The sequence below is a fragment of the Pseudomonas sp. VEM90 genome (genome assembly GCF_054611535.1).
Genome location: NZ_JBTRAR010000006.1, coordinates 55,148 through 168,004, shown reverse-complemented (window position 1 = coordinate 168,004; position 112,857 = coordinate 55,148). Strand labels below are relative to the sequence as shown.

The 112,857-nt window shown below is 61.0% G+C and carries 100 protein-coding genes, 2 tRNA genes and 4 pseudogenes (2 of these 106 only partly in view); 56 read left to right on the top strand and 50 right to left on the bottom strand.

Features of this window, described 5'->3' with window-relative positions:
• Together ACYCCG_RS08620 and ACYCCG_RS08615 are read left to right on the top strand one after the other, a co-directional pair.
• Positions 1-427, top strand: partial view of a hypothetical protein gene (locus ACYCCG_RS08620; protein ID WP_209968109.1) — the end only. 551 nt of this gene lie to the left of the window's left edge; only the last 427 of its 978 coding nucleotides appear in the window; its start codon lies beyond the left edge, outside the window; the stop codon is at positions 425-427.
• Complete coding sequence (locus ACYCCG_RS08615) at positions 424-783, top strand: hypothetical protein (RefSeq protein WP_020191670.1); 360 nt, start codon at positions 424-426, stop codon at positions 781-783. The genes ACYCCG_RS08620 and ACYCCG_RS08615 overlap by 4 nt, the downstream gene beginning before the upstream one ends.
• Before the next feature lie 61 nt (positions 784-844).
• On the opposite strand, the gene ACYCCG_RS08610 is transcribed toward ACYCCG_RS08615, so the two are convergent.
• Positions 845-1,666: an amino acid ABC transporter permease gene (locus ACYCCG_RS08610; RefSeq protein WP_003247513.1), complete on the bottom strand. Its 822-nt coding sequence runs from the start codon at positions 1,664-1,666 to the stop codon at positions 845-847.
• Entirely contained in the window at positions 1,663-2,484 is an 822-nt protein-coding gene (locus ACYCCG_RS08605; protein ID WP_003247511.1) for an ABC transporter substrate-binding protein, read from the bottom strand. The genes ACYCCG_RS08610 and ACYCCG_RS08605 overlap by 4 nt, the downstream gene beginning before the upstream one ends.
• A 118-nt stretch (positions 2,485-2,602) precedes the next feature.
• Between ACYCCG_RS08605 and ACYCCG_RS08600 the strand changes: the two genes are divergently transcribed.
• The 12 genes from ACYCCG_RS08600 (at position 2,603) to ACYCCG_RS08545 (ending at position 16,529) form a co-directional block, all read left to right on the top strand.
• The gene (locus tag ACYCCG_RS08600) at positions 2,603-3,487 is read left to right on the top strand and encodes a homocysteine S-methyltransferase family protein (protein WP_459670048.1); all 885 of its coding nucleotides are present in this window, start codon (positions 2,603-2,605) and stop codon (positions 3,485-3,487) included.
• Positions 3,488-3,654: 167 nt separating this feature from the next.
• The gene (locus ACYCCG_RS08595) at positions 3,655-4,926 is read left to right on the top strand and encodes a cystathionine gamma-synthase family protein (protein WP_176685609.1); all 1,272 of its coding nucleotides are present in this window, start codon (positions 3,655-3,657) and stop codon (positions 4,924-4,926) included.
• Between the two features lie 142 nt (positions 4,927-5,068).
• Entirely contained in the window at positions 5,069-6,508 is a 1,440-nt protein-coding gene (locus ACYCCG_RS08590) for an amino acid permease (RefSeq protein ID WP_014589617.1), read from the top strand.
• Positions 6,509-6,553: 45 nt separating this feature from the next.
• Positions 6,554-7,438, top strand: a complete 885-nt coding sequence (locus ACYCCG_RS08585) for a LysR substrate-binding domain-containing protein (RefSeq protein WP_233692798.1) — start codon at positions 6,554-6,556, stop codon at positions 7,436-7,438.
• A 24-nt stretch (positions 7,439-7,462) separates the two neighbouring features.
• Entirely contained in the window at positions 7,463-8,851 is a 1,389-nt protein-coding gene (locus ACYCCG_RS08580; RefSeq protein WP_176685611.1) for a threonine synthase, read from the top strand.
• Positions 8,848-9,285, top strand: a complete 438-nt coding sequence (locus tag ACYCCG_RS08575; RefSeq protein WP_010951921.1) for an Lrp/AsnC family transcriptional regulator — start codon at positions 8,848-8,850, stop codon at positions 9,283-9,285. Before ACYCCG_RS08580 ends, ACYCCG_RS08575 begins: the two co-directional genes overlap by 4 nt.
• Positions 9,286-9,483: 198 nt before the next feature.
• A complete protein-coding gene (locus ACYCCG_RS08570; protein WP_209968095.1) occupies positions 9,484-10,527 on the top strand; it encodes a homoserine dehydrogenase in 1,044 nt (347 codons plus the stop codon).
• A gap of 12 nt (positions 10,528-10,539) precedes the next feature.
• Complete coding sequence (locus ACYCCG_RS08565; protein WP_176685613.1) at positions 10,540-11,958, top strand: aldehyde dehydrogenase family protein; 1,419 nt, start codon at positions 10,540-10,542, stop codon at positions 11,956-11,958.
• Positions 11,959-11,974: 16 nt separating this feature from the next.
• Positions 11,975-12,337 (top strand): RidA family protein, encoded by a 363-nt coding sequence (locus tag ACYCCG_RS08560; protein ID WP_401102027.1) that lies wholly within the window; start codon positions 11,975-11,977, stop codon positions 12,335-12,337.
• 170 nt (positions 12,338-12,507) lie between these two features.
• Positions 12,508-13,044, top strand: coding sequence for a sigma-70 family RNA polymerase sigma factor (locus tag ACYCCG_RS08555; protein WP_401102030.1), 537 nt, complete (start codon positions 12,508-12,510; stop codon positions 13,042-13,044).
• Positions 13,041-14,006, top strand: a complete 966-nt coding sequence (locus ACYCCG_RS08550; protein WP_459670042.1) for a FecR domain-containing protein — start codon at positions 13,041-13,043, stop codon at positions 14,004-14,006. Before ACYCCG_RS08555 ends, ACYCCG_RS08550 begins: the two co-directional genes overlap by 4 nt.
• 90 nt (positions 14,007-14,096) lie before the next feature.
• Positions 14,097-16,529, top strand: coding sequence for a TonB-dependent siderophore receptor (locus ACYCCG_RS08545; RefSeq protein ID WP_459670040.1), 2,433 nt, complete (start codon positions 14,097-14,099; stop codon positions 16,527-16,529).
• A 133-nt stretch (positions 16,530-16,662) separates the two neighbouring features.
• Here ACYCCG_RS08545 and ACYCCG_RS08540 read toward each other — a convergent pair whose 3' ends face one another.
• The 3 genes and pseudogenes from ACYCCG_RS08540 to ACYCCG_RS08530 all read right to left on the bottom strand — a co-directional run.
• A complete protein-coding gene (locus ACYCCG_RS08540) occupies positions 16,663-17,616 on the bottom strand; it encodes an arsenic resistance protein (RefSeq protein WP_401102038.1) in 954 nt (317 codons plus the stop codon).
• Positions 17,617-17,864: 248 nt separating this feature from the next.
• Positions 17,865-19,118, bottom strand: a complete 1,254-nt coding sequence (gene glyA, locus ACYCCG_RS08535; RefSeq protein ID WP_014589625.1) for a serine hydroxymethyltransferase — start codon at positions 19,116-19,118, stop codon at positions 17,865-17,867.
• Between the two features lie 307 nt (positions 19,119-19,425).
• Positions 19,426-22,410: pseudogene (locus tag ACYCCG_RS08530) on the bottom strand (bifunctional diguanylate cyclase/phosphodiesterase); the annotation flags it as partial.
• 1,094 nt (positions 22,411-23,504) lie between these two features.
• On the opposite strand from ACYCCG_RS08530, the gene ACYCCG_RS08525 reads away from it, so the two are divergent.
• The 3 genes from ACYCCG_RS08525 to gdhA all read left to right on the top strand — a co-directional run bounded on the left by ACYCCG_RS08525 (position 23,505) and on the right by gdhA (position 27,439).
• Positions 23,505-23,909, top strand: a complete 405-nt coding sequence (locus ACYCCG_RS08525) for a hypothetical protein (RefSeq protein ID WP_209968087.1) — start codon at positions 23,505-23,507, stop codon at positions 23,907-23,909.
• A gap of 300 nt (positions 23,910-24,209) precedes the next feature.
• Positions 24,210-25,877 (top strand): energy-dependent translational throttle protein EttA, encoded by a 1,668-nt coding sequence (ettA, locus tag ACYCCG_RS08520; RefSeq protein ID WP_003247499.1) that lies wholly within the window; start codon positions 24,210-24,212, stop codon positions 25,875-25,877.
• A 221-nt stretch (positions 25,878-26,098) separates the two neighbouring features.
• The gene (gdhA, locus tag ACYCCG_RS08515; RefSeq protein ID WP_176685617.1) at positions 26,099-27,439 is read left to right on the top strand and encodes an NADP-specific glutamate dehydrogenase; all 1,341 of its coding nucleotides are present in this window, start codon (positions 26,099-26,101) and stop codon (positions 27,437-27,439) included.
• A gap of 164 nt (positions 27,440-27,603) precedes the next feature.
• Here gdhA and ACYCCG_RS08510 read toward each other — a convergent pair whose 3' ends face one another.
• The 4 genes from ACYCCG_RS08510 to ACYCCG_RS08495 all read right to left on the bottom strand — a co-directional run bounded on the left by ACYCCG_RS08510 (position 27,604) and on the right by ACYCCG_RS08495 (position 31,154).
• Positions 27,604-28,101, bottom strand: a complete 498-nt coding sequence (locus ACYCCG_RS08510; RefSeq protein ID WP_176685618.1) for a GreA/GreB family elongation factor — start codon at positions 28,099-28,101, stop codon at positions 27,604-27,606.
• 67 nt (positions 28,102-28,168) lie between these two features.
• Complete coding sequence (locus ACYCCG_RS08505; RefSeq protein ID WP_176685629.1) at positions 28,169-28,525, bottom strand: hypothetical protein; 357 nt, start codon at positions 28,523-28,525, stop codon at positions 28,169-28,171.
• 215 nt (positions 28,526-28,740) lie between these two features.
• Complete coding sequence (locus tag ACYCCG_RS08500; protein ID WP_459670037.1) at positions 28,741-30,594, bottom strand: Lnb N-terminal periplasmic domain-containing protein; 1,854 nt, start codon at positions 30,592-30,594, stop codon at positions 28,741-28,743.
• Between the two features lie 71 nt (positions 30,595-30,665).
• Positions 30,666-31,154, bottom strand: coding sequence for a DUF3015 domain-containing protein (locus ACYCCG_RS08495; RefSeq protein ID WP_021784170.1), 489 nt, complete (start codon positions 31,152-31,154; stop codon positions 30,666-30,668).
• A gap of 250 nt (positions 31,155-31,404) precedes the next feature.
• On the opposite strand from ACYCCG_RS08495, the gene ACYCCG_RS08490 reads away from it, so the two are divergent.
• From ACYCCG_RS08490 to ACYCCG_RS08470, 5 genes are all read left to right on the top strand, one after another.
• Positions 31,405-33,843: a Lon protease family protein gene (locus ACYCCG_RS08490; RefSeq protein WP_252460622.1), complete on the top strand. Its 2,439-nt coding sequence runs from the start codon at positions 31,405-31,407 to the stop codon at positions 33,841-33,843.
• A gap of 160 nt (positions 33,844-34,003) precedes the next feature.
• On the top strand, positions 34,004-34,342 hold the full coding sequence (locus ACYCCG_RS08485) for a PA4575 family protein (RefSeq protein ID WP_176685621.1): 339 nt from the start codon (positions 34,004-34,006) through the stop codon (positions 34,340-34,342).
• A 101-nt stretch (positions 34,343-34,443) separates the two neighbouring features.
• On the top strand, positions 34,444-34,932 hold the full coding sequence (locus tag ACYCCG_RS08480) for a TIGR00645 family protein (protein ID WP_003247486.1): 489 nt from the start codon (positions 34,444-34,446) through the stop codon (positions 34,930-34,932).
• Between the two features lie 217 nt (positions 34,933-35,149).
• On the top strand, positions 35,150-35,455 hold the full coding sequence (locus ACYCCG_RS08475) for a DUF6482 family protein (RefSeq protein WP_459670035.1): 306 nt from the start codon (positions 35,150-35,152) through the stop codon (positions 35,453-35,455).
• An 85-nt stretch (positions 35,456-35,540) separates the two neighbouring features.
• Entirely contained in the window at positions 35,541-36,158 is a 618-nt protein-coding gene (locus tag ACYCCG_RS08470; RefSeq protein WP_176685622.1) for an FKBP-type peptidyl-prolyl cis-trans isomerase, read from the top strand.
• Positions 36,159-36,252: 94 nt separating this feature from the next.
• On the opposite strand, the gene ACYCCG_RS08465 is transcribed toward ACYCCG_RS08470, so the two are convergent.
• The 3 genes from ACYCCG_RS08465 to ACYCCG_RS08455 all read right to left on the bottom strand — a co-directional run bounded on the left by ACYCCG_RS08465 (position 36,253) and on the right by ACYCCG_RS08455 (position 38,051).
• Positions 36,253-36,498, bottom strand: a complete 246-nt coding sequence (locus ACYCCG_RS08465) for a PA4570 family protein (protein WP_209968083.1) — start codon at positions 36,496-36,498, stop codon at positions 36,253-36,255.
• An 84-nt stretch (positions 36,499-36,582) separates the two neighbouring features.
• A complete protein-coding gene (locus tag ACYCCG_RS08460; RefSeq protein ID WP_009686103.1) occupies positions 36,583-36,924 on the bottom strand; it encodes a zinc ribbon domain-containing protein YjdM in 342 nt (113 codons plus the stop codon).
• A 158-nt stretch (positions 36,925-37,082) separates the two neighbouring features.
• Complete coding sequence (locus tag ACYCCG_RS08455; protein ID WP_209968080.1) at positions 37,083-38,051, bottom strand: polyprenyl synthetase family protein; 969 nt, start codon at positions 38,049-38,051, stop codon at positions 37,083-37,085.
• Positions 38,052-38,295: 244 nt separating this feature from the next.
• Here ACYCCG_RS08455 and rplU point away from each other — a divergent pair, with 244 nt between their 5' ends.
• The 5 genes from rplU to ACYCCG_RS08430 all read left to right on the top strand — a co-directional run bounded on the left by rplU (position 38,296) and on the right by ACYCCG_RS08430 (position 41,983).
• A complete protein-coding gene (gene rplU / locus ACYCCG_RS08450; protein WP_003247466.1) occupies positions 38,296-38,610 on the top strand; it encodes a 50S ribosomal protein L21 in 315 nt (104 codons plus the stop codon).
• A gap of 38 nt (positions 38,611-38,648) precedes the next feature.
• The gene (rpmA, locus tag ACYCCG_RS08445) at positions 38,649-38,906 is read left to right on the top strand and encodes a 50S ribosomal protein L27 (protein WP_003247464.1); all 258 of its coding nucleotides are present in this window, start codon (positions 38,649-38,651) and stop codon (positions 38,904-38,906) included.
• 188 nt (positions 38,907-39,094) lie between these two features.
• Positions 39,095-40,321: an Obg family GTPase CgtA gene (gene cgtA / locus ACYCCG_RS08440; RefSeq protein ID WP_176685625.1), complete on the top strand. Its 1,227-nt coding sequence runs from the start codon at positions 39,095-39,097 to the stop codon at positions 40,319-40,321.
• Between the two features lie 85 nt (positions 40,322-40,406).
• Positions 40,407-41,525 carry a glutamate 5-kinase gene (proB, locus tag ACYCCG_RS08435; RefSeq protein WP_339443635.1) on the top strand — a complete coding sequence of 373 codons (1,119 nt, stop codon included), beginning with the start codon at positions 40,407-40,409 and terminating at the stop codon, positions 41,523-41,525.
• Positions 41,522-41,983 (top strand): CreA family protein, encoded by a 462-nt coding sequence (locus ACYCCG_RS08430; protein WP_176685627.1) that lies wholly within the window; start codon positions 41,522-41,524, stop codon positions 41,981-41,983. Before proB ends, ACYCCG_RS08430 begins: the two co-directional genes overlap by 4 nt.
• A 218-nt stretch (positions 41,984-42,201) precedes the next feature.
• Here the strand turns inward: ACYCCG_RS08430 and mksF are convergent, their stop codons facing one another.
• The 3 genes from mksF to mksB are packed head-to-tail and all read right to left on the bottom strand — an operon-like array spanning position 42,202 to position 47,016.
• Positions 42,202-45,033: an Mks condensin complex protein MksF gene (gene mksF / locus ACYCCG_RS08425; protein WP_176684935.1), complete on the bottom strand. Its 2,832-nt coding sequence runs from the start codon at positions 45,031-45,033 to the stop codon at positions 42,202-42,204.
• On the bottom strand, positions 45,030-45,737 hold the full coding sequence (mksE, locus tag ACYCCG_RS08420; protein ID WP_003247452.1) for an Mks condensin complex protein MksE: 708 nt from the start codon (positions 45,735-45,737) through the stop codon (positions 45,030-45,032). Before mksE ends, mksF begins: the two co-directional genes overlap by 4 nt.
• On the bottom strand, positions 45,727-47,016 hold the full coding sequence (gene mksB / locus ACYCCG_RS08415) for an Mks condensin complex protein MksB (RefSeq protein ID WP_003247449.1): 1,290 nt from the start codon (positions 47,014-47,016) through the stop codon (positions 45,727-45,729). The genes mksE and mksB overlap by 11 nt, the downstream gene beginning before the upstream one ends.
• 211 nt (positions 47,017-47,227) lie before the next feature.
• Between mksB and ACYCCG_RS08410 the strand changes: the two genes are divergently transcribed.
• The 3 genes from ACYCCG_RS08410 to ACYCCG_RS08400 are packed head-to-tail and all read left to right on the top strand — an operon-like array spanning position 47,228 to position 49,098.
• Positions 47,228-48,013, top strand: a complete 786-nt coding sequence (locus tag ACYCCG_RS08410; RefSeq protein WP_339443639.1) for an energy transducer TonB — start codon at positions 47,228-47,230, stop codon at positions 48,011-48,013.
• A complete protein-coding gene (gene rimI / locus ACYCCG_RS08405) occupies positions 48,010-48,465 on the top strand; it encodes a ribosomal protein S18-alanine N-acetyltransferase (protein WP_004575708.1) in 456 nt (151 codons plus the stop codon). Before ACYCCG_RS08410 ends, rimI begins: the two co-directional genes overlap by 4 nt.
• A 57-nt stretch (positions 48,466-48,522) precedes the next feature.
• Positions 48,523-49,098, top strand: a complete 576-nt coding sequence (locus ACYCCG_RS08400) for a D-Ala-D-Ala carboxypeptidase family metallohydrolase (protein ID WP_459670027.1) — start codon at positions 48,523-48,525, stop codon at positions 49,096-49,098.
• On the opposite strand, the gene ACYCCG_RS08395 is transcribed toward ACYCCG_RS08400, so the two are convergent.
• Positions 49,038-49,955 (bottom strand): LysR substrate-binding domain-containing protein, encoded by a 918-nt coding sequence (locus ACYCCG_RS08395; protein ID WP_459670026.1) that lies wholly within the window; start codon positions 49,953-49,955, stop codon positions 49,038-49,040. The genes ACYCCG_RS08400 and ACYCCG_RS08395 overlap by 61 nt on opposite strands.
• A 225-nt stretch (positions 49,956-50,180) precedes the next feature.
• Here ACYCCG_RS08395 and ACYCCG_RS08390 point away from each other — a divergent pair, with 225 nt between their 5' ends.
• Positions 50,181-50,795 carry a LysE family translocator gene (locus tag ACYCCG_RS08390; RefSeq protein WP_459670024.1) on the top strand — a complete coding sequence of 205 codons (615 nt, stop codon included), beginning with the start codon at positions 50,181-50,183 and terminating at the stop codon, positions 50,793-50,795.
• A gap of 130 nt (positions 50,796-50,925) precedes the next feature.
• On the opposite strand, the gene ACYCCG_RS08385 is transcribed toward ACYCCG_RS08390, so the two are convergent.
• Together ACYCCG_RS08385 and ACYCCG_RS08380 are read right to left on the bottom strand one after the other, a co-directional pair.
• Positions 50,926-51,002 (bottom strand) — tRNA-Met (locus ACYCCG_RS08385).
• A gap of 95 nt (positions 51,003-51,097) precedes the next feature.
• Positions 51,098-52,021, bottom strand: a complete 924-nt coding sequence (locus tag ACYCCG_RS08380; RefSeq protein ID WP_176685008.1) for a FecR family protein — start codon at positions 52,019-52,021, stop codon at positions 51,098-51,100.
• A 193-nt stretch (positions 52,022-52,214) separates the two neighbouring features.
• Between ACYCCG_RS08380 and ACYCCG_RS08375 the strand changes: the two genes are divergently transcribed.
• The 3 genes from ACYCCG_RS08375 to ACYCCG_RS08365 all read left to right on the top strand — a co-directional run bounded on the left by ACYCCG_RS08375 (position 52,215) and on the right by ACYCCG_RS08365 (position 54,910).
• On the top strand, positions 52,215-53,429 hold the full coding sequence (locus tag ACYCCG_RS08375) for an MFS transporter (RefSeq protein WP_459670021.1): 1,215 nt from the start codon (positions 52,215-52,217) through the stop codon (positions 53,427-53,429).
• A 102-nt stretch (positions 53,430-53,531) separates the two neighbouring features.
• Positions 53,532-53,669, top strand: coding sequence for a hypothetical protein (locus ACYCCG_RS08370; RefSeq protein ID WP_209968068.1), 138 nt, complete (start codon positions 53,532-53,534; stop codon positions 53,667-53,669).
• Positions 53,670-53,752: 83 nt separating this feature from the next.
• Positions 53,753-54,910, top strand: a complete 1,158-nt coding sequence (locus ACYCCG_RS08365) for an MFS transporter (RefSeq protein WP_176684942.1) — start codon at positions 53,753-53,755, stop codon at positions 54,908-54,910.
• 7 nt (positions 54,911-54,917) lie between these two features.
• Here the strand turns inward: ACYCCG_RS08365 and ACYCCG_RS08360 are convergent, their stop codons facing one another.
• Both ACYCCG_RS08360 and ACYCCG_RS08355 read right to left on the bottom strand, forming a co-directional pair.
• Complete coding sequence (locus tag ACYCCG_RS08360) at positions 54,918-55,874, bottom strand: FecR domain-containing protein (RefSeq protein WP_459670019.1); 957 nt, start codon at positions 55,872-55,874, stop codon at positions 54,918-54,920.
• Entirely contained in the window at positions 55,861-56,376 is a 516-nt protein-coding gene (locus ACYCCG_RS08355; RefSeq protein WP_176684944.1) for a sigma-70 family RNA polymerase sigma factor, read from the bottom strand. The genes ACYCCG_RS08360 and ACYCCG_RS08355 overlap by 14 nt, the downstream gene beginning before the upstream one ends.
• A 171-nt stretch (positions 56,377-56,547) precedes the next feature.
• Here ACYCCG_RS08355 and ACYCCG_RS08350 point away from each other — a divergent pair, with 171 nt between their 5' ends.
• From ACYCCG_RS08350 to ACYCCG_RS08340, 3 genes are read left to right on the top strand one after another with little or no spacing between them, the layout of a single operon-like run.
• Positions 56,548-57,174 (top strand): DNA-3-methyladenine glycosylase family protein, encoded by a 627-nt coding sequence (locus ACYCCG_RS08350; protein WP_176684945.1) that lies wholly within the window; start codon positions 56,548-56,550, stop codon positions 57,172-57,174.
• A 47-nt stretch (positions 57,175-57,221) separates the two neighbouring features.
• On the top strand, positions 57,222-58,274 hold the full coding sequence (gene ada / locus ACYCCG_RS08345) for a bifunctional DNA-binding transcriptional regulator/O6-methylguanine-DNA methyltransferase Ada (protein WP_176684946.1): 1,053 nt from the start codon (positions 57,222-57,224) through the stop codon (positions 58,272-58,274).
• A 56-nt stretch (positions 58,275-58,330) separates the two neighbouring features.
• Entirely contained in the window at positions 58,331-60,742 is a 2,412-nt protein-coding gene (locus ACYCCG_RS08340; protein ID WP_459670018.1) for a DUF3772 domain-containing protein, read from the top strand.
• A 530-nt stretch (positions 60,743-61,272) separates the two neighbouring features.
• On the opposite strand, the gene ACYCCG_RS08335 is transcribed toward ACYCCG_RS08340, so the two are convergent.
• The 3 genes from ACYCCG_RS08335 to ACYCCG_RS08325 all read right to left on the bottom strand — a co-directional run bounded on the left by ACYCCG_RS08335 (position 61,273) and on the right by ACYCCG_RS08325 (position 64,698).
• On the bottom strand, positions 61,273-62,703 hold the full coding sequence (locus tag ACYCCG_RS08335; RefSeq protein WP_209968061.1) for an aldehyde dehydrogenase family protein: 1,431 nt from the start codon (positions 62,701-62,703) through the stop codon (positions 61,273-61,275).
• Positions 62,704-62,716: 13 nt separating this feature from the next.
• Positions 62,717-64,216 (bottom strand): purine-cytosine permease family protein, encoded by a 1,500-nt coding sequence (locus ACYCCG_RS08330; protein WP_459670017.1) that lies wholly within the window; start codon positions 64,214-64,216, stop codon positions 62,717-62,719.
• Positions 64,217-64,308: 92 nt separating this feature from the next.
• Entirely contained in the window at positions 64,309-64,698 is a 390-nt protein-coding gene (locus tag ACYCCG_RS08325) for a YybH family protein (RefSeq protein ID WP_176684949.1), read from the bottom strand.
• A gap of 210 nt (positions 64,699-64,908) precedes the next feature.
• Here ACYCCG_RS08325 and ycaC point away from each other — a divergent pair, with 210 nt between their 5' ends.
• From ycaC to ACYCCG_RS08290, 7 genes are all read left to right on the top strand, one after another.
• Positions 64,909-65,529, top strand: coding sequence for an isochorismate family cysteine hydrolase YcaC (ycaC, locus tag ACYCCG_RS08320; RefSeq protein WP_209968059.1), 621 nt, complete (start codon positions 64,909-64,911; stop codon positions 65,527-65,529).
• A gap of 106 nt (positions 65,530-65,635) precedes the next feature.
• The gene (gene ppk2 / locus ACYCCG_RS08315) at positions 65,636-66,451 is read left to right on the top strand and encodes a polyphosphate kinase 2 (protein WP_339443644.1); all 816 of its coding nucleotides are present in this window, start codon (positions 65,636-65,638) and stop codon (positions 66,449-66,451) included.
• Positions 66,452-66,487: 36 nt separating this feature from the next.
• A complete protein-coding gene (locus ACYCCG_RS08310; protein ID WP_209968054.1) occupies positions 66,488-67,684 on the top strand; it encodes a monovalent cation:proton antiporter-2 (CPA2) family protein in 1,197 nt (398 codons plus the stop codon).
• 40 nt (positions 67,685-67,724) lie between these two features.
• The gene (locus ACYCCG_RS08305) at positions 67,725-68,822 is read left to right on the top strand and encodes an AI-2E family transporter (protein WP_176684952.1); all 1,098 of its coding nucleotides are present in this window, start codon (positions 67,725-67,727) and stop codon (positions 68,820-68,822) included.
• A gap of 3 nt (positions 68,823-68,825) precedes the next feature.
• Positions 68,826-70,340 carry an efflux transporter outer membrane subunit gene (locus ACYCCG_RS08300; RefSeq protein ID WP_209968052.1) on the top strand — a complete coding sequence of 505 codons (1,515 nt, stop codon included), beginning with the start codon at positions 68,826-68,828 and terminating at the stop codon, positions 70,338-70,340.
• Entirely contained in the window at positions 70,337-71,434 is a 1,098-nt protein-coding gene (locus ACYCCG_RS08295) for an HlyD family secretion protein (protein ID WP_209968050.1), read from the top strand. Before ACYCCG_RS08300 ends, ACYCCG_RS08295 begins: the two co-directional genes overlap by 4 nt.
• Entirely contained in the window at positions 71,424-72,446 is a 1,023-nt protein-coding gene (locus tag ACYCCG_RS08290; protein WP_459670016.1) for a DUF2955 domain-containing protein, read from the top strand. Before ACYCCG_RS08295 ends, ACYCCG_RS08290 begins: the two co-directional genes overlap by 11 nt.
• 18 nt (positions 72,447-72,464) lie before the next feature.
• Here the strand turns inward: ACYCCG_RS08290 and ACYCCG_RS08285 are convergent, their stop codons facing one another.
• A complete protein-coding gene (locus ACYCCG_RS08285; protein ID WP_339443647.1) occupies positions 72,465-74,177 on the bottom strand; it encodes a SulP family inorganic anion transporter in 1,713 nt (570 codons plus the stop codon).
• Positions 74,178-74,215: 38 nt separating this feature from the next.
• Positions 74,216-75,139 (bottom strand): LysR family transcriptional regulator, encoded by a 924-nt coding sequence (locus tag ACYCCG_RS08280; protein WP_339443648.1) that lies wholly within the window; start codon positions 75,137-75,139, stop codon positions 74,216-74,218.
• A 116-nt stretch (positions 75,140-75,255) separates the two neighbouring features.
• Here ACYCCG_RS08280 and ACYCCG_RS08275 point away from each other — a divergent pair, with 116 nt between their 5' ends.
• The 5 genes from ACYCCG_RS08275 to ACYCCG_RS08255 all read left to right on the top strand — a co-directional run bounded on the left by ACYCCG_RS08275 (position 75,256) and on the right by ACYCCG_RS08255 (position 80,012).
• On the top strand, positions 75,256-76,104 hold the full coding sequence (locus ACYCCG_RS08275) for a type 1 glutamine amidotransferase domain-containing protein (RefSeq protein WP_054888548.1): 849 nt from the start codon (positions 75,256-75,258) through the stop codon (positions 76,102-76,104).
• A 15-nt stretch (positions 76,105-76,119) separates the two neighbouring features.
• Positions 76,120-76,842: an SDR family oxidoreductase gene (locus ACYCCG_RS08270; protein ID WP_014589659.1), complete on the top strand. Its 723-nt coding sequence runs from the start codon at positions 76,120-76,122 to the stop codon at positions 76,840-76,842.
• Positions 76,843-77,359: 517 nt separating this feature from the next.
• Positions 77,360-77,734: a hypothetical protein gene (locus ACYCCG_RS08265; RefSeq protein ID WP_339443651.1), complete on the top strand. Its 375-nt coding sequence runs from the start codon at positions 77,360-77,362 to the stop codon at positions 77,732-77,734.
• A 119-nt stretch (positions 77,735-77,853) separates the two neighbouring features.
• Positions 77,854-79,236 carry an AAA family ATPase gene (locus ACYCCG_RS08260; protein WP_339443652.1) on the top strand — a complete coding sequence of 461 codons (1,383 nt, stop codon included), beginning with the start codon at positions 77,854-77,856 and terminating at the stop codon, positions 79,234-79,236.
• Positions 79,233-80,012 carry a retron system putative HNH endonuclease gene (locus ACYCCG_RS08255; protein WP_459670015.1) on the top strand — a complete coding sequence of 260 codons (780 nt, stop codon included), beginning with the start codon at positions 79,233-79,235 and terminating at the stop codon, positions 80,010-80,012. The genes ACYCCG_RS08260 and ACYCCG_RS08255 overlap by 4 nt, the downstream gene beginning before the upstream one ends.
• 105 nt (positions 80,013-80,117) lie before the next feature.
• Here ACYCCG_RS08255 and ACYCCG_RS08250 read toward each other — a convergent pair whose 3' ends face one another.
• The 18 genes and pseudogenes from ACYCCG_RS08250 to ACYCCG_RS08165 form a co-directional block, all read right to left on the bottom strand.
• A complete protein-coding gene (locus ACYCCG_RS08250; protein ID WP_459670013.1) occupies positions 80,118-82,490 on the bottom strand; it encodes a TOTE conflict system archaeo-eukaryotic primase domain-containing protein in 2,373 nt (790 codons plus the stop codon).
• Positions 82,491-83,665: 1,175 nt separating this feature from the next.
• Entirely contained in the window at positions 83,666-84,940 is a 1,275-nt protein-coding gene (locus ACYCCG_RS08245; protein WP_339443655.1) for a tyrosine-type recombinase/integrase, read from the bottom strand.
• 193 nt (positions 84,941-85,133) lie between these two features.
• Complete coding sequence (ychF, locus tag ACYCCG_RS08240; protein ID WP_021784760.1) at positions 85,134-86,234, bottom strand: redox-regulated ATPase YchF; 1,101 nt, start codon at positions 86,232-86,234, stop codon at positions 85,134-85,136.
• A 24-nt stretch (positions 86,235-86,258) separates the two neighbouring features.
• Positions 86,259-86,843: an aminoacyl-tRNA hydrolase gene (gene pth / locus ACYCCG_RS08235; RefSeq protein WP_012270476.1), complete on the bottom strand. Its 585-nt coding sequence runs from the start codon at positions 86,841-86,843 to the stop codon at positions 86,259-86,261.
• A 79-nt stretch (positions 86,844-86,922) separates the two neighbouring features.
• Positions 86,923-87,516 carry a 50S ribosomal protein L25/general stress protein Ctc gene (locus ACYCCG_RS08230; RefSeq protein WP_209968047.1) on the bottom strand — a complete coding sequence of 198 codons (594 nt, stop codon included), beginning with the start codon at positions 87,514-87,516 and terminating at the stop codon, positions 86,923-86,925.
• Positions 87,517-87,634: 118 nt separating this feature from the next.
• Positions 87,635-88,576 (bottom strand): ribose-phosphate pyrophosphokinase, encoded by a 942-nt coding sequence (locus ACYCCG_RS08225; protein ID WP_003247410.1) that lies wholly within the window; start codon positions 88,574-88,576, stop codon positions 87,635-87,637.
• 48 nt (positions 88,577-88,624) lie between these two features.
• Positions 88,625-88,699: transfer RNA gene (locus ACYCCG_RS08220), tRNA-Gln, on the bottom strand.
• Between the two features lie 20 nt (positions 88,700-88,719).
• Positions 88,720-89,580, bottom strand: coding sequence for a 4-(cytidine 5'-diphospho)-2-C-methyl-D-erythritol kinase (gene ispE / locus ACYCCG_RS08215; protein WP_176684958.1), 861 nt, complete (start codon positions 89,578-89,580; stop codon positions 88,720-88,722).
• Positions 89,581-89,584: 4 nt separating this feature from the next.
• Positions 89,585-90,202, bottom strand: coding sequence for a lipoprotein insertase outer membrane protein LolB (lolB, locus tag ACYCCG_RS08210; protein WP_339443658.1), 618 nt, complete (start codon positions 90,200-90,202; stop codon positions 89,585-89,587).
• 4 nt (positions 90,203-90,206) lie between these two features.
• The gene (locus tag ACYCCG_RS08205) at positions 90,207-91,928 is read right to left on the bottom strand and encodes a tetratricopeptide repeat protein (protein WP_176684960.1); all 1,722 of its coding nucleotides are present in this window, start codon (positions 91,926-91,928) and stop codon (positions 90,207-90,209) included.
• A gap of 256 nt (positions 91,929-92,184) precedes the next feature.
• Positions 92,185-92,316 (bottom strand): annotated as a pseudogene (locus ACYCCG_RS08200) (IS5/IS1182 family transposase); the annotation flags it as partial.
• An 81-nt stretch (positions 92,317-92,397) separates the two neighbouring features.
• Positions 92,398-92,859, bottom strand: coding sequence for a glycosyltransferase family protein (locus ACYCCG_RS08195; protein WP_339536132.1), 462 nt, complete (start codon positions 92,857-92,859; stop codon positions 92,398-92,400).
• Entirely contained in the window at positions 92,860-93,123 is a 264-nt protein-coding gene (locus tag ACYCCG_RS08190) for an NTP transferase domain-containing protein (RefSeq protein ID WP_339536130.1), read from the bottom strand.
• Positions 93,120-93,722, bottom strand: coding sequence for a type 1 glutamine amidotransferase (locus ACYCCG_RS08185; RefSeq protein ID WP_339536128.1), 603 nt, complete (start codon positions 93,720-93,722; stop codon positions 93,120-93,122). The genes ACYCCG_RS08190 and ACYCCG_RS08185 overlap by 4 nt, the downstream gene beginning before the upstream one ends.
• Positions 93,719-96,079, bottom strand: a complete 2,361-nt coding sequence (locus ACYCCG_RS08180; protein WP_339443664.1) for a PEP/pyruvate-binding domain-containing protein — start codon at positions 96,077-96,079, stop codon at positions 93,719-93,721. Before ACYCCG_RS08180 ends, ACYCCG_RS08185 begins: the two co-directional genes overlap by 4 nt.
• A gap of 59 nt (positions 96,080-96,138) precedes the next feature.
• Positions 96,139-97,449 carry an ATP-grasp domain-containing protein gene (locus ACYCCG_RS08175; protein WP_209968035.1) on the bottom strand — a complete coding sequence of 437 codons (1,311 nt, stop codon included), beginning with the start codon at positions 97,447-97,449 and terminating at the stop codon, positions 96,139-96,141.
• A 12-nt stretch (positions 97,450-97,461) separates the two neighbouring features.
• A complete protein-coding gene (locus ACYCCG_RS08170) occupies positions 97,462-98,079 on the bottom strand; it encodes a CDP-alcohol phosphatidyltransferase family protein (RefSeq protein WP_339443666.1) in 618 nt (205 codons plus the stop codon).
• Between the two features lie 23 nt (positions 98,080-98,102).
• Positions 98,103-99,296 (bottom strand): MFS transporter, encoded by a 1,194-nt coding sequence (locus tag ACYCCG_RS08165; protein WP_459670003.1) that lies wholly within the window; start codon positions 99,294-99,296, stop codon positions 98,103-98,105.
• A 523-nt stretch (positions 99,297-99,819) separates the two neighbouring features.
• Here ACYCCG_RS08165 and ACYCCG_RS08160 point away from each other — a divergent pair.
• Positions 99,820-100,545, top strand: a pseudogene (locus ACYCCG_RS08160) (IS5 family transposase); the annotation flags it as partial.
• Between the two features lie 881 nt (positions 100,546-101,426).
• Here ACYCCG_RS08160 and ACYCCG_RS08155 read toward each other — a convergent pair.
• The 3 genes and pseudogenes from ACYCCG_RS08155 to ACYCCG_RS08145 form a co-directional block, all read right to left on the bottom strand.
• The gene (locus tag ACYCCG_RS08155) at positions 101,427-101,786 is read right to left on the bottom strand and encodes a hypothetical protein (RefSeq protein ID WP_103463252.1); all 360 of its coding nucleotides are present in this window, start codon (positions 101,784-101,786) and stop codon (positions 101,427-101,429) included.
• A pseudogene (locus tag ACYCCG_RS08150) lies at positions 101,783-102,761 on the bottom strand (hypothetical protein). The gene ACYCCG_RS08155 and the pseudogene ACYCCG_RS08150 overlap by 4 nt, the downstream one beginning before the upstream one ends.
• A gap of 9 nt (positions 102,762-102,770) precedes the next feature.
• A complete protein-coding gene (locus ACYCCG_RS08145) occupies positions 102,771-103,259 on the bottom strand; it encodes an Hcp family type VI secretion system effector (protein WP_339443668.1) in 489 nt (162 codons plus the stop codon).
• 1,055 nt (positions 103,260-104,314) lie between these two features.
• Here ACYCCG_RS08145 and hemA point away from each other — a divergent pair.
• From hemA to ACYCCG_RS08115, 6 genes are all read left to right on the top strand, one after another.
• Positions 104,315-105,592, top strand: a complete 1,278-nt coding sequence (gene hemA, locus ACYCCG_RS08140) for a glutamyl-tRNA reductase (RefSeq protein ID WP_176684964.1) — start codon at positions 104,315-104,317, stop codon at positions 105,590-105,592.
• Positions 105,589-106,671: a peptide chain release factor 1 gene (gene prfA, locus ACYCCG_RS08135; protein WP_003247392.1), complete on the top strand. Its 1,083-nt coding sequence runs from the start codon at positions 105,589-105,591 to the stop codon at positions 106,669-106,671. The genes hemA and prfA overlap by 4 nt, the downstream gene beginning before the upstream one ends.
• A complete protein-coding gene (prmC, locus tag ACYCCG_RS08130) occupies positions 106,671-107,501 on the top strand; it encodes a peptide chain release factor N(5)-glutamine methyltransferase (RefSeq protein ID WP_459669999.1) in 831 nt (276 codons plus the stop codon). The genes prfA and prmC overlap by 1 nt, the downstream gene beginning before the upstream one ends.
• Complete coding sequence (locus ACYCCG_RS08125; RefSeq protein ID WP_176684966.1) at positions 107,495-108,250, top strand: molybdopterin-synthase adenylyltransferase MoeB; 756 nt, start codon at positions 107,495-107,497, stop codon at positions 108,248-108,250. The genes prmC and ACYCCG_RS08125 overlap by 7 nt, the downstream gene beginning before the upstream one ends.
• On the top strand, positions 108,243-109,040 hold the full coding sequence (gene murI, locus ACYCCG_RS08120) for a glutamate racemase (RefSeq protein ID WP_176684967.1): 798 nt from the start codon (positions 108,243-108,245) through the stop codon (positions 109,038-109,040). Before ACYCCG_RS08125 ends, murI begins: the two co-directional genes overlap by 8 nt.
• Before the next feature lie 103 nt (positions 109,041-109,143).
• Entirely contained in the window at positions 109,144-109,662 is a 519-nt protein-coding gene (locus tag ACYCCG_RS08115; protein ID WP_339535426.1) for an acyloxyacyl hydrolase, read from the top strand.
• 63 nt (positions 109,663-109,725) lie between these two features.
• Here the strand turns inward: ACYCCG_RS08115 and ACYCCG_RS08110 are convergent, their stop codons facing one another.
• The 4 genes in view from ACYCCG_RS08110 to ACYCCG_RS08095 are tightly spaced (each overlapping or abutting the next) and all read right to left on the bottom strand, a layout consistent with a single transcriptional unit that may run on beyond the window.
• A complete protein-coding gene (locus ACYCCG_RS08110) occupies positions 109,726-110,424 on the bottom strand; it encodes an SDR family oxidoreductase (protein WP_176684969.1) in 699 nt (232 codons plus the stop codon).
• Entirely contained in the window at positions 110,421-111,863 is a 1,443-nt protein-coding gene (phrB, locus tag ACYCCG_RS08105) for a deoxyribodipyrimidine photo-lyase (RefSeq protein ID WP_209968019.1), read from the bottom strand. Before phrB ends, ACYCCG_RS08110 begins: the two co-directional genes overlap by 4 nt.
• Positions 111,854-112,753 (bottom strand): MerR family transcriptional regulator, encoded by a 900-nt coding sequence (locus ACYCCG_RS08100; protein WP_339444539.1) that lies wholly within the window; start codon positions 112,751-112,753, stop codon positions 111,854-111,856. The genes phrB and ACYCCG_RS08100 overlap by 10 nt, the downstream gene beginning before the upstream one ends.
• Positions 112,743-112,857, bottom strand: the 3' end of a protein-coding gene (locus tag ACYCCG_RS08095; RefSeq protein WP_209968015.1) for a YbgA family protein. It continues 854 nt past the right edge of the window; only the last 115 of its 969 coding nucleotides appear in the window; the start codon falls outside the window, past its right edge — the gene reads right to left on this strand; the stop codon is at positions 112,743-112,745. Before ACYCCG_RS08095 ends, ACYCCG_RS08100 begins: the two co-directional genes overlap by 11 nt.

The following is a 112,857-nucleotide window of genomic DNA, read 5'->3' as shown; positions in this document are numbered from 1 at the left end:
CTCGACCCGCAGTTATCTGCATACCGGCGAGATTTCCGGTTATGCCGAAAAGGTATCTGGCGTTGCCAGGGCGTCGAACTTGGTGAAAAGGGGCACTTATATCGGTACTGCGCTGGATGTGGCGTCCACCGGCCTCTCAATTCATAAGGCCTGCACCACGGGCCGGGAGGATCAGTGTCGGCGCGCCAAGTATGTCGAAACCTCGACGTTGATGGGTAGCCTGGCGGGCGGCAGCGCCGGGGGCTATTTGGGGGGTATGGCAGGCACCGGTATTTGTGCCGTCGTTCTGGGGGTCACTACAGGCGGCCCCGGTGCACTTGCTTGTGCTGTCGTCGGAGGAGCAGTGGGCGGTAAAGTCCTCGGAGATGCCGGGGGCAAGGGGGGCGAGATATTTGGTGACTTTTTGTATGGCGAGGTATCGGAGTGAATGAAGTTGAGCCTGGGCTAATTGCGATTCTGATTCTTGCACCCATGATGCTGGCGATGGTCGTACAGTGTTTCATCGCACATAAATACACTGAGTACTACGAGTCGTTGCTAACGCGCTGTAGCTTCGTGACCGGCAATAAAATCACGTTTCAACATGCAGGCCTTCTGGGCAAGGTTATGCGTACGGGTTTGATCTCCATGGTGCTGGCTATACCGAGCCTCTTCGTGCGCAGGGGGTTGATTGACTTCGATGAAGTCAAACGTTTCCCCTCAAGCATGAGACGACTGCTGGTGAGTCTGTTGGTCATTCACATCCTGCTGGCAACCGCGCTGATTATTTTCACTTACGCGTAGCCTGGCCGCTCCTGCATGGGGCGCGGTCAGGCCTGTCGGTTTTGCACGAGCCGTGCAGCCCTCAGCGCTGATAAGCCTTGCCAAAATGCCGTTCCAGGCGCGCCTGCAGCAGTTCCAGCAGTATCGACAGCACCCAGTAGATCACGGCGGCGGTGGTCAGCATTTCCAGGTAGCGATAGCTCGAACGCCCATACGACTGCGCCAGAAACATCACCTCCCAAACCCCCATCACGGAAATCAGCGACGAGTCCTTGAGCATCGAAATGAACTGGTTGGCGGTGGGCGGAATGATCACCCGCATGGCCTGGGGCAGGATGATGTGGCAGAAGATCTGCGGCGTGCGCATGCCCAGCGCCAATGCTGCTTCACGTTGCCCGCGGGCCACGCCGAGGATGCCGGCGCGGAAGATCTCGCTCAGGTAGGCGCCGTAGTTCAGCGACAAGGCAATGATGCCGGCGCTGATGGCGCCGGGTACCAGGCCCACCTGCGGCAGCCCCAGGTAGATCAGCAGAATCTGGATCAGCAGCGGTGTGCCACGGAAGAACGAGGTGTAGAAGCTGGCCACACCCACCAGCACCGCGCTGTTGGATAACCGTGCCAGCGCGGCGGCAAAGCCGAGCAGCACGGATACCACCATCGAGCACAGGCACAGGAACAGGGTCAGTGCGGCGCCTTGCAGAAAACCATTGGGCCCCAGCTTGAAACCGGCCAGGTTGGGAAACTTCTCCAGAATGATGGCGAACTTCAGGTCAAAGCTGAGGAAGAAGGCGACAAACAGCCCGAACAGCGCCAGCCAGGTCAGCAGTAACCGGGTGCGAAATCCGAACAGGCCGGCGCCCGCAGGCTTTGCCACGGGCTTGGGGGAGGGAGGGAAGGTGCTCATTTGCTGATGTCGGCGCCAATCCATTTCTGCGACAGCTTGGCCAGGGTGCCATCAGCCTTCAGCTCGGCGAACACCTGGCGTACCTTGGCATCCCACTCGGGGTCGCCTTTTTCGATGGCCACTGCGTTGGGCTCTTCATACAGCGGCGCGCCGGCCAGCTTGAAGCGCTTGTCCTGCTGCAGGCGCGGCTGCGCGGTCACCAGGTTGGTAATGATGGCGTCCAGGCGCACGCCAGTGCCCAGGCCCAAGTCCTGGAAGGCGACGTTTTCAGTGTCGTAGGGCGCAGCCTGCACGAAGTCGAACGGGTAATCGATCTTCTGGTCTTCCTTGCCTTCAATGACCAGGTTCTTGTTCAGGTAGCTTTCGTAGCTCGATGCACTGATCGAACCCACCTTACGGCCTTCCAGGTCTTTGGCACCATGGATGCGCTCATCCGAGGCATTGACCACGATCACGGCGGGCGATGCGTAATACTCCACGGGGAAGTCGAACACCTCGGCGCGCGCCTTGCTCGGGGTCATCGAGCAAATGCAGATGTCGTAGCGCCCGCTCCAGCGGCCAGCGGCAATCACGTCCCAGGACGGTGTTTCCAGGCGCAGTTTGACGCCGAGCTTGTCGGCCACTGCCTTGGCCACGTCCACGTCGTAACCGTCGAGCTGGTTATGGTCATTGAGGAAGGAAAACGGCGGGTAGCTTTCCATCAGCACATTGACCATTTCCTTGCGCGATTCAACCCGCTCCAATGTGGCGCCAGCAAAGGCTTGGGTGGCAGTTGCGAGCAGTACAAGGCCCGCACCCAGCAGAGAAGAAAATCGCATGTACATACCTGATATGTTGGGCAAATGGGTGATAGGGTATTTAATAGTTATAACCCTAATCCCCATAATGAATTTTATTCATAAGAACCTTCAGAGAAGTTATATGGCAGAGCGAACGATGGTAATTCTGGACGGTGGCATGGGCCGAGAGCTGCAGCGCAGCGGTGCACCGTTTCGCCAGCCCGAGTGGTCGGCGCTGGCGCTGAGCGAGGCGCCCGAGGCGGTCGTGGGCGTGCATGCAGCCTTCATCGATGCGGGTGCGCAGGTCATCACCAGCAACAGCTATGCAGTAGTGCCGTTCCACATCGGTGAAGAACGCTTTGCCGCCGAAGGGCGACAACTGGCCCATATCGCAGGCCAGCTTGCGCGGCACGCGGCAGATAGCGGCGTGCACCCGGTCAGGGTGGCAGGCTCGCTGCCGCCTCTGTTCGGGTCCTACCGCCCCGACCTGTTCCAGCCCGAGCGTGTGGCAGAGGTGCTGACCCCACTGCTCCAGGGCTTGGCCCCGCATGTCGACCTGTGGCTGGCCGAAACCCAGAGTTCCGTGGCCGAAGTGCGGGCCATTCATAGCCATTTGCCGGCAGACGGCAGGCCGTTCTGGGTGTCATTCACCCTGCAGGACGAGGACGTCGACGATGTTCCGCGCCTGCGCTCCGGTGAACCGGTGGCCGACGCCATCGAAGCCGCAGTCAGCCTGGGTGTGGCTGCGGTGTTGTTCAACTGCAGCCAGCCGGAGGTGATCGGCGCCGCCATTGATGTCGCGCGCTCGGTCATCGAGCGGCACAACGCCGAGATTGCCATCGGTGCCTATGCCAACGCCTTCCCGCCGCAGCCCAAAGAAGCCACTGCCAACGATGGCCTGGACGAACTGCGCGAAGACCTCGATCCGCCGGGTTACCTGGCATGGGCCAAGGACTGGCGTGCGCGGGGTGCCAGCATGGTCGGCGGTTGCTGTGGCATCGGCCCGGAGCACATCGCCGAGCTGAAGCGTAACCTGGCCTAAGCGCCCACGTGGCCGGGCGGCTTTTTCAGCGCCCGGCCCGCAGCCATTAAAAAAAACGCCACTCAGACCCGGATTCCATCGTTTTTCAGGCCCCCGCCATCTCCCTATAGTCCGCTGAAGGCCGATGCTGCATCGGTGTACACAACTCAGCTGGGCGGGAACCGGATATGAACAACAACGAAAAATTCGAGGGCAATGCTGCGGCCGGTGTGGGGACGCGGGTCGTGTGGAGCGGGGAGCAGGTGCAGCACCCGTACAACGCCACGCAGACCCCGATCGTGGTCAGCGCCGCTTATGGCTACAACGATATCGATGCCTGGTACGACGTGGCGCAGGGCAAGCAGCCTGGCTTCATCTACAGCCGCATGAGCAACCCCACGGTCGCCACGCTGGAAGCAAAACTGGCCGAACTGGAGCAAGCCGAGTCGGCAGTCGCGTTCAGCAGCGGCATGGCGGCCATCAGTGCCGTGCTGCACACCTTCCTGTCCAACGGCAAACGCGTGGTGTCGACCCGCGACAGCTATGGCGGCACCAACAAGATCTTCGAAGAGTTCCTGCCGCGCATGGGCGTGCAAGTGTGCCTGTGCGATACCTTGGACACTGAAGCGCTGGAGCGCGAGATTGCCGCCGGTTGCGACCTGCTGTACCTGGAAACGCCCACCAACCCGACGCTGAAGGTGCTGGACATTCGTCGGCTGAGCGCCGCTGCGCACAAGGTGGGGGCGCTGGTGGTGGCCGACAACACCTTTGCCACGCCACTGAACCAGAACCCGCTGGCGCTGGGCGTGGATGTGGTGGTGCACAGCGCGACCAAGTTTCTGTCCGGGCATGGTGACGTGTTGGGTGGTGTCGTCTGCGGCGCGGAGTCGTTGATGGCCCAAGTGCGTCACTACCGGGAAATCAACGGTGCGGCGCTGGACCCGTTCTCAGCCTACCTGATCATCCGCGGTATCAAGACCCTGGCAGTGCGCCTGCGCCAGCAGCAAGCCAGTGCCATGGCGCTGGCCCTTTACCTGAGCACCGAGCCGCTGGTCGAGGCGGTGAACTACCCAGGTTTGCCGGCGCATGCCGGGCATGCCATTGCCAAGGCGCAAATGCGCGGTTTTGGCGCCATTGTCAGCTTTGTGCTGAAGGGCGGCATGCCAACCGTGGCTCGTTTGCTACCGCAACTGAAGTATGCCCATCGGGCCGGCAACCTCGGCGCGGTAGAAACCATCTATGGCCCGGCGCGCACGACCAGCCATGTCGAGAACACGTTGGAAGAGCGTCTGGCGCTGGGCATTTCCGAAGGGCTGGTGCGCATTTCAGTGGGTATCGAGGAAACCGATGACCTGCTGGCGGACCTGGCACAGGCCTGTGCATCGGTGCGTCAGGAACTGGCCGCAGCAAAGGAATTGCACACTGACGCGTATGCCTGCCAGAGCCAAGTGCAGGCCTGAGGCTGGCGCGTAGCACTCACCCATGCGGTGGGTGCCACTTCATGAAGTCGAACAAAAACAATATGCAAGGCAACTCGATTCGCTCTGCCAAGACGAGGTCGTTGCTACGTCCTTGCCCGCCAACTTTCATGAGTAACCCACAATGTCCGTGCAAACAACCACAACTAGAAATGCCTCGGCGCATACCTTCAAGCAGGATATGCAAACCCGCCACATCGTCATGCTGGCACTGGGCGGTGTGATAGGGACCGGCCTGTTTCTCACCTCGGGCTACACCGTTAACCAGGCCGGCCCATTGGGCGCGGTCATCGCCTACATACTCGGCGCAATCATGGTGTACCTGGTCATGATGTGCCTGGGCGAACTGGCGGTACACATGCCGGAAGTCGGCTCGTTCAGCAGCTATGCCACGCGTTACCTCGGCCCGGGCACCGGTTACATGGTGGCCTGGATGTACTGGCTGACCTGGACGGTGGCCATCGGCTCCGAATTCACCGCCGCTGGCATCCTGATGGTGCGCTGGTTCCCCGACACGCCGGTATGGATGTGGAGTGCGCTGTTCGGTGCCGCGGTGTTCATCAGCAATATCATTTCGGTGCGATCGTTCGCCGAAACCGAATTCTGGTTGTCGCTGGTCAAGGTGTTGGCCGTCATTGCCTTTTTGGTGGTGGGCGGCGGGGCCATTCTGGGTGGCTTCGAGATCCAGCAGGCGCACAGTGCAGGGCTGGGCAATTTCACCCGTGAAGGGTTGTTCCCCACCGGTTTCTGGTCAATTGCCATGACCCTGCTGGCAGTGGCCTTCGCGTTCTCGGGTACCGAGCTGATCGGCATCGCTGCCGGTGAAACCAAAGACCCGGAAAAAAACGTGCCCAAGGCCATTCGCACCACGGTCCTGCGCCTGGCGCTGTTCTTCATCGGCACCATCTTTGTACTGGCCACCTTGCTGCCGCGTGAACAGGCCGGGGTTATTGAAAGCCCGTTCGTGATGGTCTTTGCGATGATTGGTATCCCGTATGCGGCTGATATCATGAACTTCGTCATCATCACCGCGCTGCTGTCTGCCGCCAACTCGGGCCTCTACGCCGCTTCGCGCATGCTCTGGACCCTTAGCGACCAAGGCAACATGCCCCGCCGTTACGCCACGCTGTCGCGCCGCGGCACCCCCTTCAATGCGATCGTGCTGAGCATGGCTGGCGGCATGGCTTCGCTGTTGAGCAGTGTGTTCGCCCCCGACACTATCTACCTGGCGCTGGTGTCGATTTCAGGGTTGGCCGTGGTGGTGGTGTGGATCAGCATCGCGGCCAGCCAGATCGCATTCCGCCGTCATTACATCGCCAGCGGCGGCAAGCTCGAGGACCTCAAGTTCCGGGTGCGTGGCTACCCGTTCGTACCACTGGGGGCCATTTTCTGCTGCGTACTGGCCTGCGTCGGCATTGCCTTCGACCCTGCTCAGCGTGTTGCCTTGTACTTCGGCTTGCCCTTCATTGCCTGGTGCTACCTGGCCTATTGGCTGACGTGCAAGTATCGCAGCCGCCGTACGGGCCCGGTGGAAATTGTCGCCCCAGGTTCCGAGGCCGCCTGAGCAGGTGATACTAGGCCACCGGAACCTAGCCACGAGAAGCCGCCGATGACTCAGAAAACCCTGCCCCCCCTGAACTGGCTGAGAGCCTTCGAAGTGTCGGCGCGTTACTTGAACTTCACCCATGCGGCAGAAGAGCTGCACCTTACCCAAGGGGCCGTGAGCCAGCAGATTCGCCACCTGGAAAGCCAATTGGGTGTGGCGCTGTTCAAGCGCCTGCCGCGCGGGTTGGGGCTGACCGAAGAAGGGCAGTCCTACCTGCCGGTGGTGCAGGACGCCATCAGCCGCCTTGCCGTCGGCACCAATGAAATCTTCGGGCAACGCCAGCGTCGGCCCCTGAAGGTGCGGGGCAGCCTGTCGTTCCTGCACTTCTGGCTGGCCCCGCGGCTGGCCGACTTTCGGCGTTCGCACCCGCAGGTGGACATCCGCTACATCAGCAACCTGTGGGTCAAGGAGCTGGATGCCGAAGATGATCTGGAAATCCGCTGGGGCAGCGGGCAGTGGGCCGGGGTGGAGGCGCAGCGCCTGACCCGCGACGTGCTGGTGCCGGTGTGCGCACCCGCGCTGCTGGCCGGTTGCCCGCTGCGCGATCCGCGCGACCTGGCGCGTGTGCCGTTGCTGCATGTGCTGGGTTACGAGGAGGGGTGGGGCTACTGGCTGGAGCGGGTCGGTGCCGATCAGGTCGATTCTTCCAGCGGCCTGCAGTTCGACACGCTGGTGTCGACCCTGCGCATGGCTGAGCTGGGGCTGGGGGTGGCGCTGGCACGCTCGTCGCTGGTAGAGGACCTGCTGCAGGAGGGGCGGCTGGTCGCTCCCTTTGCTCAGCGTATCGAGGCAAGCGAGTCGTTTTTCCTGGTACGCGGCCTGGGTGAAGCGTTGTCCCCGGATGCCCAGGCGTTCAGCCATTGGCTGGTGGCCATGGCGCATCGTTAACTTATGTAGCTATCTGGAGCACCGATGCAGTACACATCCACGCGCGGCAACGAGACACGGGTCGATTTCCGCACGGCATTGCTTTCTGGCCTGGCCGACGATGGCGGGCTTTATGTGCCCACCTCGGTGCCGGTGTTCAGCCCACAGGAAATTGCCAGCTGGTCGTGGTTGCCCTTCGACGAACTGGCCTGGCGGGTAATGGCACCGTTTGTCGGCGATACCCTCGACGAGCCTACGCTCAGGGCGCTGGTCAGCGACAGCTATCGCGGGTTCCGCCACCGCGGCATTGCGCCGTTGCAGCAGCTTGGCCATAACGAATGGATCCTGCAGCTTTTCCATGGGCCTACCCGGTCCTCCAAGGACTTTGCCGCGCAGTTGCAGGCGCGCTTTATCCGGCACTTTCTGGGGGCGGAGTGCGAGCGGGTCATGCTGGTCGGTGCCAGCAACGGCGATACCGCAGTAGCGGCTATCGAAGCGTTGCGGCATTGCCCTGCAGCAGGCTTGCTGGCGCTATACCCCAGTGCAGGCACGCCCGCTGACCGCGCGGCAGTGATGCGTAGCGCCGCGTCCGACAGCGTGAGCTGCGTGGCCGTGGATGGCAGCTTTGACGATTGCCAGTCGCTGGTGTCGGCGCTGCTGCGTGACTGGCCATGCCCCGGGCTGATTCCGGTCAGCTTCAACTCCACCAACTGGGTCGGCGTGCTGGCGCAGATCGTGTTCTATTTCCACGCGGCGCTGCAGCTCGGTGGCGGGATACGCCCGGTCGGGTTCAGCATCCCCACGGCCAGTTTTGCCGAGATTTACGCGGGGTTCCTTGCCCAGAAAATGGGCTTGCCGATCAACCAGATCATCGTCTCCACCAACCGCAACGATGCCTTGCATCGGTTCATCCACTGCAACCGCTACAGCCGTGGTTCACCCAGCCAGACCTTGTCACCGGTCATGGACTTTTCGCTGTTCTCTAACCTGGAGCGCTTCGTCTGGGAACTGTATGACCGCGATGGTGGGGCGACCCGGGCGCTGATGGAGCACTTCGAGGCGTGTGGCGAGCTGAGCATCGGCAACCGCCAGTGGTTGCATGCGCGCATGCTGTTCGACTCCTATGCCGTGGACGACGTGCTGATTCGCGAAGAAATTGTCACGCTGTTCCACGAAACGGGCAGCGCAGTAGACCCCCATGCCGCAACCGGGGTATTCGCCGGGCGCCTGCACCGGCGCAACATCGGTGCGCCCATCGTCACGCTGGGGCAGTTTGCCCCCGAAAAGTCTGCCGGGCTGCTGGCGGAGCTGGGGGCCTGGCACGGTGAGGTGCCCGCCGGCGCGGTCGGCACAGCGGGCGATGGGCCGCTGTTGGCACCTGACGATCTGGCCGGTGTTCATGCCTTGTTGGCCCGGTTGCAGGCTGGGCGATGAAGCGCATCCTCGACCCACTGGACGAGCGCATTCTCGCCGAGCTCACCGCCAATGCGCGTATCGCCCACGCCGAGTTGGGGTTGAAGGTGAACCTGTCGCGCAATGCGGTACGCCAGCGCATCGAGCGCCTGGAGCGCGACGGCGCCATTCAGGGTTATACCCTGCGCATCGGTGAGGGCAGGCGGCCGGCGTCGTTGATCAACGCGGTGATCTTCGTCTACCGCTATGACCGCATGCGCGGTGAGGCGGTACTCGATGCGCTGCGCCAGATCCCCGAGGTGATCCAGTGTGAAGTGCTCAGCGGCGAGTTCGACCTGATGTTGCGCGTCGAGGCCTCCAGCCCGGAGCGGGTGCACCATGTGTGGAAGGAAATCGCTGCCATGCCCGGGGTGGAGAACACGGTGACTTCGTTCGTCCTGGCCGCGGTGGTCTGAACCGCGTCTTTGCATTGGCTAGCACAACGCCGCCTGGGTTCGCGCCCAGGCGGCGTTGTGCGTTCTGCCCTGGCGCAAGCGTGCGTTTTGCACTGGCCAGATTGGCCAATAAATACAGCGAATTGCCATATTCAACTGGCAGTGCTCGGCTCTTACGCTTGTCCTCATCGACCCACTGCCTGGACAGGACAGCAAACCATGACCGAATACAAAATTGCACTCGTTGGCTTTGGTGGCGTTAACCGCGCGCTTGCCCAACTGATCGCCGAACGCAATGCGCGCTGGCAGCAAGAGTTGGGCTTTGGCCTGAAAATCGTTGGTGTCACCGACTTGTTCCTGGGGTCGGTGATCGACCGCGACGGCCTGGATGCCGCCATGCTGGCCGCACTGCCGGCCCAGAAGGGCGCACTGGCGCAACTCCCTCAAGGTTCGGCCGAGGCGTTCAATGAGGCGGTGATCAAGCAATCAGGCGCCGACATCATCGCCGAGGCCACATTCACCAACCCCAAGGACGGTGAGCCGGCAGCAACCTTCTGCCGCTGGGCGCTGGAGGCGGGCAAGCACGTGGTGACCACCAACAAGGGGCCGATTGCCTTGCATGCCCAGGCGCTCAAGGCTTTGGCCAAGGCCAACGATGTGTCGTTCGAATATGAAGGCGCCGTGATGAGCGGCACGCCGGTACTGCGCATGGCGCGCCAGACCCTGGCGGGCGCCGGCCTGGTGGGTTTCGAGGGCATTCTCAACGGGACTTCGAACTATGTGCTCACGCGCATGGAGGAAGGGCTTGGCTTCAACGAGGCGGTGGCCCAGGCACAAGCGCTTGGCTTTGCCGAGGCTGACCCGACCGCCGATGTGGAAGGCCATGACGTACGCCTGAAGGTGGTGATCCTCGCCAATGAGTTGCTCGGCGCCTGTCTGCAGGTGGGTGATGTGGCCTGCAGCGGTATCAGTGCCATCGACAGCGCCGCTATCGAGCAAGCACGGGCGGCGGGCGAGCGCTGGAAGCTGATCGGCAGTGCCCGCCGTGAAGCCGGTGGTTCGGTGCGAGCCAGCGTCGAAGCGATGCTGTTGCCTGGCCATCACCCCCTGGCGGGTATTTCAGGCGCCACCAATGCGCTGGCGTTCGACACCGAGTTGCTGGGGGCTGTAACCGTGTCCGGCCCGGGGGCGGGGCGCATCGAAACGGCTTTTGCCCTGCTGTCGGACATTGTCGCCATTCACGCGGCCGGCCATTCGGCCTGAGGAGCAACGTTCATGAGCCTGACTTCCGTATCGCGGGCGCTTGTTCAGCAACCCGCCTTGATCGATGTGTACAACCCCTTCGATGGCAGCCTGGTTGGCAGCGTCGACAACCTCGGCGCAGAAGCGGTGCCTGCATTGCTCGCCCGTGCCCGTCAGGGTGTGCGTGAAAGCGCGGCGCTGCCCCGGCACCGCCGGGCGCACATTCTTGAACACGCCGCTCAGCTCATTGAACGGGATGCGGCAGACTTTGCCGGCCTGATCGTCGATGAAGCGGGCAAGACCCTGCGCCAGGCCGAAAAAGAGGTCAAACGCTGCATCAACACGCTCAAGCTGTCTGCCGAAGAGGCGCGGCGCAACGCCGGTGAGGTGGTGCCTTTCGATGCCTATGAAGGCTCCGAGTCGCGTCAGGGCTGGTTCACCCGCGAGCCGTTGGGGTTGATCCTGGCCATTACTCCGTACAACGACCCGCTTAACCTGGTGGCGCACAAGCTGGGGCCAGCACTTGCAGGGGGCAATGCGGTCATTCTGAAACCCTCGGAACTAGCCCCTCTTTCTGCCCTGAAACTGGTGCAGTACCTGGTTGATGCAGGGCTGCCGGAGGCCGTCGTTACCGTAGCCACGGGGGGCGCCGAACTGGGCAAGGCGCTGGTGGCTGTGCGTGAGGTGCGCATGGTTTCCTTTACGGGCGGTTTCGCTACGGGCGAACAGATTGCGCACGGGGCTGGCTTGAAAAAGCTTGCCATGGACCTTGGCGGCAATGCCCCGGTGCTGGTGCTCAAGGACTGCGACCTTGAGGCCACGGTCGAGTCGTGTGTGTCGGGCGCGTTCTGGGCGGCCGGGCAGAACTGCATCGGCACCCAGCGCATTCTCGTAGATGCCTCGATCTATGAGGCGTTCCGCGAACGCTTCGTGGCATTGACCCAGGCGATGGTCTGGGGCGATCCGGGCCGGCGCGAAACGGATATGGGGCCGATGATCACCGAAGCGGCTGCCCGACAGATCGAAGAACGCGTCAACCAGGCGCTTGAGGGCGGTGCCCGCCTGCTCTGCGGCCACCAGCGTCAGGGGGCGATCTATGCGCCGACAGTGCTCGAAAGCGTTGACCCCGTCAGTCGGCTGTGGCTTGAGGAGGTTTTTGCGCCGGTTGTGATGCTGGCGCCCTTCGAGACTGTCGAGCAGGCGATAGCGCTGGCCAATGCCCCGGAGTACAGCTTGCATGCCGGTGTGTTCACCCGCGACCTGTCGCTGGCGTTGAGCCTGGCCCGGCGTATCGAGGCCGGCGGTGTAATGATCAACGACTCTTCCGATTACCGCTTCGATGCCATGCCATTTGGTGGCGCCAAGTATGGGAGTCTTGGGCGTGAGGGGGTGCGGTTCGCCTACGAGGACATGACCCAACCCAAAGTCGTCTGTTTCAACCAGATGGGTTGAGGGGGAGGGTACCTCGATGATCACTCGCTACGGATCAAGCGCGCGGATGTCACTGGCGGTCAGTTACAGGGGCCTGTTCGAAACGGCAGGCATTGTTGCCGATGACCTGCAACAGGATGTGCAGGGGCAGTTGCGTCAGGCGCTGAGCGTGATCGACGGCCTGATGGTGCAGGCCAACGTCGGCAAGGCGCAGCTGACGCGGGTTCAGATGTGGCTTGCCGACTACCGCCACTTCGACCTGGTCAACGAAGTCTACGACGCCTGGTTGCAAGGCTGTGCAAAACCGGTGCGGGCCTGCGTGGGCGCCGACCTGGGGGATGGCTACCTGGTAGAGGTGCAGGTGTTCGCTGTGTGCCCTGGGTGCCCGGATTCACTGTGACCGCTAGGCTGAAAGCGCAGACTAGTTGCTTGATATGGGCAGGCCTCGGCCTGATCGCAAAAACATCCCAGCCATGACCAAACCGGGCAGCGTTGCTTATCGCAATTGCCCGGCGTCATTCATCCACGCTACCATTGTGAATAATTCCTATTAGCATAATGGCCTGCCCCATGAATGCCTCTCCCAGTGCTCCAGCCCCTGGTTTCGACCTGGAGGAACTCTACCGTTCCCACCATGGCTGGATTCGCCAGTGGCTCCAGCGCAAGCTCGGCAATGCCCATGATGCGGCGGAACTGGCCCAGGATGTATTTGTGCGGCTGTTGTCCAAACCCCGTGTGTTCAATGACCACGAGCATGCCCGTGCGTACCTGGGACGTATGTCGCGCAATGCGTGTGTGGACTTCTGGCGACGGCGGCGGGTGGAGCAGGCTTATCTGGAAGTGCTGGCCGCCCAGCCCGAGCAACTTGCGCCTTCGCTGGAACATCAGGCCGTTATCCTCGAAACCCTCGAGCAACTGCAGGCAATGTTCGAGCGTATTCCCCAGCGCGTGGCCGAGGCATTTTCCATGGCGCAGTTGCAGGGCATGAAGCAACGCGAGATCGCCGAGCAGTTGGGCGTGAGCGAGCGCAGTGTGAACAGTTACCTGGCTCAGGCTATGTACCAATGCCTGCTGCTGGAAGCCGAACTGGATGGCTCGCTGGCATGAGCAGGGCGCCACTCGACCATGCCGTACTGCAAGCGGCTGCCGGTTGGTTCGCACGGCTGCATGCGGCGCAGAATGACGCTGCGATCCAGGCGCAGTGGCATGCCTGGCTGAACGAGGATGCGCGGCATCGCCTGGCCTGGTCGTACGTAGAGAACATCAATCAGCGCTTTGGCGGCCTCAGCGGCCAGGCAGAGCAGGCTCGGCAAGTGTTCGACAGCGTGCGCCGTGACCGGCATTCGCGCAGGGCCGTGCTCGGTAGCCTCTGTGTGGCGGGTGTGGCAGGTGTGTTGGGTTGGGGCGGATGGCAGCGCGGTTGGGTCGACTCGCCACGTGCCTGGTTCGCCACTTACCGCACCGGCCTGGGTGAGGTGCGGCCGGTCACCCTGGCCGATGGCAGCCAGCTGTGGCTGAACGGCGGGACGGCGCTGGATGTGCAGTTCGATGAGGGCTCAAGGCAATTGCGCCTGTATCGCGGAGAAATCCTGATCGAGTCCGGCAAGGACCCACGTCCACTTTCCGTGGTGACGAGGGCTGGGCGGGTGCAACCGCTCGGCACGCGCTTCAGTGTCCGGGACCAGGGGTTGCAGACCACCTTGAGCGTATTTGCCGGCGCCGTGCAGGCAACTTGCTCCGGCAGCGGCAGACAAACCACGTTGCAAGCCGGGCAAATGATGGTGTTCGACGCGCAGCAAGTCGGCGCCCCATCAACTGCACAACGCTTGCGCGAGGATTGGAGCCGCGGTGTGTTGGTGGCGGAGGACATGCCGCTGGTTCAGATGATCGACATTCTGCGCGATTACCGCCATGGCCACTTGGGCATCGACCCGGCGATTGGCAGCCTGCGTGCGGTCGGTACCTTCCCGTTGCTCGATACCGACCGTGCGTTGGCCATGCTCGAGCGTGCGTTGCCCATCCGGGTTGTGCGTACCTTGCCTTGGTGGGTCTCCATCGAGGCGGTCTGAAGTTTTTTCAAAATTCTTTTTCCGGTTTTGCGACGCTCATTCGCTTGGTGGGATGACGCTACTTCATCCTCTTTGCGAAAGGATTCTTCCATGCTGCTTCGCGACTCTGCTTCCGCGCACCGTCATCCGTTGGCCCTGGCCATTTTCCTAGCCCTTGGCGGCCACGCTGCCGTCGCCGAGGCCGACAGCAGTGCTGCAGCCCAACGCGTGGTATTCGACATTCCAGCCGGGCCATTGGCGCGCCAACTGAACCTGTTGGCCAGCCAGGCTGGGCTGTTGATCGGCGGTGATGCGGCGCTGACGGCCAACAAGCAGAGCCAGGCGGTGCACGCCTTGAGCGTAGAGGTGGCGCTGGCGCAGATGCTGGCCGGCACCGGTGTGGCGGCCGTGCGCACGGGTGAGCGGGAGTTCCAGCTGGTGAGCCAGGCCGAAGATGCGGCAGGCGCCGTGACCTTGGGCGCCACCACCATCTCGGGCCAGGGCCTGGGTGCTGTGACGGAGGCTACAGGGGCTTATGCGACGGGCCGTTCGTCCACTGCCACCAAGCTGCCGATGAGCCTGCGTGAAACGCCCCAGTCGGTCACGGTGGTCACCCGTCAGCGCATGGACGACCAGAATATGAAGAACCTTGACGACGTAATGCGTAACGCCACCGGCGTCACCATCATCAAGAACGGCAGCGAGCGCTCGCTGTACCAGGCTCGCGGGCAGACGGTCGACAACCTGCAGATTGATGGCGTGCCGACCAACATTGGCAACCCGTACTCGATGGATACCATTTCCAAGCCCAACACCGACATCTACGACCGCGTGGAAGTGGTGCGGGGCGCCACCGGCCTGATGGAAGGCGCGGGTAATCCGTCGGCCTCCATCAACCTGGTCCGCAAGCGGCCCACGGCCGAGCGCCAGGCGTTGATCGAAACATCGGTCGGCTCCTGGGACGACTACAAGACCATGGTCGACCTGTCTGCGCCGCTGAACGAAGCAGGCACCCTGCGCGGCCGTTCGGTCATTACGTACAACAATGCCAACAGCTACCTGGACACTGCCCAGAAAGAGAACCAACTGTTCTATGGCATCATCGAGGCCGACCTGGCTGAGTCAACCCTGGCCACCTTCGGGTTTACCTACCAGAAGGAACGCAACTCCGGTTATGACTGGTCGGGCCTCCCCAGCAAGGAGAGCGGCGCGTTCTACCCGGTTTCGCGCTCTACCTCGCTGACCGGCGACTGGAACCACCTGGACAAGCGCAATACCACCGTGTTCGCCGACATCCAGCATACCTTTGCCAACGGCTGGAAGGGCGTGGTGGCCGTGAACCAGATGTGGGCCAAGTCGGACTTTCTCGGTAACTACACCTACCCGGGTGGCGGCCCCGACCTGTTCACCCTCAACCCGCGCCACTTTCACTTCGATGACACCCAGACCAGCATCGACGGCTATTTCACCGGCCCGTTCCAGCTGCTGGGCCGCCAGCATGAGCTGATCGTGGGTGGCAACTGGAACAAGGACGATTTCGACTATCACGGGGGGCGCGATGCCACCTATCGCTACATCGTCGACATGAACAACCTGGCAGCGTTCGATCCGCCCAAGCCGACAGCCCTCAACGTCAACCAGTGGCAATACAACCGCACTCAGGAGCAAAAGGGCGTGTACGTGGCCAGCCGGTTCAGCCTTACCGACAGCACCACGTTCATTCTGGGCAGTCGCCTGAGCTGGTACAGCCACGATTCGCTGGACGACACCAATGGCGTGCGTGAGCCCACAGACCATAAGCATTTTTCCAAGAGTGGCGAAGTCACACCTTATGCGGGCCTTGTGCAGGACCTGAACGAGAACTGGTCGGCATACGCCAGCTACACCGAAATCTTCAAGCCGCAGAGCGCGCAAGATGCGGAGGGCACCACGCTCCAGCCGATGACCGGCAGCAACTACGAAATCGGTTTGAAGGGTGAGTTTCTGGACAAGCGCTTGCAAACCGCCATCGCGCTGTTCCAGGCCGACCAGACCGGTCGGGCCGAGCGGGTGACCTGTGCGCAGACTTGGGCTTGCTATCGTGCCTCCGACAAGGTGCGCAACAAAGGTATCGAGCTGGAGCTGACCGGTGAGGTGCTGGCGAACTGGAATGTATCGGCGGGGTACACCTACACCCAGTCCAAGTACATCGGTGGCGAGCAGAAAGGTGAAGACTTCAACGGCGCCTCGCCGCGCCACCTGTTCAAGGTTGCGACCGACTACCGCCTGCCAGGCGCGCTCAACCAGCTGCGTGTGGGTGGCAGCTTCTATGCGCAGAGCAAGATGACCCAGACCGAGGTTGGCGAAGACTACAAGATCCAGCAGGACGCATACCACCTGACGAACCTGCATGCGATCTACGAGATCAGCAAGCGTCTTGAAGTGCAGTACAACCTGGACAACGTGTTTGACAAAAAGTACTACCAGACCTTGGGTAACCCCAATTACTGGAACTTCTATGGCGAGCCGCGCAATTTCAACGTGGCGTTGCGGGCCAGGTTCTAGGGGCTGTATTAAGCCTTGAGACGAAGGTCAGGCTGTTTTCAACGCAGCATCACCGAACCTCAAGGCTTTTCATACAGAGCCTGACCGGCTGTCGCGATACCGGGCCCCTACAACTTATGCATGTGCTGATCGATCAGCGTACGAGGCGTGGAACTGCCCGGACATAGATCAGTTCACTCACCAGCTCTACCAAGGTTTGTGTGATCACCGCCGCTGCCGCCAACCCGCGCATCTCTTCTGGCAACGCCAGCGCCAGCGGCAGCACCACCAGTGAGTTGCGCGTGGCTGCGCTGAAGGTCACCGAGCGTGCCTCGCTGGCAGGCAGGCGCAGCAGGCGCGCACAGATAAAGCCGAGCACCGGCGCCAGCAGCATGAAGCCGATGTATACCGGAACCACCGGCAGCAAACGGTCGAAATCACGCAGTACCACGACAATCTGCGAAGCGATCACCACCATCAGCACCAAGGCCATGGCCGGCACCGGCAACCACGCCCAAGCGTCGTTCCAGGTCGCGACGGCGCGCGAGCGCCGGGCACCGGCGCTGGTGAGTACCGCGAGGGCCATCGGCACCACGATCAACAGCACGAAAGCTTCCATGAACGGAGTGATGGAGATTGCCACCTGGCTGCTGCCACCCAGCATCAGGGCCAGGTACACCGGCAGCAGCACCAGTTGCGCCAGCAATAACAGGGGGGTGGCGGCCAGGGTCAGGCGTGAGTCGCCTTTGCCAATGTGGGTGAACACCACCACGTAGTCGATGCAGGGCGTAAGCAGCACCAGCAAGGCCCCGACGAGGATCGCCGGGTGTTCCACCAGCCCGCGGGTGATGGCCCAGACAAGCAGCGGAACGAGAATGAAATTGGCCAGTAGCAGGGCCGTGATGAAGCGGCGGTTACCCAGGCCCTGGCGCAGGTCGAGGAAGGGTATTTGCAGGAACATCGCGTACATCAGCACGGCGATGGCGGGGGTGATCAGGGCTTCAAGCTGGCGCGCAGTGTCGCTGGCCAGCAGGCCGAAAACGATCGCGGCCAGTACGGCGGCGAAGTAGATGGGGATCTGCCGGGTTTCGAGTTGCTCTCTGGTCAAGGTGTGGCCTGTGGTTGGTGGTGTCAAACAGGGTAATACGTGATGGCACGTGGCTGCTCGAAATCATTCCCTGTGGGAGCGGGCGTGCCCGCGAACACCGGCGCAGCCGGTGCCATCCACCGCGTAGCCTTCTTCGCGGGCACGCCCGCTCCCACAGGATGTGTATCAGGCCTGCGAACGTGTTTCATGGTCCGTTCACGAAAAAGCCCGGCACTGGGCCGGGCTCTTTCACTTCAGGCAAGCGCCAATCAGTTGCCGTAAACCGGCAGCTTCTTGCAGATGGCCTTGACCTTCTCACGGACGGCGTCGATCACCGCTTCGTTGTTCAGGTCGGCCAGGATGTCGCAGATCCAGCTTGCCAGTTCCTTGCACTCGGCTTCCTTGAAACCACGGGTGGTAACGGCTGGGGTGCCGAAACGCAGGCCCGAAGTGACGAACGGCGAACGCGGGTCGTTCGGTACCGAGTTCTTGTTGACGGTGATGAAGGCTTTGCCCAGGGCGGCGTCAGCGTCCTTACCGGAGATTTCCTGCTTGATCAGCGACAGCAGGAACAGGTGGTTCTGGGTGCCACCGGAAACCACGTCGAAACCGCGCTCGATGAACACGCTGGCCATGGCCTGGGCGTTCTTCACGACCTGCTGCTGGTAAGCCTTGAACTCTGGCTGCAGGGCTTCCTTGAAGCAGATGGCCTTGGCCGCGATGACGTGCTCCAGCGGGCCGCCCTGTGCGCCCGGGAAGACGGCGGAGTTCAGCTTCTTCTCGATGTCGGCGTTGGCACGGGCCAGGATCAGGCCGCCGCGCGGGCCGCGCAGGGTCTTGTGGGTGGTGGTGGTGACCACGTCGGCGAACGGAACAGGGTTCGGGTACACGCCTGCGGCAACCAGGCCGGCAACGTGGGCCATGTCGACGAACAGGTAGGCACCGACCTTGTCGGCGATGGCGCGGAAGCGGGCGAAGTCCAGAACCTGCGAGTAGGCCGAGAAGCCGGCAACGATCATCTTCGGCTTGTGCTCGACAGCCAGGCGCTCGACTTCGTCGTAGTCGATCAGGCCATTGCCGTCGATGCCGTACTGGATGGCGTTGTACAGCTTGCCCGAGGAGCTTACCGAAGCACCGTGGGTCAGGTGGCCACCGTGGGCCAGGCTCATGCCCAGGATGGTGTCACCGGCCGACAGCAGGGCCAGGTAGACGGCAGCGTTGGCCTGGGAGCCAGCGTGCGGCTGTACGTTGGCGTAGTCGGCGCCGAACAGCTCCTTGGCACGGTCGATGGCCAGTTGCTCGACGACGTCGACGTACTCGCAACCGCCGTAGTAGCGCTTGCCTGGGTAGCCTTCGGCGTACTTGTTGGTCAGGACCGAGCCCTGAGCTTCCATGACTGCCGGGCTGGTGTAGTTTTCCGAAGCGATCAGCTCGATATGCTCTTCCTGGCGCAGAGCTTCTTGCTGCATGGCTTCGAAGAGCTCGGCGTCGTACTTGGCAATGGTCAAATCACGGCTGAACATGGCGGTCCTCAAGGATCGGGGTAATTTGGGTGTGCATTCTAACCGATTGATTCGCGGCTGGCATATGAAGTGGCATCAAGTCGCGGACCAATGGGCTTCATCTTGCATCCCGCGCCGTTTCTGGGCTGGGCGGGGGCGGGAGTTGACTCGCAGGTCCGCTTTTTTATGCAGAATTCAGTCGCGGCACCGTACTTGTAGGAGCGGGTTTACCCGCGAAGAAGGCGGCGCGGTGGATGGCACCGGCTTCACCGGTGTTCGCGGGTAAACCCGCTCCTACGGGGGGGCTTGTGAACAGGCAGCGTGCGGGTCAATGGAACATGAACAAGGTCTCGTTGGAGAATTGCGCCTCGAACTGATGCGCCGGCATCGGCCGCCCGAACAGATAGCCCTGCACCTCGTCGCAACCATGCTCGCGCAGAAACTCCAGCTGTTCGTGGGTTTCCACGCCCTCGGCGATGACTGCCAGGTTGAGGCTGTGGGCCATGGCGATGATCGCCCGGGCAATCTGCGCGTCCTGCTCGCCTTCGGGCAGGCCGTCGACGAAGGTACGGTCGATCTTCAGGACGTCGATGGGGAACTGCTTGAGGTAGTTGAGCGACGAGTAGCCGGTGCCGAAGTCGTCTACCGCAATGCTCAGGCCAAGGTTCTTCAGGCTGGCAAGAATCTGCAGCGCCTCGTTTACCTCGCGCATCAGGATACTTTCGGTCAACTCCAGTTCCAGGCATGCCGGCGGTAGTCCGCTTTCTTCCAGGATGTTGGCAATCCGCGTGCCCAGCTGGCCGTCGGAGAACTGCCGCGCCGAAATATTCACCGACACCTTTGGCACCCGCACCTTGGCCTTGTGCCAGGCCTTGAGCTGGCGGCTGGCCTCGCGCAGCACCCAGTCGCCCACGTCCACCACCAGGCCCAGTTCCTCGATCACCGGGATGAAGTCGCCGGGCGGCACCAGGCCGCGGGTCGGGTGACGCCAGCGCAGCAGCGCTTCGGCGCCGGTCAGGCGCTTGCCGTCGCCGCTGAACTGCGGCTGGTAATAGAGGATGAACTCGTTCTGCTCCATGGCATGGCGCAGGTCGCTTTCCAGCTCCAGGCGCTCCAGGGCGCTGGCGTTCATTTCGGCCTGGTAGAACTGGAAGTTGTTCTTGCCGCGTTCCTTGGCGTGGTACATGGCGGTGTCGGCGTTCTTCATCAGCTGGCTCAGCTCACTGCCATCCTGCGGGCTGAGGGCGATGCCGATGCTGGCGGTGACGAAGAACTCGCGGTTTTCCAGTACGAACGGCCGCACCAGGCTGCCGAGGATGTTTTCGGCCACGTGGATGGCGCGATTCAGGGCCATTTCACGGGTGGGGCGCGGCTGCAGCAGCAGGGTGAACTCGTCGCCGCCCATGCGTGCCACCGTGTCGTCGTCGTCCACGCAGGCCAGCAGGCGCAGGGCCATGTCCTTGAGCATGCGGTCGCCGGCTGCATGGCCGAGGGAGTCGTTGATCGGTTTGAAGCGGTCGAGGTCGAGGAACATCAGCACCACCCAGGCTTTCTGCCGCTCGGCCTGCTGCAGGGCGTTGTACAAACGGTCCTGGAACAGTGTGCGGTTGGGCAGGTGGGTAAGGGCGTCGTAGTAGGCCAGGCGGTGGATGCGCTGTTCGCTGGCCTTGCGCTCGCTGATGTCGGTGAAGAAGCATACGTAGCTGGCCAGGTCGCCTTCGTCGTCCAGTACCGCGGTGATGCCGACCCAGGCCGGGTAGTGGTCGCCGTCACGGCGCTTGAGCCACACCTCACCTTCCCAGCTGCCGCGCTGATGCAGTTGCTTGACCACATAGCGCAGGTGGCCTTCCTGCTGTTCGTCGACAGTGAGCATGCCCGGCAATTGGTCGAGCACTTCACTGACGGCGTAACCGCTCACGCGGCTGAACGCTTCGTTGGCCTGAACGATATAGCCGGCCGGGTCGGTGATGAGGATCGCCGACGTGGAGTGTTCGAATACGGTCGCGGCCATGCGCAGGTCTTTTTCGGCACGGCGTTGCTGGCTGATATCGCGGCCCACCCCGAGTACGCCTTCGAAGCGCTGGTCATCGTCCCACACCAGCACCAGGCGCAGCTCGATCGGGATCTTGCGGCCATCGGCGCGCAGGCAGTCGAACAGGAACAGTTGGGTGGGTAACTGGCTGCACAGTTGCGCCATCTGCGCCGGATCGACCATGGCCTTGCTGACGCGCTCCATCAGGCTGTAGATGCCGGTGAGCTGGGCCGGGTTGGCGACGATCGACTGCCAGCCGTTGGCGAAGATCCAGTCGGCCTGGTAGCCCAGCACGCTCTGTACCGAGGGGCTGACATAATTGAGCTTGAGCTGGTTGTCGGTGGAAAAGATCACGTCGCTGATGCTTTCGGCGAGCATGCGGTAGCGTTGCTCGCTGTCACGCAGCGACTGGCTGGCCTCGATCTGAACGGTCACATCCTTGCCCACACCGATGATGCGCGTAACCAGGCCTTCGGCGTTGCGGCTCAGCACCTGCTCGCGGATGTCGTAGCAGCGCCAGCTTCCGTCGCGGTGGCGGAAGCGCAGCTGGCAGTGCAGCGGTTGGTCATGACCGCTGTCGCGCTGTTGCCGGCGCAGTGCCTGGTAGTGTTCGGCGTCCTCAGGGTGCAACAGCAGCTCCCAGAAGCGGTCGCCCATCTGGGTCAGCTCGGTGCGGTCGTAGCCCAGAGTCTGGCCGAGGTGGCGGTTGCTGAAGATCATCCGTTGGCTGGGCACATCCTGCACATACAACTGGTCGGGTACGGTGCGTACCACGTCCGACCAGAAGCCTTCGCGTTCCAGTAGTGACAGCTCCACCTGTTTGCGGCTGGTGATATCGCTGATGCTGAGGATCACCGCCTGGTAATCACGACGCTGCAGCGGCAGGCGCGCCATCAGCCACAGGTGCAGCTCGGTGCCCTGCGGTGTCGGCAGGCGCACTTCCAGCTCCAGCAACGGGCGTTGTTCGATCAGTGCATCGATCAGTTGCATGCCGACGCTGTCTCGGCTGTCGCCAGTGCCATCGATCAGCCGCTGCCAGGCACCTTCGTGGCAGTCGATGTTCAGCAGCTGGCGCGCCACTTGGTTGACCTCGGTGATCTTCAGCTCCAGCAGCAGCGAGCGGCGCAGGTTCGGGTCCAGCGCCAGGCTGTGCTTGAGCGCGGCCCGGTTACGCAGGTGGTAGCGATCGAGCTGGCCGGGCAGGCTGGACAGGTCGAGCACGCACAGGGCAACGCCAGTGCCTTCAAAAATTTCCTGATAACGCCGGCGGTCTTCCTGCAGCGCCCGCTGGCGGCGACGCATGTTGATCAGCGCCAGCACCGGCAGCAGGGCGCAGACCAGCACCAGCAGGCATTTGCCGAACAGCGCCGGCAATAACGTTTGCCGGGCCAGTTTGGCGTCGAACAGACCGCGCAGCTGCCAGGTGCTGTTTTCGATGAACGCCAGCATCACGCTTTGCAGCGGTTCGTTGCTGGTGTTGGTTGCGGCATGGCGCAGCAGCACCTCGCTGCTGCGGCTGTTTTCCAGCAGCCACAGTGGGTGGCCACTGCCCTCGAGGTGGAGGGTGAGCTCGCGGTAATAGTCCGGTGACAGGCGCAGTAGCCAGTAGCCGCGACCCTGTGCGGCATCCTGGTGCAGCAACAGGTACAGGATGTGGTTGTCGGCCGAATTGGTGAAGAAGTACGGGCGTCCCTGGCTCAGCGCGAGCAACTCATCAAACAACGGGCGGTCGGGGCTGCCGGCCAGGCTGTCGGCGCGCAGCTGCCCGGTGTTGTCCAGCCAGGCCACGCTCTGCAGGGCGGGGAGGCGCTCGCGCAGGGTGCCGATCAGACTGGGCAGGGCGGCAGGTCTTGGTGCATCAAGGTAGGGTTGTACCACGTTCACGGCCTGCTGCGCCTTGAGCGCCATGTTCAGGCTCAGGTGGTCGGCCAGTTCCGCGGAGGCGTCCAGGCTCTGTTTGCGCAAGTCGGCCTGGGTATGATTGAACTGGGCGAACAGCTGCCACAGCAACAGGCCCAGCAGGATCAGGGCCAGCAGCGCCAGCGCACCCTTGATCGACCCGCGCAGGAGAGTAGCGGGTGCTTGTGGTGCGGAACGCAATGACGACGGATGAGTAAGGTTGGTCAAGCGTTGATCCTGCGATTGGGCTGGCGATGGCAGGGAAGGATCGTACACGGTGCGTGCCGGCGCCGGGCTTGCGCACCGCGGTGGCGCACTATAAGGCCGGACACCCGAAACCGGCTAGCATGCCTCGGATTATGGCAAAGTGCCAGCCATGCTGACCGATGGTGGCTGCCCGGTGGTTCGGCAAGCCCCTGTAACCTGTGCGAGAATAGCGCCCGCTTCACATGACAACGCATCGGAGATGTTCGGTTTTGGTTACTCACTTTTCCTCCAATGGCCTCGATTCCGCCTGCGGGCGCAGCAGTCAGACCCTTGTCAGCACTGCCGTGACCGAGGACGTATCCTGCAAGTCTTGCCAGCGTTCGCTGGGCAAACCCGAGGCGGCCGCTGCCGCCAAAAGCAAGGCCCCATCGCTGGCTGAACTGCGCAAGACTGCCAAGGTGGCAGTAAAGCCGGCTGTTGCAGTACCGGCGGTCAAGCCGGCAGCCAAGGTGGTCAGCACTGCGCCTGCACCTGGCAAACCGGCCAAGGCGGCCGAGCAGCAACCTGCCCGCAGCGGCGCCTTCAGCGTGAAGTCCGCCTGGGCCGCGCGCCTGGCCGAGCAGGGCGACCGTTGCCGCCTGCCGCGGGGCAAGGCCAAACAGCGTCACGTCTGAGCCTCTTCGGCTGCTGTGCCGCCCTTTCGCGGCTAAAGCCGCTCCTACAGGTACTGCATTGCCCTTGAAGGCAGTCAGATCCCTGTAGGAGCGGCTTTAGCCGCGAAGAGGCCGGTACAGGCAATAGATTCCCCCCAGGGATCACCCCGATCACACCCCACCATCGGCCCCTCCTATGCAACGCCGCGCGTTGGCGTAGAATGGTCGACTTTGTTCAATGACACCCCAATACATATCTCTCTGGCCACGCTGCCGGGGCGATCGGCGATGTCTTTACCTATCTGATTAGAGGGCTTGGTTTTGGCTCAATACGTCTACACCATGCATCGGCTGAGCAAGGTCGTGCCGCCGAAGCGGGAAATTCTCAAGAACATTTCCCTGTCGTTCTTCCCAGGCGCCAAAATTGGCGTACTTGGCCTGAACGGCGCCGGTAAATCGACCCTGCTGCGGATCATGGCGGGCGTCGACAAGGAATTTGACGGCGAAGCCCGTCCGATGCCCGACATCAACGTGGGTTACCTGCCACAGGAACCGCAACTGGACCCAACCAAGACCGTGCGCGAAGTGGTCGAGGAAGCGGTCAGCGTCATCAAGGACGCCCAGGCCCGCCTGGACGAGGTCTACGCTGCCTACGCCGAGCCGGATGCCGACTTCGACAAGCTGGCCGCCGAGCAGGCCAAGCTGGAAGCCATCCTGCAGGCCGCTGATGGCCATAACCTGGAGCGCCAGCTGGACGTCGCTGCCGACGCCCTGCGCCTGCCCGCCTGGGACGCGCGCATCGAACACCTGTCCGGTGGCGAGAAGCGCCGTGTGGCCCTGTGCCGCCTGCTGCTGTCGGCCCCCGACATGCTGCTGCTCGACGAACCGACCAACCACCTGGACGCCGACTCGGTGGCCTGGCTGGAGCGCTTCCTGCACGACTTCCCGGGCACCGTGGTAGCCATTACCCACGACCGTTACTTCCTCGACAACGTCGCCGGCTGGATCCTGGAGCTGGACCGTGGCGCCGGCATCCCGTACGAAGGCAACTACTCGGGCTGGCTGGAAGCCAAGTCGGAGCGTCTGGCGCAGGAATCCAAGCAGCAGAGCGCCCACGAGAAGGCCATGAAAGAGGAACTGGAGTGGGTGCGCAAAGGCGCCAAAGCCCGCCAGTCCAAGTCCAAGGCCCGTCTGCAGCGCTTTGAAGAAATGCAGTCGCAGGAATTCCAGAAGCGCAGCGAAACCAACGAAATCTACATCCCGGCCGGTCCGCGCCTGGGTGACAAGGTTATCGAGTTCAAGAACGTCACCAAGGGTTATGGCGACCGTGTGCTGATCGACAACCTGTCGTTCGCCATGCCCAAAGGCGCCATCGTTGGCGTGATCGGTGGTAACGGTGCCGGTAAGTCGACCCTGTTCCGCATGTTGATGGGCAAGGAGCAGCCGGACTCGGGCAGCATCGAGATCGGTGAAACCGTGCAGTTGGCCTGTGTGGACCAGAGCCGTGAGGACCTGGACGGCGCCAAGACCGTGTTCCAGCAGATCTCCGACGGTTCCGACCAGATCCGCATCGGCAACTACGAGATCCCTTCGCGTACCTACGTTGGCCGCTTCAACTTCAAAGGTGGCGATCAGCAGAAGTTCGTCAAGGACCTGTCCGGTGGTGAGCGTGGCCGCCTGCACCTGGCCCTGACCCTGAAGGAAGGCGGTAACGTTCTGCTGCTCGACGAACCGTCCAACGACCTCGACGTCGAAACCCTGCGTTCGCTGGAAGAAGCCCTGCTGGACTTCCCGGGCGCCGCGATCGTGATTTCCCACGACCGTTGGTTCCTGGACCGCGTGGCTACCCACATCCTGGCGTACGAAGACGACTCGAACGTGGTCTTCTTCGAGGGTAACTACACCGAGTACGAAGCCGACCGCAAGAAGCGTCTGGGTGATGCTGCTGCCCAGCCGCACCGTGTACGGCACAAGAAACTGGCCCAGTAAGCCGGTTTACTGGTGCACAAATATGGGGCCACAAAGGGCCCCATTTTTGTGCCTGGCGGAAGGCTGGGAGCGGGATAATCGCGATGGATTTTGTATACACTTACATAAAACGCACCAAATAATTTCATAAAAACGACATCTCGCCCTGTTCCGGTGCGATTGCTTCTTGGTACATTCCTGAAAAAACCAATAAGTCCAATCCTCTTGGTGAGATGTCTACCATGATCGAATCTGTCGACGATTTCCTTGCACGCCTAAAGCAGCGTGACCCTGGTCAACCAGAATTCCACCAGGCCGTAGAAGAGGTGCTTCGCACCCTGTGGCCATTCCTTGAAGCCAACCCCCACTACCTGCAGTCCGGTATCCTGGAGCGCATGGTCGAGCCTGAGCGCGCCTTGCTGTTCCGCGTCTCCTGGGTCGATGACCAGGGCAAGGTGCAGGTCAACCGCGGTTACCGCATTCAGATGAGCAGTGCCATTGGCCCGTACAAGGGTGGCCTGCGCTTCCACCCGTCGGTGAACCTCAGCGTGCTGAAGTTCCTGGCCTTCGAGCAGGTGTTCAAGAACTCGCTGACCTCGCTGCCCATGGGCGGCGGCAAGGGCGGCTCGGACTTTGACCCGAAAGGCAAGAGCGACGCTGAAGTGATGCGCTTCTGCCAGGCGTTCATGAGCGAGCTGTATCGCCACATCGGCGCCGACTGCGACGTACCGGCCGGTGACATCGGCGTGGGTGCCCGCGAAATCGGCTTCATGTTTGGCCAGTACAAGCGCCTGGCCAACCAGTTCACCTCGGTGCTGACCGGCAAGGGCATGACCTATGGCGGCAGCCTGATCCGTCCGGAAGCCACCGGCTATGGCTGCGTTTACTTCGCCGAAGAAATGCTCAAGCGTCAGGACAAGCGTATCGACGGCCGCCGCGTGGCGGTGTCTGGTTCGGGCAACGTCGCCCAGTATGCTGCGCGCAAGGTCATGGACCTGGGCGGCAAGGTGATCTCGCTGTCTGACTCTGAAGGTACCTTGTATGCAGAAGCAGGGCTGACCGACGCCCAGTGGGACGCCTTGATGGAGCTGAAAAACGTCAAGCGTGGCCGTATCAGCGAGCTGGCCGGGCAGTTCGGCCTGGAGTTCCGCAAGGGCCAGACCCCTTGGAGCCTGCCGTGCGACATCGCCTTGCCGTGCGCCACGCAGAACGAGCTGGGCGCTGAAGATGCCCGCACCTTGCTGCGAAACGGCTGCATCTGTGTGGCCGAAGGCGCCAACATGCCGACTACCCTCGAGGCTGTGGATATCTTCCTGGACGCCGGCATTCTGTATGCCCCTGGCAAGGCCTCCAATGCCGGCGGCGTCGCCGTGTCGGGCCTGGAAATGTCGCAGAACGCCATGCGCCTGCTGTGGACTGCCGGTGAAGTGGACAGCAAGCTGCACAGCATCATGCAGTCAATTCACCATGCATGCGTGCACTACGGTGAAGAGGCTGATGGTCGTATCAACTACGTCAAGGGTGCGAACATCGCGGGCTTCGTGAAAGTGGCCGATGCGATGCTGGCTCAGGGCGTGGTCTGATCTGAGACGGTAGGGGGCCGCTTTGCGGCCCATCGCGACGCAAGGCCGCTCCCACAGGCTGGACTGCACCCGAGAAGTTGGACACCCATCCAACCCTTGGGGGCAGTCAAGGGCCTGTGGGAGCGGCCTTGCGTCGCGATGGGCTGCAAAGCAGCCCCAGGCCCTCAACCCTCACCCAGAATCTCAACCACCTCTATCACCTGTTCCCCCACCGGCCGCTGCCAGACCACCTCATCACCCGGCCCAGCCCCGAGCAATGCCCGCCCCAATGGCGAACCCCAGTTGATCAAGCCCCGCCCGGCATCCGCCTCATCCTCGCCCACCAGCTGCACCACCTGCTCCTGGTCCTGCGCATCGACAAACCGCACCCGGCTACCAATCTGTACCTTGCTATGGGAAGTCGCCGCGGGTACCACCTGGGCGCTTTGCACCCGCGCGCTGAAGTAGCGCAGATCCCGCTCGGTATCGGCCAGCCGTTGCTTGTCACCCCGTTCGCCCTGCGCCTGCAGTTCGCTGCGCAAGGCATTCAGCTCGGCCACACGCGTTTGCAGCTGGCGCAGGCCGCTGGCGGTGACGTAGTTGGGTTGTTCGCTGATGCGCCGCTCAACCGGTTGGTCGGCCTGGGCGGCGGCTTGGTCTTCGTTGACGAATGCTCGGCTCATGAAGGGCCTCCTTGTGCGTGAGACCATCATGGCAGGCCGCCGGTTTAAAGGAATGTCCGTTTGCGACTCAGTTGTGGCGATAGGCCTTGGCTGCGCCGCGGTCTTTTTCCTGCTCCCACTCGCGGTCACGCTGGTCCCAGAAACGCTCGTGGTATTGGCGCTGTTCTTCGCTGTTCTGCATGGCATGACACTGGCGGAAGCCATCGTCCCAGCCGGTTTCGTACTGACGCTCGTGCAGGTAGCGCGGTACGTTTTTGCGGAAGTTGCCTACCATCAGCCCGGCCGCCTGGCGGCCACTGCTGCAGCCGTCCTGGAAGCCATCCGCATAGGCGGGAGGGTAACCGTGGTTGACCATCTGCTCGTGGGTGGTTTCGCAACCTGACAGCAACAACGCGACGCACACGCCGAACCAGTACCGCGACATAGCCACAAAACCCTCCAGTTGATGGTGGAAAGTCTAGGTGGCTATTTGTCGGGTAGGTGTCAAAACAGTGTCAAAGAGTTGGTTCGGTCATACTGCTTTGCTAGCCTAACCGGCCAATTCGCGGGCAAGCCCGTTCCCACAGGTACTTGCCAGGCCTCGAATCCTGTGGGGACCCTGTGGGAGCGGGCGTGCCCGCGAAAGGCCGCAAAGCGGCCTCAGTAGTGATACCACTTCAGCTCGAGCATCACCTCGTTCTGTGCCGTGGCCAGGTGGCTGAACTCACGCGAAGCGCTCAACCGAAGCCCAAGGTTCTGGCTGATTTCCCACTGCTGGTTCAGGCTTACACTGCGCCGCACTTCGCCGTTGGTGAAGTAATCGCCCTTGGCCTCCAGCGTCATGTTGCCCAGCGCGTTGCGCCAGAGCAGGCCGCCATTGAAGCCTGCCGCCGGGGTAATGAATTGAGCGAAGTCGTTGTGATGCTCGACCCGCACCGTGCCCAAGGCAAATCCCAGCAAACCGTCGGCCAGCTGCCAGGTGCCGCCAGCGCCGCCATTCACATGGCTCACCAGCACTTCTTCGTCATGCTTGCCCGGTACCCGCTCCAGCCCGCCAGCCACTTGCCATGACCAAGGCTTGAGCAGCTCGTTACGGGGTGTCAGTGAACGGATGGTGGCCAGGTCCAGGCGCTGCACCTGCCAATCATTGCCTTCATATTGGCGCAGCTTCAATTGCAGGATTTCGATCTGTGCGCCCAGCGGGAAGCCATAGGCGTTGTCATTCAGGTCGTGGTAGGCCATGCGCAGGCCATATTCGGCGTAGGCGCGGTCTTCGCGGGTGCCCACGCCCAACTGCCAGGTGCGCGAGTCATGGCCATCCTCGGGCAACCCGGGGCGCTCGATCTGCAGGGGGGGCGGTGGGTTGCTGTTGATCGCCCGTAGCAACTCGAAGCTGCGCTTGGCCTGTCCTGGATCGCGTTCCTGGCCATTGGCCCGATACCGCTCAAGGCGATACGCGGCATCTTGCACCAATGCTTGGCGTTCACGAGGCAGCGCCTGGAATTCAGGGCTTTGCAATTGCGCAGTGTCGGCGCTTACAGCCAGCACCTGGCGCTTTTCGTTGAGCTCGAGTGGCTCGGCCCTGGCCAGCAATTCACGTTCGCGAGAGGGGCGGTAAGTTTCGCTGGCGACCAGGCCAGACTGCTTCACGGCTTTTACCGTGTCGGTGGGAATGGCGGTCAGCGGGAACTGAGACGTCAGGTCCAGGCTCGGCCGGGCCACTTGCAGCAGCTCCAGCAGACGATACGAGCAGTTCTCGTCGAAGAAGAAGTAATCGAACTGGATCTGCTTCAACTCCCATACGTGCTCGACCATGCGTCCGGTTTCTTCGGGGGTCAGGTCCAGCTGGTATTCCCACAGGTCGCGGTTTTCCAGGCTGCGGTATTCGGACAGTTTTTCCTGGTAGGGCATTAGCGCGAACAGCCCTGGGTAGCCACCCATCAGGCCTTTCCAGGCGTACAGGATGCTGTTGTCGCTGCCTTCGATATAGGCACCGAAGTTGATCGCGTAGCTCAGCAGCGTGGTGTCGTCGCTGCGGGTGTTGGACTGGTCGATGCGCAGCAGGGTGTGACCGAACATCGACGACGGGCTGTTCAGGTAGGCTGCCGGGAAGATCAACGCGGCGCTGTGCGGGTCGATCGACTGGTACCAGGTCTTGAATTCCTGGCAGTCCGGTTGTGGCAAGCCTTGCAGGTCTAGCTGCTCGCGCAGCCAGCGGGTGCGCGCGGGGAATACGCACTGGGCGTGCTTGTCACCGAGACTGGCCGGGGCATACAGCGCATCGACCGTAGCCTTGAGCTCCTGGTCCGGATGGTGCGCGCCATCTTCGGCGAGGAAGAACGCATCATCATCCACATAGCTGCGCCAGCCGCCGAGCTTGGCGGTTTCGTAATGACCAATGGCGAGCCAGTAAGGGGTATTGGCCAATTGCTGGATACGGCCTGGATCCAGCACAGGGGCGGCATGAACAGGGGCGCAGGCACACAGCGCCAGGCAAGCAAAGCGTTTGAGCATATCGGGCAACTACTTCTTGACGATGCCGAAAAAGGCGAAACCCGCCCCAGGTGGGGCGGGAGCAGCTGTGCTTAGGCCTCGGTAGCGTATTTGGCCAGGCGTGGGTCGCTCTTCAGAACGGCCAGGGTGTTGCTGTGGACAGTTTCGGCAGTGACGTCGGCGCTGCTGAAGATCTGGTTGAAGTGCTGGTGGGTGACCGAGTTGAAGTAGCTGCGGTCTTCCGGTGCTACGCCGAGAACGACGGCATAGGTGGTCAGAGCTTCGCCCTGGCCCATGGCCATGTCTTCGGACAGCTCGTTCATCATGCCGTTCATGGCGAACCAGGACTTGCCGCCATAGGTCAGCGAAGCCCTGGTCGAGCAGCCGTTGGTACCGGAGGTCATGCCGAAGGTGGCGTTACCGGAGGTGCCGTTGGTGGTAGAGGCCAGGAAGTGTGCCGGCGTGCCGCGCTGGCCTTCGAACAGCATGTTGCCCCAGCCGCAGTTCGGGCCGCCTGGCGCTTCGGCCATGGCGTTCAGCGAGACTACGGTGAACAGAGTACCCAGAAGAATCCGTTTCATAGCATTTGTTCTCTTTGTCTTAACCAAGGGTCAGGGTTTCTGGCAACTCGGTTGCCAGGTCGGGAAAGCTTTTCACCCACCCGCGCAGCTTGGAGTTTAGGCATGATCTAAAGGTTGCGTTGTTGATTGCGAAAAATTTGCTGTCACATGACTGCACCGGCTGCGACATAAAGTCCCGTGGAGCCTTGCAAGGCGCGCGCGGGCAGCGCCAGAATGCTGCTTATCTGCCCCGCCGAAGTAAGGAAACCCAATGCCCGATCCTGTCGCTGCGCGCCTGCGTCTTGCGCCTGAAGCCCTGACCCGGCGTTTCTCCCCCGAGCAGTTTGCTTTTACCCATACCGACGATCTGGAGCCGTTTCGCGGAGTCCTGGGCCAGGAACGTGCTGTCGAGGCCCTGCAGTTCGGCGTGGCCATGCCGCGCCCCGGTTACAATGTGTACGTGATGGGCGAGCCCGGCACCGGGCGCTTTTCGTTCGTCAAGCGCTACCTCAAGGCCGAGGGCAAGCGCCAGCAGACCCCGGCCGACTGGGTCTACGTCAACCACTTCGACGACACCCGTGAACCACGCGCACTGGAGCTGCCGTCCGGGAGCGCCGCCGAGTTCATCAGCGACATGGGCGGATTGATCGACAACCTGCTGTCGACGTTCCCGGCGGTGTTCGAACACCCGTCCTACCAGCAGAAGAAGGGCGCCATCGACCGCGCTTTCAACCAGCGTTATGACCGCGCGCTGGATGTGATCGAGCGCGCGTCGCTGGAAAAGGACGTGGCCTTGTACCGCGATGCCAGCAACGTCGCCTTCACGCCGATGGCCGATGGCAAGGCGCTGGATGAAGCGGAATTTGCCCAATTGCCGGAAGAGGTGCGCGAGCAGTTCCACGAGGACATTGCCCTGCTTGAGGAGCGCCTTAACGAAGAACTGGCCAGCCTGCCGCAATGGAAGCGCGAATCGAACAACCAGCTGCGCCAGCTCAACGAAGAAACCATCACGCTGACGCTGCAGCCGTTGCTGGCGCCGCTGTCGGAAAAGTACGCCGAAAACGCGGCGGTTTGCGCCTACCTGCAATCGGTGCAAATGAACCTGTTGCGTACCTTGGTCGAGCAACTGGTCGATGACACCAAGTCCGACGCCGTGGCCCGCAAGCTGCTCGAAGAGCAGTATGCGCCCAGCCTGGTGGTGGGCCACCACGCTGACGGTGGCGCGCCGGTGGTGTTCGAGCCGCACCCGACCTACGACAATTTGTTTGGCCGTATCGAATACAGCACCGACCAAGGTGCGCTGTATACCTCCTATCGCCAACTGCGCCCAGGCGCGCTGCACCGGGCCAACGGCGGCTTCCTGATTCTCGAAGCCGAGAAGATGCTGGGCGAGCCGTTCGTATGGGATGCGCTCAAGCGTGCGTTGCAGTCGCGCAAGCTGAAGATGGAGTCGCCAATCGGTGAGCTGGGCCGTGTTGCCTCCGTCAGCCTGCAGCCGCAGGTGATTCCGCTGAACGTCAAACTGGTGATCATCGGCTCGCGCCAGCTGTACTACGCACTGCAGGACCACGACCCGGACTTCCAGGAGATGTTCCGCGTGCTGGTGGACTTCGATGAAGACATGCCGATGGTCGACGAGAACCTGGAGCAGTTCGCCCAACTGTTGCGCACTCGCACCAACGAAGAGGGCATGGCGCCGCTGACCAGCGACGCGGTGGCGCGTCTGGCCACCTACAGTGCTCGTCTGGCCGAGAACCAGTCGCGCCTGTCGGCGCGTATCGGCGACCTGTTCCAGCTGGTCAGCGAGGCTGATTTCATTCGCCAACTGGCCAGTGACGAAATGACCGACGCAGGCCACATCGAGCGGGCGCTCAAGGCCAAGGCCACCCGTACCGGCCGTGTGTCGCAACGGGTGCTGGACGACATGCTCGCAGGCATCATCCTGATCGACACAGAAGGCGCGGCCATCGGCAAGTGCAACGGGCTGACCGTGCTGGAAGTGGGCGACTCGGCGTTCGGCATGCCAGCGCGTATTTCGGCCACCGTGTACCCGGGCGGCAGCGGTATTGTCGATATCGAGCGTGAGGTCAACCTTGGCCAACCGATCCACTCCAAAGGGGTGATGATCCTCACCGGTTACCTGGGCAGCCGCTATGCCCAGGAATTCCCGCTTGCGATCTCCGCGAGCATCGCCCTGGAGCAATCCTACGGCTACGTGGACGGCGACAGCGCCTCGCTGGGCGAAGCCTGCACGCTGATCTCGGCCTTGTCGCGCACGCCGCTCAAGCAGTGCTTTGCCATCACAGGCTCGATCAACCAGTTTGGTGAAGTGCAGGCGGTGGGTGGGGTCAACGAGAAGATTGAGGGCTTCTTCCGCCTCTGCGAGGCCCGTGGCCTGACCGGCGAGCAGGGGGTGATCATTCCGCGTGCCAACGTCGCCACCCTGATGCTTGACGAGCGCGTGTTGCAGGCGGTGGAGAACGGCATGTTCCACGTCTACGCGGTCAGCCAGGCTGATGAGGCGCTGAGCCTGCTGGTGGGCGAGGAGGCCGGGGTACTCGACGACAAAGGGCTTTTCACCGAGGGCAGCGTCAATGCCCGGGTGGTGGAGCGCCTGCGTGAAATTGCCGAGATGATCAGCGAGGAAGATATCGAGAAGGCAGAAAAGGAACGCCTTGAAGACGTGATTGCCCAGGCCAAACCAGCCTGAGTCAATAAACTGGCGCTAGCGGCGATGTGCTACCGTTCAGCGCCAGTTTTTCATCTTTCTGAACGATTCCTCTATGCTGGAACTTAAGGACAGAATCAGGTTCAGGATGGAAACAGCCTGATACTCAGGCTGAACAAGGCTCTTTGGAGGGGACGCGGCCATGCGCAACCTCAGCCTCACACGCCAGTGCCTGGGCCTGGTGACTCGTATCGAATGCAGCATTCGTCCACTGGCCGGGGATAACGGCATGTGGACCCTGCTGTTCGCCGCCGGCATGGCCGGTGAACAACCCTCCGCGATCAAGGCACAGGGGCCGTTTCACGGGCCGCTGGTGGCCGAATCGGTGCTCAATGCCATTGTCGACAGCCTGACCACGCATGGTTATCAGGTGGCCGAAGACCCGCAGATCTGGTGTCTGCATTTGCAGGCGCAGTTGCGGCGGATCAATGGCGAGCGGTGCCGGAACCTTGGGGATTACCAGTTTCATCCTGAGACCTGAAGAATGTCGGGGCCGCAAAGCGGCCCCCGGGCTTTTGCTGTAACAGGTGGCTGGCTATACTCGCCGTCGCTTTTTTAGTCACCTGATGAGTCCTGAACTTCATGGAACGTATCCTCGAAAACGCGATGTATGCCTCGCGCTGGCTGCTCGCACCGATCTACTTCGGCTTGTCCCTCGGCCTGCTGGCTCTGGCGCTGAAATTTTTCCAGGAAGTGGTCCACGTCCTGCCCAATGTCTTCGCGCTGAGCGAAGCTGACCTGATCCTGGTGATCCTGTCTCTGATCGACATGTCGCTGGTCGGTGGCTTGCTGGTGATGGTGATGATTTCCGGCTACGAGAACTTCGTCTCGCAACTGGACATCGATGAGAGTAAGGAAAAGCTCAACTGGCTGGGCAAGATGGACTCCTCGTCGCTGAAGATGAAGGTTGCCGCGTCGATCGTGGCGATTTCGTCCATTCACCTGCTGCGGGTGTTCATGGATGCGCAGAACATCTCCACCGATTACCTGATGTGGTATGTGATCATCCACATGACCTTCGTGGTCTCGGCGTTTTGCATGGGCTACCTGGACAAGCTGACCAAGCACTGAGTCCCGCCAGGCCTCACTGCAACTCCTGTGGGAGCGGGCATGCCCGCGAACACCGGCAAAGCCGGTGCCAGCCACCGCGTGGCCTGCTTCGCGGGCACGCCCGCTCCCACAGAGATCGAGGCTCAACTGACGAGTGGCGTCAGTCATGCCTTGCGCATTCTCCCTTCCTGTACAAAAAATGAGCTCTCATGCGTGGTTCCCATCGCGAGGTGCTCTCATGAACCTGCATCAGCTCAATACCGAGGCCAGGGCTGGCCATGTCGACGAACTGAACCTGATCGCCATCGAAGGCGGTGACTACCTGCTCGAGGCCCGGGTCAAAGGCCATCCTCACCCCCTGTCCGATACCCGCGGTGAACGCTTGCGCGTGCACTCGGTGGAAGATGCGCGCAAGTTGCTGCAAACCATCCCCATGGTCTCGATGAACCTGGTGCACTGGTCGGTGCAGGATGAAATGTGTGGTCTGGGGACGCATCCGGAAGAAGACCTGAAGGTGCCGATTTCCCAGCGTTCGGCCTGGTAGCTGCTCGCAGCGCCCCAGTGTGCTAGGCTGCTCGCCCTTTTTATCAGGGGCGCGGCTGCACTGCGCCCTGCAGTGGAGCACGACAATGTCCGAACTCAACCTGTCTACCGATGAAACTCGCGTCAGCTACGGTATCGGCCGTCAGCTGGGCGGCCAGCTGCGCGACAACCCGCCACCTGGCGTCAGCCTGGAAGCCATCCTGGCCGGCCTGACCGATGCCTTCAACGGTGCCGACAGCCGCGTCAGCGAAGCCGACCTGTCGGCCAGCTTCAAGGTCATCCGCGAGGTGATGCAAGCCGAAGCTGCAGCCAAGGCCGAAGCCGCCGCTGCCGCTGGCAAGGAATTCCTGGTCGAGAACGCCAAGCGTGAAGGCATCACCACGCTGGCTTCGGGCCTGCAGTTCGAAGTGCTGACCGCCGGCGAAGGCGCCAAGCCGTCTCGCGAAGACAACGTGCGTACCCACTACCACGGCACCCTGATCGACGGCACCGTGTTCGACAGCTCCTACGAGCGTGGCCAGCCGGCTGAGTTCCCGGTAGGCGGCGTGATCGCTGGCTGGACCGAAGCCCTGCAGCTGATGAACGCTGGCAGCAAATGGCGCCTGTACGTGCCAAGCGAGCTGGCTTACGGCGCCCAAGGCGTTGGCAGCATCCCGCCGCACAGCGTACTGGTGTTCGACGTCGAGCTGCTCGACGTTCTGTAAGGTCGTTGGGGCCGCTTTGCGGCCCGTTCGCGAGTAAACCCGCTCCTCCCTGTAGGGGTAGGGGTCACCCGCGAAGAGGCCGGCCCTGCCGGCCTCAATTCCAGTCTGTCCCCCCAGGGCGCAATGCCCGCGAATAGCAGAACAGAAACAGATTCCGTACCAGTTCCTTGAGCACCCCCGGCTCACTCGAATTCAGCCCGCTCATGTCCAGGTCACCCTGGTCACGCAGTTCGTCGAGGGCTGCTTCTTCAAGGACCGCGCACACTTCGCCGGTTTCCCGATGAAGAATGCGCAGGTAGGGGTGAGGGCGTTCCAGCCAGGCGTCGATCAGATAAGTCATGGCGATTCTCCTTGGATAGCAGTCCCAATGAGAATAATTCTTATTACTAGAATGGCAAGCGCCAATTGCCGGATTTTTCTGTGATCAGACTTTGCGGACGAATTCGGACTTCAGTTTCATGGCCCCGATGCCGTCGATTTTGCAGTCGATGTCGTGGTCGCCATCGCACAGGCGGATGTTCTTGACCTTGGTGCCGACCTTGACTACCAGCGACGAACCTTTGACCTTGAGGTCCTTGATCACGGTAACGGTGTCACCGTCCTGCAGGATGTTGCCGACCGAATCCTTTTTCACCACCTCGTCGCTGGCCGCCTCGGCATCGCCGCTGGCCGACCACTCGTGGGCGCATTCAGGGCAGATCAGCTGAGTGCCATCCTCGTAGGTGTATTCGGAGTTGCATTTTGGGCAGGGTGGCAGAGTGCTCACTTCGGTTCCTCAAACAAACAGACGGGCGGTTAAAAGCCCACATTGTAAAAGGTATTTTCCCGGAAGGGATTATGTCCGGACAAAAGCATCGCGGGCAAGCCTGCTCCCACAGATGGTGTAGGAGCGGGCTTGCCCGCGAATGAATGCGACTCGGTCTGTCAGTGCGTACGCGCGACCGCAAACTCACTCAGCTCAACCAGCGCATCCCGGTATTCACTGGCAGGCAGCACTTCGAGGCAGGCGATGGCGCGTTTCACGTAATCGCGCGCCAGCTCGGCGGTGTACTTCAGTGCGCCCGATTCCTCGACCGCAACGCGAATCTGCTCCAGATCCTCCAGGCCACCCTTCTGGATCGCCTGGCGTACCAGTGCAGCCTGCTCGGCAGAGCCTTCGCGCATGGTGTAGATCAGCGGCAGGGTAGGCTTGCCCTCGGCCAGGTCGTCACCGACGTTCTTGCCCAGGGTCTGCGAGTCACCCTTGTAGTCCAGCAGGTCGTCGACCAGCTGGAAGGCCACGCCCAGATGGTCGCCAAAGGTCCGCAGGGCTTCGCGCTGCTCGTCGGTGGCCTGGGCCAGCGCCGCAGCGCTGTGGGTAGAGGCTTCGAACAGCATCGCCGTCTTGCCGCGAATGACCTCCATGTAGACTTCCTCGGTGGTGCTGGCGTCGCGTACACGCGACAGTTGCAGCACTTCACCTTCGGCAATCACCCGGGTGGCTTTGGACAGGATCTGCATGACCGGCATCGAGCCCAGTTCGACCATCATTTCGAACGAGCGCGAATAAAGGAAGTCGCCCACCAGTACGCTTGGCGCGTTGCCCCACAGGGCATTGGCGGTAGAGCGGCCGCGGCGCATGCCGGACATGTCGACCACGTCGTCGTGCAGCAGGGTGGCGGTGTGCAGGAACTCGATGGTGGCGGCCAGCAGGCGCAGGTCGTCGCCTTCGCGGCCCAGGGCCTTGCCACACAGCAGTACCAGCAGGGGACGCAGGCGCTTGCCACCGGCGGACGTGATATAGTCGCCGATCTTCGATACCAGCGGCACGCGCGAGGTCAGCTGCTTCTTGATGATCTCGTCGACGGCGCTGAAATCATCAGCCACCGCGCGGTAGAAGGTTTGGGGTTGCATCGGCTGCTCCAGTGAGGTTGCGCGGCATGCTAGGTCGCGGGTCCCGGTGTGTCAAGGCGCGGTGCCAGCTGGCCGGGGGCGGCACTTGCAAGCAAAACCGCGGTTGCGTACAATCGCGCACCCTAACTTCCTGGGCAGCACCTGCCTTACGCAATTGCGCCGGGCCGTTCCAGCCCTGTGCAGCCATGCCAGCCAATACTCATCATATAAAGCGCTGGGTGAGCAGGATTATCGGAGAAATACCATGTCTTACGCAGTAATCGTTACCGGCGGCAAGCAGTACAAAGTCGCTGAAGGTGAATTCCTCAAGATCGAAAAACTGGAAGTCGCCACTGGCGAATCCGTGACCTTCGATCGCGTTCTGCTGGTCGCCAACGGTGAAGAAGTCACCATCGGTGCTCCAGTTGTTGCTGGCGCTAAAGTAGTGGCCGAAGTCGTTTCGCAAGGCCGCCACGACAAGGTTCGCATCATCAAGTTCCGTCGTCGTAAGCACCACATGAAGCGTATGGGCCACCGCCAGTGGTTCACCGAGATCAAAATCACCGGCATCCAGGCTTAATCCCCTAGATCCCCTGAATTTATTTGGAGAATTGAACCATGGCTCACAAGAAGGCTGGTGGTAGTACTCGTAACGGTCGCGACTCAGAATCGAAACGCCTTGGCGTGAAGATGTATGGCGGCCAGGTTATCAAGCCAGGCAACATCATCGTCCGTCAGCGCGGTACCGAATTCCACGCTGGCTACGGCGTTGGCATGGGCAAGGACCACACCTTGTTCGCCAAGATCGAAGGCGTGATCAAGTTCGAGAAGAAAGGCGAGTTCATGCGCCGTTACGTGAGCATCGTCGCCGCTTAATCGCGACGTCGCTCCAGAAGCCCCGTCATGCGACGGGGCTTTTTCGTTTGTGGTGAGCCTCTTGCAAAGCTGTTTGTCTGGGTTGCCGGCGTTGGTTTCTACGGTCGTACGGGGCCGCCGCGCTCATTTTTGCAAGAGCCTCATGTTTTTGAGTCATTCAGCTCGTCTACCGACGAGAGGCGGTTTTAATGAAGTTTGTTGACGAAGTATCCATTCGGGTCAAGGCCGGTGACGGTGGCAACGGTTGCATGAGCTTCCGTCGCGAGAAGTTCATCGAGAACGGCGGCCCTAACGGCGGTGACGGCGGTGACGGCGGCTCGGTGTACATGATTGCCGACGATAACCTGAACACCCTGGTCGACTACCGCTACACCCGTCACCATGAAGCCCAGCGTGGCTCCAACGGCGGTAGCACCGACTGCACCGGCAAGAAGGGTGAAGACCTGTTCCTGCGCGTGCCGGTCGGCACTACCGTGATTGACGCTTCCACCCAGGAAGTGATCGGTGACCTGGTTACCCCCGGCCAGAAGCTGATGGTCGCGCAAGGTGGCTGGCACGGGCTGGGCAACACCCGTTTCAAGTCGAGCACCAACCGTGCGCCGCGCCAGACCACCCCAGGCAAACCGGGTGAGCAGCGTGACCTGAAGATGGAAATGAAGGTGTTGGCCGACGTCGGCTTGCTGGGCTTGCCCAACGCCGGCAAGAGTACCTTCATCCGTTCGGTCTCGGCCGCCAAGCCGAAAGTCGCCGACTACCCGTTCACTACCCTGGTGCCAAACCTGGGCGTGGTCAGCGTCGACCGCTGGAAGAGCTTCGTCATCGCCGACATCCCCGGCCTGATCGAAGGCGCCTCTGAAGGTGCCGGCCTGGGTATCCGCTTCCTCAAGCACCTGGCGCGTACGCGGGTGCTGCTGCATCTGGTGGACATCGCGCCGCTGGACGAAAGCAGCCCGGCCGATGCCGCCGAAGTCATCGTCAACGAGCTGACCCGCTTCAGCCCGTCGCTGGCCGAGCGTGAGCGCTGGCTGGTGCTGAACAAGGCCGATATGGTCATGGACGACGAGCGTGACGAACGTGTGCAGGAAGTGATCGATCGTCTGGAGTGGGAAGGCCCGGTCTACGTGATCTCGGCTATTTCCAAGCAGGGCACCGACAAGCTCAGCCACGACCTGATGCGCTACCTCGAAGACCGCGCCGACCGCCTGGCCAACGACCCGGCCTACGCCGAAGAGCTGGCCGACCTCGACCAGCGCATCGAAGACGAAGCCCGTGCCCAGCTGCAGGCCCTGGACGACGCCCGCACCCTGCGTCGTACCGGCGTCAAGAGCGTGCACGACATCGGCGACGATGACGGTTGGGACGATGATTTCGAGGACGACGAAGACGGTCCGGAAATCATTTACGTGCGCGACTGATCGGTTGCAGTACACTAAACGCCGCTCTCTGGAGCGGCGTTTTTGTATCCACGGTATCTACAGATTCGACATAGGTTGGAAGAAGATGCGAAGCAAGGTGACGGGCGCCAAGCGCTGGGTCGTTAAGATTGGCAGTGCTCTGCTGACCGCCGATGGCAAGGGCCTCGACCGCGGTGCAATGGCCGTTTGGGTCGAGCAGATGGTCGCGCTGCGTGAGGCAGGCGTGGAGTTGGTACTGGTCTCCTCCGGGGCCGTGGCCGCCGGCATGAGCCAGCTGGGCTGGACCAAGCGACCGAGCGCGATGAACGAGCTGCAGGCGGCTGCCTCGCTCGGCCAGATGCGCCTGGTGCAGGCCTGGGAGTCGAGCTTTGGGGAGCACGGGAAGCACACCGCGCAGATCCTGCTGACCCATGACGACCTGTCCGACCGCAAGCGTTACCTGAATGCCCGCAGCACCCTTCGCACCTTGGTCGATCTGGGCGTGGTGCCGGTGATCAACGAAAACGACACCGTGGTCACCGACGAGATCCGCTTCGGCGACAACGACACCCTGGCGGCGCTGGTGGCCAACCTGGTCGAGGCCGACCTGCTGGTGATCCTCACCGACCGCGATGGTATGTTCGATGCCGACCCGCGCAACAACCCCGAAGCGCAGTTGATCTACGAAGCCCGTGCCGACGACCCCTCACTGGATGCCGTGGCCGGTAGTACCGGTGGTGCCCTGGGCCGTGGCGGCATGCAGACCAAGCTGCGTGCGGCGCGCCTGGCTGCCCGTTCCGGTGCCCACACCATCATTATCGGTGGCCGCATCGAACGCGTACTGGACCGCCTGAAGGCGGGCGAGCGCCTGGGTACCTTGCTGTCCCCTGAGCGCGGCATGCTCGCTGCGCGCAAGCAGTGGCTGGCCGGTCACCTGCAAACCCGTGGCACCCTGGTGCTGGATGCCGGTGCCGTGCAAGCGCTGCGCCAGGCCAACAAGAGCTTGTTGCCGGTTGGCGTGAAGACTGTGCAGGGCAGCTTCCGTCGTGGCGAGATGGTGGTGTGCGTCGGTCCGGACGGCCTTGAAGTGGCTCGCGGCCTGGCCAACTACAGCGCCTTGGAGGCGCAGAAGATCATTGGTCAGTCGTCCGAAGCCATCGAGTCGATCCTTGGCTACAGCGCCGAGCCGGAACTTGTACACCGCGACAATCTGGTGCTGGTATGAGCCTGCTGAAGAACGTAATCGCTGTGGCAGCGTGCGTGCTGCCGATGTTGGCCGGCGCCGAAGAGGTCGGCCAGGTGTCCACCGTGTTCAAGTTCCTCGGGCCGAACGACCGCATTGTGGTCGAGGCGTTCGACGACCCGAAGGTAGAGGGCGTGACGTGCTATCTGTCGCGTGCCAAGACTGGCGGGGTAAAGGGGGGCTTGGGGCTTGCCGAGGACCGGGCGGAGGCATCGATTGCCTGTCGTCAGGTCGGGCCGATCAACTTCAAGGGTGAGCTCAAGGATGGCGAGGAAGTGTTCAAGGAACGCACCTCGCTGGTGTTCAAGACCATGCAGGTGGTGCGCTTTCTCGACAAGAAGCGCAACACGCTGGTGTACCTGGTCTACAGCGACCGCATGATCGAAGGCAGCCCGCAGAATGCGGTGACTGCTATTCCGATCCTGCCTTGGGCTCATTGATAGCCCGCTCCTGCATACGCATCGGTGGTTGGACGCGGGTCGTCGTAGGAGCGGGTTCACCCGCGAAAGGGCCGGACCTGCTGGCCAATTTCCACCCGCCGTTCACCGTTGCAGTCGCCACCGTATTCGCGGGTAAACCCGTTCCTACATACGCATCGCGCAGGCCGTCGTAGGAGCGGGTTCACCCGCGAATGGGCCGCAACGCGGCCCCGGCTATCTCAGGCCAGTTCCTCGGTCTGATCCTCACGCACAACCGCTTTCACTTCATCCAGCCGGCTGATGAACTTCCAGTCCGCCTCGTCGATGTAGATGCCGTTCGGCCCGCTGCCACCTTCCAGGTCGATCGCAACGTGCGCCGAGACCTGTGGTTTCACACTCGCCAGGATCGGCACGAAGCCCAGTTGCTGGCTGGTCTCCAGCAGTGCCGCCTGGTTGCGTTCGTCGATGTCTGCCGCTTCGTCCAGGTAGTACGGCAGGCGAATGCGCCCGGCCAGGTCTCGGTCCATCAGGTGCAGCAACAGGTACATGTTGGTCAGCGCCTTGATGGTCATGGTGGTGCCGTTGGACGCCGCGCCGTCAATGTCGGCGTGGATGATCGGCTGGCCATTGACCTTGGTGATCTCGAACGCCAGCTCGAACAGGTCCTTCAGGCCCAGCTGGTTGTGGTTGGCCGCCACCAGCCGTGCCAGGTACTCCTTGGCCTCTTCGTTCTTGTTGTCCTGGTCTGCGCTTTGGGTCAGGTCGAAGACCGACAGGGTTTCGCCTTCTTCGTACTGGCCGGCACTGTGGATAATCTGGTCGATGTGCTTGAGCGCTTCCTTGTTCGGCGCCAGTACCACGCGGAAGCTTTCCAGGTTGGACACCTGGCGCTTGTTGATCTCGCGGTTGAACAGGGCCAGCTGGTGCTCGAGGCTGTCGTAGTCGCTGCGGATGTTGCGCAGGGTTCGGGCGATATCGGTGACCGCGGCGCGGCGTGCCTTGGCCAAGGTCAGGGCTTCGTCGGTACGGTGCGCGTAGGCGTTCACCAGCAGTTGCAGGCGGCGTTCCATGTCGTCTTCGCTGTCGAACTTGGCAACGCCTTTCAGGCGCACCTGGGCGTACAGCGCCTCGATCTGGTTGTCCACTCGCTGCAGGCTTTGCCAGCTGTCCTGGTAGTCATTGAGCAGCGGCAGCAGGTTGTCCATCGAGTCGTCGATGGCTTCCATGTATGGCGTGCCGTAGGGCAGGTCGGCCGGCAGCAGCTGGCGACGGCGCAGGGCGTCTTCCAGGGTGCGCTGCTTGGACTCGAGGTCGCCGAGCTGGCGGCCGACCAGTTGCAACTTGGCTGACAGCTGCTGGACGCGCTCGGTGAAGGCGTCGCTGGAGCGCTTGAGTTCGTCCTGGGCCGCTTCCAGTTGCGAAAGCTGTTCCAGTTTCTCGGGCTCTTCGGCGGCGAGGGTCTGGCTGCGGCGGAAGTCTTCCAGCGCCTTCTGCGCGTCCAGCACTTCCTGGTACAGGGTTTCGGTCTGCGCTTTGGAGGCGGAGCGGTCGGCGGCCACGGCCTGCTGGGTCTTGAGCTGCTTGAGCTCTTTTTCCAGGCGCTCTTTCTGGTCGCGCAGGGCGGCGCGGTCGGCCAGGGCCTGCAGTGCCGGCGGGTCGATGTGGGTCAGGTCAATGGCCAGGCCCGGGGCCTCGAAGCGTTCGCCCTTGAAGCCGTCGAGCACCGCTTCCAGCGATTTTACCCACAGGTCGCTGTCGTCCAGCTCGATACCGCGATCGCCCAGCGGCAGGCTGAACAGCGCGCCGTTGAACAGGCGCATCAGGCGGTCGACGTCCTGCTGCGAGAACTCTTCGCGCAGGCGGGCATAGCTATTGTTGTCAGCGTGATCCAGCTGCTGCTTGACCTGCTTCAGGCGTTTTTCCAGGTCGCGTACGCGCTCGTCGAGGTCTTCGGCACTGAACTGGCGTGACTGGGCCAGCGCGCCGGCCAACTCGTCGTGGGCGTCCTTGGCCGCCAGCAGTTGCTGTTCCAGCACCTTGACGTCATCAACCAGCGCAAAGCGGTGCTTGAGCACCGACAGCTCGCCTAGCCAGCGCTGGATACCGGTAATTTCACGCTCCAGGCGCATCAGCTCCTGTGTGCCGCCGCGCTGGTCGTTCTGCAGGCGGTCCTGCTCGCCACGGTAATGCTCGGACTGGATGACCAACTCTTCCTTGCGCGCCATGGCGTATTCCTGCCAGGTGCCCAGCAGGGTGTCGAGCACAGGCGAAATGCGGTGCAGCTTGCCACGCAGGATGTCGCGCTGGGCCACGCCACCGGCCAGGGCCTCGACCAGCGGACCGGCAGCGACCAGGGCGTTGTAGTCCTGCTCCATGCGGCGTACGTCGCGGAAGGCTTCCTCGCATGCAGCGATGTAGTCGACGCTGCCCGAGCGCAGGCTGTGCTCGAAGGCGTCGAGGAACAGCTGCTTGAGTTTGGCGGCGGTGATCTCACGCATGTGCAGCAGGTTGATGAACAGCGCGCGGAAAGTTTTCAGGCTTTGCTCGCTGGTGGAGCGCAGCGGGATCATGGTCAGGTCCAGCGGCACCGAGGTATGCCCGCCCACCAGTAGTCGGCGCAGTTCGTCCGGCTTCAGTTCGTAAGCCTTGATCCCCAAGCGCTCAAGGTTGGTGAACAGCTCTTTCTGACGCAGGCAGGTGTCGTTCTTCTGGTAGTGGGCCAGGTCCAGTTCGCCCTTGTAGGCGAAGAACTGGTGGCCGAAACCGCCACCCGGGCCGCGCCCGACCACGCCGATCACGTGCGGGCCGTGAGGCAGGCTCAGTTCGCAGAGAATGTACGAGGTATCGCTGGCGAAGTAGAAGCGGCGCGACTGCTCAAGGCTGTACTTGCCGAAGCTCATGTCCGACATGCGTGCCAGGATCGGGAACTGCAGGGCGTTGATCGACGCCGATTTACCCAGGTTGTTGGCACCGTATACCGACAGCGGGTGCTCCAGCGGGAACAGGCCAAGGCTGTAGCCGGCGGTGTTGAGCAATGCGAAGCGGCGGATGCCGTAGCGTTCCTGGCTCATGCGTCAATCTCCTGTTGCTCTTCGCGGATGGCCCGGGCCAGGGCGTCCTCTTCGCTTTCCTCGCCCTGGAAAGGCGTGAGGTCGAGCGGGTCGTCGGTACGGTTGAGTTCTTCGGCGCTTTCTTCCTCGACCAGTACTGGGGTCGGCAGCGGCAGGGCGCTGTGCAGGGTGGCGGCCAGGTCGCGGTCCTGCTGCACCGAAAGGCACACATCGAGGAAGCGGTGCATGGGCGGCAGGAAGCGGTAGATGCCGCCTTCTTCATGGGCGAAGCCGAGCTGGGTCATGCGGCGCAGGATTTTTTCTTCCAGCTCGTCCACGGTCTGCACTTCGGCCTGCAGGAACAGGTCGCGGTACTTGTCCAGCAGCGAGGGCAGTTCGTCGCGGCCGATGCTGCCGCCATCTAGCACGGCCATCGGGTCGCGGCCCTGGTCAGCAAGGTGCTCGACCAGGATGAAGGTGAACAGCGACAGGCGCTGCGCGGTCTTGTTGACCTGCGCGGCGGTCATGTCCGGGACGAAGTAGTAGAAACCACGGGTGTCGCATACCAGTTCGAAGCCCAGGGCCTTGAACAGGGTGCGGTACTGGTCCTGGAAGTTCGACAGCTGGGCGTACAGCTCAGGGTCGCGCCGGCTGACGTGGAAGCCTTTGAACAGCTCGCGGAAGATCGGCGCGAGCTGGGACAGTTCGGAAAGATCAAGATGCATGGGCTGGGCTCGCGTTGGGTTCGGTAGGCGCGCTGGGGGCGTCTTCGCGGCTGGAGGTCAGGGCGAACGAATGCAGGCTGACCAAATGTTCCTGAGTGGTGTATTCGCGGCGGTCGAGGCGTTCGCGCTTGAAGCGCTTTTCCCGCGACAGGCGCGAGAACCAGTACAGCAGCTCGTCGGTGGCGCCTTCGGGCTCCTGCTCCAGTAGCCAGACCATCAGGTCGGGCAATGGCAGGGCCTGTTCGCAGCGTTCGGCCATTTCCTTGACCGTGCGCGGGGCACGGGGCAGGGCGCCGGACTGGGTCTTGTGGGCTTTGGGGAAGCGCGCCGGCTTGGGCTCGAAGCGGGCCAGGGCGTAAACGTAGGCCTCGACCTGGCTGGCACTGCCAAGGAAGGTGCTTTGCGGGCGGGTGAACATCGGCATGGCCGCTTGCGGCACGGCATCGATGCCCTTGCGCCGGATCACCGACAGGGCCAGTGCGGCGCCGCGAGTCACGGCGTTGTGCCGGCGGGCTTCTTCGCGCAGAGGCAGCAGCAGTTCGCGGGCGTGGCGCAGGGTCAACTGGGCGCTGGTCTGCATTTCAAGGATGCGCGCGTGGGTGCGCAGCAGCATGTCGTCGTCGACCAGGTGGCCCAGGCGCGCTTGTTCGCCCAACAGTTTCAGCAGCACGGTCTCGACCTTGCGTACGCCCTGCTCGAAGGCGCCGTCGGCGTTGACCAGCTGGATCATCGGCTCGACGTATTCGTCCCAGGTGGCCAGTACTTCGGCATAACGCTGGCGCAGCGGAATCTGGCGGTTGCTGGTCTTGGCCCGTTCGGCCACGGCCACCAGCGCCTGCTCGTCGTTGTCGAGCTTCTTCAGCACATCGCGCACACGCATGTCGAGCAGGCGCAGCTGGCGTGCCAGGTCGTCGCTGTCGCGGTTGTCGAAGGCATCCTGGATGTGCCCGGCCAGGCGCTCCAGGTGACGCAAGTAGGCTTCGATCTCCAGGCACAGGCCCAGCCGGTGTTCGCGGCGCAGGTAGGCGAGGAAATCGTGGATCTGCGCGTTGAGCTCGAAACGGTTCGGGCTTTTGGCCACCGGGACCAGGATATCCAGGCGGATCCACACGTCGAGTAGCTGGGTGATGTCCTGCGGGGTGCTTTCGAGCTGCTGGCGGGCCACATGCTGGCGCAGTTCGACCAGGCTCAGGGTGCCCTGGTCGAAACGCTCGCACAGCGGCTCGATCAGGGCCCAGTGTTCGGCTAGGGCGCGCAGGACGCGCTTGGGTTCGATCATTGGCTTCGACTCGTTGCCAAGAAAAAGGGGGCGATTGTACTGCATTCGCGGGGGTGGTTTTTACCCCTTGGTCTGTAATGAGAGATAACCATGGGATGTGTAGGTGTAGGGCGTTGTTGATGCGGTGGCGCTCGGTCTGATAGGCGCTGCAAAAACCACGGCGTACACGTTAGAATGCCCAATTGCCTTCACGCCCTCGGATATCCGCCCCTTGCTGACCGAACCCCGTCGCCGCGCCTACCTTTCCGCCATGCAAGTGGTGCACTGGCTGCCGCGTGCCGAACTGCCGTTCGCCGCACCGTCGCGGCCCGAGCTGCTGCTGCCGGTTGTGCCGGTCGAGGACATCGATTTCGAGGTCAGGCCGGCATCGGCAACCAACGAAACGCCCGTCATCCCCCAGGCCCGCTCCGGCGAGCGGCCTAAAATCGAGATCCCGCGCCCGGGCAGTGTGGCAAAACCCGCCGTCAAGCCCGCCGAGGCACAAGAGCAGCCCGCTGCTCCGCGCCCGGCGCCGGTGCCGCCACCGCGCTTTTCGCTGCAGTTGTTGCGCGCCGGCAGTTGCCTGCTGTTGGTGGAACTGGCCACCGGTCAGCCGTTCCAGAGCCGCGATCCCTCCTATCTGCTGCTTAAGGACATGCTGCGCGCTGCCGGCCTGTCCGACGCCCCGCAGATCATCGGCGAGCCGGTGCGCTGGCCACTGCTGGTGCGCGGCAACATGGACCAGGGGCCGAAGGCTGCGCGCGATTTCGTCCAGGGCTTCGTTCAGGCGCGCCTGGAAGACGCCCCGTGTACCTGTCTGTGGCTGGTCGGCCTGCCGGCACTGCGTTTTGCCGCCAATGCCGATGCCGACGCCTATTACCAAACCCTGACGCTCGACGGCCTGGGCGACGCCTGGGCATTGCCGGGCCTTGAACTGTTGATGGACGAGCCGCAACGCAAGGCGGACGTCTGGAAAGCCATGCGCCAGCTGATGGCGCGCTGGAAGAGCGTTGAATGAGTGACTCGATCAGCTTCCGCCCGATGACCGAGGCGGATCTGGATGCCGTACTCAAGATCGAATATGCCGCATTCAGTCATCCCTGGACACGTGGAATTTTTCAGGATGCGCTCAAATCGTACGAAGTCTGGCTGATGTTCGACGGCCAGCAGCAAGTGGGCCATGGCGTGATCAACGTGATCATCGATGAAGCGCACCTGCTCAACATCACCGTAAAACCGGAAAACCAAGGGTGCGGCCTGGGCCTGCGCCTGCTCGAGCACCTGATGGCCCGGGCCTATCAGCTCAATGGCCGCGAGTGTTTTCTGGAAGTACGCGCCAGCAACCAGTCGGCCTATCGTTTATACGAACGTTACGGTTTCAACGAAATTGGCCGCCGCCGCGACTATTACCCGATCGCCGGCGGCCGTGAAGACGCTCTGGTAATGGCCTGTACCCTGTTCGAAGACTGATCTTGCAGGGGCGTACCTGGGCGCGCAGGCTTTGTTCTCGGCAGGGACGGATAAAGAATGAGACAACTGCTTTTGGCAGCGGGCCTGTGTATCGCAAGCGCTGCCCACGCGGACGAGCGCGACGTGTGGATGTTCGCCCAGTGGGCGGGCGATCATCAAACCCGCCCCTTCCGTGAAATGCTGGTAGATGCCCGGCTTTACGGTGTAGTGCCAATCCACCAGTTGCTGCGCTCGGCATCGGACTGGAAGTTGTGCCATGCATCGCCTTTCGCCGTGCCGCCCCCCGGCAATTGGGCGGCTGTACGCTCGACCCTCGCGTTGATCAAGGCCCTCGACGATCAAGGCATCCTGCGCCAGTTCGAGGTGGTTTCGGCTTACCGTGCGCCGCGCCTGAACGCCTGTGCGGGCGGGGCGGCCAACAGTGCGCATACCCGCGCTTTCGCCGTCGATATACTGCTGCCGGCCTGGGCCGATCCCAATCCGCTGTGCCGTTTCTGGCAGCAGCATGGGCAAACCTGGAACATGGGGCTGGGCCGCTACCCATCAGGCCGTATCCATTTGGATACCGCCGGCTATCGCACCTGGGGTGGCGATGGCAGCGCAGGGGTGTCGTTCTGCATCAAACCCAAATGAGCCAGGCAGCCTCGGCTTTCGTCCATTACCCACTCGGCGAAGCGCTGGCGCTTGCTGCTGTCGGCCAGAGGCTGTGGGCTGAGCAGGTGGTAGGCCGAGCCATCGCGCATAAAACCGAACGGCGCCTGCAACTGCCCGCTGTCGAGTTCGTCGCGCACCATCAGGGCTGAGGCAATGGCCAGGCCCAGGCCGGCGCTGGCGGCCTGAATCGACAGGTAGAAATGCTCATAGTCGCTGCGTTCGCTGTGTCGCGCTTGCTGGCCGCTCAGGCGCAGCCAGGTGGGCCAGGCAGCGGGGCGGGAGGTGCTGTGCAGCAGCCGTTGGCCCTCAAGGAGGGCAGGGGAGGCGCAGTGGCAAACTGGGCCGATCCATTCGTCGCAGATTTTCTGGCTGTACAACTGGTTGTCCCAGTGGAAGTCGTCGCGGCGAATTGCCAGGTCGACACCGCTGCGCGCGAAGTCCAGCGGGCCGCCTGCGGCTACCAGGTGCAACTGAAGGTCGGGGTGGGTGGCATGGAAGCGCGGCAGGTGCGGAATCAGCCAGCGCATGGCGATGGTCGGTTCGCAAGACAGCACCAGCACATTGTCGCGAGCTTGTTGCTGCAGGCGCTGCACGGCGCCTTCGAGTTGTTCGAAGATCGCCTGGGTGGTGCCTTGCAGGGCACGGCCGGCGGGGGTGAGGAAAATGGCCCGGTTGCGGCGCTCGAACAGTTCCACGCCAAGGCTTTCTTCAAGCAGGCGAACTTGGCGGCTGATCGCGCCGTGAGTGACATGCAAGTGCTCGGCGGCGCGCACGAAGCTCTCGGTCTGGGCGGCAATGTCGAAGTAGCGGAAGGCGTTGAGTGGCGGCAGTTTCATGATATCCCTGTTCAGCTGTGCCGGCCTCTTCGCGGGTAAACCCGCTCCTACATGGTCACATATTTCCCTGGAGACGGGTTTACCCGCGAAGAGGCCAAGGCAGGCTGTACATATCTGTGAGCAAAACTATCAGACTCATCTCAGCATAAATCGATTTTTCCGCATCTGTAAGCGCTCGATAATCGGCGGTCTGTGCATTTCCATCGCCTATCGAGAGCCCTCAGCATGACCGAACTCATCGCCGTCGCCCTGTTCACCTTGCTCGCCGTCATCAGCCCTGGCGCCGATTTTGCCATGGTCACTCGCAGCAGTTATGCGCAGGGCCGCAAGGCCGGGCTGGCTGCCGCCATAGGTATCGCCCTGGGGGTGCAGGTGCATGTGTTGTACACGGTGTTGGGCATTGCCGTAATCATCAGCCAGAGCCCGACGCTGTTCTTCGTCATGAAAGTGCTGGGTGCGGGCTACCTGATTTGCCTCGGGTACAAGTCATTGACCAACATGCAACGTATCAGCCTGGACGGAGTTGGCCAGTCTGCTGCCAGCGTACTGCAAGCGCTGCGCACCGGCTTTTTGACCAACGCCCTCAACCCCAAGACCATGTTGTTTGTCATCAGCGCCTTCACCCAAGTGGTTCAGCCTGGTAGCTCGCTGGCGCTGAACTTCGCCTACGGTGCGTTCATGTCCGTTGCCCATTGGCTGTGGTTTAGCCTGGTGGCGGTATTTTTCTCCAGTACGGCATTGCGCAGGGCGATGATCGAGCGGCAAGTGCTGGTGGACCGAGCCATTGGTCTGGCATTGATCGGGCTTGGCCTGGCTGTGGCGGTGACCGGAATACGTTGAGGCGACGATAGCAGCGCCGAAACCTGTGATTCGGCGCCCGGCTGCTGCTGGATTGGTTGGCGCGGGCATCAGTAACTTTTTCGCAGGCAAAGAAAAAGGGCTTACCTTGCGGTAAGCCCTTCGTCTTGTTTGGTGGCTACACAGGGACTTGAACCCCGGACCCCAGCATTATGAATGCTATGCTCTAACCAACTGAGCTATGTAGCCGATGGCGCGCATTATTCTCTTGAACGCCCCCCCTGTCAACACTCAATTCAAAAAAAATTTGCACGCTTTCAAAAACTTAGCGGCCAGCCCCGGTTTCAGCGCACCACAAGCCAGTACCCGAGCACGTCCAGCAACTGCAACTGCTGGGCTGCAGCCAGGGATTGCAGGCTTTGGCCAGGCCGGTCCAGGTTGAAGTCGCCGCTCACACGGCGATGGGCCACTTGTTCATCCATCATCCACAGGCGCTGCCCTTGGTAACCGGCGAGGCGCTCCAGCACCTGCCTCAATGGCATGTCTGTGGCTTTCAGGCGGCCATTGCGCCAACTGTCAGCGGTTTTCAGATCAGCCTTCTGCACCCGGCCGATGCGTGTGTCATCGAAGGTTACCCGCTCACCTGCCGAGACCATTCGCTGATCCCCCCCCTGGGTGACCATGGCCTTGCCACTGAATACCACGAGTTCGTCACGCCCTGCATGGCGGGCTATCTGCAAGCGCGTGCCGTATACCTGGATGCGTGCGTTGCCAACTTCCACTTCCATGGCCCGCCCGTCGAGCATCACTTCCATATGCACCTGGCCCTGCACCAGGTGCAGTTGGCGGGTGCGGCCGCGCAGGTCGATGTTCATCGCGCTGGCGCTGTCCAGGTTCAAGGTCGTGCCATCTGCCAAGCGTATGCTGCGGCGTTCTCCCTCATCGGTGTGCAGCTCGCTGGTCAGACGCTGCATCAGCGGCCAGTACAGGTAAGCAGCAGCACCCAACCCTAGCAAGAACGCAAGCGCCAACCATTTACCCAGGTGACTGCGACGGACAGTGACATGCCGTGGGCGAGGGCGGGCAGGTGCTGGTTGCAGCTGTTGCCAGAACGTCTCGAGCTCGGCGTAGGCGTGGGCGTTCTCTTGTACCTGGCACCAGGCCGCGAATGCTTGGCGCTGGGTTTCGTCGCAACCGGGTTGGCGCAGCAACGAAAACCACTCCAGCGCGTCCTGCTGTGGGTCGGGCTGCAGCTGCTTGGCGGGCATCGGGCTCATGGGTTAAGTCTGCTCACGACAGGGGCCGTTTCGCCCAACGATGACAGGAGTGTTTAGCAGAGGATGCTAATTATATTGAGAACCATTTTCAAGTGCGTGGTGACAGGGGGATAAAAAAGGTAGCTATGTATCTATTTGTTTCCCGATAATCGGATCCCAAACCTGAGGACGGAGATTTAGGCAAATGGCCACCAGTAGTGCCTCCACCGTATCCCCCCCGGCAGCGGCAAGCCAAGCCACGCCGTTGGTGATGCGTATCATCGGCTTCTGCGCCTTGGCGCACTTGATCAACGACCTGATCCAGGCGGTGCTGCCGGCAATCTACCCGATGCTCAAGGCCAACTACGACCTGAGCTTCGCCCAGATCGGCATGATCACCCTGACGTTCCAGATCACCGCCTCGCTGTTGCAGCCTTGGGTCGGCTTCTTTACCGACCGCCGGCCAACGCCAGATCTGCTGCCGCTAGGCACCCTGTGCACGTTGGTCGGGATCGTGATGCTGGCCTTCGTTGGCAGCTTCCCGATGATCCTGCTGGCGTCGGCGCTGGTGGGCATCGGCTCGTCGACCTTCCACCCGGAAACCTCGCGCATTGCAAGGCTGGCCTCGGGCGGGCGCTTCGGCCTGGCCCAATCGACCTTTCAGGTCGGTGGCAACACCGGCTCCGCTCTGGGCCCGCTACTGGCAGCGGCCATCGTCATTCCGTTCGGCCAGACCCATGTGGCGTGGTTCGGTGTGGCCGGGCTGTTCTTCCTCGGCGTCACCCTGATGCTGCGCGGCTGGTACAAGGAGCACCTCAATCAGGCCAAGGCGCGCAAGGCGGTTCAGGCTACCCACGGTATTTCGCGCAATCGGGTAATTGCGGCGTTGATCGTGCTGGGCCTGCTGGTGTTTTCCAAGTACTTCTACATGGCCAGCTTCACCAGCTACTTTACCTTCTATCTGATCGAGAAGTTCGGTGTGTCGGTGGCCAGCTCGCAGCTGCACCTGTTCCTGTTCCTCGGCGCGGTGGCGGCGGGCACCTTCTTTGGCGGGCCTATCGGTGACCGTATCGGGCGCAAGGCTGTGATCTGGTTTTCGATACTGGGCGTGACGCCGTTCACGCTGGCGCTGCCGTATGCCGATTTGTTCTGGACCACAGTACTGAGCGTGGTGATCGGCTTTATCCTGGCTTCGGCGTTTTCCGCGATCGTGGTGTATGCGCAAGAACTGGTGCCGGGCAGCGTGGGCATGATTGCCGGTATCTTCTTTGGCCTGATGTTCGGTTTTGGTGGCATTGGCGCTGCGCTGCTGGGGTACGTAGCGGACCTGCGGGGTATCGAATATGTATACGGGTTGTGCTCGTTCCTGCCATTGTTCGGATTGTTGGCGGTGTTCCTGCCAAGTACAGGTAAACGCTGAATGCACCGGGGGCCTGGCAGAGGCCCCTGGGCAATTGACGAGCCCCCTGGAGGTGGCTAGAGTGCCGCCTCTTTTTCAATCACCTGCGTAGTAGCCAAAGCAATGCGCCGTACCCAGTCCCTCCCACACACCCGTCAGCCTGCCTTCCAGGCACTGCGTCGTGCATGGCCGAGTGACACGGTGCTCAAGCGCCGCCGCAGCGTGCTGTTTGCCTTCACCTTCTCGCCACACCTCGCCTGAACTGATCTGCGCTTTCGCGTCGCTCGCCATTCTGGCGTGCGCGCCTGTTTCTGCACGTCTTTTCGGTTTGCCAGGAGTGGTACATGAACATGCGTTTATTGGCGGGCTTGTTGTTCGCCGTTTCTGTCGTGGGTTTCAGTTTGGGGGCCAGCTTGCCGCTGGTGTCGTTGCGTCTGCATGAGGCGGGGGCGAGCACACTCGAAATCGGCATCATCTCGGCCATCCCTGCCGCCGGCATGATGCTCTCGGCTTTTCTGGTCGACGTCTGCTGCCGCCATCTCACCCGGCGTACCATCTATCTGCTGTGTTTCAGCCTGTGCACGGTCAGCATCGCCTTGCTCGAGTCGGCGTTCGGCTCGTTGTGGCTGCTGGCGCTGCTGCGCTTGGGCCTGGGGCTTGGCATGGGGATCGCCATCATCCTCGGCGAGTCGTGGGTCAACGAATTGTGCCCCGAACATAACCGCGGCAAGATCATGGCCCTGTACGCCACCAGCTTTACGGGCTTTCAGGTGCTCGGCCCGGCCATGCTGGCAGTGCTGGGCGCCGACAGCCCGTGGATCACGGGTGTCGTCACGGTCTGTTATGGGCTGGCGCTGCTGTGCATCGTGCTGACCGTGCCCAACGACCATGTCGCGCACGAAGAGGGCGAAAAAAGCTTCGGTTTGGCCGGGTTCTTCCGGGTGGCACCGGCGTTGTGCATGGCGGTGCTGTTCTTCTCGTTCTTCGATGCCGTGGTGCTGTCGCTGCTGCCGGTGTACGCCACCAGCCATGGCTTTGCCGTTGGCGTGGCGGCGTTGATGGTGACGGTGGTGTTTGCCGGTGACATGCTGTTCCAGCTGCCGCTGGGCTGGTTGGCCGACCGGGTTGAGCGCACAGGGCTGCACCTGGCGTGCGGGCTGGTGGCGATGGTGATCGGCATCGGTTTGCCCTGGCTGCTGAATCTTACCTGGCTGCTGTGGCCATTGCTGGTGGTGCTGGGCGCGGTGGCGGGGGGCATCTATACCCTGGCGCTGGTGCTTATCGGGCAGCGCTTCAAGGGTCAGGACCTGGTCACTGCCAATGCCAGTGTGGGCTTGCTGTGGGGCGTGGGCAGCCTGGTCGGGCCGCTGATCAGTGGGGCGGCCATGAATGTCGCGCCGCATGGTTTGCCCATGGCGCTGGCACTGATGGCCGGGCTGTTCGTGTGCTTTGCCAGGCAGTCATACCGGCGCCGTGGGCGGATACGGGCTGTGGCGCAGTAGTATTCCTTTACGCCGCGCCGATGCTTACCCAGTAGCGCGTCCTGTACTCGACCCGTACGGGCAGGCTGCGGGTGAGCAGTTGCAGGATTTGCCCGGTGTCAGCCAGCTGATAGGTGCCTGAAACCTTCAAGCCCGCCACTTCTGGAGCGCAGCGCAACAGCCCCGGTCGGTAGCGGCCGAGTTCGCTGACAAACTCGGCAAGTGGCATCTGCTGCACGCTGAGTACACCTTCGGTCCAGCCCCAGGGGTCGTTGTGCAGCGTTCTGGCCTGAATGCTGCCGTTGGTTCCGACTTGCAGGGTTTCACCCGGCAGCACTTGCCTCGCTGAGGCCGAGGCAGGGAACAGCGTGACTTCACCACGACGCACCGACAGCAGCAGTCCCTGGCTGTTATTGCGTAGCAACAGCTGACCATCGAAGGTGGTCAGCGGGCCGACATGGGTGGCGACGTGGAACGGGCGGTTGTCGTTGGGGTTGCTGTCCAGGCTGACTTCGCCATGGATCAGTTTCAGCTGGCGTTGCACCGCGCTGTAGCGCAAATCGATGGCACTGGCGGTGTTGAGCTGGAGACGGCTGCCGTCACTGCCTTGCCATTGGCGCCGTTCGCCTGTGGCGGTGCTGGTGTCGGCCAGCAGCTGTGGCAGGCCTAGCGGTTCGCGCGCGGCCCAGCCCAGGCTGCCGCCCACGGCCAACAGCCCCAGCAATTTCAGGTGGTCCCTGCGGCTGGCTTTTGGGCGCTGGCTAGCGTCCAGGGTGCGTCGGCTCAGGTCCTTGGGCAGCCCGGCCAGTTCATCGCCCAGATTACTGACCCGCTGCCAGGCCAGGCGGTTGTGTGGGTGGCTGGCCAGCCAGTGCTGGAACTGCTGCTCGGTGCGCGGGCTGGGGCTGTCGAAACGCAGCTTCACCAGCCAGTCGATGGCCTGATCGACCTGCACCTGTGCGGGTGTACCCTCAGGCATCGGCATAGCGCAACCGGTAGCAGGCGCCCAGGGCTTTGGCCAGGTCGCGCTCAACGGTGGCCCTGGACACCTCCAGACGTTGGGCAACCTGTACGATGCTCAAACCGTCTAACTGGGCCAGCAGGAACGCTTGGCGGACGCGCGGTTTCAACTGCTGCAAGGCGCGGTCGAGGCGTTCCAGGCTATCGAGGATGACAAGCTTATGCTCTTCGCTGGGCACTTCTGCTTCGGGCAGGTGAGCCAGGCTTTCCTGGTAGGCCCGCTCCAGCGCGCGGCGGCGAAACTGGTCGATCATCAAGCCACGGGCGATGCTGCTGAGGTAGGCGCGCGGTTCTTTAAGCGGCGACACCTGGCGGGCGCGCAGCAACCGCACGAAGGTATCCTGGGCCAGGTCTGCGGCATGTTCACTGCAACCGACCCGGCTGCGTAACCAGCCACGCAACCAGGCGTGGTGAGACTGGTAGAGCAGAGCGACGTCGGTGGGCTTGAGCGTGTCGTTGATCTGCATCGTAGAGAAGGCCCAGTCCAGTGATATGTGCGATTGTGAATAGTTCTCAATTCTATGCGGGGAAGATGGCGCGGAGCAATGGCATGCCAAAGATTAGCTGCGCAAGAACCGGCGTTTGCCCGATGAACGGCTGCGCTAAGCTGGGCCTGCACTCGACTTGATGGAGGTGCCATGATGCTGGCCGACCTTTCGCCTGAGGCCTATCGCGAGGCCACGCAACACCTGGCTGCACTTGACCCGGATTGGTCGCGGCATATCGCAGCGATCGGGCCCTGCCTGCATCAGGCTACGCCGGGACGTGAGCCTTATGAGGCGTTGGTGCGGGCGATTGCCTACCAGCAGTTGCACGCCCGTGCCGCCGAGGCGATCCTCGGGCGGTTGCTGGCGCTGTTCCCGGCGGATGATTTTCCGCAGCCAGAGCAGTTGCTGGCGGTAACCCCGGAAACCCTGCGTGCCTGCGGCTTTTCGGCGAGCAAGCTGGTGACGGTCCAGGGCATTGCTCAAGCCACCCTGGAGGGCCTGGTGCCGACGCGGGAGCAGGCGTTAGCCTTGGCTGACGAGGCGTTGATCGAACGCCTGGTAGCGCTGCGGGGGGTAGGGCGGTGGACGGTGGAGATGCTGCTGATCTATAGCCTGGGGAGGTCTGACATTCTGCCAGTGGACGATTTTGGCGTGCGCGAGGGGTATCGGCGGCTCAAGGGGCTGGAGAAGGCGCCAACACCGGCGCAAATGCGCTCTCTGGGCGGCGCCTGGCGGCCGTTTCGTACCGTGGCGGCCTGGTACCTGTGGCGGGCCTGAGGTTTTTGCATCGCCTGTACAGGCAACAACATATCCGGGAATCATAGATGAACCTGTACACCACCCCCGACCAACGCTGGCAAGCCGTAGCGTGCCGAGACACTGCCGCAACGGGCCACTTTGTCTATGCCGTACGTACCACCGGCGTCTACTGCCACCCCGGCTGCAAATCACGCCAGGCCAAGCGCATGAACGTCGAGTTCTACGACTCGGCTGCGGCCGCCGAGGCTGCCGGCTACCGTGCCTGCAAACGCTGTATCAGCAAGGCCAGTACCACCCGACATAGCCAGCTTGTCACCCACGCCTGCCGCTTGATCGAAGCCAGCGACCCCGCGCCAAGCCTCGACCAACTCGGTGCACGGCTGGCCGTCAGCCCTTTCCACCTGCATCGGCTGTTCAAGGCTGAAACCGGGGTCACCCCCAAAGCCTACGCCACGGCCTTCCGTGCCCGGCGGCTGCGTGCGCACCTGGAAGACGGCCAGCGTTCGGTCACCGATGCTATCTACGACGCCGGCTACAACTCCAACAGCCGCTTCTACGAAAGCGCCGACCAGCGCCTGGGCATGCGCCCCCGGCAATACCGCGCCGGCGGCGCCGGGGCAACCATTCACTTCGCTCTTGGGCAGTGCTCGCTGGGTGCAATACTGGTAGCCCAGAGCGACAAGGGCATCTGCGCGATTCTGCTGGGCGACGACCCCGAGGCCTTGTTGCACGACCTGCAGGACCAGTTCCCCAAGGCCCACCTGATTGGCGGTGACAGCGCCTACGAACAGCTGGTCGCCGAAGTGATCGGTTTCGTCGAAGCGCCGGCCTTGGGCCTGGCCTTGCCGCTGGATGTGCAAGGCACCGCGTTTCAGGAGCGGGTGTGGCAGGCGCTGCGTGAGGTGCCGGCCGGCAGCCGGGTCAGCTACACCGACATCGCCGAGCGCATTGGCGCCCCCAAGGCTGTGCGGGCGGTAGCCATGGCCTGCGCGGCCAACCCTATTGCCGTGGCCATCCCTTGCCACCGCGTGGTGCGCCGGGATGGCGACATCAGCGGCTACCGCTGGGGCGTGGAGCGCAAACAGCAATTGCTGAAGCGAGAAACGGCACTCTCCTGACTGCCCCAAGCCGCGTAGAATCCCCCGCCAAATCGAATTGCTAAGAGGAATATTCGATGAGGCGTGTCAGCCTTGACCGTTATTGCCCGGGTCTGCTTGTCCTGCTGGCCCTGATGCTGGTACTTGCCAGCCCGGCCTGGTCGGCCCCGGCCACGCCATTGTCCAACCTGGCGGCTGCCGAAGCGCCAGCACTGGACGAAAACGCCAGCCTCGAACAGCTGAGCGACCGCTTGGACCTCATCCGCCAGGGCGTCACCAGCGAGGCCAACGACGACGTGCTGTCGCAACTGCGGCTGGCTGCGATGCAGGTTCAGCGTCAAGCTGATGCATTGAGTGCGCAGCGCACTGCCGATGTGGGAAAGCTCGACGACCAACTGAAGGTCATCGGCCCAGCCCAGCCGGACGAGGCCGCTACCCTGACGCAGCAGCGCAAAGCGCTGGAGGCCGATAAAAAGGCGCTGGTAGCTCAGCAGGATCAGGCCACCAAGCTGACCCAGTCGGCCCGCGACCTGTCCACGCAAATCGTCAACCTGCGCCGCAGCCAGTTCAACTCGCAAATCACCAGCCGTGCGGCCTCGCCGCTGAGCCCGGCGTTCTGGCAGAGCATCATCCGCCCCACCCAGGATGACGTGGCGCGCCTGCGTGACTTGCGCGGCGAGGCGGCCGATGCCATCAGCAGCGCCTTCAGCGCCGAAAACCGCTGGCAGTTCGTTGCCAGCCTGGTGGCAGCGATTCTGGTGTGGACGTTGGTGCGGCGCGTGCTTGAACGCATGCTGGCCAGTGCCATGGTCCGCTGGTTGCCCGACGGCCGCCTGCGCCGCAGCGCCTTGGCTCTGGGCGTTAGCCTGGCAACCCTGGGCACCATCGCCGGCTCGGTTTCGTTGCTGCGCTGGGGGCTGGAAAGCAATGCGCAATTGGGTTCGGACATCGCCAGCCTGACCAACCACATTCTCACTCTGGTAGTGTTCAGTGCCTTCATCACCGGCCTGGGCCGCGCCATGCTGATGTTGCAGCGCCCGTCCTGGCGGCTGCCGGCGATCCACGACCAAGTCGCCAGTGCGTTGGGCTGGTTCCCGAAGGTGCTGGCATTGGCACTGATGTTCATGATGACCATGGAGCGCATGAACAGCGTGATCGGCGTCAGTCTGGCGCTGACGGTGGCCGTCAACGGGCTGACCGCACTGGTGGTGGCGTCCACCTTTGCCGGCGCGCTGCTGTGTTACCGCCGCACCCTGCGCAAGCATGACCTGCAGCGCCCGACGGGCCTGGCCGGGCTGATCCCGTTCGTGATGGTCATCTGGCTGACGTTGATCCTGCTGGCACTGTTCACTGGCTACCTGACACTCGCCTATTTCCTCACCGCCAAGCTGTTGTGGGTCAGCCTGGTGATCACCTGTGCCTACTTGCTGACCACCTTCCTCGGCGACCTGTGCGAAACCCTGCTGTCGCCCCGCCAGCCCGGTGGCCTGGCACTGGCCTCGACCCTGGGCCTGGCGCCTCGTCACCAGGCGCAGGTCAGCACCATACTGGCCGGTGTCGGCCGCACCATCGTGCTGTTCCTGGCGCTGTTGCTGGTGTTGATGCCGTCAGGCACCAGCCCCAGCGAATTGCTGCTGAGCCTTGGCGACTGGGATGGGACCGGGGGCAAGCTACTCGGCAACCTTAACATCGTGCCGCAGGACATCCTGCTGGCCCTGGCGATCTTCCTCGGCGGCCTGTTCGCCATCCGTGTGGTCAAGCGCTGGCTAAGCGATCGCCTGCTGCCGGAAACCGACATGGACGCCGGCATGCGCGCCTCGTTGGTAACCCTGGTGGGTTACCTGGGTTTCCTGTTCCTGGTCATGCTGGTGATGTCGACCCTGCGCATCAACCTCACCAGCCTGACCTGGGTGGTCAGTGCCCTGTCGGTCGGTATCGGTTTCGGTTTGCAGCAGATCGTGCAGAACTTCATTTCCGGCCTGATCCTGCTGACCGAGCGCCCGGTCAAGGTAGGCGACTGGGTCAGCCTGGCGGGTGTCGAGGGCGATATCCGCCGCATCAATGTACGCGCCACCGAGATCCAGATGTCTGACCGTTCCACGGTGATCGTGCCCAACTCGCAGTTCATCTCGCAGAACGTGCGCAACGTGACCATGGGCAATGCGCTGGGTGTGGTCAGCATTACCCTGACACTGCCGCTGGAGACTGATGCCAACCGTGTGCGGGAGCTGCTGCTGGCGGCTTACCATGAGCATGAGGCGATTCTGGACGCGCCCGCTGCCTCGGTATCATTCAAGGACCTGACGGCCAGCGGTATGGTGATCGGTGTGAGTGGCTACGTGGCCGGGCCGCGGCAGGTGTCGGGCACCCGCAGCGATCTTTTGTTCACCATTCTTGGCCGGTTGCGTGATGAAGGTATTCCACTGTCTTCGCCGCAGAGCATGGTGCTGGTGCAGGAAGGTGCGCGGTCGGCGGACGAGTCGGTGTAGGCATCGGGGGGCTGTCCAGCTTGTAGGAGCGGGTTTACCCGCGAAGAGGCCGGCCCTGCTGGCCAATTTCCACCCGCCGTTCACTGTTGCCGCCGCCACCGTATTCGCGGGTAAACCCGCTCCTACGCAGATTGGTGGTGGACACACCTCGGGGGGGGACACAGGCCGTGTAGGAGCGGGTTCACCCGCGAAGAGGCCGGCCCTGCTGGCCAATTTCCCCCCGCCGTTCACTGTTGCCGCCGCCACCGTATTCGCGGGTAAACCCGCTCCTACGCGGATTGGTGGTGGACACACCTCGGGGGGGGACACAGGCCGTGTAGGAGCGGGTTCACCCGCGAAGAGGCCGGCCCTGCTGGCCAATCTCCACCCGCCGTTCACCGTTGCCGCCGCCACCGTATTCGCGGGTAAACCCGCTCCTACGCAGATTGGTGGTGGACACACCTCGGGGGTTGGACACAAGCCGCCGTGTAGGAGCGGGTTTACCCGCGAACACCGGCAGAGCCGGTGCCATAACGCGGTCCCTTGCGATATCAGCCCAGGCAGCGCGTCACATGCTTGACCGACTGATAGGCTGACAACCCCCAAGGCCCCAGCTCACGGCCGATCCCGCTGCCCTTGGTGCCACCCCATGACGTCTCGACGAACACCGCCTGCACCGAGTTGATCCACACATGGCCAACCTCCAGCGCATCGGCCACGCGCTCGGCGCGCTCCAGGTCGGCGGAGCACACCGTGGCGACCAGCCCAAAGCGGCTGTCATTGGCTTCGGCAATGGCCTGCTCCTCGGTGGTAAAGCGCCGTGCGCAGAGCACTGGGCCAAAGATTTCCTCGGTCCATAGGCGGCTGTCTTTCGGCACATCGGTATACAGCGTCGGGCTGACGAACCAGCCTTCACGGTCCAGTGCATGGCCGCCAGCCAGGCACTGCAAACCTTCTTCGCGCGCCGTGGCAAAGTAACTGGCCACCTTCAGCCACTGCGCCTGGCTGGTCAGCGGGCCCATGTCGACCTCTTCGGTCAAAGGATTACCCACCCGCAAGTTTTCCAGTGCCGCCTGCAAGCGCGGCAGCAGAGCATCGGCAATGCCGTCCTGTACCAGCAGCCGCGATGTGGCCGAACACATCTGGCCGGCGTTCCAGCTGATGCCGGCAACAATCCATTCCACCGCTTGGTCGACATCGCAATCCTCGAACACAACGATGGCCGACTTGCCGCCCAGTTCCAGCGTCACCGGTCGGCACTGCGCCGAAGCGCTGCGCATCACCTGGCTGCCGACGCTGTTGCTACCTGTGAACGACAACTTGTCCAGGCCGTTGTGGTTGCTTAGCGCGGCGCCGGTCTCGGCCTTGCCGTTGATGATGTTCAGTACCCCGGCCGGCAGGCCCAAGGCGTCGGCGATCTGGCCGTAGGCCTGCTCGATCAGCGGCGTGACCTCTGAAGGCTTGAGCACCACGGTGCACCCGGCGGCCAGGGCCGGGGCAAGTTTCCAGGCGCTGGTCACCAACGGGAAGTTCCACGGCACGATCAGGCCGACCACGCCCACCGGTTCAAGGCGGGTGCGGGCGGTGAAACCCGGCGCAGCCAGCGGCACAGTGCGGTTTTTCGATGGCAGCTGCTCGGCCAGCTCGGCGTAATAGCCAAAGGTGGCGATGGCGTCATCCAGGTCGATTTCCGCTTCGTGACGCGGTTTGCCGTTATTGCGCATCTGCACGCTGACAAGCGCTTCACGGCGCTGCCCGAGCTGTTCGGCAAAACCACGCAGGAAGGCGGCACGTTCACTGGCGCAGGTGCTTTTCCAGGCGGGCAGGGCGCTGCGGGCAGCGGCGACGGCCTGGTCGACCTGGCTCACGCTGGCGGCCATCAGCTCGGCGAACGGTTGCCCCAGCGCAGGGTCGTTGACGCTGATGCAGTCGCTGCCTTGGCCTTCGACCCAATGGCCGGCGATATAGTGGGAAGTGGTCATGGTCGGTTTCCAGTCAGGCCATTTCGGCAGTGGTCACAGGCGTATGCGCGGTGCTTTTGCAACGCACCCATCGCGGGCCCAGGGGGCCATACACGCCAGCAGGTTCAGGGAACAGGTTGAGCAACAGCAGGTACAGCACGCCAGCCAGCCCCAGCGTGACCGGCAGGCTCAGGTCGATGCCGCCCGCCAGGTCACCCAGTGGGCCGACGAACTGCCCCGGCAGGTTGACGAAGCACAGGCCAACCGCCGCGCTGGGGATCCACGCCCCCATGCCGCGCCAGTTCCAGCCGTGCAGGAACCAGTAGTGGCCACCACGCTGGCCACGGGTGAATACCTGCAGGTCGTCAGCGTGGTAGAAGCCGCGGCGGGTAATCAGGCCAAGGATCATGATCACCATCCACGGGCTGGTGCAGGTAATGATCAGTACGGCAAAGGTCGATACGCTCTGCACGAGGTTGAAGGTGAAGCGGCCAATGAAGATGAAGCCGATCGCCAGCACGCCAATCAGCAGCGTGGCGCCGGCACGGCTGAGCAAGCGGGGGAACACGCTGGACATGTCCAGGCCGGTGCCATACAGCGCAGTGGTGCCGGTGGACATGCCGCCAATCACCGCAATCAGGCACACCGGCAGGAAGAACCAGCTAGGTGCAACTGCCAGCAGGCCGCCGACATAGTTGTTGGCGGCAATGTAGTCCGGTGCCTGGGTGGCTACCAGGGTGGCCGTACACAGGCCGAACAGGAACGGAATCAGCGTCGCCCCCTGTGCCGCGATCACGGCCAGCATGATGCGCGCCTTGGGTGTTTCACGCGGGATATAGCGTGACCAGTCACCCAAAAACGCACCGAACGACACAGGGTTGCTCATGGCCAGGATCGCCGCGCCCACGAACGCAGCCCAGAAACCCGCCTGGCCAAGGTTGACGCTGCCTGCGTAGCCCGCATCGAAGGGCCCGGCAAACGCGACGATGCCCAGCAGGAACAGCAGGCTCGAGGCCCAAACGGCAATCTTGTTGACCCACAGCATGAGGCGGAAGCCAAAGATGCATACCACCAATACCAGCACCGCGAACAAGCCGTAGGCCAGGCCCAGGGTCAGGTCGGTCTCTGGCAGGCCGGCCAGGCGCTTGGCACCACCGACCAATGCATCGCCCGAGCTCCACACCGAGAGCGAGAAAAACGCCACCGCCGTGAGCAGCGACAGGAACGAGCCGACGATGCGCCCGTGTACACCAAAGTGCGCACCCGATGAGACGGCGTTGTTGGTGCCGTTAAGCGCGCCGAACAGCCCCATCGGTGCAAGGATCAGCGCGCCGATGCCAACGCCGAGCAGAATCGCCCATACACCGGCCTGGAATGACAACCCGAAAAGCACCGGGAAGCTGCCCAGTACGGCGGTAGCGAAGGTATTGGCACCGCCGAAGATCAGGCGGAACAGGTCTAGCGGGGAGGCGTCGCGTTGATCGGCGGGGATCTGTTCGACGCCGTTGGTCTCGATACCGGTCGAATGGCTCATGGTGATGCTCCAGCGCGGTTGTTGTAGCCAGCGCAGTGCGCGGGCCTTTTTGTGGGTGCGATGGCAGGGCGGCAGCGCCGCGTAAAGTGTGATCAGGCCGGTGTTACGACCGACAGGTGCTCGTGGCAGGCCAGCCACTGGTCACCATGGCGGCGGAAGACAATGGTCTCGCGCTCGCTCAATGGGTGCTCTTCACCGCTGATGCGGATACGCGTGGCCACATCGTGCATGAAAATAGCCACGTCGCCGTGCAGGCTTACGTGGGCGTTCCCCGACTCGCAGGCAAGCACGGCAAAGTCCTCGGCCTGCCACTGGGCCCAGAGCTCTTCATAGGCGCGACGCGACAGCAGCGGATGCGCCAAGGTGTGGAATAGAAAGGTGGCGTCTTCGCTGAAGCAGGCGAAATAGCGGGCGGTGTCGTTGCTGGCGAACGCCGCGACGAGGTCGGCGGCGGCTTGCCGCACTTGAAGTGTCTGGTCCACGGGAGTGGCCTCACGGTTTATTGTGATTGTGGTGAAGCGATTCTGGTGGCGGTTGGCGAGGGGAAAAATCGCTGGCGGCAAATAATCAGTTCAGAAATTTGTGAAGTGATGGAGGGCACGCCACAACAGGCAAGCCGACTGACGGTCTCTCCCACCCTCCATCCTTGCCTACGCTGATACTCCCAACCCGCTGAAGCAAGGAGATCCACCGTGGCCTTCCAATACACGCGTCTGGACAAGAACAACGCAGCCGTACTGCTGGTCGACCACCAAACCGGCTTGCTCTCGCTGGTAAGGGACATCGACCCCGACCGCTTCAAGAACAACGTGTTGGCCCTGTCTGACCTGGCCAAATACTTCAAGCTGCCGACCATCCTCACCACCAGTTTCGAGACGGGCCCCAACGGCCCGCTGGTGCCGGAACTGAAAGAGCAGTTCCCTGATGCCCCCTACATTGCGCGCCCGGGCAATATCAACGCCTGGGACAACGAAGATTTCGTCAAAGCGGTAAAAGCCACCGGCAAGAAGCAGCTGCTGATTGCTGGTGTGGTCACTGAAGTATGCGTGGCCTTCCCGGCCCTGTCGGCATTGGAGGAGGGCTTCGAGGTATTCGTCGTCACCGACGCCTCCGGCACGTTCAACGAACTGACCCGTGACTCGGCCTGGCGACGCATGGAGGCTGCCGGGGCGCAACTGATGACCTGGTTCGGCGTGGCCTGCGAACTGCACCGTGACTGGCGCAACGACATCGAAGGGCTGGGTACCCTGTTCTCCAACCATATCCCGGACTACCGCAACCTGATGACCAGCTATAACAAGCTGGCCAAATAGTGCCTCCTGGGGGCTGCATGACAGCCCCCATATCAATCTGCAAGCGAAGCGGCAAACTGGCATTAATCGACCATACTGACTCTTCATTCGCCTTCAGGAGCGTGTCATGTCGAAGCCGTCCAGGAAGCCCCCCAAAAAACAGCCAGAAAAACTGGGCGGCAAGGCCTACGAAAAAGCGCTCAAGAACCTGCATGTAGAGCTGGTGAAGCTGCAGGAGTGGGTGGTGGCCAAGGGCCTGAAGGTATGCATTGTCTTCGAAGGCCGCGATGGCGCCGGCAAGGGCGGTACCATCAAGGCCATTACCGATCGTGTCAGCCCGCGGGTGTTTCGTGTAGTGGCGCTGCCCGCACCGACCGAGCGGGAAAAGACCCAAATGTACTTGCAGCGCTACCTGGGCCATCTGCCAGCGGCAGGTGAAGTGGTGATCTTCGACCGCAGTTGGTACAACCGTGCGGGCGTTGAGCGGGTAATGGGCTTCTGCTCTGGCGAGCAAGTGGACAAGTTTCTGACCGGTGTACCTGTGTTCGAGAGGGTCATGGTCGATTCGGGGATCATCCTCATCAAGTACTGGCTTGAAGTCAGCGCCGATGAGCAGACCCGGCGCCTGCAGGATCGCATCAACGACGGCCGCAAGCTGTGGAAGTTATCGCCGATGGACCTCAAGTCGTATACCCGCTGGGATGACTACACCCAAGCGCGTGACGATATGTTCCAGGCCTCGGATACCGCTTGGGCACCATGGTTCGTGGCCAATTCCAACGACAAGCGTCGCGCCCGGTTGAATATCATCAGCCATCTGCTCAGCCGTATTCCCTACAAGGACATAACCCGCGACCAGCACGTGAAGCTGCCCAAACGCGGCAAGATCGGCAAGTACAAGGCTGTCGCCTACCCGTTCAAGTTCGTCGAAGAACGCTTCTGAACCCCTCCCTGCCGGGAGCTGCGAAGGTACGAGTTCATGCCACATGACGGCAGCCTGTTGCAGGCGACGGTGGTATTCCTTTTGGCTGTGGTGCTTCTGGTACCGCTGGCGCAGCGTCTGAAAATGGGCGCAGTACCGGGATACCTGTTGGCGGGTATCCTGATTGGTCCGTCGGTGTTTGGCCTGCTTGGCAATCCGGACAACGTGGCGCGGCTGTCGGAAATGGGCGTGGTCATGCTGTTGTTCGTGATTGGCCTGGAGCTGTCCCCAAAGCGTCTGTGGACCATGCGCCGGGCGCTATTTGGCGTCGGCAGTCTGCAAGTGGGGCTGACCGCCGTACTGCTTGGGCTACTGGCATTCTGGCTGTTCGACCAATCGAAACCTGCCGCCATCGTGCTGGGCCTGGGCCTGGCGCTGTCGTCCACCGCCTTTGGCTTGCAGGTACTGGCCGAGCGCAAGGACCTGGGCAAACCTCATGGCCGCCTGGCCGTGGCCATCCTGCTGTTCCAGGACATTGCCGCCATTCCCTTGATTGCAGTGGTGCCGTTGCTCGGTGGCGATGTCAGCACCGCTGACGAAGGTGCCTGGCCCTTGTTGGCTGTGGTTGTCGGCATTGGTGTGCTGATTGTTTTTGGCCGCTATCTGCTGACCCCGATATTCAAGTGGACGGTGGGTTCGGGCCTGCCTGAACTGTCGACCGCCACGGCCTTGCTGGTCGTGCTCGGCACCGCTTGGTTGATGGAGCATGTGGGTGTGTCAATGGCGCTGGGGGCCTTCCTGGCCGGCGTACTGATGGCTGAGTCGCCGTTTCGCCACGAACTGGAAACCCAGATCGAGCCTATCAAAGGCCTGCTGCTGGGATTGTTCTTCGTTGGCGTAGGTATGAGTGCCGACCTGCGCTTGCTGTTCGGCATGCCGCTGATGGTGTTGGGCCTGACGTTGCTGCTGGTCGCTATCAAGCTGCCCTTGTTGTATGGCCTGGGGCGCACGATGGGTGGGCTCAACAAGGCCCAGGCGCTCTGCCTGGGCGTGGTGCTGGCTTCGGGGGGCGAGTTCGCCTTCGTGGTGTTCAAGCTGGCGCTGGAGCACCAGGTACTCACCCCGCAGGTACACGACCTGCTGGTGCTGGCCATCACCCTGTCGATGGCGGTGGTGCCCTTGGTCATGATGGCCCTGGCGCGGCAGATGCGCGATGACAGCCCTGCTCAGGCATCCCCTGAAACGGGCCAGTGAATTGCGCCTTGCTGGCGCATTGAATATCGGGAGGTGAATCATGCAGTCGAGTTCCAGGCTGGACAGCGCCCTTTCGCGGGGCTTGCTCGATGTGCTCATCAAGGCAGGCCTGGTGGCAGTCTTGGTGACCTTCGCCTTTCAGGTGTTCCAGCCGTTCCTGGAGTTGATGCTGTGGGCGGTGATTCTGGCGGTCACCTTGTACCCATTGCATTGCCGCATCCAGCGCCGCACCGGGTTCAGGCAAGGTTATGCGGCGACGCTGTTGGTGCTATTGGTTCTGGTAGTGCTGCTGGTGCCTATCTACCTGGTGGTGATGTCCATCGGCGAATCGGTGGACAGCCTGGTGACGCTACTCAAGAGCGGCGCCTGGAGCGTGCCGGTCCCGCCTGATTCGGTGGCGACCTGGCCACTGATCGGGCCGAAGGTGCATGCGCTGTGGTTGGCGGCCTCCGAAAACATGGCCAGTGTGCTGAACCAGTGGATGCCCCAGATCAAGGGGGCCGGGCTAACGGTGCTGGGCGCTGCTGCCAGCGCCGGTGGGGCCTTCCTGCTGTTCATCGGCGCAATCATTATTTCCGGGGTCATCATGGCCTTCGGTGATCGCGGTGAAATCGCTGCGCAGCGTATCGCCATGCGGGTATCAGGCGAAGAGCGCGGTAAACCCTTGGCCAAGCTGTGCACCGCCACCATTCGCGCGGTGGCGCAAGGGGTGATCGGCATTGCCTTCATCCAGATGTTGCTGATCGGTGTCGGTTTTGTCGTCAAAGGAGTTCCCGGTGCCGGGATGCTGGCCATCGCCATCCTCATGCTGGGCATTGCACAGGCCCCGGCGACGCTGGTTACCGTGCCGGTGATCATCTATATGTTCAACGTCGAAGGTTTTACCGTGGCGACCATCATTTTTGCCATCTACACCTTCGTCGCCGGCCTTGCCGACAATGTGCTCAAGCCGCTGCTGCTGGGGCGCGGGGTTGATGTACCGATGCCGGTGGTACTGATCGGGGCATTGGGCGGCATGGTGGTCAAAGGCATCATCGGCTTGTTCATCGGCCCGGTAATCCTCGGCGTGGCGTACGTGCTGTTCTGGCAATGGGTTGCGCTGCAGGTGCCGGAGCAACCGGCACCACCCGCCGCTTGAGCCATGCCCAACCGCTGCTATGGCCTGGGGCTGCTGATGGTGCTGGCTGGTTGCACTCAGGTTGGTCCGGATTTCGAGAAGCCCCAAGCGCCGTGGCTGGACGGCTGGAGCACGCCAATGCTGGAGCAGGCAGGGCACAGCGCGGCGGCCCCCGACCTGCGCCAGTGGTGGGCGGTGTTTGCCGACCCGACGCTGGATGCGCTGATAGCCGAAGCCGATACCAACAACACCAACCTGCGCGTGGCTGGCCTGCGTATCGCTGAAGCCCGTGCCCAGTTGGCCATCGTGCAGACCGGGCGTTATCCGCAGCTGCAGCAACTGAGTGCGCAGAGCCTGTACCTGAAGCAGAATCAGTCTGGTACGCCTTCGGCCCGTGATTCAGTGTTCTGGCAATCCAGCGTGGGCTTCGACATCGGCTGGGAAATTGACTTCTGGGGCCGCTTCAGTCGCGCCATCGAAAGCGCCGACGCCGCCTACTTCGCCTCCCAGGCCAACTACGCCGACGCCATGCTGCTGCTGCGTGCGCAAGTGGCCGACACCTACTTTGCCCTGCGTACCGCCGAAGCGCGGCTGGCTATCGCGCAAGAGAACGCCAAGCGTCAGGCGCGTAGCCTGGAGATCACTGAGCGGTTGTTCCGCCACGGCGAAAATGACGAGCTCGACTGGCAGCAGGCGCGTACTCAATATCTGGCGACCCTGGCCACCATTCCCGAGTTCGAGAACCAGCTCAATGCCCTGCGCAATGTGCTGTGCTCGCTGCTCGGCCGCCCGCCCGGGCCGCTGCCGCAGCTGGCGGTCGGCCATGGCCAGCTGCCCTTGCCTGACCGGGCAGTGTTGCAGGATGTACCTGCCAGCCTGCTGCAGCGCCGCCCGGACATCCGCGCCGCCGAGCAGGCAGTGGCAGCGCAGTCGGCACTGGTCGGGGTGGCCGAGGCCGATCTTTATCCACAGCTGAGCTTGCTCGGCAGTATCGGCTGGACCTTTTTATCGGCCAATCATCTGCCCGACACCTTCGACCTGGCTGCTGGCCCAAGCCTGATCTGGAACCCGTTCGACTATGGCCGGCGCAAGAACACCGTACGCGTGGAGGATGCCCGCTTGCAGCAACTGATCGAGCTGTACCAGCAGGGCGTGCGCGAAGCCGCCCGTGAGGCCGACGATGCTGCCAGCGGGCTGGTGCGCTCGCTGCAGAGTGCAACCATTCGCGAGCAGGCCTCTCAGGCTGCGCAGCGCTCGCTGAATCTGGCCAGCTCGCAGTATCGCGAAGGCTTCGCCGATTTTCAGCGGGTGCTCGATGCTCAGCAACTGCTGTTGCAGCAACAGGACGGTTACCTGGTCAGCCGTGGCAACGCGGTCAGCAGCCTGGTGACTTTGTACAAGGCTCTGGGTGGTGGTTGGGATGCCAGCCGCGCGCCGATCGACCCGGCCATCCGCCGGCAAATGCAGCAACGCACCGACTGGGGCGAGTTGCTCGACGAGCCAGCCCCCACCGCGCATTCACAGGGTGAAACCGAATGAGCGACGCCACGCCAACGCCGCCCCCGTCAGCCCCGGATCGCGGCATGCGCTGGGTGCTGCTGCTGATTGCCGTCAGCCTGCTCTGGTACTTGCTGGCTGACCGCTATACGCCGTACACCCAGCAAGCTCGCCTGCAGGCTTACGTAGTCCCGGTGGCCGCCGAAGTGGCCGGGCAGATCAAGCGTGTGGCCGTAGGCAATAACCAGGAGGTGCGCCAGGGTGATGTGCTGTTCGAACTCGATCAGGAGCAGTACCGCATTGCCCTGGCCCGAGCCGAAGCCGACCTCGATGCCGTGCGCCGGCAGATCGGCGCCAGTACCGCCGGCATCGATTCGGCACAGGCAGCGCTGGTGGCAGCCCAGGCCAATGAGCGCAAGGCGCGGCAGGACGCCGAGCGCCTTAAACGGCTGATTGACGAAGACCCCGGTACGGTGTCGGTGCGCCGCCTGGAAGGCGCCCAGGCCAACCGCGACCAGGCCATCAGCCAAGTGGCGGCGGCCCGCGCCGAGGTAGAGCGCGCCCGTGAGCAGCAGGGCGGGGCACAGGATGACAACGCCCAACTGCGCAGCGCTGCGGCCAATGTGGAAAAGGCGCGCCTGGACCTTGCCCGTACCGTGGTGCGGGCTGACGCGAACGGGCTGATCACCGATCTGCGCACAGACGTTGGCCATTATGTCGGGGCGGGCAGCCCGATGATGACCCTGATCAGTATCCATGACGTGTGGATAAGTGCCGACATGACCGAGAACAACCTCGGTCGCTTGCGCCCTGATACCCCGGTGCTGGTAGTGCTCGATGCGCTGCCTGGCACCGTGTTGAAGGGGCGCATACGCAGCATTGGCTACGGCGTTAGCGTGGGCCAGAGCACGCCGCCGGGTACGCTGCCGACCGTGAAGAACAGCCGCGAGTGGCTGCGTTCGGCGCAGCGCTTCCCGGTGATTGTCGAGCTGGAGCGCGACCAGCTTCAGGACAAGACCGTGCTGCGGGTCGGTGGTCAGGCCGAGGTCATGGCCCTGCCTAGCGAAGGTAACCCAATGAACCTGCTGGGCCGGTTGTTCATGTGGCTGATGAGCTGGCTGTCGTATGCCTATTGAATTGCGCCGCCTGCGCGCACTGCGCCTGGCCTGGGGCGTGGCGCTGTGCCTGGCGGTGAGCTTTGGTATCGGCTTGCCGGTGCCGATCCTGGCGCCGGTGTTTGCGGTGCTGTTGCTGGCCATGCGCAGTCAGCCATTGCCCCTGCGTGCAGCACCGGCCCTGGCGTTACTGGTGCTGCTCGCATGCGGCAGCGGTTTGCTGCTGATTCCGCTGTTGCGCCATGCTCCGTTGGCCGGGGTGTTACTGGTCGGGGTGGGTGTTTTCCTGACCTTGCGCTATGCGCTGAAGGGCGGCAACGGCTTGCTGGCCAACCTGCTGGTGATCGGCCTGACCATGATCGCCGCTGCCGGTACCAGTGACTTCACCCTGGCACTGTCGGTGGTCGAAGCGCTGGCCAAAGGCATGCTGCTGGCAGTGCTGGGCACGTCAGTGGCGCATTCGTTGTTCCCCGAACCTGCCAATGCGCCAGCACAGCCGGTGCCGCCGCTGCTGGGCAGCGAGCATGTCAGTTGGGTGGCGCTGCGTGCCACGTTGATCGTGATGCCAGCCTTTCTGCTGGCATTGATCGCCCCTGACCAGTACATGCCGTTGATCATGAAGGCCGTGAGTGTGGGGCAACAAGCAGGCGAAACCCGCGCGCGGCACGCGAGCCGAGAGCTGATCGGTTCAACCTTGCTTGCCGGGGTGTTGGCAATAGCGCTATGGGTAGCGCTGAGCCTGTTCGTTCACCTGTGGATGTTCTTCTTGTGGGTACTGCTGTTCGCCCTCTGGCAGGCGCGGCGCCTGTACCAGGCGGTGCTGAGCCGGCAGGGCCCGGCGTACTGGGTCAGTTGCCTGACGACCATGCTGATCTTGCTGGGGCAGTCGGTGCAGGACAGTGCTGCCGGGCAGGATGTGTACAAGGCGTTTGCGGTGCGAATGGCGCTGTTTCTGGCGGTATCGGTGTATGCCAGCGCCATGTTGATCTGGATTGACCGGCTTCGGAGTCGGCGCGGGCTTCTTAGCGGTTAAGCCCGGCTCCCAGGAAACTCAGGGTTGCCAATCAACCCCACTCTCTTCCAGATAGGCATCCACCGCTGCGCCCACCGTCGGATGAAAGGCCTTCTCCCCTATAGGCTCGAACAACTCGAACTGCCGCATCTTGTCCTTCACCGGGTCCTTCATTTCGGCAAACTGCAGCTCCACCCCTCGCGCTTCCAGTGCCCGGTCCAGCTCGGCCAGCATGTCCGCTGAAGTGATATCGATGCTGGTCACGGGCTCAGCGGCAATCACTACCCGCTGCACAGGCGTTGGCGACGCGTCCACCGCCGCCATCACCGTGTTCTGGAATTGTTCGGCGTTGGCAAAGAACAACGGCGCGTCCCAGCGCAGCAGCACCAGCCCTGGAATACGCCGGGCTTGTGGATAACGCTGTATGTCATGGTATCCGCGCAGCCCATCGGCCCGGCCGAGCACCGCGTAGTGCGGCCGCCAGCCGTCCCACAGGAACTCGATTACCGACACCGCCACAGCAATGCCGATACCGGGAATGGCGCCGAACACCGCCACGCCGACAAAGCAGGTGAACGACAGCCAGAACTCCCACTGCTGCATGCGGAAGATACGCTTGAGGTCAGCAAATTCGAACAGCCCCAGTGCTGCGGCAATGACCACCGCAGCCAAAGCACTGTTGGGCAGGTGTTGCATCAGATCGGGGGCTACCAGCAGCAACAGGGTCACCGCCAGCGCGCCGATGATGCCGGTGAGCTGGGTTTGCGAGCCGGCGGCTTCAGCCACGGGGGTGCGCGATGAACTGCTGCTGATCGGGATTCCCTGAAACAGCCCCGAGGCCAGGTTGGCGACGCCCAGGCCGAACATTTCCTGGTTGGGGTTTACCCGCATCTTGAGGCGTGCAGCATAGGAGCGTGACAGCACACTGGTGTCGGCGAACGACACCAGCGCTACTGCAATCCCGCCCAGTAACACTTCTATCAGGTCGATGTCGCTTACCCAGGGGAAGACGAAGCTGGGCAGGCCCTGGGGCAATTGCCCGAGTACCTTGACGCCCACCTGATCAAGGTTGAACAGGCTCACTGCCAGCGTCGCCAGTACCACGGCGATCAGGATGCCCGGTAGGCGCTTGAACGGTTTGAGCAGCAGAATCAGCCCCAGGCTACCGGCACCCACGATGAAGCTTGGCCAGTGCCCTTGGCCGGCGAACAGCGCCTGGCCCAAGTACCAAAGGTCGCGCAAGGGCCCTTCGCTGTCGACTTTGATGCCGAACAGCTTGGGCAACTGGCTGATCAATACGGTCAGGGCGATGCCGTTCATGTATCCATAGCGGATGGGCTTGGACAGCAACTCGGTGATAAAGCCCAGGCGCAGCAGCCCGGCAATCACACAGAACGCCCCGGCGACCAGGGCCATCATGCTGGCGATGGCGATCGCCCGCTGCGGGTCGCTGGCCGCGTATTGCACCACCACAGCCAGGATAGGCGCGGCCAGCGCCGAGTCCGGGCCCAGCACCAGGATGCGGCTGGGGCCGAACAGGGCATAGGCCAACAGGGGGATGATGGTGGCGTACAGGCCATAGATGCCGGGGACGCCGGAAGCCTCGGCGTAGGCGATGCCCACAGGCACCAGCATGGTGGTGAGCACCAGGCCGGCGGCGATATCCTTGGGTAGCCAGGCCGCCTTGTAGTGGAGCAGGGTGGCCAGGCCGGGTAACCAGCGTTGCCAGTCTGGACGAGTGGGTTGGGGCATGGTATCGGCTCTGGGCGAGAAGGGCGCTGAACCTCAGCTTAGATGCTGGGGGCGGGGGCCGCTTTGCGGCCCGTTGTCATCAAAGAATCGATCAATGCCCTGCTGGCCCCCGACAGCTGGCGATGTGGCGGATAGATGACCGAGAAGGGCCGTCGGGCCCCCTCGTAATCCTCCAGCAAGCGCACCAACCGGCCCCGCTGCAGGCGTTCTGCGACTATGAACTCGTAGGTCTGGCAGATCCCGACACCTTGCTCGGCCAGTGAGATGCACCCCAGCACATCGTCCGCCACCACCGGATTTCCCTGCGGAACGAAGAGCAGTTCCTCCTCTCCTTGACGGAACTGCCAAACGCCTGGCCTGCCATTGCTGGGCATGATGAAAGGCAGGCAGTTGTGTCCGGCCAGTTCCGCCAGTGATTGCGGCCTGCCGGCACGCGCGAGGTAAGCTGGCGCGGCGACCAGGCATAGTCGAGCCTCCTCTAGCCGACGCGCCACCAGGCTACTGTCCGGCAGGTCGCCAAGGCGAATAGCCAGGTCATACCCTTCGGCCACCAGGTCGACATTACGATTGGTGATGTTCAACTCGACCTGCACTTTCGGATAGCGCAGGGCGAAGGCTGCCAGCATGGCCGGCAACCGGTGATGCCCATAAGTGGTTGGTGCGCTTAGGCGCACACGGCCCTGTACTTCGCCATGGCCGCTCAGGGCTTGCTCTGCGCTGGCGATCTGCTGGAACGCAGCGCGCGCCTGCTCGACGTATTCCAGGCCACTGTCGGTGAGGCTCAAGCGACGCGTGGTACGGCGTAGTAACTGCACCCCCAGGTGCAACTCAAGCCGCGAAATGGCCCGACTAACCACCGACGGGGTGGTCGCCAAGGCCACCGCTGCCGCACTGAGCGAGCCACGTTCGACCACTTCCAGCAACGCCTCGACATCCCCCAGGTGACCAAACCGTCGCGCCATTTTGTTCTCCAAAGCAAAAATGCTTTTCTACAGGCCCAATTTATCGCTTGTCTGATCGCCAATAAAGTGTCGGTCAGTGCACGGCATCCCGCCTGTGCCTGAATGGAGGGAATGCTATGCGCACTTACCAACGACTGGCCCTGGCTGCTGTCATAGGCAGCGCGAGTCTGGGCGCTCATGCGGCGAACGTCCTTGTGGTACTGTCTGACGAGAGCCACCTGGAGCTTCGCGACGGCAAGGCATTTGCAACCGGTTTCTACCTCAACGAACTGCTGGAGCCGACCAAAACGCTGCTGGACGCAGGCCATCAAGTTACCTTCGCTACTCCCCTCGGTCGCGCGCCGACGTTGGACCGCAGCTCGGCCGCGGCCCAGTACTTCGGCAACGATCCGAAGCAACTGGAGCAATATCAGGCGCTGCTGGATCAGCTGCAGCTTACTTCTGCGAAGCATTCGCCGGTGATCAGCCTGTCCCGCGTGGAGCAGATTGGTTATGGCAACTTCGATGCAGTCTATGTGCCTGGCGGCCACGCCCCGATGCAAGACCTGCTCGCCGACCCGGCGCTGGGGCGTCTGCTTCGCGCTTTCCACGCCGAGGGTAAAACGACCGCGCTGGTTTGCCACGGTCCCATTGCTCTGCTCTCGGCGCTGGAACGGCCGCAGAAGCTGATCCAGGCACTGGAGAGCGGGAACCGGACAGCAACGCCCGAAGACTGGATTTATGCCGGCTATCGCATGACAGTCATCAGCAATCAGGAAGAAGAACAGGCCAAGGGCCTGCTCGGCGGAGGGCAGATGAAGTTCTATCCGCAGACCGCCCTGGAGCGCGCCGGTGGGCAGTATCAGAGCAACCCATCGCCGTGGGCGCCTAATGTTGTCATCGACCGTGAATTGATCACTGGGCAGAACCCGGCGTCAGCGGCCCAGGTGGGCCAAGCCATATTGCATCGTCTGCAAAAACACTAACGGTAGAGACACGCCATGACGCAACGTACTTTTCTTGTTACAGGAGCCAGCAAAGGCATCGGCCGGGCAATCTCCGAGCAACTGGTGGAGGAGGGCCATCAAGTCGTTGGTATCGCCCGCCAGGCTGCGGATGCCAGCTTCCCCGGCGAACTGATCGCCACCGACTTGAGCGACTCAGAGCGTTTGATTGCGACGCTGGCCGACTTGACCAAACGCTATGCATTCGACGGCCTGGTAAACAATGTGGGCCTGGTCCGTCCCCAGCCACTGGGCGAAATTGACCTGGCAAGCTTCGACGAAGTAATGCGGGTCAACCTGCATCCCGCGCTGCAGGCGACCCAAGCGCTGCTGCCAGGGATGCGCGAGCGCTGCTGGGGCCGCGTGGTGAATATCTCCAGCCTGACCGTGCTCGGCATTCGTCAGCGCACTTCTTACGCCGCTGCAAAGGCAGCGCTGGTCAGCTTCACTCGCAGTTGGGCGCTGGAACTGGCCCAGACAGGAATCACGGTTAATGCAGTTGCTCCAGGGCCGATCGAGACCGAACTGTTCCGCAGTGGTAACCCGGTAGGCAGTGCTGGCGAAGCCGCCTATATCGACGGCGTGCCGATGGGGCGGCTCGGGCAGCCACACGAGGTCGCTTCGGCAGTCACCTTCCTGCTCGGGGATCGCAGCGCTTTCATTACCGGACAGACAATCTACGTAGATGGTGGCGCCTCTATCGGTCGCAGCGGTCTTTGATGACAGGGGGCAGGTGGCTACCCATGGGAATACGGTAGAACGAATGTTCCCACCCTGCCTCCCAGAAAAACAAAACCCCTGAGGTGCAGACCTCAAGGGTTTGTAGTTACAGCAGGCTAACGCTTAGACGTTGAAGCGGAAGTCAGAGCGCTCAGGCCTCATAAGGTCTGGGTTTTAGTACGGGTCAATATGTGTCATACCCGGTTTAGCGCCCGGTTTGAGTGGTGTGTGACTTTGCTTTCACTGCGGTTGCGCTTTTCTCCGCACGCTGAGGCATTTGACCAAACCTCTCTGCTATGGTGAGCCCGGTGTAAAGGTGTGTAGCAGTTCGGTGCTCAGTTCCATTTGTGAACCGTGGCGCGTGCCAAGTCAGGTGAATTTGCCTCGGTGGAGCGGACGTCCCGTTAAGCAGATGCCCAAGCCGTCGTGTATCGGGGCTTTCTTTCTGAGAGGGTCGAGTGACGAGGTCGGCGGCATTCAAGTAGACTGATAAAGTTGACAATTTGTAGAAACTCGAATGGTCAGTCTGAAGGACATCGCAAAAGACGCTCAGATTCGCGGCCTGCATGGCGACGAGGTGGTTAAAGGCACAAGTGTCGACAAGGCTGGTGACTCGGCGGTCCATGTCGGCTACCAGAAATGTGCCGGTGGTCACGGTGACCAGATACTGCTTCGCAGCGACGAGCCCCGCCTTGAGCTGGCCCAGGCTAGTAAAGCTCTGGCGGTTGATGCCCCAGCTAGCGAATTCAAGCTGGCCTTGGCGGTGTGGTGTATCCAACTGGCGCATCTATTCGATCCGATGAGCGCGGAGCACACCAAGAACGAGATCTTCTCCCGCTACAATCCGGGCGAAAAATACATTCTTGCCAATTTACTGGTGGATGGCCGATAGGTGAGTAGCCTTTATTACATTAAGCATCCATTCAAGAGCGAGCTGGAGTTCTACATTGCCGGAGTCAAATGTGACTTGAGTGAGATGTTATCCCTAGTGATTAAGCCGGAGGAAAGCCTGTGAAGCTGGATCTGTTGCGTCTGGAAAACTTCCGCTGTTACGCAGATCTGGAAGTCCCCTTGCATTCACAGCTAACCGTATTGGTGGCTGAAAATGGCCAGGGTAAATCAACCCTGTTGGATGCTATTCGTATCGCGCTCTGGCCCTTTGTCAATAGCTTCGACCTCGCACGTAATGCATTCAATGACCCTGGTAACGCTATCGCTATTGATGACGTGCGCCTGTTGCGTCTGACCAGTGGAGATATGGCCCGGCAGTTACCAGCTCGGGTAACTATGTCTGGAGACTTTGGTAGCGGGGCAGTCTCTACATGGGTTCGCTATCGAGATAAAGAAGCCAGAGCTACCAAGACCAAGGATGACGGAGACACCGGGTTTATGCGGCAGTGGGCTGGTGCTGTCCAGGATCAAATTCGAGACCCGGAAAAGCCGACTTTGGATCTGCCGGTATTTGGCTACTACGGTACTGGGCGGCTCTGGGCGCAGAAGCGCCTGACTGAAAACTTGAAAGGCAAAGATGACACTCGCGAAACCGACTTTTATGTCCGCACATTCGCCTACCTGAACTGTCTGGATCCGGCCTCATCCTACAAGCACTTCAAGGAATGGTTCATCTGGGCATTTCAGAGTCTGCGCGAACAGCAAATTCGCCAACTTGAAAGACGCGCACGTGTTGAGGAACTGCAGGCTGCAGAAGATCGTGTTCGGGTTGTTCAGCAGGCCATCGATAGCTTTCTCAGTACGACGACCGGATGGCACCAGTTGGAATTCAGCGTTACTCAGGAAAGCTCGTTGGTACTAAGCCATGACCTACATGGCACCTTGGATGTTGACCAACTCAGCGATGGCATCCGAAGTGTGCTAGCCATGATCGGTGATATCGCCTATCGCTGTATCAAACTCAACCCTCATCTGGGGGGCGATGCAGCAAGGCAAACACGCGGCGTGGTGCTGATCGACGAAGTGGACATGCACCTGCACCCACGTTGGCAGCAAATCATCCTTACCCAATTGCGAGAAGTATTCCCGCAAATCCAGTTCGTTATAACCACTCATAGCCCGCAAGTGTTGACGTCCGTGCCTTCCGAGTGCATCCGCATACTCAAGGACAATAAGGTCTATTCCGCGCCACCAGGCACCGAAGGCTCGGAGCCGGAGCGTATGCTTCGGCAGGTGCTGGGTCTTGATGAGGTACGTCCTCCAGCCAGCCTTGCGACTCAAGAGTTGAAGGAGTACCTAGCGTTGGTTGATAGAGACCAGTGGAGTAGTCCGCGAGCTCTGGAACTGCGCAGAAAGCTAGATGAGCGCTATCAGGGGCAGGAGCCAGCACTGCTTGATGCTGATCTTCAGATTGAGAATCGTAAGTGGGAGTTGGGTGAATGAAGCAAGTCATTAGGCTTGATGAACCCGATGAGCTGGCGGGGTATCGTGCAGGGAATTTGCGGAGTACTTGGGATCAGATGCGGGGCGACGCAACTGGTCGAACTGCGTACGAGGCTATCCGGTTTCGCTTAGTCAATGGGCAGGGCGGACTGTGTGGCTACTGTGAAATTGACATCCGCGACAATGATTCACTTAAGTGTCGAGTCGAGCATTTTCACCCCAAATCGGATACCGCGACGGCCCATAATTGGGCACTTGATTGGCAGAACATGATCGCAGTCTGCATGGGCGGATCTCAGCGCCATGTGCCTGCGCCCTATGCGCTAGATCCGTTACCGTCGAACCTCAGTTGTGATGCCTACAAGGATCAGATGATTGGAACTGGCAAGCTTGCTGAAAACTGCGAGGGCTGGGTCATCAATCCAACAAATTTACCTTCTTTCCCAAGCCTGTTTTTCCTGGAGAGAAGTACAGGACGATTGCTTCCCGATGAGCAGGCCTGTGCCCGCACGGCGCTGCCGGGGAACAAGCACCCTAGTACCCAGGAGTTGGTGCAGCACACAATCGATATGCTCAATCTCAATTGCGTTCGCTTGTGTGAGGCGCGCTTACGTGTTCACTGGGATATAGAACGCAATAAGAAGAGCTTGCGCCTTCAGAACATTCGTCCTGAGGAAGCCTTGCGCTCACTTGCGGAGCGCTATTACCGTCAACGTTGGCCGGGTTTTTTACCACCATTCGTTTTTGTCTGGGCACTACTGCCGAGCAGTACCTGACTGATATTGGGTTTCGAGTGTAAGCGGCTAACGAGCCGGCTATTGGGGATAACTATGGTTTCGCGATTGCAGCGGAGTAGTGGCGTATGAGCCGTCAAACCGTATTCAAAGTAAGTCCATGGTAATCAAGGCGTCGGCCATACGGTAGCCCATCGCTTTGTAACCTGCTTGGCGCTTATCCCACATTCTCATCAGCGCGACATTACCCTCGTCAACGAAGTCGATCACTCGCACGTCGGCTTTGTCGGCATGCGATCGATGCAACCGTCCTGCATACTGCTGGAGGATTCCCTTCCATGAGATAGGCATTGCCAGAACCAGCGTGTCCAATGGCGGATGATCGAAGCCTTCACCCACTAGTTTTCCCGTCGCCAAGAGTACTCGTGGTGCGTCAGGGGGGAGGCACTCAAGCTCATGCATACGGGCAATTCGTTGTTTTTTAGGCACTCGCCCATGAAGTGTGAAAAGGTTGTTCACGCGCTGCTTCAACTCCAGCTCCAAGGTATCCACATGCTCCGTCCGCTCTGTTAGCACCAGAATGTGTCTACCTTGGCTGTACGCCAGCTCGATCTCCAAGACGATTTTGGCTGTGCGCTCAGAGTCGTCTGCTAACTTCCGAAAAACGTCTTGGATTCCAGAACCGTCGGGGACCACCACAGGTTTTGGCAGCAGTCGAGGTACGACAGATAGATCATGAGGTGCGCTCGCCGGTCGAGCGGCAGAGTGTCGGATCGGTCCGCATTGCATGAAAATGATTGGCTGTTGCCCATCTCGTCGCACTGGGGTTGCCGTGAGGCCCAGCACGTATCGCGCAGTCGCGGTTCTCAGTAGTGCCTCGAATGACACTGCTGACAGGTGATGACACTCATCGACGATAATTTGCCCGTAGTTTTTTACGTGATCGCTGATCTCACCTTTTCGCGATAACGATTGCATTACGGCAATATCGATGATGCCTGTAGGTTTTGCTTTTCCGCCCCCAATCGTTCCGACCACACCCTTGCCAACACCCAAGAACGCTTGCACGCGTTCTTGCCACTGTCTTAATAATTCGGTCCGATGCACAAGTATTAATGTGTTAACGCCACGTCTAGCAATCAATGCAGCTGCGCTGACCGTTTTACCGAACGCCGTAGGTGCGCAAAGAATTCCGGTATCATGATTCAGCATTTTGCCGATGGCATCTTCCTGGTCTGGACGCAAGGTCCCGAGGAAACTCACGTCAATCGGGTCACCGGCGAAGCGTTCATCTTGAAGCTCAGGGGCGATGCCATTTACCCTTAGCAGCTCCAGTGCAGAATCCAAGCAGCCACGTGGCAGCGCAATATGTTTGGGGAAGTTCTGGGCGCAACCGATTATTCTCGGCTTGTTCCACACCGACATGCGCATGGCTTGAGCTTTGTAGAATTCGGGATTTTGAAACGCGGCTAGTCGGACAAGCTGGTTTGCTAATGGTTGCGGCAACGCCGACTTTTCAAAGTAAATCATGTTAGCCAGCGTGACGTTGATAGAGGCTGGCAATGGGCACGTCAATTTCTGTGACTTTGACTCACGAGCCTTCCAAGGTTCTGCATCTCCGTCGTCGTCAACATACATGACTCCTGTAGGGTCCTGCTTCCCCATCGCTTGGGTGACAACGAACGGAATATCCTCCGGAGGCATTTTCTGAACCGATGCTAAGAAGGCCCACTGATCGAGATAAGGTTCAAGTTCGCTGTCGACAAAAACGCTGTTGTTGTGAGCTCTGGCTCGCTTTTGCAATGGAAGCGCGATGAGATTTCCGAAGCCGCCTTTAGGCATGTAGTCCTGATTTGGGAACAACCGATCATAAGAAGTGAGTGCCAATTGACGTGTACGTTCACATGCATGGCTGATGATTGCCGCACCAAGACGTCGGGCATCATGAGCGGGAACACTTTGCTTGAAGAAAATCCAGCAATGAGCGCCTTGACCTGAACGGGATATTTCCAGTGCCATTGGCACGTTCAGTTCATGACACGACTGAGCGAAGGCTCGTGCATCGTCACGCCATTCGGCTTCATCAAAGTCGACCGCCAGAAGATAGCAGGTGTTATCCGGGAGCAGAGGATAGATGCCAATAACCACTTCACCAGCTAGATGGCGATAAACGACGTCATCGGTGAGAGGAAGTAGCTGACGATTACCGCAGTCGCCGCATTTAATTCGGGGCTTTTCACAAACGCCAGGTTTCCATTCATTTGCGCAGGCGGGTGTGTATCCTGATTTGCCTGCCTTGCTTTCCCAGCGAATTGGATAAACGTCTGCCCTTCCACGAAACAAGCTCCGGAATAGGGCAAGCTTTGCTTCTGTGCCGAATTGTTGTGTGTGTTCTGCTTGAACAACCTCGATCTTGACTGGCTCGGCCGGCAGACGCCAATCGATGCCATGAGCATCCAGCAAGGCGACCAATCTTGCATTCTCAGCCTTTAGCTTCGCCACCAGGCTAGTATCTATCACCGTCTTCAGCCTCTACGTCTCAGGTGAAGCTTGTAGCCTCTCGCTACAATCCTCAGTGAACCAGTAAGCGTAGAGGTTACCAAACAGTAGCCCTTGTGATGACGAGGTGTCCAACCTCAGGTTTTCGTGAAGCTTGAAAGGGGCCGGCTTCGCTAGTCTTGGGACTGACCTTCCATCCACCTCGCGTTTCAACTACAGCCATGATCTGTGTCCTCTCTTAGCTAGCCTTAAGTCCATCCTCACGTCATCCCGCCAAGAATGCTGAGTGTTATCAGGGATCAAGGCCCCTGCGACCTGTGAGGGTGTCCACTGACGCGGGACTGGCGGCTCCTTACGACCAGGAGCAAGGGCATCTCATGATCTGGCCTCCTGAGCACCGTTACCGGTGGGCGGGTGGAGGCTGCATTGGCTGACGAGACCAGTGCCGCGAGATCCTGAGCCAGGTGCAAGCAGCACAGCGATGACCGGGGCATGCCTGACTGTCAGTCAGGTGCAGTCCATTCCGTGGTCTGCGGCACCATCACCTACAGCGCTGTTGCTGGTGACATCGGCGTTTGTCACGAGGGGGATTGCCGCAAAGCCCTGTGCGATCAGGGCTGCAGCAGTGTCAGGAGCGCCCGTCTCTTTTCTGGAAAAAGAGACGGGCGCAAGTTGGCGCAAGAATCGGCCAAGCGATTAGGTTGCTGCAGGTCAGCGCAGTACGGTGTAGCTGGCGCACGAGGGCCATGAGGTTAAAGAGCACCCGTCACCGGGAAGGTGACCGGGCGAGCTGCCGGATGGCAATCGCCCTTGGGAGAACCACCGCATAAAGCGGCGTGACCTTGAAGGTTCGGGTCCTCTGGGTGCTGCCAGCGGCAGCGCTTCGAGGCTTCTTTCTAGCGCCGGTGGGATGGCTGGGTCAATCAAGTTAGGCACTGCTAATTGCGCCAAAATTCGATAGCGGAAAGTGGTAGCCGTGAGTGGTGGTGAGTGGACGATGGGCCGTTTGTCGCCTTCTTGATGCGAGCCCCTGTGCATGGGAATGCGGAGCCTTCCTATGCGCAGGGACTTTGACTGAAAAGCCGTCGTTCACGTCGTACCACGGCGACAGTCGCCACCGATGTCGCCTGCTGCCGGCCAAGTCGCACGTGGGACGTCGCCAGTGTCGCCGCTGTCGCCACACCGTGGACGCGTCATTATCGGGCCATGCTCTTGGTGATCGGCGTAATATTCGTTTCCCCGCGCATCCATGCGTCGAGCATATCTGCCCACTGCTGCATCATGACTGTGCGATCTGCCAAGTATTCCGCCTGATTGTAGGTGCGTCGCACCGCATTCGGTTCAGCATGGGCAAGTTGACGCTCAATCCAGTCTCCCGGATAGCCCAATTCATTGAGGCGGGTGCTCCCCGTGGTCCTGGTGGCATGAGGGCTGTACTTCCCACTCCAGCCCAGGGATTTCAGCATCTGGCGAAACGACGCCGCGACCATGGGTTTCGAGCGTTCATCTCGATGGGGGAAGAGGTGCTCGTATTTGCCAGTGACGGTTTGCAAGCCTCGTAACATTGCGACAGCCTGAGTTGGCAGGGGCACGTTGTGCTCTTTACGCTTCTTCATTCGCTCGGCCGGGATACGCCAGCGAGCCGCGTCTAGGTCGAACTCTTCCCAGCGGGCTTCGACCGCTTCATTTGGGCGGCATAGCGTTAGCCACATCAGGCGAAAGGCGACTTCGGTTTCATGGCGCCCGCAGTGGCCTTCCACGTCGCGTAAAAGCTGGCCAATTTCATCGGTCGTCAGCGGACGTTTGTGCTGCGTTTTGTTAGCGGGCAGGGCGCGGCGGACTGGATAGACCGGGTCTGTATCTGCTCGCAGCGTCGAGACGGCGAATTCAAAAATACCGGACATGCTCCGTTTGGCCGCCGCAGCGACCGTCAGGCCGTTTTTCTTCGCTGAGGTGGTGAGCACGTCCAGGATGTGGGCGGGGGTGATGCTTTTGATCGGCCACGGACCAATCTTTGGAAACACTACGCGTTCGAGCATTTCCAGGCGCTTGACCTTTGTGATGTCTTCCCAGTCTATGAGTGCCAGCCACTCCCGCGCGACCGCCTCGAATGTAGTGGCGTTGTCTTGCTGCTGCTTGATGCGCAGCAGTTGTCGATGTCTGGCGGGATTGATGCCTTGTTTCACCAGGTCTCGGGCTTTGAGGCGTTCTTCGCGTGCTTCTGCCAGTGTGAAGCGTCGACCTTTACGACGTGCCAAGGCGTCCTCATCACTCTCGCCACGGGGCGCAATGGCATAGTCACCCACCGCGAAGGTGCTTTCCTTGGCGGTGTCTGTGATACGGATGCTGAAGCGGTAACGCCACGCTTTGGTGCCGTTGGGTTTGACCTCGAGATACAGGCCTTTTCCATCCGTGAGTTTGTAAGGCTTATCCTTGGGCTTCGCGGTGCGGCATTGGGTATCAGTAAGCATCGTCTGATCTCCGGTTTTCGCCATACCCGGTTTTTGAAATCGGGTTATGGGTATCGTACCCGGAAGACTAGTCAAGGAACGCTCGGATCTCAATGGATGAAAATGGTGGCCCAAAAACACAAAACCCCCGTTTCGCCTGGCGATCACGGGGGTTTTGAAGTCTTTCAAGTACCGTGGAATTCCACGGGATCCATCAGACGTTGAAGCGGAAGTGCATCACGTCGCCGTCTTTGACGATGTAATCCTTGCCCTCCAGGCGCCACTTACCGGCTTCCTTGGCACCGGCTTCACCCTTGAACTGGATGAAGTCGTCATAGGCCACCACTTCAGCGCGGATGAAGCCTTTTTCGAAGTCGGTGTGGATAACGCCGGCTGCCTGCGGGGCAGTGGCACCGACGCGAACGGTCCAGGCGCGTACTTCCTGCACGCCGGCAGTGAAGTAGGTCTGCAGGTTCAGCAGCTCGTAACCGGCGCGGATCACGCGGTTCAGGCCAGGCTCTTCCAGGCCCAGGGCCTCGAGGAACATGTCTTTCTCTTCACCGTCTTCCAGCTCGGCGATTTCCGCTTCGATCTTGTTGCACACCGGCACCACTACCGCGCCTTCTTCCTCGGCAATGGCCTTGACCACGTCCAGGTGCGGGTTGTTGTCGAAGCCGTCTTCGGCCACGTTGGCGATGTACATCACCGGCTTGCTGGTCAGTAGGTGGAAGCCACGGATGACGGCCTTTTCGTCGTCAGCCATGTGCTTCATCAGGCTGCGCGCAGGCTTGCCTTCGGTGAAGTGCGGGATCAGCTTTTCCAGAATGGCCTTTTGCGCCAAGGCTTCCTTGTCGCCGCCCTTGGCGTTGCGGGCTACCTTCTGCAGTTGCTTTTCGCAGCTGTCGAGGTCGGCGAAGATCAGTTCGAGGTCGATGATCTCGATGTCACGCTTGGGGTCGACGCTGTTGGAAACGTGGATCACGTTCTCGTCTTCGAAGCAGCGCACCACATGGGCAATGGCATCGGTCTCGCGGATGTTGGCGAGGAACTTGTTGCCAAGGCCTTCGCCTTTCGAGGCACCGGCAACCAGGCCGGCGATGTCGACGAATTCCATGGTGGTCGGCAGGATGCGGTTTGGCTTGACGATTTCAGCCAGTGCAGCCAGGCGCGCGTCGGGCATAGGCACGATGCCGCTGTTTGGCTCGATGGTGCAGAAGGGGAAATTCTCCGCCGCGATGCCAGACTTGGTCAGGGCGTTGAACAGGGTGGACTTGCCGACGTTGGGCAGGCCGACGATGCCGCAATTGAAACCCATGGGTATTCCCCTCTCTAAAGGAAATCAGGCCTTCTGGCTGTGCAGCTCGCGCATCGCCTTGGCGAAATCGCCGGCAAGCACGTCCGGCAGCACGCCGAGGGCAAAATCGATGCTGGCGTCGAGCTTCTCCTGCTCGGCGCGCGGCGCGCGGCCCAGGACGAAGTTGGAGACCAGTTTGGCGTCACCCGGGTGGCCGATGCCAAGCCGCAGGCGGTGGAAATCGTTCTGGTTGCCGAGCTGCGCGATGATGTCGCGCAGGCCGTTGTGCCCACCATGGCCGCCGCCGCGCTTGAGCTTGGCAACGCCCGGGGGCAGATCGAGTTCGTCGTGTGCCACCAGTATCGCTTCCGGCTTGATGCGGAAGAAATTGGCCAAGGCCGCTACGGACTGGCCGCTGCGGTTCATGTAGGTGGTGGGGATCAACAAACGAACGTCGTTGCCCTGATGGCTGAATTTAGCCGTCAGGCCGAAATATTTTTTGTCAGCGGTCAGCGAAACACGCTGGGCGCTGGCAATGCGTTCAACGAAAAGAGCCCCTGCGTTATGCCGGGTCTGTTCGTATTCGGGGCCGGGGTTACCCAGGCCGACGATCAACTGGATGGCGGTCACGTCAGGGGCTCTTCCTTGGAGTTGGTGGGTTACAGTGCGCGCGGCACTGTAACCCGATCAACGCCGGCGTGCGAGTGGATTACTCGGCAGCGCCTTCTGCTTCTGGAGCAACGCGTGGAGCGTGAACGTTGGCAACAGCTTTGTCATCACCGTGGGCCAGAGCGACGAACTCTACGCCTTTCGGAGCTTTCAGGTCCGACAGGTGGATGATGGTGCCGACTTCGGCGTTGGCCAGGTCAACTTCGATGAACTCAGGCAGGTCTTTGGCTTCGCAGGAAACTTCGATCTCGGACTCAACGTGGGAGATCTCGCCGCCTTTCTTGGCCGGGGCTTCTTCGTTGATGAAGTGAACCGGAACCTTGGCGGTCAGTTTCTGGCCAGCAACGACGCGGACGAAGTCAGCGTGCATGATGAACTGCTTGGCTGGGTGGCGCTGCATGGCCTTGATGATGACGTTCTGCTTAACACCGTCAACGTTCAGCTCGATAACGTGGCTGAAGGCAGCTTCGTTTTCGAACAGCTTGGTGATTTCCTTGGCCAGAATGGTCAGGGATTGAGCTTCTTTATCACCACCGTAGACAACGGCTGGGATGCTCAGCGAGTGACGCAGGCGGCGGCTCGCACCTTTCCCCAGGTCAGTACGCGCTTGGGCGTTCAGAATAAAATCAGTCATTTTGTTTCTCCAAAATAGCCCCCCGAGGGCGTTTGCGACCAGCGCCAACGGGGATGGCAAAAAAGCCCCGCCCCAACACAGGTTGGGGCGGGGCGCTTCACATCAACACGTGTCCCGCTTAGCGGAACATCGCGCTGATCGATTCTTCGTTGCTGATGCGGCGTACCGCTTCAGCGACAACCGGTGCGATATCCAGCTGGCGGATACGGTCACAGGCTTGAGCAGCGGCGGACAGCGGAACGGTGTTGGTCACCACCAGCTCGTCCAGTACCGACTTCTCGATGTTCTCGATCGCGCGGCCCGACAAAACAGGGTGCGTGCAGTAGGCGTAAACCTTGGCAGCACCGTGCTCTTTCAGGGCTTTGGCCGCGTGGCACAGGGTGCCGGCGGTGTCGACCATGTCGTCTACCAGGATGCAAGTGCGCCCTTCGACGTCGCCGATGATGTGCATAACCTCGGAGTGGTTAGCCTTTTCGCGGCGTTTGTCGATGATACCCAGATCGACGCCCAGGGACTTGGCGACAGCGCGTGCGCGCACGACACCACCGATGTCCGGGGAAACGATCATGAGGTTCTCGAAACGCTGGTCTTCGATGTCGTCAACCAGTACGGGCGAGCCGTAGATGTTGTCGACGGGGATATCGAAGAAGCCTTGGATCTGGTCAGCGTGCAGGTCGACGGTGAGTACACGGTCGATACCTACGACAGTGAGCATGTCAGCAACGACTTTGGCGCTGATGGCTACACGTGCCGAACGCGGACGGCGGTCCTGGCGGGCATATCCGAAGTAAGGAATCACGGCGGTGATTCGGGATGCTGAGGAGCGGCGGAAGGCGTCGGCCATCACTACCAGTTCCATCAGGTTATCGTTGGTCGGGGCGCAGGTCGGCTGAATAATGAAAACGTCTTTACCGCGAACATTTTCATTGATCTCAGTACTGATCTCGCCGTCGGAGAATTTACCGACAGAGACGTCACCGAGAGGGATATGCAGCTGACGTACGACACGCCGAGCCAGATCGGGGTTGGCGTTCCCCGTAAAGACCATCATCTTGGACACGCGCAGTACCTGAAGGCTGAGGGTATACCTGGATGAGTATAAGGAAAATGGCAGGGGCGGCTGGATTCGAACCAACGCATGGCAGGATCAAAACCTGCTGCCTTACCGCTTGGCGACGCCCCTGTATCTGTTGCTGCGAACGCTCATGCGCTCGACTTCTTGACCAGACTTTGCAGCTTGCGATGCAACATCGAAACATTGCTTCCTTTCGCCACAAACCCTGTTTGGGTCGCTGAAAGAAGGGCCAGAACTTTATCAGCTTCGGCTTTGCTTGGGAAGGCCCCAAACACACAACTTCCAGTGCCGGTTAGTCGAGCCTCAGTGAATTTTCCCAGTGAATTCAACGCATTGCGAACTTCAGGGTAATTCTGCTCTACCACCGGTTGGCAGTCATTTCGACTGTTTCCCTCGGGAACGGGGCGCATCTTAAGGGGGAGTGAATCACGTGTCAACTGCGGATGTGAAAAAATTTCTACTGTGCTGACAGACACTTGCGGCACCAGCACGACATACCAGGGTTCGATCGGGTCGACCGGGGTCAGTTGCTCCCCTACACCTTGCGCGAACGCCGCGTGGCCGCGTACGAACACCGGCACATCGGCGCCCAGGCTCAGACCCAGTGCGGCCAAGCGGTCTTCGTCCCAGTCCAGTTGCCACAGGTGGGCGAGGGCCAGCAGGGTGGTCGCGGCGTCCGAGCTGCCGCCGCCGATACCTCCGCCCATGGGCAGTACCTTGTTCAGCCAGATGTCGGCGCCGAGTGTGGTGCCCGATTGTGCTTGCAGCATGCGCGCGGCCCGCACGATCAGGTTGCTGTCGTGGGGGACTGCCTCGATCTCGGAGTGCAAGTGGATCACGCCATCGTCACGCAGGGCGAAGCTTAGTTCGTCGCCGTGGTCGAGAAACTGGAACACCGTTTCCAGCTCGTGGTAGCCATCCGCGCGGCGGCCGATGATGTGCAGCCACAGGTTGAGCTTGGCCGGGGCGGGCAGGGTGAGCTTGTGCATGAGATCAGTGCCCCAGCTGGCGTGGCTGCCAGTCCTTTACCACCAGGGTCACGTCCAGGTCCTTGCCGTGCAGCTTCAGGCGCTCGGGCAACCAGTAGCCGTTCTGTTCGGTATAGCTCAGGTACTTCACCTGCCAGCCATCCTGGTCCAGGCTGGCCAGACGGCTGTCGCCGTCCAGGGTCAGCTTGCTCTTGCTGTCGGGGGCGGGCAGGCCGCGGACCCACCAGACCAGGTGCGAAACCGGCAGTTGCCAGCCTAGTTGCTCTTCCAGCAATGCTTCAGGGCTGGCGGCTTCGTAGCGGCCCTGATTGGCCACTTCCAGTACGACGCCACCCGGGCGGCCGGTCAGGCGTGCGGCGCCCCGCCCCAGCGGGCCGGCCAGGCGAATGTCGTAGTAGTCCTGACGTTGCAGCCAGAACAGCGTACCGCTGCCGGAATCGCGCGGGGCGCGGATGCCGACCTTGCCGTTGATCTGCCAGCCATCGAGGCTGCTCAACTGCTCTTTGTGGGCGCGCCACTGCTGCGGGTCGCCGTGGCCTTGCAGGGCCTCGCGGCTACCGAAGCCGGCACAGCCGGCCAGCAGGGCGATCAAGGTAAAGGTGATGCAATGGCGCAGGAACATGGCGTTAAAGAGTCTCGGATCCGGTCAGGCGCAAGAGGGTCTTGCGCAGGATAGGGCTATCGGCCTGGGCTTCGAAGCCTTTGGCCCATACATGGCGAGCTTCGCGGCGCTTGCCGTTGGCCCACAGCACTTCGCCCAGGTGGGCGGCCACTTCGTGGTCGGGGAAGTTGGCAAAGGCCTGGCGCAGGTAGGTTTCAGCTACCTCGAGGTTGCCCAGGCGATAGTTGACCCAACCCAGGCTGTCGAGCACTGCCGGGTCATCGGGGGTCAGTTGGTGGGCCTTGTCGATCAGCGCTTTGGCTTCGGCATAGCGGGTGGTGCGGTCGGCCAGGGTGTAGCCCAAGGCGTTCAGGGCCATGGCGTTTTCTGGCTCGCGGGCGATGATGGCGCGCAGGTCTTTTTCCATTTGCGTCAGATCGTTGCGCTTCTCGGCCAGCATGGCGCGGGTGTAAAGCAGGTTAAGGTCGTCCGGGTAGCGTTTGATGGCTTGCTGCAGCACCTGGTTGGCCTGGGCGTCCTTGTTGTTGTTGCTGTAGCTTTCCGATTCGATCAGGAATAGCTGGATGGCGTAGTCTGGCTGGGCTTCGCGCGCTTCGGCGAGCAGGCGCGAGGCATCGCTGCCGCGGCCGTTGGCGATCAGGATGTCGGCCTGGCGCAGCTGTGCCGGCAGGTAGTCCGGGCCTGGGCCGACCAGGGCGTATTCACGCAGAGCGCCAACCGGGTCGTGGCGCTCCTCGTGGATGCGGCCCAGGTTCAGGTGCGCGGCGTCAACGTAGCTGTCGCGCTCGACCAGCTCCTGCAAGTAGCCTTCGGCTTCATCCCAGTCTTTGTTCTCCAGGCACACCAGCGCCAGCGAGTAGCGCAATTCGTCATCATCGGGGTATTGCTGGACCAGGCTGATGAACTCGCCTTTGGCATCGGCGATACGGTCCTGTTCGACCAGGGTGCGAGCGTAGGTCAGGCGCAGGCGTTTGTCGTCCGGGTTGTCGCGAATTGCACCGCGCAGCAGTGGCAGTGCCTCCGGACCACGGTCCAAGGCCTGCAGCAGACGGGCGCGCAGCAGGATCGGGGCGACTTCGCCGTTTTGTGGCGGGTGCGACTCGAGCAGTTCCAAGGCTTCTTCGGTCTTGCCGTCCTGGTTCAGCAGCAGGGCCTTGCCGAATATCAGCTGGCTGTTGTCGGGGTATTTCACCAGCAGGCGTTCGAAACTTTGTAGCAGGCCGTCGCGGGTGCCCGAGTCAGTTTCCGCTGCGGACAGGGCGAGGAAGTCGAAGTGGGTGTCGCCCTGGCCCTGCAGTACCTTTTCCATGTAGGTCATGGACTCGTCATAGCGACCGGCGCGGGCCAGCTGAATGGCGGCGGCGCGCTGGGCGTCGAGGTTCTGCGGATCGTTGCGCGCCCAGACCAGCGCATTCTCCAGTGACGGCTCGTCGGCGCCGAGGTACTCGGCAATGCGGTAGGCGCGCTCGGAAACCCCGGGGTCCTGGGTTTTTGCCGCCTGATCGGTGTAGTTGGCCAGGGCAATGTCGAAACGGTTGCGCTGGCCGGCCAGCTCTGCCACCAACAGGCTATAGAGTGTGTCCTGCTTGAACGAGCCATACACGACGGGCTTTTCCGCCTCGCCCTTGCCAGCTTCGGCGACGGGAGGCTCGGCCTTTTGCGGGGCCAGGCTCTGGCAGCCCTGGAGCAGGGCGAAGGCAAGCAGCAATGCGTATGGTTTGTTCATAGAAAAGGCTTATAGGAGGACTCACCGGCGGTCGGAGCATGATGACACAAGCGCGGGGGCAAACCCACCTGCGAAGGTCGTGGTTTACAGGCTGGGTGGTGCTAAGTAGGACAGCGGGGTGGGGGAGAGGTTCGAGGGGGCTTCTGACGCAATGACCCAGCCCCTGCCTGTATATTTTACGTCCCTGGAAGCAGGAAATGGGAGAACACAAGCGCCATGAGAAGCGTAATGTGCGGAGTTAGGGGCTGTTCCCGTTTCACATGGGTAGCCAAAGAAAGGCGCAGGCCATGGCCACTGCCCTTTCATAATTCCGCTTGAGCTTGTCGAAGCGCGATGCGGCCGCCCGCTAGTGTTTCAACCGGGCGAAGGCGTTTTCAACCAGGTGCAGCCTGAAAAACCTTGAGCCATTTACCCGCCGCGATCCTCGAATCTACTGTCAGGGTTAGTCGCACCGACAATTTTGTCGAGATCACCGGTCAGGATAGATCCGCTCGTATAGTGCCACGTCGCTGGGGCAGTCAATTTCTCCCCAGGGAGCGTGCGTCGCCACGCCGGCGACTGGAAAACCTTCGCTGACTAGTGTCCCTAAAAGCGATGTCATGTCAGTTTGGTCGCATGCCTGAGGCGTGAGCCCTTGCAATTGCTTTTTCAACGCCTGCCAACCCGCTGGCGTGACTTTGAACAAGCCCATGTACTGGCCCTGAATGACTTCAAGACTGGTAGCGGTCTGTCCAATAGCGCTCACCCATCCATCGACTAAGCGGAAGTTCTCCAGATCTGGTAGTGGATCGTTGAAGCGTTGCTGCCAGAGACGCACTGCAGCGGGATCGTAGCCCAGGACAATATCGGCTGGATGGTTAATTAGCTCGGATACTAGGGTGCTGTCGTAGAAGATGTCACCGTAGCTAACAAGGCAAGGCTCTGCGCTCAATCAATCGCTGGCGCAATTTAGAGAGCTGAAAATACCGGAGCTGTGCCAGCGGTGGTTGTGAAACAAAGTGTCGGCGAATGGTGTAAGCATTTCGCTTCGATAGCCTGCAACAATGCCAACCTCGCTGACATCGCATCGACGGAGCGTTTCAATCGCGCGCTGTAGCAGTGGCACACCGTTAAAGGGTACCAAGGCCTTGGGGCGTTCATCGGTCAGGGCTTGTAAGCGGCTCCCGCGACCAGCAGCAAGAATGATGGCTTTCATGAAAAAACTCCAAAGGCATGTCGCACGCGTTGAATATCCAATGGATCGGCAGGTAGTTTTCGCTCGGGGTGCCACATGATCCCGGTATGCCGACGGTGGTCGTCATACACAGCCTCGATCACGCCGTCGTCGGCCAGGGCTAGTACGCGGTAGCCGTCGGGCGCCTCGCGAAAGCCGTATTCATGATAGGAATTCACTCGCCGCCGTTGTTCTTGCATGTTGATCATGTGCTCACCTACATGGCCGGCCAAGCGTTCCAAAGTGCCGCCAGCTCGCGTCAACATTACCTGCATGCCGCGGCATACACCGAGCACCGGAAGCCGTAGATTTTCCGCAAGATCAAGCAAGACCCTCTCAGTGACGTCGCGTGTGTCGGCTGTCCCACTGAGGGCCTGGCAACTCCCTCCACCAGTAAGCAGGAGGCCCTGAGGGCGCAATGATTGGACTAACGCCATGCTGACTCTCGGATCGTTTGGAAGGTACAGCGGGGTCAGCCCACATTGGCCTAAGAATTCAACCCAGCGCTGGTCGAGCGCGTCCCGCCATTCCTGGCGTTCGGCGTTGAACTGCCTGAGCATGGTCAGCCCAACCAAAATCATGCCAGCACCTGTATACGCCGCTCGGCGCAGTCGAGCAGCAGGCTTGTCGCCGCCAATAGGGTTTTGAATCGAGTATCGCCCACGCCGATAGCTGCGGGAATGGCGAACTCTCGCGCTCGGATCGACATATGCGAGTTCTCGCCTCCGTAGGCGGTGATGAAACCAGCAATGCGGTGGGTAAAAATCCAATCAAAACCCGGGTCAGCGTTTTCGATTAAGACAATGCAACCCTCTATGTCCGGTGCCAATTGCCCTGGAAGCACATGGGCCACCCGCGCATGAGTGGCACTTCGAGTGATGAAGTTGGGATTGCACCAGTGCACTCGATGGCCGAATAGATCTTGCGGCTGACAGATGATGCTTGGCGTACGGACTAACTGCGTTTCATACCAGCGGCTGCGGTTGTGGGCAATCGCTTGGTGCAAACGTTTGTGATCGATGTCGGCGTAACCGCTGGTAAAGTCGGTGATTTGCGCAAAGCTGAGTTGGTCGCGGTCAAGACCATGTACCTCACCCCAATCGCATAGTGAGCGCAACACATCCGAAACAAACGCTGCATAGAGGTATTTGAGCTTCTCGCGCGATGCAATAGCGGCCTGAGCAAATTGGAGGAACTGCTCGGCGGAAACGTTAAGACCGCACTGGTCGAAAGCTTGCTGCATGGCGTTGACCTGGGCCCGAGATACAGTTAGCCCGTTCGTAGGTTTTGGGGGGCGTTGTAATGGGCGCTGCCAGTCAAAATAACTCTCCGGAGTCTCGTCGTAGCGCGCCACACGTATATCGTAGGTACCCGGCCGGACATGACCGTGGAGCTTTAGGAAATCGTCCTTATGCAAAGTCTGGAAATCGTTGGCCATCTCGCGACCGATACTATTGACCCCTCCGGTCACATGATCGATGAAACCGGCAGATACTACCCCCGCTGTTTCCAGCGATTTAATTATTGCGGTACCTACGAACGCTGCACGGGCAGCGCCAGCGAATACTTCAGCGACCACGTTGGCCGCCGATAGAGCATTCCTCATACGTTGCAAGGACTCGCCCCGAGGTTGCCTCGCCATTAAACTCTGCACCTTGTCAGTAATACTCGGTAGACGTGTCAGGTCGGAGAAGAACGGGCCGCTGGGGGAAATAATGTGCTCGGTCAGCTGGCGTAGCTCGTTCAAGTAGCATTCGTGCTGCTTGGTACTAAGAGTCTGGAGCGCCGGCAGCGCGGCAGCGGCATCGGGGCTAGTAAGCTCTGGCGTGAAGCAAGTAGGAATGATCGCGAACTCGATCTTGTCATGCAGATGTGGATGCATGGCCAAGTACTCGCCGCACTGTTCGACTACGCGCTCGGCAACATCTTGAGGTACCGCGGCAGGGATGAATGACTCGATGCTGTGGGCAATGCAGATGTAAGGAGAGCCACCCACCTGGTACATCAGCGGTTTGCGCCGCAGATCCCGGTAGCCGTATCGGAATCTGGCAGAGGCCCAATTAAGGTCAGTGATCAGCTCCTTATATAGCGAGTAGGCTAGCGCCCGCGGCTTGGTACCGATCATTTCCGCCGGGTTCCAGTCCGGCATAAGGCCAAGGAAGGCGGTCGACGTAGGACGCAGATGGTGTTGCTTGCAGATCAGCTCTTCGAGCTGGGAAACCTCGTGCTCCAAAACTTTGCGTAGTTGGGCGTCGGCCAGTGCGCTGGCATTACGGGGCCCATCTGCGGTCATGGGACGCACTTGGAATAGCAGAGGGCCATCGACAGTGATCGCGAACTCTATGTCCAGGGCATCGCGCCCGGTTAGAACTTGTACCTCTTCGAGCAACGCAAACAGCCCTGGTAATTCCGCAGGCTCGCTTGCCGCCTCGCTGCCAAGGGAGACGAAAGCGTGCACAGTCTCGTTGCCGGTAGTGACACCGTCAGTGCTAGCACCTGGTACATAGTCAACTACGTAATATGGAAAACCCGTCTCTGGATCACGGGTCATCGCTACTCCGCTGGCCAATACTCCTCTCGCCATCTGCTGCACCAGCACCTCATCGCGCTCGCGAGCTAGGCCGTAGGAGGCGATCACCGTCTTGATGGCTTCGCCGAGTGCCTGGCCGCCACACACATCTAGAACTGACGCGTACATTCCTGCACCGGAATGGCCGTCGCGGTCTTCGGCTAGGCAGCTGGATCGTACAATCAGCGGCTCATCGCCAAAGAACGCCTGACAGTGCGCGATCACTGCCTGCCAGTCCTCCCGCCACTGTGCCACGGTGAATCGATGAAGGGGCAACACTTTCCCGGTGCTCAGAAGTGGTGCCAGTTGCTGCAGGGTATCGGCCTTGCCGGAAAAAGCGAACACGGGAGAAGGATTTACTGAGTGCATATGTCTTCCCTAATCAGTCGAATCAGTCCGTTGCAGGGGGCTGTCAGTTCATGTCAGGTTTAAGCCAGCTCGGCGCCGGTATAAGTCGCGAGTTCAAGGCCGTAAAGTGAGGACAGCTCGCGCAAGAAGCGATTGCCCTTTTTCGCCGCAGAGTGGGGGCAGTCGTCCTCAACGATGACGTGGCCAATTGTGCCGATGTTGCCGCTGTAGACGTTTACCGCCTGGCCAGGCGCAACGTGGGCGGTGCAAAACCGGATGGCGTACTTGTCCAGTAATGGCTGTAGGGTGTCGGGGTCGTAGTCGTGGGCGATATGACCGCCATTGCGGGAGGCGACAGTTACGACGCTGCCTGCGCGCTGAAGCACTGAGTCGTCAATTAGAATGGGCTCGCCCAGGTGCAGACGGACTAGCAGTTCGAACGGGTCGATGCCGGTCAGCATCCGGTACATCTGCGGCGCTACGCTACCCATCATGCGTGCGTTGATCTCCACTAGACAGGGCCCTTTGGCATCGCGCAACAGTTCAACATGATAAAGGCCAACATCCAGCCCCAGAGCGCTGAACACTGCCTGCACATATGCTTTGATCTCGTCGCGCTGTGCTGCGTCAAGGCCTGACGGCATGGTCGCGGTCATTTCTAATATTTCGCTATAGTCGGCGCGGAAACGGATGGTGGTCGCAAAGCAGGAGACCTTGGTGTCCTGGACGATGACTTCCGCTGAATGCAATGTACCGTCGATGTATTGCTCGACCAGATAGTCGCGGCTTACCAAGTGGTCGATCATAGGATCAGCACCCTTGCGACTCTGGCGCAGCTCGGCGAGAAAGGCGTCAAAGTCGGTCTGGCTATGGCAAATGGCGGAAAACTGCTTGGCGAATCCTCGGGTCGGCTTGACAACGAATGGCAGCGACAAACTCGGAACGACCCCATTGATCAGTTGCTCCTCGCTTAGTACTTCAAAATCAGGAGAGCGTAGTCCGTGTGCCCGCAGCGTTTCGCGCAGTCGACTCTTGTATACCGCCCCGCACAGAGCTTCGTACCTCGGGTAGAGGGTGCCGATGCGCTGGGCCTCACGCGCCACCGGTACTATGGCTGCTTCAGAGGTAGAGATCAGGGCGTCAATAGGGCGCTCTGCGTGCAGGTTGGCCAACAACTGGCTGAATTCACCGCCTTCCAGATTATCGATACGCAAATAAGCATCCACATATCGCAGGTAAGGCTCGAGACGGGAGGTGTCGTCCTTGATCGAGATCGTCAGGAACGAGGCGTCGCGCTGATGAATGAAGGTGACGTGGCAGCCAAGCCGTTTGGCTGCCTCAAAAGCCAGCAGGCCGCTTACGGTGCTGTCGACGAAAACCACGTGTTTCATTGGAGCCTCGGATTACCAGGGATGAAAGTAAATAGTGCTGAGCCCGAACAGCATTGCGAAGCAAGCGACCGTCGAAGGTGCGCCATACTTGGGAATTCTCAAGCTGGTGACCTGGAGGATGCCGACCAGGGCCATTAGGCCGATGATCACTCCGGCACCGTAATGCCCGGCCGATAACCCCATCAGCGCCAGCGCAAAGACAAATCCTGAATATGTGGTGGGTAGCCCCTGATATCCCCCGCCAGCCGATGTGCCGGGCATGCCAAACAGCGATAGCCGCAAAATGGCCGTGAAAACCAGAGTTACTGCGGCCAGCGTGGCCGAAAGAGACTGGTCGAGGATTAGGATGACAAGGGCTGGCGTGATGCTGAAATTGAGCAAGTCGGCAAAACTGTCTAGATGCTTGCCGAAGGCCCGTTGCGCGCTGTTCGCAGCCAGGTAGCGTCGGGCTATGTGGCCGTCAAGGAAATCGAGCATCGCGGCCAGGCAAATCACCGTCGCCGCCAGAACAAACCGTCTTTGCAACGCAAAATAAACAGTACCGAAGGCCAGGCCGATATTGAATATTGTTAATATGTTCGCCAAATCCAAAAGACGGACGAACGGAAACACACGCGCCAATGTGGGCATATTGTTCTCCTTGAAGAAATTATTTAGACAGGTTGTTTTCCCTTGATCGCAACTGCCGTTCGCAGGGCGTTGGATGCGACGAAATAGAAAGCAAAGAAGATAATGCTCGTGCTGAACAGGCCAACATACTTAACCAGTATTGAACCGGCGAAGATGGTGATTATCATGCCTAAGTAGACCCCCGCATACTGGACAGATGCCATCAACGGCATGGCGCTGGTAGGTGTGCTCCTGACAAGATCGGCTTGCAACTTGAAAAATGCCAGTTCGAAAAAGAATATGTAGAGAAAATACGCGATGTAACTGGACTGAATATCATGGCCGAACGCTGCGAGCATCATGAACAGGCCGCTGACTACAGCCATCGGCATAGGTAGCGGTTGCACATTACACTTGCCCAAACGATAGAACAGTACTGCGCCAACCAAAGCTGCCCCACTATTAACGGCCTGCAACAAACCGACATACACCTCTCCCAAGCCCAGCACATGGGCCGGTAACAGCACCCTGGACACATTGAAGAAGCCCTGAAAAAGACTGACGAAGACGATGAACTGATAGAGGCTGAGGCGTAACGCGGGATACTCCTGCAAAAGCGAACCAAGGGCAGTCAATAGTCTTGGTGCGACCTGCACGATGATCGGAGGCTTTGTTGGCGCAGGTAGTAGATAGGCCGCCAAAGCCGCGATGGAAAAAAGACTGACAGTAATGAGCAGGGCTAACCCAGGCGTCATGTTGGCTTTGAACAGTAGCAGACTGATGCCTGCCAGGCCGCCGGCAATGAATTGTGCGGTGAGTGTCAGAGGCACTGAGCTGGCGATTTGCGCACCCGGGAAATAACACTTGATGGCAACAATACGCCCTACCCGTTGTAGCGCATCCAGGGTGCCAATGACTACCGCGCCTAACACGGCGACTTCCACATGATGTGGCAGGATCTTGTAGGTGGCCGCCGCGCAGCCCAGCGACAGCAAGTTGGCACTCCACAGCAAGGTGCGTGGTGCTAGATAGTCAGCCAGTCGGTAGATTGGAACGACAAGAATTACCGGCAGAACCATTGGTGCAAACAGCACCACTTGGGAAAGTATTAGGCTAGCAGTATGAGCATAAATATAGTAGGAAAAATAAATATAGCTCAGCGTAGAGGCCGAAATAGCGCACAAGTTAACGCCCCAAAGAAGCACTGAGTGCCTACGAGATGCTGCAAATTCTTCCATTGCTTGCGCCTATTATATAGCTTCCTGCCATGCATGAAGCATACCCTGCATTGGAAATCGTTTTTAAGGTAAGCTTAACAAAACTGAAATAAAAAAATTCTTCTTGTTGGTGTGTCACCAAGTAAGTGTGCATCATGCCAGTTCATCATTACCGCTACTAAACCTCATCAATAAAACTTCTAATCATCGGCAAAATTAATAGCTGGAAACCGACTGACTGATAGCTCGATGCTATCCAGCTCGTATCGCTGTCTCAGTGAGGAATATCGATGTAGCGGTGTCAAGACTAGGTCCGGAAGGAGGGTAGGGCAACAGTTGGGCATGTATTTGGGAAATGGACTACAAGACTGTGGATAAAACTTTTGGAAATATGTCAAAAGTCTTCTCGACCCGGTCGGCGTAGTTGGCTAGGGCGATGTCGAGCCGATGGCTCTGGCTTTTGCTCTTACTGTCGCTTCTAAGGAATCTCCGAATAAGCCCCCGGTTATGCGAAAATCGCCGCACCACCTGATCCGAGCCGCCCATGCGCCAGTTCGCACGCCTGACACTGAGCGCGCCAATCCCCGAAGACACCACGATCACGAACTTCCGGCACTTACTGGAAAAGCATCAGTTGGCACCTGCGACCCTTGCGGTCATCAACGGTTATTTACAGGAAAAAGTCCTGTCGCTGCGTCAAGGTACCATCGTCGACGCCACCATTATTCATGCCCCCAGTTCAACGAAGAATGAAGAAGGCAAGCGCGATCCCGAGATGCGCCAGACCAAGAAAGGCGGCCAGTTTTTCTTCGGGATGAAGTCTCACATCGGTGCCGATGTTGAGTCCGGTCTTGCTCACCACGTCCATGGCACCGCTGCCAATGTGGCCGATATCACGCAGGTCGCCGAACTGCTCCATGGAGAAGAAAACGCGGTATATGCAGACGCTGGGTACACCGGTGTCGAGAAGCGTGAAGAGCATGAGCACCGTAACGTAGTCTGGCAAATTGCGGCGCGGGGCAGCACGTATTCCAGGCTGGGCAAACGCAGCGTGCTCTACAAGACCAAGCGCAAAATCGAGTACTGCAAAGCTCAGACACGTGCCAAGGTCGAGCATCCGTTTCGGGTGATCAAGCGCCAGTTCGGTTACGTGAAAGTGTGTTTTCGTGGGCTGATGAAAAACACGGCTCAGTTGACCACACTGTTCGCCCTGTCGAACTTGTGGAAGGCTCGAAATCAGCTGATGGGTATGGGTGAACTGCGCGCTTAAAAGGGAAATCTGGGCGAAAAGCCTCTGAAAACATGACGCATCGAGCGCTTTTTCGATAGATATCTCTGCGTGATGGGGGAAATATCAATTTACCGCCCCCGCACGGCAAGTTGATCGGAGCATCCCTAGGCATTCGTTATCCTCACGCTACCAACTGCGGCTTGGGTCCAGGGTATGCAACCAAATGCGAAATAGAATAAGTGCTCCGATAAGTGTTGGGTGCATAGCCCCTAAGACGATCAGGGTGCGCTTCATGCGTATAGGGAAATTCGTGATCTCATCAAGGTCAACTAAACCTTTTCGTGTATATATATTTGGTGCTGTTAGTAGTATTGATATTGAGAGTGTGCGCATTACCTTGCCAATAAGGCCTGCTTGTGAAAAGGGTTTTTGTTTCCGCTCACGAATGCGCTATTCGGTAGTAATGATTCAATCTTGCCAAGATGATAGGTCGATATGTAGAACGATGCGCAAAGCTTGATGGTCATGGCGGCTAAAATTATAAATGCAACAATGCCCACAGCAGTACTCATTGGCTGCCTACCTTTTCATACAGTACTTCGCCGAGCGCTTCCCCTACAGCACCGCCAAGCATGCTTCCTCCCGTGGCTCCCGCAGCCCCACCAATAACAGCGCAGAGGAGTGCGCCTGTATCGGCTGTTGGCACGCCAAGAGCGAGACAAATACTAGTGGCAATAGTACCACCGTAGCTTGCTGCTATCCCTCCCCTGGCGACACGGCCTGTCAAGGAAGATCCATGGACGTATTTAGCTCTTCTACACTAATTATCGCGGCCAGCGGTACAGGCTTTTGTAGGAAATATCCCCTCGTTACGTTACCACGTCAGGTTTCGATTCGGGGCAAGTCGTATCGGCATGAAGTCATAGATAATGCGACAGCATCAGTGCAATGAACAAGGTGATGTGAATAACCCATAGGGTTAACAAAATGCGCTTTTCGCGGAGGGGGAAATTTTTTATTTCCTCAATATCAGCGTAACCCCTGTAAATGAAGATTTTGGGTAGGGCCAACAGTGTTGCAATCTGACCGGTTCTTATTGTTTTGCCCAAGAGTCCGGCGTGCTGGTAATTTTTGATGTTGTCAGATACGAGGCGAGAGGTGGGCAGGAAAGATTCAAAATGCTCGGTGTATTTGTGTGAAATAATAATTTGCGCGCTAGCGGCAATTAGCATTGCTGTAATCAGGATCAGCGCGATCAGTCCTGGCTCTATGTTAGTCATTTTGAGAGCTCGTGATACAAAAAGTCACCTAATACCTCGCCTTTTTCTCCTGCGAAATCACCGGCTAACTTCGCCCCGGCAGCGCCACCGATGACCGCGCAGGTGAGTGCCCCTAGTCCGGCAGTCCCTACTCCTAGTGCCGCACATACTGCGGGTGCAACAATACTCCCTCCTAGGTAACCGCCTACAGCGCTACCAGCCAGACCTCCAGCTAATGATGCAGAGTTTACATATGCAGCTCGCTGGCATTCGCTTTCTCTGCCCAGAATACAAGCCTGGCGAATCTCTAGCCCCGTCGCTGCTACGTCAAGCGCTATGCCAATATAGGTTCCTTTTTTGATCAGGTTGGCAGCCTTGCCCACCCCGGCAACCTTATCCGCATACCCCCGCAATTTCACCCGTGTGCAAATAGCTTTTCGTAGAAATGGCCAGTGTCCTCTTGATCGATCCCTTGTTGCGCAATCCAGCGCCGAACCCCGCCAGCTGGCCCAACTGTTCGTCAAGTTTCGAGAACAGTGCCGCACGCTTGGCATAAAACTGGTCGCGGGCATTGAGCGTCCCTGAGCCCAGATGCTCCCTGTGCAATTTCTCGATTTCCAGCAATGTGCCCTCAATTGCTTTCAGATGCTTGCTCCAGCCATCGCTAACCACGCCTGCACCCATTGACGCGTGGGCGAGCAAGCTCTTCAACAGTTCGAAGTTCTCCAGAAAAAACTCATCGGCACCTTGCCCGCTGCGCATCAGCCCCATATGGGTCACGGCAGCTTTCGACATCAGATACGCCTCCTGACTGGTGCAGGAAGGCGTGGACCAGTCACCGACGATCACCAGTTCGCCGCCTCTGACCACGCTGTTGAAAATGTGCGAATTGAGGATGTCAAACTTGCTGGCCGAGTGCCGGGTCAGCGCGAGACCGGCCTTGAGCGTGTGGTAGTTTTGCATCCTGGGGTTGATGAACGCACGGGCTTCAGACATGGCGACCCCTCATGCGTACTTCTTGTTACCGATCCGGTCCCACCCGCCAGCAATGTTGCCGCCGCCGGAGCCGTCGGTGCGTTTTTGCTGGGTATAGGTGGTCTTGATTCGGCCGTAGTCGAGCTGAACCACCTCGATCGGCACGCCATCGGCGGCGCTCTGGGTGTAGTCGGCGATGATCACTTCTTCGAGAATGATTTCGTAATACTTGAGCTTGTCGCCGCCCGCGCGGCACAGCGCGAGTTTCACTTCCTGGAAATGCTGGCCTGCACAACTGGCCTCCATCAGTTTGCAACTGGCGCTGTCGAGAAACTTAGTGAAGGTGAAGTTGCTGGCTGCGGTGCGGCCAGAGCTGGCGCCGCCGGCGGAGCTTGCGGTGGCGGAGGTGCTTTGGCTTACACCGAAGTCATAACCGGTCACTTCAATCCACTTGCTGTACTTTTCGTCCAAGGCTTCGCCTGGGATATCGCTGATTTGCAAATACGCGTCAAAAGCCATGTTTACCGCTCCTTGGCAAGAATGTGGGTACGGAATATTGATGTGACGACGGGACTTACCCCGTCAGTGATTGGCAAGGCTAGGCGCGGAAAGGGGGGAGGGCAACAGCTGGGCATATATTTGGGAAATGGACTACAAGCTTGTGGAAAAGTCCTCTGGAAATATTTAGGAGTTTTTTCGCTTTGGTCGGCTTAGTTGGCCTGGGCGATATTGAAACTGGCCGGCCAATTTCGCGACCAGCAGGCTATCGAGCGTGTCTTTCTTGAATGAACCATGCATTACGGTTTTTCCAACTTGCTCTTGCTCTTGCTCTTGCTCTTGCTCTTGCTCTTGCTCTTGCTTTTGCTTCTAAGCGCGCGATAGATCAGGCGACGCAGATTGCGACTTCAGGAGGCCGAGCGCAGGGCTTGCGGAGGGAGGTGACGGGCATGGATGCCCGTCAAGCGCTGGGCCCCAGGATGGGGCCTGCAGCGCGGTCGCTCCCGGGAGCAAGGCCGGAGCGAGGGGACCCCGGAGCGCAGCGTAGGGGCCGGATGATGGGAGCCGACGGTTTTGGTTACTTTGGCCACGACCAAAGTAACCCGCCGGAAGGGCGGAAAGGTGACTACGCGCCACCTTCGCGAATGAATACCTACTTGATGTGGATGCTCACATCCAAGAAGCAAGAAGCAAGAAGCAAGAAGCAAGAAGCGAAGTGGTCTGTTTTGACTCGGCGAACCGTCATTTGCGATGGCGACGCTGACTCACCTTTTCGCAAAAGGCTTAAGGCAGTTAGCTCTGTAGCCAGCTTCTTGGCGTCCGTTGTCACGGGGCAAGCCCACCAAAAAACGCTGCGCTCCCATCATCCGCCCCCTGCGCTGCGCTCCGGGGTCCCCTCTCTCCGGCCTCCTGAAGTCGCGAAGATCAAAAGCGGGAGTGAAACCTGAAATCGACGCTGATGCTCGGCCGCGAGCGGCGATAGCCGCAGGACTATCAGCACAATAGCGAACGGTGGTTGTCCTGAAACCTGCGAAAGAGGACAATTATCGGCTTCCCGTCACAACCAGCGACCTTGCATGGCCTTTCTTGCACTTGGTATCAACCATAAGACTGCCTCGGTAGACGTACGCGAGCGCGTGGCGTTTACCCCAGAGCAGCTGGTAGACGCCCTGCAGCAGCTCTGCCGACTGACGTCCAGCCGCGAGGCGGCGATCCTGTCGACCTGCAACCGCAGTGAGCTTTATATAGAGCAGGACCACCTGTCCGCCGACGCCGTGCTGCAGTGGCTGGCCGACTATCACCGCCTCAGCCTCGACGAGCTGCGCGCCAGCGCCTACGTGCATGAAGAGCACGACGCCGTGAAGCACATGATGCGTGTGGCTTCGGGCCTGGACTCGCTGGTTCTGGGCGAGCCTCAGATCCTGGGCCAGATGAAGTCCGCCTACGCCGTGGCCCGCGAAGCCGGTACCGTCGGGCCGTTGCTTGGGCGCCTGTTCCAGGCCACCTTCAGCGCCGCCAAGCAGGTGCGTACCGATACGGCCATCGGTGAAAACCCGGTTTCGGTTGCGTTCGCCGCGGTCAGCCTGGCCAAGCAGATTTTCGCCGACCTGGGCCGCAGCCAGGCCCTGCTGATCGGTGCCGGCGAAACCATCACCCTGGTCGCCCGCCACCTGCACGAGCAGGGCGTACGCCGTATCGTGGTGGCCAACCGCACCCTGGAGCGCGCCAGCATCCTGGCCGAGCAGTTCGGTGCGCATGCCGTGCTGCTGGCAGACATTCCACAGGAACTGGCCAACAGTGACATCGTGATCAGTTCCACCGCCAGTCAGTTGCCGATTCTGGGCAAGGGCGCGGTCGAGAGTGCACTGAAACAGCGCCGACACAAGCCGATTTTCATGGTCGACATCGCTGTACCTCGCGATATCGAAACCGAAGTCGGCGAGCTGGATGATGTCTACCTGTACACCGTCGACGACCTGCACGATGTAGTGGCGGAAAACCTCAAGAGCCGCCAGGGCGCGGCTCAGGCGGCCGAAGAGCTGGTATCCGTGGGCGCCGAAGACTTCATGCTGCGCCTGCGCGAACTGGCTGCGGTGGACGTGCTCAGGGCCTATCGCCAGCAAAGTGAGCGCCTTCGCGACGAAGAACTGCAAAAGGCCCTGCGCCTGCTGGCCAATGGCGGCAACCCCGAAGACGTGCTGGCCCAGCTGGCCCGGGGCCTGACCAACAAACTCCTGCATGCGCCCAGCGTGCAGCTGAAAAAGCTCTCGGCCGAGGGCCGCCTTGATGCGCTGGCCATGGCCCAGGAACTCTTTGCCCTCAACGAGGGCTCCACGGACAAATCCCCGCAATGAAAGCGTCGCTGCTGAACAAACTGGAAATCCTCCAGGACCGTTTCGAAGAACTCACCGCCCTGCTCGGTGACGCCGAGGTTATTTCCGACCAGACGCGTTTTCGCGCCTACTCACGTGAGTATGCCGAGGTCGAGCCGGTTTACGCTGCCTATAAAGAGTGGCGTAAAGTCCAGGACGACCTCGAAGGCGCCCAGGCGCTGCTCAAGGACAGTGACCCGGACCTGCGTGAAATGGCCGTGGAAGAGGTGCGTGAAGCCAAGGAGCAACTGCTGACGCTGGAGGCGCAACTGCAGCGCATGCTGCTGCCCAAAGACCCCAACGACGGCCGCAACGTATTTCTCGAAATCCGCGCCGGTACGGGTGGCGACGAGGCAGCCATCTTCTCTGGTGACCTGTTCCGCATGTACTCGCGCTACGCCGAAAAGCGCGGCTGGCGCCTGGAGATCTTGTCCGAGAACGAAGGCGAGCACGGCGGCTACAAGGAGATCATTGCCCGCGTCGAGGGCGAGAACGTCTACGGCAAGCTCAAGTTCGAGTCCGGTGCACACCGGGTTCAGCGTGTGCCCGAGACCGAGTCCCAAGGCCGTGTCCACACTTCCGCGTGCACGGTGGCGGTGCTACCCGAGCCGGACGAGCAGGCTGCCATCGAAATCAACCCGGCCGACCTGCGCGTGGATACCTACCGTGCCTCCGGTGCCGGCGGCCAGCACGTCAACAAGACCGACTCGGCGATCCGCATCACCCACTTGCCCACCGGTATCGTGGTCGAATGCCAGGAGGAGCGCTCGCAGCACAAGAACCGCGCCCGTGCCATGTCCTGGCTGTCGGCCAAGCTGAACGACATGCAGACCAGTGCGGCGCAGAACGCCATTGCCAGTGAGCGCAAGCTGTTGGTGGGTTCCGGTGACCGCTCCGAGCGCATCCGTACCTACAATTACCCACAGGGCCGGGTGACCGATCACCGCATCAACCTGACCTTGTATTCGCTGGACGACATCCTCAGCGGTGGCGTAGACGCGGTGATCGAACCGCTGCTGGCCGAATACCAGGCCGATCAACTGGCCGCCTTGGGGGACTGATGACTGTCATCGCCAGCCTGTTGCGCAACGCGCAGTTGCCCGAATCGCCCACTGAGCGCCTGGATGCCGAGTTGCTGCTGGCTGCGGCCATCGGTAAGTCGCGCAGCTACCTGCACACCTGGCCTGAGCGTATCGTCAGCAGCGAAGATGCCGAGACCTATGCCAGCTACCTGCAGCGCCGCCGTGGCGGCGAGCCAGTGGCCTATATCCTTGGGCTGCAGGGCTTCTGGAAGATCGACCTGGAGGTTGCACCGCATACCCTGATCCCGCGGCCGGATACCGAGCTACTGGTCGAGACGGCCCTTGAGCTGCAACCCGCTTCGCCAGCCAAGGTTCTCGACCTGGGTACCGGTACGGGTGCCATCGCTCTGGCGCTGGCCAGCGAGCGCCCGGCCTGGCAGGTGACAGCGGTTGACCGGGTGGAGGAGGCTGCCGCCCTCGCCGAGCGCAACCGCCAGCGGTTAGGCCTGGCCAACGCTCGGGTAAGGCTAAGCCACTGGTTCGACAGCCTGGCCGGGGAGCGTTTTGACCTCATTGTCAGCAACCCGCCCTACATCGCCGCTGAAGACCCGCACCTTGTGGCCGGCGACGTGCGCTTCGAACCCAGCAGTGCCCTGGTGGCCGGTGCCGATGGCCTGGACGACCTTCGTGTGATCGCTACCCAGGCCCCAGCGCACCTGTTGCCTGGTGGCTGGCTACTGCTGGAACATGGCTACGATCAGGCGGCAGCGGTACGCGCTCTGCTGGCTGAACATGGCTTTATCGAGGTGGCCAGCCGCACGGACCTGGGCGGCCATGAACGCATTACCCTGGGGCGACTGCCATGCTGAGTGATCAGGAACTGCTACGTTACAGCCGCCAGGTGCTGCTGGCTCAGATCGACATTGATGGCCAGCTGCGGCTCAAGCAGAGCAAAGCGCTGATTGTCGGGCTGGGTGGCTTGGGCTCGCCAGTGGCCCTTTACCTGGCCGCGGCCGGAGTGGGTGAGCTGCACCTGGCCGACTTCGACACCGTCGACCTGACCAACCTGCAACGCCAGGTAATCCACGACAGTGCCAGCGTCGGCATGAGCAAGGTCGACTCGGCCTTGCAGCGCTTGCAGGCAATCAACCCGGAAGTCAGCCTGGTTGCTCACCGCCAGGCACTGGACGAGGACTCGCTGGCGGCTGCGGTGGCGGCGGTCGACCTGGTGCTGGACTGCTCCGACAATTTCTCAACCCGCGAGGCGGTCAACGCTGCCTGTTTCGCCGCTGGCAAGCCGCTGGTCAGCGGTGCGGCCATCCGTCTGGAAGGTCAACTGTCGGTGTTCGACCCGCGGCGCGACTACAGCCCGTGCTACCACTGCCTGTACGGGCATGGTAGCGAAGCTGAACTGACGTGCAGCGAAGCTGGCGTCATTGGCCCTCTGGTGGGGCTGGTGGGTAGCCTGCAGGCGCTGGAGGCGATGAAGCTGCTGGCTGGCTTCGGTGAGCCGTTGGTCGGCCGCTTGCTGTTGATCGATGCCCTCGGCACCCGTATCCGCGAGCTTCGTGTCAAGCGCGACCCGGCTTGCACGGTCTGTGGCAAGCGCGATGGCTGAGCGCTCGGCGCCGGTCGGCGTCATGGACTCGGGGGTTGGCGGTTTGTCGGTGCTGGCCGAGATCCAGCGCCTGCTGCCCAACGAGACGTTGCTGTATGTGGCCGACTGCGGGCATATACCCTACGGTGAGAAGTCGGCGGACTATATCCGCGAGCGCTGCCGGCACATTGCCGGGTTCTTCCATGAGCAAGGCGCAAAGGCCATGGTGTTGGCCTGCAACACCGCCACGGTTGCGGCAGTGGCCGACCTGCGTGAGCTGTATCCGACCTGGCCGTTGGTGGGCATGGAGCCGGCCGTGAAGCCTGCTGCGGCCGCCACCCGCTCGGGCGTGGTCGGTGTGCTGGCCACTACCGGTACCCTGCAGAGTGCCAAGTTCGCAGCCTTGCTCGACCGCTTCGCCAACGACGTACAGGTTATTACCCAGCCTTGCCCGGGGCTGGTCGAGCTGATCGAAACCGGTGACCTTGCAAGTCCGGCGTTGCGCCAGATGCTGCAAGGTTACGTGCAGCCGCTGCTGGCAGCAGGGTGCGATACGCTGATCCTCGGCTGCACCCATTACCCTTTCCTTCGCCCATTGCTGTCCGGCATGGTGCCGGACGACGTGGCGATTATCGACACCGGTGCGGCCGTGGCGCGTCAATTGCGACGACTGCTGGGTGGCAATGATCTGTTGGCCGAAGGCCCAGCCGGCGCTGCACGCTTCTGGACAAGCGCTGATCCCGAAACCTTAAGAAAAATCCTACCTGTGCTGTGGCATAAGTCCGACGATGTGCAAAGCTTTGCGTTGTGAAAAAAACGTGAAGAACGGCTGAACTATCGTTCCACTTCTGCTTTCTACCGCTTTGCCTGAGGTGAGGCGGACACTAACAACAGCATCAGGAAGGATGTTTCTTATGAGGAAACTGCTCGGCTTGGCAGCGGCTGCTGCCTTTGTTATGGGTCAAGCGATGTCGGCACAAGCTGCCGACGCTTCGTTTTCGGTGGGGCAGACCGGTGATTCGACCATGGTATATCGTCTGGGGTTGCAATCGAACTGGGACGCGAGCTGGTGGCAGACCAGCGTTGGCCGGCTGACCGGCTATTGGGATGGGGCCTACACCTACTGGGATGGCGACGAGACCGCGAGCAATCACAGCCTGTCCTTCGCACCAGTGTTCGTCTATGAATTTGCCGGGGAGTCGGTGAAGCCTTACATCGAAGCGGGGATCGGGGTGGCGGCATTCTCCAGCACCGAGCTGGAAAGCAACGAGCTGGGTTCGGCTTTCCAGTTCGAGGACCGCGTCGGCTTTGGTTTGCGCTTTGCCGGCGGGCATGAGATTGGGGTGCGGGCGATTCACTACTCGAACGCCGGCATCAAAGAGCCCAATGATGGCGTAGAAAGCTACAGCCTGCATTACCGAATGGCGCTCTGAGTTCACCAGCATTCACCCCTTCGCGGGCAATGCCCGCGAAGACGGTAGTGCTGATTTCAGGTGTTAGCGCGTCAGCGGCCACAGGCTACTGACGTCCAGAGTCTCCAGAATCAGTTCCGGCTCTCGCTGAGGCCACCGCCGCAATAACTCCTCAGCGGCACTGCCGGGCGTCCACGCCTCCGGTATCGCCTGTGCCGACGTTACCGTTACCTTCAGTGATTGTGGCCCAACAATGGTCAGTGCTACCCCTTGCTCCTCAAGGGCCTTGCGCTGCTCACGCAGCCATTGCGGCAAGTTGTTCCAGCCCGCAGTCACCTGTGTCGGTGCAAACAGCTGCAATGCCGAATAGCGGTTGAAAAGCGCCATCACCTGCGGTGACTGCCCCTTTGCCAGCAACGGCAGCGCTTTGCTCAGGCAATGCTCTGCGGCCAGCTGGTTGGTGGTGACGATCGCTTCGATCAGCTCACTGTCACTGACATTGTCTGGCAGGTAATCGGTGGTGCCGGTGTTGAGGATCAGCCCGTCCAGCGAACACCAGGCATGGCAAATCTGTTGGCACGCATCGGTGACGTGTTGTTCTTCATGCAACTGCCACGGCAAACGCAACAATTGGCTGCCGTAGCGTGACCCCAAATCATCCAGTGCATCGCTATCCTTGCCACTCGCGGCAACGCGATGTCCTTCATCGAGCATCCGCTCCACCAAAGCCAAGCCAAGTCCGTTGCTTGCGCCTGTAACCCAAAAACTACGCGAGTTAATCAAGACGTTATCCCCTGATTCTGCCGGCGTGGCAGCCCTTTGAATGCTTCCAGGGCCCGCTGGCGACTGCTGCTGAGATCTACGATTGGACTTAGGTACGAAGTATTACCGAAAAGGTCCGTCGATTTAATGGGGTGATGGATGGCTTTTTCATCGAGCTCCCGTAGTTCCGGTACCCAGTGCCGAATGAACTGCCCCTGTGGATCGAAGCGCTGCGACTGTGAAACCGGATTGAAGATGCGGAAATAGGGCACCGCGTCGGTGCCGGTGGACGCACTCCACTGCCAACCCCCGTTGTTGGCGGCCAGGTCGCCGTCTATCAGGTGGCGCATGAAGTGCCGCTCGCCTTTGCGCCAGTCAATCAGCAAGTTCTTGCTGAGGAACATGGCCACGACCATGCGCAAGCGGTTGTGCATCCACCCGGTGTGCAGCAGTTGGCGCATGGCGGCATCGATGATCGGGAAGCCGGTGCGGCCCTGCTCCCAGGCCTCCAGGTCTGCCGGAGCGTCACGCCAGGGCAGGGCTTCGGTCTGGGCGCGGAAGGCACGATGGCGCGAGACCTGTGGATAACCGCTCAGGATGTGCTTGTAGAACTCGCGCCAGAGTAGCTCGTTGATCCAGGTTTGCACGCCCGTGCTGCCACTGTCGAACTCGCCCCGGTTGCCGGCCAGTGCACCGTGCAAGCATTGGCGGGGCGAAATCACGCCGGCGGCCAGGTAGGGGGAAAGCTGGCTGGTGCCGGGCTTGGCAGGTATGTCGCGCAAGTGGTGGTAGTCGTCGATGGTTTCGTCGAGGAAGCGTGACAGACGGGACTGTGCCTCAGCTTCACCGGCTGGCCAGTGGTCGCGCAGTGCGTGCGTGGTTTTTCCGAAGCCCTCTACATATTGCGGGACCGGGTCGCTGTCGATGTTCAACGGTGCCTGGCGCTTCACCCGTCGTGCCAGGGCCGGCAGGCTGCGGTGCAGATGCTCCAGGCAGGTTTTCTTGAACTGGCTGAACACCTGGAAGTAATCGCCACTGCGAGTCAGTAGGGTGCCCGGACGGAAGAACAGCTGGTCGAGGTAACTGTGCGCCTGGATGCTCGACTTTTCCAGCAGTGCCCGGGTGGCATCATCCCGGCGCTGCTCATTGATGCCGTACTCCTCGTTCCAGTGCACGCTTTGCACCTGATGTTGGCGGCAGACATCGAGCACCGCCTGTGGCGCCTGGTCCCAAGTCTCAATTCTACGGATCAGCAGGGGTATGTTCAGCTTTTCCAGTGATTGGCGCAGGTCATGCAGGTTACGCAGCCAGAAGTCGACTTTGCAGTCGGCATCATCATGGGCTTGCCATTGTCCGGGGCTGACCAGCCACAGGGCGATGGTCGGGCCGCGCTCGGTGGAGGCGCTGAGTGCAGTGTTGTCATCGATACGCAGGTCGCTGCGCAGCCAGGTCAGGTGCATGGGGGATTTATCTCTACAGGCTGTCGATCATGGGCTTGAAGCGCGCGCAATGCCGCCTGCGGGGTGTCGAACAGGAAAAGGTCGGGCAGCTCAAAAGCCTTCAGGCGGGCTTCATGCAGCGCTAGCGTGGTACCGCCCAGTAGTTTGGGGACCGGCAAGCCTTGCAGGGTGCGCTGCAACGCCTTGTCGTCGATGCGTGGCCCCAGGTGCAGGAGCAAGGCGCGTGGTTTCAGGGCATTGACGGCGCTTAGCAATTGCGAGCCTGCGACGGGCTGCTCGAGCACCTCCACCGGGAAGCCGTTGCTGGTAAGCAGCCAGGCGCACAACCATAGGCCTGGGCTGAAGGTGCGTTCGCTGTCTTCGGCCAGCAATACTGCAGGACCTTGCAGCAGCTGGTTGTCGTGGTACACGCGGGCACCGAGCTTGCTGCGCAGCCAACTGTGAAAAAACACCTGCTCCAGCCGAGCGTTGAAGTAATTGCGCCAGCGCAGGTCGAGCATGTCGAGTAGCGGCAGCAGCAATTGCTCGCACAGGGTGACTGCCGGGTACAGCGCCATGGCCTGGTTGAGTTGCTGGTCGAGGGCGCGCTGTGAAAGGCTGGCGATGGCTTCGATCAGCTGGAATTGCCGGGCTTGCCAGTCACCCTTCGGTGGGGTGCTGGTGGGTTTGTCGAGCAACTCGCGGACTTGGCCGACCGACGCGCCACGCTGCAGCCAGGCCAGGACGGCCTCGACGCGTTCGACCTGCTCAAGTGGGTACAGGCGATGCCCCTTGGCGGTGCGCTGTGGTTTGAGCAACCCATAACGCCGTTCCCAGGCGCGCAGGGTGACCGGGTTCACGCCAGTGCGACGAGCCAGTTCGCCGATGGGCAGCAAGTCCTCAGACCGCATTGCGCAAGCCCAGGCTCTCGGGGTGAGGCTGCAGGTAGGCTTGTTGCTGCAGGTAGGGGTCTGGGTGCTTGCGCAAATGGTGTTTGAGCAAGGTCAGTGGCACT

What these genes read in the sequence shown, in the direction of transcription:
- ACYCCG_RS08365 (WP_176684942.1), top strand. Translation starts at nt 53,753, where the DNA reads ATGAACATGCGTTTATTGGCGGGCTTGTTGTTCGCCGTTTCTGTCGTG.
- ACYCCG_RS08300 (WP_209968052.1), top strand. Translation starts at nt 68,826, where the DNA reads ATGCCCAACCGCTGCTATGGCCTGGGGCTGCTGATGGTGCTGGCTGGT.
- gdhA (WP_176685617.1), top strand. Translation starts at nt 26,099, where the DNA reads ATGATCGAATCTGTCGACGATTTCCTTGCACGCCTAAAGCAGCGTGAC.
- glyA (WP_014589625.1), bottom strand. Translation starts at nt 19,118, where the DNA reads ATGTTCAGCCGTGATTTGACCATTGCCAAGTACGACGCCGAGCTCTTC.
- ACYCCG_RS08370 (WP_209968068.1), top strand. Translation starts at nt 53,532, where the DNA reads ATGCGCCGTACCCAGTCCCTCCCACACACCCGTCAGCCTGCCTTCCAG.
- ACYCCG_RS08470 (WP_176685622.1), top strand. Translation starts at nt 35,541, where the DNA reads ATGTCCGAACTCAACCTGTCTACCGATGAAACTCGCGTCAGCTACGGT.
- ACYCCG_RS08475 (WP_459670035.1), top strand. Translation starts at nt 35,150, where the DNA reads ATGAACCTGCATCAGCTCAATACCGAGGCCAGGGCTGGCCATGTCGAC.
- ACYCCG_RS08285 (WP_339443647.1), bottom strand. Translation starts at nt 74,177, where the DNA reads ATGCCCCAACCCACTCGTCCAGACTGGCAACGCTGGTTACCCGGCCTG.
- ACYCCG_RS08565 (WP_176685613.1), top strand. Translation starts at nt 10,540, where the DNA reads ATGAGCCTGACTTCCGTATCGCGGGCGCTTGTTCAGCAACCCGCCTTG.
- ispE (WP_176684958.1), bottom strand. Translation starts at nt 89,580, where the DNA reads ATGCACAAGCTCACCCTGCCCGCCCCGGCCAAGCTCAACCTGTGGCTG.
- ACYCCG_RS08335 (WP_209968061.1), bottom strand. Translation starts at nt 62,703, where the DNA reads ATGACCACTTCCCACTATATCGCCGGCCATTGGGTCGAAGGCCAAGGC.
- ada (WP_176684946.1), top strand. Translation starts at nt 57,222, where the DNA reads ATGAACCTGTACACCACCCCCGACCAACGCTGGCAAGCCGTAGCGTGC.
- ACYCCG_RS08550 (WP_459670042.1), top strand. Translation starts at nt 13,041, where the DNA reads ATGAGCAGGGCGCCACTCGACCATGCCGTACTGCAAGCGGCTGCCGGT.
- ACYCCG_RS08390 (WP_459670024.1), top strand. Translation starts at nt 50,181, where the DNA reads ATGACCGAACTCATCGCCGTCGCCCTGTTCACCTTGCTCGCCGTCATC.
- lolB (WP_339443658.1), bottom strand. Translation starts at nt 90,202, where the DNA reads ATGTTCCTGCGCCATTGCATCACCTTTACCTTGATCGCCCTGCTGGCC.
- ACYCCG_RS08400 (WP_459670027.1), top strand. Translation starts at nt 48,523, where the DNA reads ATGAGACAACTGCTTTTGGCAGCGGGCCTGTGTATCGCAAGCGCTGCC.
- ppk2 (WP_339443644.1), top strand. Translation starts at nt 65,636, where the DNA reads ATGTCGAAGCCGTCCAGGAAGCCCCCCAAAAAACAGCCAGAAAAACTG.
- ACYCCG_RS08340 (WP_459670018.1), top strand. Translation starts at nt 58,331, where the DNA reads ATGAGGCGTGTCAGCCTTGACCGTTATTGCCCGGGTCTGCTTGTCCTG.
- phrB (WP_209968019.1), bottom strand. Translation starts at nt 111,863, where the DNA reads ATGCACCTGACCTGGCTGCGCAGCGACCTGCGTATCGATGACAACACT.
- ACYCCG_RS08115 (WP_339535426.1), top strand. Translation starts at nt 109,144, where the DNA reads ATGAGGAAACTGCTCGGCTTGGCAGCGGCTGCTGCCTTTGTTATGGGT.
- rimI (WP_004575708.1), top strand. Translation starts at nt 48,010, where the DNA reads ATGAGTGACTCGATCAGCTTCCGCCCGATGACCGAGGCGGATCTGGAT.
- ACYCCG_RS08430 (WP_176685627.1), top strand. Translation starts at nt 41,522, where the DNA reads ATGAGCCTGCTGAAGAACGTAATCGCTGTGGCAGCGTGCGTGCTGCCG.
- ACYCCG_RS08595 (WP_176685609.1), top strand. Translation starts at nt 3,655, where the DNA reads ATGAACAACAACGAAAAATTCGAGGGCAATGCTGCGGCCGGTGTGGGG.
- ACYCCG_RS08145 (WP_339443668.1), bottom strand. Translation starts at nt 103,259, where the DNA reads ATGGCTTTTGACGCGTATTTGCAAATCAGCGATATCCCAGGCGAAGCC.
- ACYCCG_RS08495 (WP_021784170.1), bottom strand. Translation starts at nt 31,154, where the DNA reads ATGAAACGGATTCTTCTGGGTACTCTGTTCACCGTAGTCTCGCTGAAC.
- ACYCCG_RS08485 (WP_176685621.1), top strand. Translation starts at nt 34,004, where the DNA reads ATGCGCAACCTCAGCCTCACACGCCAGTGCCTGGGCCTGGTGACTCGT.
- ACYCCG_RS08505 (WP_176685629.1), bottom strand. Translation starts at nt 28,525, where the DNA reads ATGTCGCGGTACTGGTTCGGCGTGTGCGTCGCGTTGTTGCTGTCAGGT.
- ACYCCG_RS08490 (WP_252460622.1), top strand. Translation starts at nt 31,405, where the DNA reads ATGCCCGATCCTGTCGCTGCGCGCCTGCGTCTTGCGCCTGAAGCCCTG.
- ACYCCG_RS08125 (WP_176684966.1), top strand. Translation starts at nt 107,495, where the DNA reads ATGCTGAGTGATCAGGAACTGCTACGTTACAGCCGCCAGGTGCTGCTG.
- ACYCCG_RS08230 (WP_209968047.1), bottom strand. Translation starts at nt 87,516, where the DNA reads ATGACTGATTTTATTCTGAACGCCCAAGCGCGTACTGACCTGGGGAAA.
- ACYCCG_RS08600 (WP_459670048.1), top strand. Translation starts at nt 2,603, where the DNA reads ATGGTAATTCTGGACGGTGGCATGGGCCGAGAGCTGCAGCGCAGCGGT.
- murI (WP_176684967.1), top strand. Translation starts at nt 108,243, where the DNA reads ATGGCTGAGCGCTCGGCGCCGGTCGGCGTCATGGACTCGGGGGTTGGC.
- ACYCCG_RS08510 (WP_176685618.1), bottom strand. Translation starts at nt 28,101, where the DNA reads ATGAGCCGAGCATTCGTCAACGAAGACCAAGCCGCCGCCCAGGCCGAC.
- ACYCCG_RS08205 (WP_176684960.1), bottom strand. Translation starts at nt 91,928, where the DNA reads ATGAACAAACCATACGCATTGCTGCTTGCCTTCGCCCTGCTCCAGGGC.
- ACYCCG_RS08395 (WP_459670026.1), bottom strand. Translation starts at nt 49,955, where the DNA reads ATGAAACTGCCGCCACTCAACGCCTTCCGCTACTTCGACATTGCCGCC.
- ACYCCG_RS08275 (WP_054888548.1), top strand. Translation starts at nt 75,256, where the DNA reads ATGCGCACTTACCAACGACTGGCCCTGGCTGCTGTCATAGGCAGCGCG.
- mksF (WP_176684935.1), bottom strand. Translation starts at nt 45,033, where the DNA reads ATGAGCCAGGAACGCTACGGCATCCGCCGCTTCGCATTGCTCAACACC.
- ACYCCG_RS08560 (WP_401102027.1), top strand. Translation starts at nt 11,975, where the DNA reads ATGATCACTCGCTACGGATCAAGCGCGCGGATGTCACTGGCGGTCAGT.
- ACYCCG_RS08190 (WP_339536130.1), bottom strand. Translation starts at nt 93,123, where the DNA reads ATGAAAGCCATCATTCTTGCTGCTGGTCGCGGGAGCCGCTTACAAGCC.
- ACYCCG_RS08455 (WP_209968080.1), bottom strand. Translation starts at nt 38,051, where the DNA reads ATGCAACCCCAAACCTTCTACCGCGCGGTGGCTGATGATTTCAGCGCC.
- ychF (WP_021784760.1), bottom strand. Translation starts at nt 86,234, where the DNA reads ATGGGTTTCAATTGCGGCATCGTCGGCCTGCCCAACGTCGGCAAGTCC.
- ACYCCG_RS08545 (WP_459670040.1), top strand. Translation starts at nt 14,097, where the DNA reads ATGCTGCTTCGCGACTCTGCTTCCGCGCACCGTCATCCGTTGGCCCTG.
- ACYCCG_RS08290 (WP_459670016.1), top strand. Translation starts at nt 71,424, where the DNA reads ATGCCTATTGAATTGCGCCGCCTGCGCGCACTGCGCCTGGCCTGGGGC.
- ACYCCG_RS08360 (WP_459670019.1), bottom strand. Translation starts at nt 55,874, where the DNA reads ATGCCGATGCCTGAGGGTACACCCGCACAGGTGCAGGTCGATCAGGCC.
- ACYCCG_RS08465 (WP_209968083.1), bottom strand. Translation starts at nt 36,498, where the DNA reads ATGACTTATCTGATCGACGCCTGGCTGGAACGCCCTCACCCCTACCTG.
- ACYCCG_RS08155 (WP_103463252.1), bottom strand. Translation starts at nt 101,786, where the DNA reads ATGACTAACATAGAGCCAGGACTGATCGCGCTGATCCTGATTACAGCA.
- ACYCCG_RS08610 (WP_003247513.1), bottom strand. Translation starts at nt 1,666, where the DNA reads ATGAGCACCTTCCCTCCCTCCCCCAAGCCCGTGGCAAAGCCTGCGGGC.
- ACYCCG_RS08375 (WP_459670021.1), top strand. Translation starts at nt 52,215, where the DNA reads ATGGCCACCAGTAGTGCCTCCACCGTATCCCCCCCGGCAGCGGCAAGC.
- ACYCCG_RS08500 (WP_459670037.1), bottom strand. Translation starts at nt 30,594, where the DNA reads ATGCTCAAACGCTTTGCTTGCCTGGCGCTGTGTGCCTGCGCCCCTGTT.
- ACYCCG_RS08310 (WP_209968054.1), top strand. Translation starts at nt 66,488, where the DNA reads ATGCCACATGACGGCAGCCTGTTGCAGGCGACGGTGGTATTCCTTTTG.
- ACYCCG_RS08100 (WP_339444539.1), bottom strand. Translation starts at nt 112,753, where the DNA reads ATGCGGTCTGAGGACTTGCTGCCCATCGGCGAACTGGCTCGTCGCACT.
- hemA (WP_176684964.1), top strand. Translation starts at nt 104,315, where the DNA reads ATGGCCTTTCTTGCACTTGGTATCAACCATAAGACTGCCTCGGTAGAC.
- mksE (WP_003247452.1), bottom strand. Translation starts at nt 45,737, where the DNA reads ATGCATCTTGATCTTTCCGAACTGTCCCAGCTCGCGCCGATCTTCCGC.
- ACYCCG_RS08305 (WP_176684952.1), top strand. Translation starts at nt 67,725, where the DNA reads ATGCAGTCGAGTTCCAGGCTGGACAGCGCCCTTTCGCGGGGCTTGCTC.
- ACYCCG_RS08355 (WP_176684944.1), bottom strand. Translation starts at nt 56,376, where the DNA reads ATGCAGATCAACGACACGCTCAAGCCCACCGACGTCGCTCTGCTCTAC.
- mksB (WP_003247449.1), bottom strand. Translation starts at nt 47,016, where the DNA reads ATGATCGAACCCAAGCGCGTCCTGCGCGCCCTAGCCGAACACTGGGCC.
- ACYCCG_RS08270 (WP_014589659.1), top strand. Translation starts at nt 76,120, where the DNA reads ATGACGCAACGTACTTTTCTTGTTACAGGAGCCAGCAAAGGCATCGGC.
- prmC (WP_459669999.1), top strand. Translation starts at nt 106,671, where the DNA reads ATGACTGTCATCGCCAGCCTGTTGCGCAACGCGCAGTTGCCCGAATCG.
- rplU (WP_003247466.1), top strand. Translation starts at nt 38,296, where the DNA reads ATGTCTTACGCAGTAATCGTTACCGGCGGCAAGCAGTACAAAGTCGCT.
- ACYCCG_RS08280 (WP_339443648.1), bottom strand. Translation starts at nt 75,139, where the DNA reads ATGGCGCGACGGTTTGGTCACCTGGGGGATGTCGAGGCGTTGCTGGAA.
- ACYCCG_RS08580 (WP_176685611.1), top strand. Translation starts at nt 7,463, where the DNA reads ATGCAGTACACATCCACGCGCGGCAACGAGACACGGGTCGATTTCCGC.
- ACYCCG_RS08380 (WP_176685008.1), bottom strand. Translation starts at nt 52,021, where the DNA reads ATGCCCGCCAAGCAGCTGCAGCCCGACCCACAGCAGGACGCGCTGGAG.
- prfA (WP_003247392.1), top strand. Translation starts at nt 105,589, where the DNA reads ATGAAAGCGTCGCTGCTGAACAAACTGGAAATCCTCCAGGACCGTTTC.
- ACYCCG_RS08245 (WP_339443655.1), bottom strand. Translation starts at nt 84,940, where the DNA reads ATGCTTACTGATACCCAATGCCGCACCGCGAAGCCCAAGGATAAGCCT.
- ACYCCG_RS08555 (WP_401102030.1), top strand. Translation starts at nt 12,508, where the DNA reads ATGAATGCCTCTCCCAGTGCTCCAGCCCCTGGTTTCGACCTGGAGGAA.
- ACYCCG_RS08350 (WP_176684945.1), top strand. Translation starts at nt 56,548, where the DNA reads ATGATGCTGGCCGACCTTTCGCCTGAGGCCTATCGCGAGGCCACGCAA.
- ACYCCG_RS08480 (WP_003247486.1), top strand. Translation starts at nt 34,444, where the DNA reads ATGGAACGTATCCTCGAAAACGCGATGTATGCCTCGCGCTGGCTGCTC.
- ACYCCG_RS08295 (WP_209968050.1), top strand. Translation starts at nt 70,337, where the DNA reads ATGAGCGACGCCACGCCAACGCCGCCCCCGTCAGCCCCGGATCGCGGC.
- cgtA (WP_176685625.1), top strand. Translation starts at nt 39,095, where the DNA reads ATGAAGTTTGTTGACGAAGTATCCATTCGGGTCAAGGCCGGTGACGGT.
- ACYCCG_RS08330 (WP_459670017.1), bottom strand. Translation starts at nt 64,216, where the DNA reads ATGAGCCATTCGACCGGTATCGAGACCAACGGCGTCGAACAGATCCCC.
- ACYCCG_RS08585 (WP_233692798.1), top strand. Translation starts at nt 6,554, where the DNA reads ATGACTCAGAAAACCCTGCCCCCCCTGAACTGGCTGAGAGCCTTCGAA.
- ACYCCG_RS08605 (WP_003247511.1), bottom strand. Translation starts at nt 2,484, where the DNA reads ATGCGATTTTCTTCTCTGCTGGGTGCGGGCCTTGTACTGCTCGCAACT.
- ACYCCG_RS08175 (WP_209968035.1), bottom strand. Translation starts at nt 97,449, where the DNA reads ATGAAACACGTGGTTTTCGTCGACAGCACCGTAAGCGGCCTGCTGGCT.
- ACYCCG_RS08185 (WP_339536128.1), bottom strand. Translation starts at nt 93,722, where the DNA reads ATGATTTTGGTTGGGCTGACCATGCTCAGGCAGTTCAACGCCGAACGC.
- ACYCCG_RS08575 (WP_010951921.1), top strand. Translation starts at nt 8,848, where the DNA reads ATGAAGCGCATCCTCGACCCACTGGACGAGCGCATTCTCGCCGAGCTC.
- ACYCCG_RS08170 (WP_339443666.1), bottom strand. Translation starts at nt 98,079, where the DNA reads ATGCCCACATTGGCGCGTGTGTTTCCGTTCGTCCGTCTTTTGGATTTG.
- ACYCCG_RS08570 (WP_209968095.1), top strand. Translation starts at nt 9,484, where the DNA reads ATGACCGAATACAAAATTGCACTCGTTGGCTTTGGTGGCGTTAACCGC.
- ACYCCG_RS08180 (WP_339443664.1), bottom strand. Translation starts at nt 96,079, where the DNA reads ATGCACTCAGTAAATCCTTCTCCCGTGTTCGCTTTTTCCGGCAAGGCC.
- ACYCCG_RS08590 (WP_014589617.1), top strand. Translation starts at nt 5,069, where the DNA reads ATGTCCGTGCAAACAACCACAACTAGAAATGCCTCGGCGCATACCTTC.
- ACYCCG_RS08265 (WP_339443651.1), top strand. Translation starts at nt 77,360, where the DNA reads ATGGTCAGTCTGAAGGACATCGCAAAAGACGCTCAGATTCGCGGCCTG.
- ACYCCG_RS08165 (WP_459670003.1), bottom strand. Translation starts at nt 99,296, where the DNA reads ATGGAAGAATTTGCAGCATCTCGTAGGCACTCAGTGCTTCTTTGGGGC.
- rpmA (WP_003247464.1), top strand. Translation starts at nt 38,649, where the DNA reads ATGGCTCACAAGAAGGCTGGTGGTAGTACTCGTAACGGTCGCGACTCA.
- proB (WP_339443635.1), top strand. Translation starts at nt 40,407, where the DNA reads ATGCGAAGCAAGGTGACGGGCGCCAAGCGCTGGGTCGTTAAGATTGGC.
- ACYCCG_RS08255 (WP_459670015.1), top strand. Translation starts at nt 79,233, where the DNA reads ATGAAGCAAGTCATTAGGCTTGATGAACCCGATGAGCTGGCGGGGTAT.